Raw genomic sequence first — 113,363 nt, 5'->3', positions numbered from 1 at the left:
GCCGTGCGCACCTGGCCCATCGTCGCCGCGGCCTTGATCCCGCTGCCCATCACGTCGCCCACGACCAGGGCCGTCTTGCCGTCCGGGAGCGGGATCGCGTCGAACCAGTCCCCGCCGACCTCGACCGCCTCGGAGGCCGGCTGGTAGCGGTAGGACACGTCGAGCCCGTTCAGCCGTGCCGGGCCGTGCGGCAGCAGATGGCGCTGGAGTGCCAGCGCGGCCTGGCTCTGGTGCCGGTACCAGCGGGCGTTGTCGATGGCCACGGCCGCGCGGGCCGCCAGCTCCCCGGCCAGCAGGACGTCGTCCTGGTCGAACGGCACGGAGTTCCGCGCCCGCTTGAGGTCCAGCACCCCGAGGACGATGCCGCGGGCACGCAGAGGGACGGCGAGGTACGAGTGGACGCCAGCCTTCCGCAACAGCGCGGCCGCCGGCCCGGCCCGGGCGATACGGGTCAGATCACTCTCCGTGACCTGCTCGACGAGGACCGGGCGGCCGGTACGGGCGCACTGGGTGACCAGCCGCTCGATGCCGTAGCGGGCGGGCTGGCCGACCGGGTCGGCCGCCTCCTCCGCGGGAGTCGGGTAGGCGGCCTTGACCGCCAGGGCGCGGAACACGGCAGGGCCCGAGGCCCGCGTCCCGCCGGGGTGCGGGCCGGTCAGGATGTCCTCCAGGACGTCCACGGCGGCGATGTCGGCGAACTCCGGGACGACCAGATCCGCCAGCTCGTGCGCGGTGAGGTCCAGGTCCAGGGTGGTGCCCACGCGCTCGGACGCGTCCGCGATCACCGCGAGGCGCCGCCTGGCGCGTGCGGCCGCCCGGGCGGCGTGGTGCTGGTCCGTGATGTCCACGACCGAGACGGCGACTCCGGCGACGCGCTGAGCCGAGTTCTCCAGGCGGTACAGCGACACCGACCAGACCTGCTCCCGGCCGCCGGGCCGGTCGGGGCCCCGCACGCTCCTGGACAGGACGGGCACGCCCGTCTCCAGCACGTCACGGAGCGCCGCCTCCAGGGCGTCGCCGTCCGGTGACGTCAGCGCCTCGCGGAACGGACGGCCCAGATGGCCGGCGGCGGTCCGGCCGTCGATCTGTTCGAGTGCCGGGTTGACCAGGACGAACCTGAGGTCGGAGTCGAGGACTGCCAGGCCGATCGGGGAGTGGGCGACCAGCCGGGAGGAGAGGGCGAGGTCCTGTTCCACGCGCCTCGCCGTTCCCGCGTCCGTGGCCAGACCGAGCGCGTAGAGCTGCCCCTGGTCGTCCTGGAGCCTGGTGTTGCGGAACTCGACCGGGATCGTTCGGCCGTCCTTGTGACGTACCGAGAAGATGCCGGACCAGGGCGTGCCGGCCCATGGTCCCCGCACCGACATCACCCGCTCGAACAGCGAGAGCGCCTGGTCGCGGTGGCGCTCCTCGACCAGCAGCCGGGCAGCCGGCCTGCCCAGCGCCTCCGCGGCGGGATATCCGAAGATCGCCTCCGCCTGTGGGCTCCACAGGACGATCCGCCCGCTCGCGTCCACGACGACGGCGGCCACCCCGAGCACATCAAGGAGCCCGCCGGGCTCCACGGCGAAGTCGGGGTTCGCCGGGTCCTGGCCGGCAGGGGGAATCGCCGCCGCACTCATCCAGACCGCATCCCTCCTCCGCCCCCCTCCGCCCCGCGTCCACCACGCCGTCGCTGTACGTCGACGGCGCGGACGCGCGGGTCCCCTCCATCATCCGTCAGACGGCGCCCGTCGGCTTCACGGCCGCGACCGGCGGAGCCGCCGAGGACGTCGCGGGCCTCGTCCGGATGATCGATGTCCCCGTCGCGATGATCTTCATGAAAGGCTGAACGTGTCGTCGCAGCAGCGCAGAACGTCGTCGTCAGAGAGGCGAACTCCCATGAACCTGCCCGCATCAGGCCGTCGCGTCCTCGTCAGCGGAGCGTCGCGGGGCCTGGGCCGCGCCGTGGCACAGGCGTTCGCCGCGAACGGGGACCGGGTCGCCGTCCACTTCGGTTCCCGTGCCGAGGAGGCCCGCGAGACGCTGGACTCCCTCACCGGCACCGGGCACGTCCTGATCGGCTGGGACCTGACGGACCCGGCGGGGGCCGCGGCCGTGGTGGACACGGCCGTGGAGGCGCTCGGCGGAATCGACGTCCTCGTGAACAACGCGGCGGTGAACACCCGGCACCCCCTGGCGGAGACCTCGTACGAGGAGTGGGTCGCGGCCTGGGAGCGACACGTGTCGGTGAACCTGCTGGCCACGGCGCATCTGAGCCATCTCGCGGCCCGACGGATGATCGACCAGGGCAGGGGCGGACGGATCGTCAACATCGGGTCCCGGGGAGCCTTCCGCGGCGAACCGGACCACCCGGCCTACGGGGCGACCAAGGCGGCTGTCCATGCGCTGGGCCAGTCCCTCGCGGTCTCCCTCGCGCCGCACGGCATCGGCGTCGCCTCGGTCGCGCCCGGCTTCTTCGCCACGGAACGGGTCGCGCCCCGCCTCGAAGGTCCCGAGGGCGCCGCGATCCGCGCCCAGAGCCCCTTCGGCCGGGTGGCCGCGCCCGAGGAGATCGCGTCGGCGGTGCTGTGGCTCGCCTCCCCCGAGGCGGAGTGGTCGTCGGGCACGATCCTCGACCTCAACGGCGCCTCGCATCTGCGCAGTTGAGGCAGGGGCTGCCTAAGGCGAGTTCCGCGGCGGCGCCCGCGGCAGCCCTGCGGAGAGTCCTGCCGAGCCGGGCGGCCTGGACAACGGGCCGTCCCGTCCATAACCTCTCCCCACCTATTCAACTAGTTGAGTACTGCGAGGCTCTCCATGCACGCGTTCCGCAAGGCGGTCGAGAACCGGGACGAGGACGCCATCGTGGCGCTGCTCGCCGAGGACGTCGTCTTCACCAGTCCCGTGGCCTTCAAGCCGTACCCCGGCAAGGCGATCACCGCCGCGATCCTCCGGGGAGTGATGCGTGTCTTCGAGGACTTCGAGTACGTCCGTGAGATCGCGAACCCCGACGGGCGCGACCACGCCCTTGTCTTCACCGCTACCGTGAACGGCCGCCGGATCCAGGGGTGCGACTTCCTGCACTTCGACGAGGACGGGCTGATCGACGACTTCACCGTCATGGTCCGGCCGCTGTCGGCCGCACAGGCACTTGCCGAGGCGATGGGCGCCCAGTTCGACCGCATCGCGCGGGAGGCGGCGGGGGAGTAGGGACCGGCATACGAGTGCGGGAGGGACCGTACGCGGAGGAGCTCCGCCGGGCCCGCCAGATGCGCGGGGGCGGCACCGCGCGGCAGGTGCGGCAGCCCGGCGGCGCCTCAGGACAGTTTCTTCAGCAGCTCGTCGGCGAGCGGGGCGGCGGAGGCCGGGTTCTGGCCCGTCACCAGGTTGCGGTCGACGACGACGAACGGCGCCCACGCCTCGCCGGACCGGAACGTGACGCCCGCCTCGACCAGCCGGCTCTCCAGAAGCCACTTGGCCTTGTCGGCGAACCCCGCCTGCCTCTCCTCGGTGTCCGTGAACGCGGTGACCTCGTACCCCGCGAAGGCGTTCGTGCCGTCGGCCCTCGTGGCCGCGAGCATCGCCGCCGGGCCGTGGCACACCACGGCGAGCGGCTTGCCCGAGTCGAGTGTGTCGACCAGGATCCGGCCGGAGGCCCGGTCGGCGGAGAGGTCCTCCATCGGCCCGTGGCCGCCGGGGTAGAAGACGGCCGCGTAGGCGTCCAGGTCCACGTCCTCCAGGCTGATCGGGTGCTGCAGCTCGTCGATCGAGGCGAGCGCCGCGGCCACCCGGTCGGCACCCTCCTGGCCGCCGTTGAACTCGGGCGCGAGACTGCCCTTGTCCACCGTCGGGACGACGCCGCCGGGCGTGGCGACGACGACGTCGTGGCCGGCGGCCTTGAAGGCCTCGTACGGCGCGACGGCCTCCTCGGCCCAGAAGCCGCTGGGGTGCTCGGTGCCGTCGGCGAGCGTCCAGTGGTCGGCGCCGGTCAGTACGAAAAGGATCGTGGACATCAGGTCACTCCGAGGGTTCAGATCGCCGGTGCGGTGATGTCCTCGACGCTATGCCCGCCGGCGAGGGGTTTCCAGTGCGGAACCCGATGGCCGGCATCGGAACTCCGACGGGTCGGCAGGAACACCGGAGAGGCACCCCCGGCGAAACCGGTGGCGGTACGCGGGACCCTCAGCCCTGCAGGGTGATGTCGTCGAACGACTCCAGGCGCCGCCAGCGATCCTCCGGCGAACGGAACGCCGGCATCAGATCGACGTCAGGCAGCGGACCGAACTCCAGCTCCGTCAGCTCCGCGACGTCCGAGACCGGCACCTGGTACGTACGGAACGGGCCGAGCGGCGGCGGCGCGCCGTGCTTCGCCCCGGCGAGCGCCCGCTCGGCGTCGCGGCTCAGGTCGGGGCTCTGGTCCAGTACGAACGCGGACGAGGCGAGTGCCCCCTCCTGCATGAACGCGGCCACCTTCCAGAAGCGCAGCGGCACCTGGATGCCCCGGTAGGGCGGATCGGAGTCGTGCAGCACCGGGCCGGTGAGCACCGTCAGCCGGCGGTCGAACTCCGCCGCGTGCTCCAGGAAGTAGTTCTCGAGCCCCTGCCAGAGCTGTCTGCCCTGGTTGAACCCGTCCGACTGCGGAACCGCGTTCGGGTAGTGGAACGTGTCGGTGCCGCCCTGGGCCGCCACGGCCGCCGGGCCCCACACCGGATCGAGCCGGCGCACCAGATGGCCCCGGTCCAGGCTGTTGTTCCGGTAGACGTCGTTGCCGGCCTGCTGCTCGTCGGGCAGGCGCGGGTCGAACTCCCAGACGTCGTCCCTGTGCACCCCGTTCGGCCCCAGCGCCCCGTGCGCGTCCTCGGACTGACGGCCGCCCTGGATGCAGACCGCGGTCGACGCGGCGAGCCGCCGGTCCGGCCGGAAGACCACCGTGAAGTGGGTGTACGGCAGGATCACCGTCTCCACCGAGGCGCGGACGGGCAGCGGCAGCGGGACGGTCGGGCCCAGGAAGTCCTCGTCGTAGCCGGAGCGGTCCGCGAACGACTCGTGGCGCTGTCCGCCCGCACGGGGGTGCGGCGGGGAGGGCGGGGGATCGGTCGGTTCCATACGACGTACCTACCGCGCATCACGGGTCCGTGCGCGGCGCCGGGCCCGCGGGCCACTCGATCAGCCGCCTCCCGCGGGCCCGACGGGGTGCGGCTGTGCGGGTCCGGCCTCGGGACGGGTGGGCTCGCGTATTGCGGTGTCGCCTATTCATCAGCCGAGACGTTTTCAGGGCCTGACAGAGTGACGGACAGTGATGTTCGGGAGTCTCGCCCGCCGCTGTCTGACCTCGTCTTGTGACACTGCGAGCTTCCGTCTACTCCAGATAGAGAGCCGCCAAGCGGGGCAGGCGGCGAGTCATTTCGTCGTGGTCATCGAAATCGAAGTTCCAGGGGTCCAGCTCCCGGTAGCGGATGGTGGGTGGGCTGATAGGGAGCTGATCTGCCTCCAGGTCACCCTGGGCCAGGATTGCCTGCCCTCCCGTATCGGTACTGCCAGCGGCGTCACCCTCGGCCTCACCGCCAGCATCGGCGGCCTCATCAGCCCCCTGCTGGGACACCTGGCCGACTCCACCTCCCTGAAGACAGCCCTCCCCCTGATCGCCATGCCTGCCCTGAGCCGGCTCCTCTGCCGCGCCCTGCCCGAACCCACCGCCCCAAGCCTCAAGCCGACGCACCCGCGCCCGCATCCGCGCGGCAGGACGCCTGGAGCTGCACAGATCAATGTGCATGAACAAGGGCCACCGACGGAATCGACCGACCTGCAGGAACGTGGCTTCCGCCAGGCGTCGATCCTGAGCGGCTGTGTCCGCGATCCCGGGTGATGACCGCTGACGGGAGCCAGCTGCGGTGCGAGCGCAGGCAGAGCCGAGATGCCCGGCCGACCGGCGACCGCGTTTCGTCACCTGGGCAGGCCCATTCCGGCGGTGGCACCCCTCTCCCACGTGGGCACGAGACGGCTACGACACCTCTCCGCGAGCGGGAATCGGATCGCCACGAACGGAGTTGGTGAGGGAAGTCAGCCGTTTCAGGAGGGGTCATGCGAGCGATTCAGGTTTCCGAAGTGGGCGGTCCCGAGGTGCTGCGACTGGTCGACATTGATCAACCGGTGCCGGGCCCGGGCCAGGCGGTCGTGGAGGTCGCCGCGTCCGGCGTCAACTTCCTCGACGTGTACCACCGCCAGGGCCGGTACACCCTCCCGCTGCCCTTCACCCCGGGCACTGAGGGCGCGGGCACGGTCCTCGAGGTTGGACCCGGCGTCACCCACGTCGCTGTGGGAGACCGGGTCGGCTGGGTGGAGATTCCCGGCACCTATGCCGAGCGGGCCGTCGTGGACTCCTCCCGGCTCGTGCCCCTGCCCGACGGCGTCGACTTCGAGGCCGCCGCCGCCGTGCTGCTGCAGGGCATGACGGCGCACTACCTCGTCAAGGACGCCTACCCGGTCCAGCCAGGCGACACGGTGCTCGTGCACGCTGCTGCCGGCGGCATGGGGCTTGTGCTGACCCAGCTCATCACCCATCTCGGCGGCAGAGTGATCGGCACAACCTCGACACCGGAGAAGGCCCAGCTGGCGCGGCGCGCCGGGGCCGCCGAGGTGATCCTCTACTCTGCGGTGGACGATCTCGCGGCCGAGGTGAAGCGGCTCCATGGCGGCCAGGGCCTGCCTGTCGTCTTCGACGGCGTCGGCAGGGACACCTTCGATGCGAGCCTCGCCAGCCTGCGAACCCGCGGCCACCTGGTGCTCTTCGGCGCCGCGAGTGGTGCAGTGCCGCCCTTCGACCCCATCCGGCTCGCCCAGGGCGGTTCGCTGACCCTGATCCGGCCAAGCCTCGGGCACTTCATCGCCGATCGGTCCGAGCTGCTCCGGCGCGCCGCCGACGTGCTTGAACTGGTGCGCACCAAGGTGCTTGAGACCACCGTGACGGCCCGCTACCCGCTCGCCGAGGTCGCCCAAGCTCACCGCGATCTGGAGGCTCGGCGTACCACCGGCAAGCTACTCGTCATCCCCTAGGGTCACCGAGGGAATTGACTGACCTGCAGGAACGTGGCTTCCGCCAGGCGTCGATCCCGCGGAGCCGTGTCCGCGATCCCGGGTGATGACCGCTGACGGGAGCCAGCTGCGGTGCCAGCGCAGGCAGAGCCGTGATGCCCGGCCGGCCGTCGACCGCGTTTCGTCACCTGGGCAAGCCCATTCCGTCGGTGGCGCAACAAGGCCCGCACAGCGAACGAGGGCGTGCCCGCACTCCAGATCGCTTCCCTCATCGGCCGGCTCGGTGGGCTTGTCCGAGATCAACCCAGACACGACCCGCAGCCTCCCACCGCCCGACCCGCCCGGACAGTCCGCTGTCAAGCACAGTGGACCCGGGCGGCCCGATCAAGTGAGCTGACCTACGACGGACTGCGCGCCGCCGAGGCCAAGGGCAGCAAGGCGGACGCCGCCCCGCCGTCCCGGCCGGCAAGACCGCCGACGTGCGCACCGCGTACCTGGAAGGCCGCTCCATCGCCGCCCTCGCCCGCGACCACCGGGTCAGCCGCGGTGCGATCCGCACGGCCGTCGCCGACCTTCTGCCCGACCACACCGCCACCGAGGAGGACGCCCTCGCACCGGAGTCGCCGGTCACCCTCGACATGCCGGGCAAGGTCGTCGGCTTCCTCCGCACCGCCGAACTGGAGCCCGCAGAGCGGGCCGCGCTCGACCAAGGGGCGACCGTACGGCGCGGCCATGGCTACACCCGGCGCGTCAGCGCCGTCCCCGCCGTGCACCGACAGCTCCTCGCCCGCTGCCAGCCCCTCGACGGCAGCCAGGGTCTCCCCGCAGTCCCGGCCCAGCGCAAGGCCGGCCGCGAGTACGGGAACCGGGTCAGCAAGCGCACGCCCTGACCAAGATCGTTCTCACCGATGGCCGCTGTACCGATGTTCCCCGAGGCCGGGGTCAGCCGTGGAGCGCGGTCGCCAGCTGCGCCCGCGAGCGCACGTCCAGCTTCTGGTAGATCCGGGTGAGGCGCGCCTCGACCGTCTTCACGCTGAGATACAGCTTGGCCGCCGCCTCCTGGTTGCTGGCGCCCTGCCCCACCAGGTGGGCCAGGCGCAGCTCGGCGTCCGTGAGCGAGGAGAGCGCGGGCAGCGTGTCCTCCCCGGCCGGCGTCTCGCTGGCCAGCGCCAGCCAAGGCGCCGCACCCGCCCGCTCGAACACCGTCGCCGCGGCCTGCAGCGCGCTCTGCGCCGCCGAGCGCCGACGGCGTCTTCGCTCGACCCGCGCCAGCGAGATCAGCGCCCGCCCGTGCTCCAGCGGCAGCCCCGCCTCGGCGAACCGCTCGGCTGTGCGGGTGAGCAGCTCCGCCGCCTCGTCCGTCCGGCCGGCCCCGGCGAGATACTGGGCGTACGCCCGGTCGCAGCCGAGCAGGACGGTCGTACGCCGCAGCTCCTCGGCCACCGGGCGCACCCCGTCCAGCAGCTCCACCGCCTCCTGCGCCGAGTCGTTGGCGAGCAGGGCCTCCGCCAGCTCCTCGTGCCAACGGAGCATCGACGGGTCGACCGTCGACTGCGCCCGCTCGTTCGCCTGCACCCTGCGCAGGGTCTCCAGGGCCGAGGCCACGTCCCCGTTGATCAGCTGTACGCGCCCCAGCGCGTACAGGCTGCGGGAGAGGAAGACCCGGTCGCCCTCCTCCTCCGACGCCTGGACGCTGCGCCGGGCATAGCTGGCCGCGCGGGCGAAGCTGCCGCCCGCCGTCTCCGCGAGCGCGAGGGTGTACCAGGCCGGCCCGGGGGAGAGACCCGCCTCCAGCGTCAGCGCGAGCGACTGTCCGGCGTGGACGAGCGCCGCCGGGCAGGCCCCGATGCGGGACTCGATCGCGGCGAGCGTGGAGAACAGCTCGATCGTGTCCTCCACCGAACCGCGCCGCTGCACCAGCGGAAGCAGGGCGTTCACCTGGTCGCGGGCGTCGGTCAGCCGGTCGTCGAACAGAGCGTGACGGAGCGTCAGGATCTGTGCGGCGTTACGGATTCCGAGCGGGCGCTCGGCCATCTCCAGGCCGCGCGCCTGCGCCAGGACCGACTCCGCGTCCGAGGCGCCGAGCGCCCGGTCCATCCGCGCCTGCACGGTCAGCGCCTGCGCCGCCGTCCTGGGGTCGCCCACCGAGGCCGCGAGCGCGGCCGATTCGACGGCAGCGGCCCGCGAACGCAACGGATCCCCGTCCGCCAGAACGTACTTGACGGCAAGTCGGAGAAGGACGCCCGCCCGCAGTGCCGTGTCGCCCTCGGAGTCCTCCATGGCGTGCACGTACATCTCGTCGAGGCCGGTCAGTCCCTGGCCCGCGGTGTCGAGGACGGCGAGCCGGGCGCGTACCCGGTCCGAGGGCGCCGCGTCGCGGGCCAGCAGATCGGTGGCGGCGCGCATCGCGAGATCGGCGCGGGCGGCGCGGGCGGCCTCCTCGGCTGCGTCCACGAGCCGCGTGATCCGTTGCGTGGAGTGCCGGACGGGCGTCGACTCGGCCGCGAGCAGGGCAAGTTCGGCCGCGAGCGCGCTGTTGCCGCGGCGCCTCGCGAGATCGGCGGCGGCGGCCACCTCGGCGGCGAGCGACTCGTCGGGGATGTCCGTGGCCAGCGCCCGGTGCCGTACCGCCTCGACCGAATCGTCCACCACTCCGGCGAGCGCGGCGTGCCCGGCGCTGCGCTCGGCCCAGCAGGCGTCGTGCACCAGCGTCGAGGGGAGGAGACCGGCGGTGAAGGCGACCGTGCCGTCCTCGGCGAGCGAGACCAGGTCGGCGCGCTCGGCGGCGGCGAGGTCCGCCTCCGCGTTGGGCCTCCCGGCCCTTCGTATCAGCGCCGCCGTGGGGCGCAGCGCCAGAGCGGCGAGCAACAGCGTCTGCCGTACGTCGGGCGGCGCCGCACCGAGGAGCTGCCGCGCCAGGTCGCGGGCGCGGCCGGACAGGGTCAGCGCCTCGGCGTGGTGGACGGGGGTGTTGCGTGCGTCGGCCAGGGAGCGGCCCACGGCGAGCGCGAGGCGGGGGTTGCCGCCGCTCGCCTTGTGGATCCGGCCGGCCATCCGCGACGGCAGACGGTGGTGGATGAGGAGTTCGGCGATCTCGTCGGCGTGCAGGGGCGGCACGAGGAGGATGTCGGCCTCCGACGGCACCCAGAGCCGGGCGTCGTGGCCGTCCTCGGCGCCGTACGCCTCGGGTGTCTCGACGGCGATGACCCGCAGCGCGGGCGGGGCCAGGTGCAGGGCGAAGCGCAGCAGGTCGGCGCTGTCGGCGTCGATGTGCTGCACGCCGTCCACGACGAGCAGCGCGGGGCCCCGGGCGGTGAGCGCCCGCAGGATCTGCGCGATGCCGAGGCGCAGCGCGATCGGGTCCCAGCCGCCGTCGTAGAGGGGCGCCTCGCGGCACAGCATCGCGACGGCGGTCCGCTGGGGGCCGGGGAGCCCGTCGAAGACCCCGGACGCGGTGACGGAGCCGACGGCGGTACGGAATCCGTCGGGGTCCTCGGGGTGGCCTGCGGGGCCTGGCCGGCCGGTGGTCCCGTGAGGTCCGGAATACCCCTGATGGCCTGTGCTTTCGAAATGACCGAAGTGTCCGGCATGTGCGGACTGGATGGCGGGAACGGTGTCGCCCGCCGGTGGGTCGACAGGGGGAGCGGAGGGGCGGGCGGCGTCACCGCCGGACGGCGGGTCGGCGCGGGGCGTCTCCGGCCCTGTGGCGCCTGTCGTGTCGGCGGCTCTCGGCCAGGTCACCGTCGCCGCGGCCGAGGCGACGAGCGCGGCGGCGGCCGCGCCGGGTATGTCACGGTCGGCCGGCAGGGTCGCGAGCCAGAGGACGGTCTCTCCGCGGGCCTCGGCGCGCGCCGCCTCCGCCAGGGCGACCTCGGTCTTGCCGACGCCCGCGGTCCCGGTGAGCAGCGCGCGGCCTCGGGAGTGCAGCACGCGTTCGAGCCGGGAGAGCAGCTCCTCCCGGCCCACCGGCGCGGGGGAGCCCCCCGCGCCCGCAGGGCGCAGAGGAACGTGTGTCGTCGTCGTCACGTGTCCACCCCCTCCGGCACTCGGGCCCTGCCCGTGAGCCCCGTGGGGCAGAAGAATACGGAGCGTACCGGCGCCGTCCAGGCCTGTTGTCCGGCATACGGACACTCGATGTCGGTCACCACGCCAGGACGCGCCCGTGGTGTAGACCACGAGCGCGCCGCTGACCAGCAATTATGCTGTTGTGGGGGGTGGTTCAGGTGGGGCTCAGAAGGTGAGGTTCCACGAGTCGATGTAGCCGGTGTCACCCGAGGCCACGTCGCGGACCTGCAGCTTCCAGGCGCCGTTGGCGACCTCGCTCGACGCGTCCACCGTGTAGGTGGTCACGACGTTGTCGGCACTGTCCGAGCCGGAGGAGGCCTTCAGGTTGCGCACCGTGCCGTCGGGGGCGATCAGGTCGATGACCAGGTCCCCGCGCCAGGTGTGCTTGATGTCCACGCCGACCTTGAGGGCGGCGGGGGCGTTGCCGGTGCGGCCGGTGACGGAGATCGTGGACGACACGGTGGTGTTGTCGGAGATCGTGACATCGGTCGCGTTCGTGAAGACGGTGCCGGTGGGCGGCGTCGTCGTGGTGACCGCGTCCACGGTCTTCGCGGCGTCGGCGATGCCGGTGCCGCAGCCGCCCGTGCAGGTGCCCGGCAGCGGGCGGGCGTTGGCCTTGATCGCGGACTCGATCTCGGCCGGGGTGAGGCTGGTCTTCGCCGACTTCAGCAGCGCGGCGAGGCCGGCGATGTGCGGCGCGGCCATCGAGGTGCCCTGGTAGGGCTGGTAGTTCTCCGCCGACTGGGTCGTCGTGCCCGAGTTCAGAGTGGAGTAGATGCCGTTCTGCGGCGTGGTGATCGTGCCCGGCGTGTCGGTCGCGCGGCGAGTCTCGCCGCCCGGCGCGGCCACGTCCACGATGGTGCCGTAGTTCGAGTAGAACGAACGGTTGCCCTCGCGGCTGGTGGAGGCCACGTTGATGACGTTCGCGCAGTTCGCCGGGGTGAATCCGGACGCGTTGGCGTTGCTGTTGCCCGCGGCGACGACGACGGTGGTGCCGCGCGAGACGGCGCCGTTGATCGCGTTCTGGTAGACGCTCGGGCAGGTGGAGCTGGCGCCGCCCAGGCTCAGGTTGATGACCTTGGCCGGGGTCGCGTTGGCCGCGACGCCCGGCACGGAGCCGCCGGACGCCCAGGTGATGGCGTCGGCGATGTCGGCGGAGGAGCCGCCGCACTTGCCGAGCACGCGCACGGGCTGGATCTTCGCGTTGTACGCGATACCCGCGATGCCCTTGGTGTTGTTGGTGACCGCACCGATGGTGCCCGCCACGTGGGTGCCGTGCCAGGAGGAGTTGGAGGCCTTGGAACCGAGGCCGCACTCGTTGTCGGTGGCGTTCCAGTCGCCCTCGTCCTTGGCGTTCGCGTCACGGCCGTTGCCGTCGCGGGCGTCCGCGGAGTCGGAGATGAAGTCGTAGCCGGAGACGACGTTGGTGGCGAGGTCCGTGTGGGTCGCGTAACCGGTGTCGATGACGGCGACGGTGACGCCGGAGCCGGTGGTCTTGTCCCAGGCGGCCGGGACGTTCATGCCGCCGGTGGCCTCGAAGAGGTCCCACTGCTTCGCGTAGTCGGTGTCGTTCGGGGCGACCGCCATCGCATACGCGCGGATGTCGGGCTCGACCGAGGCGACCTGCGGGTCGGCGCGGAAGGCGTCCATGACCTCGGCGACGTCCTGCTTCGAGGCGCTGCCGCCCAGGTCGACCAGCGCGGCACCGCCGGCGAGGCGGCGCTCGAAGGCGAGGCTCTCGCCGGTCGCGGCGCCCTTGGCGGCCGCGTCGCTCTTCGCGGCGGCGTTGGAGCCGGCCTCGGCGGTCTTGGACTTGTAGGTGACGATGACCTTCTCGACAGGCGCGCTGGGCAGCGCGGTCATCGCCTGCGCGGCCGGAGCCGGCTTCGGCGTGGCAGCGGCCGGGGCGGCGGCGAACGCCCCGGAGGTGGTGGCTGCGGCGCCGATGATCGCGGCGCTCGCGACCACGACGGATATGACTCTCCGCCTGGAACTGTTCAAGGTGTTCCCTTTCAAGCACGACGTAGGTGCGGAGCAGTGGCGGCGGCGCGGGAGCCACGGGGCGATGTGGGGTCGCGGTCCGTCGTTCCCTGGGCTTGGGGGGCCCGTGCGCCGCCACCGGCGACGCGACGGCCCGGGTCAAGGCCGTCACCGGCGGACACTACCCACCGCTCCCCATGCACCTGACAGGCGGGGCGGGGGATGGGATCTGCCGGTGCGGCAGACAGTAGGGAACGGCGAGATGAACCCGATACGGGGAAAACCCTTGTCGGCCCCCGAGGGGGGTGGGGGAGGGTGGGCAGGGCACGCGCGGGTTGACGTGTGGTGAGCGCGGTCAGGCGACTTCAGGCCGGAATTGTCGCCAGGTAAAGCGGACATGACGGGTGATTTCGGCACAGGGAAAGGGTCCCGTAAGCCAGACCGCGGAATGCGCCCCGCCGCTTGCTCGGCATCGGAACGCCGCGGCGGTGTGCCCGTCCGAAGATCGAATCCCGGCCGCCCCGCCTAGCCCAGTTCGAGCGTCGTCACTCCGAAGACCTTCTCGCGAGCCACCGGCCGGACCTCGCCCGTGTACATCCGGGCCGTCTCGAACGTGGGCTCCAGCCCACGCTCCAGGGCGAGCGCGGCCGCGGAGGGGTTGGCCTCGGGCATGTCGACGGCGATGCGCGGCGAACCGAAGGCCCGCGCCTCTGCGGCCAGCGCGTCCAGGAGTACGGCGGCGTCGGCCGGCGTGTCCGCGAAGAGCGGCCCGATGCGCGCCTCGCCCTCGGCCGGCCGCACCACCCCGTACCCCGTGAGGCGTCCGTCGACGACCCGTGCCAGGGCCCGATGGCCCGGGGTGGTCAGCCACGACGCGAGGAAGCGCGGCCGGTCGGCGTGGTGGCAGGTGCTGTCGTACGCGGAGAGGGCGGCCGGGTCGACCCGCGCCGCGGGGACCACGTCCGGCGCGGGGGAGCCGGAGGCGCCGACCTCGCCGACGTACCGTGCGCTGCGGTACGCGAGGGCGAACCCGGAACGCCGGTAGTTCTCCTGCTGGTCCGGCACCCCGTCGAGGCCGACCGTCCGCCCGCCCGCGTGCGCGAGCCCGGCGCGCCAGGTCGCGAGGCCGTGCCCGCGGCCGCGCAGGTCGGGGCGGACGAGGTAGAAGCCCAGGAAGGCGTACCGGTCGCTGTAGTTGACGACCGAGACGGCGGAGACGGGCTCCCCGTCGACCCGGCCGAGGAAGAACCCCTCCGGGTCCTGGGCGAAGAACGCCGGGGCGTCGGAGAGCCCCGGGTTCCACCCCTCCGCCGCCGCCCAGTCGCGCACGAGCGCCCAGTCCTCGAGCGTGGCCGGGGTGACGTGGAGCGTGCCGGGAGCGGGGGAGGCCATGGGCGTTCCTTGCGGGGGCGAAGGGTGCGAAGCCGTCCGATCCTAGCGAGCACGCCGGCCCCGGCCGGCGCGCGCCGATGCTTTCGAGACACGGGATCCGGCGCACAGTTCAGGACACGAACTGACCTCCACTGCTGCGAGTGTGGTGCCCGGAGCCGCCCCCGCGGAGACGACCCCGCACCCTCCCGTGAAGGCCGCCCGGACAGCCCGCCACCGCCCGTCCCCGTCTCCGCGCCCGCCCGTCTCCGTCTCCGTCTCCGCGCCCGTCCGTCTCCGTCTCCGCCCCAGCCCGTCCCCGCCCCCGAACCTGAGAGCATCATGACCGTCCTCGACACCCGCGCCCTCAACCGCGCCACCCTCGCCCGCCAGTACCTGCTGGAGCGGGCGGACACCCCCGTACGGGACGCCGTGGCGCACCTGTGCGGCATGCAGGCGCAGGAACCGCAGGAGCCCTTCACCGGCCTGTGGTCCCGGCTGCGCGCCTTCACGCCGCGGCACCTGGACGACGCGCTGACGGGCCGCCTGGTCGTGCGCACCCACCTGATGCGCCGCACCGTCCACCTGGTAACCGCCGACGACGCGCTCGCCTGGCGGGCCCGCCACGACACCATGCTGCGCCAGCGGGTGCTGGCCACCTACCGGCGCGAACTCGCGGGCATCGACGTCGACGAGGTGGCCGCCGCCGGCCGAGCCGTCATGGCCGACGGCGAGCCCCGCACCATGGCGGAACTCGTCCGTGCGGTCGGGGACCGCTGGCCCACGCCTCCGCGCCGCGCCCTGGGGGAGCTGCTCGTCGCCTCCCTCATCCCGATGGTCCAGCTCCCTCCCCGCGGCCTGTGGCGCACCAAGGGCGGTGTCCGGAACCTTCCCCTGGCCACCTGGCTCGGGCGCGACGTCGAACCGCTCTCCGACGACGGGACCGACCCGACCGGACAGGAGCTGGTACGGCGGTACCTCGCCGCCTACGGCCCCGCCGCCAGCGCCGATCTCCGTGCCTGGAGCGGCCTGGCCGGACTGCCCGCCGCCGTCAAGGCGGTCCGCGAGGAACTCGTCTCCTACCGCGACGAACGCGGCCGAGAGCTCCTCGACCTGCCCGGCGCACCCCGGCCGGACCCGGACACCCCGGCACCGGTGCGCTTCCTCCCGGCCTTCGACAACGCGATCCTCGGCTACGCCGACCGCGGCCGGATCATCGACGACGCCCACCTCGGCCTCTCCGTCGCCGGCCATCGCGCGGTCCTCGTCGACGGCCGGGTCGCGGCCACCTGGACGGTCCAGGAGGCCAAGGTCGCCGTCACCCCGCTCCGCACGCTCACCCCCTTGGAGCGCGAATCGGTCCACGCGGAGGCCGAAGCCCTCACCACCTTCCTGGCCACCTGACCCCTCGACCGGTCCTCAGCCCACCAGCCGGAGCGCCGTGGCCGCTACGCCCACGTGGACCGTCTGGCCCCAGGTCAGGTCCAGCGCGTCCGACTCCATGCCGTCGCCGAAGGCGACCAGGCGGTCCGACTCCACCGTGAGGTGGAGGGCGTTCCCGGCGTTCAGCACTCCCTCCACCCGCGAGGTGCCCGTCGTCGGGGACGGCCAGGCCTCGCGGACGAACCAGGCGAGGCTGCGGGCCGTCGGGGCGGGGAGCGCCAGGGGGCTGGAGCGTTCGAGCCAGAGGGAGCGGAGCCAGCCCGTCGCACCCGTTCCCGTGCCGACCAGGACGCCCGAGGAGGCCTGCGGCTCGGGTGCGGAGTGCGCCGAACCCTGCCTGTCCCTGCCGCCGTCGACCGCGAGGGTGTAGCGCGCCGTCTGGTGGCTCGGCGGGCCGAGGTAGATCTCGTTCAGGGCGAGGAGCCGCTGCGCGTCGTCCGTCACCGCCTCCGCCATCGTGAGCTCGTCCACCCCCGTACGCTCCGCCGAGGCGACGGCTGAGCGCAGCAGAGCCCCCGCGTCCGCCGCCCGGTGGCGGACGAGCACCCCCGGGTTCCGCCCCGGGTCGGTGTCGATGCCGACCACCGGCTGACCGTCCAGGTACTTGGCCGCGTTGGCCACCAGGCCGTCCTGCCCGACCACCACGACCACGTCCTCGGGGCCGAACAGGAACCGGTCCAGGTCCGCCCGCTCCACCGTCGCCTGCCGCCACGACAGCGGCACCGCCGCCGCGACCTCCGCCAGCCCCCGCCGGGTGCGCTCGTGCCGCCGCCGTACGTCCTCGATGCTCCGGCCGCGGCTCGACAGGAAGAACTCCGCCTGTCCGTGCGTACCGTGGCGCGCGAGCAGCCCCTCGTACTCCGTGACGCGGTGCACGAGCACCGCGCGCGGCGCCAGGCTCACGACGACGACCCGCCGCCGCCCAGCCTGCCGAGCAGCGCCGTCAGGACGTCGGGGGAGACCGTCACGCTCTCGATCCGCGGCAGGTTCTCCGCCGCCCTGGTCGCCGCCAGCGCGTGGAGCGTCCCGGCGTCGACCTCCCCGTGCACGCGAAGCCACGCCGCCTGCGCGGCCGCCCGTGCCTCGCCGACCTCACGCGCCGCCTCCGCCTCGGCACGCGCGAGCCGGACCTTCCGTACCGCCTCGGCCTCCGCCCGTACGGAGTCGGCGGCGGCGCTCTCCTCGGCCTCGCGCCGCGCGTTGGTGCCGCGCTGGTCGACGAGCCGCTCCTCCTGCCGGGCCAGCTCGATCTTGCTGGCGAGCTCGTTCTCGGCGATGGTCCGCTCGCGCTCGACCGCCACGGCCCGTCGCTCGTACGTCGCCCGGTCCGCCTCCTGCTGGATCTGCTCGCGGGCCGGGGTGCGCAGCGCCCGCTCCACCTCCGGCTCCGGACGGATCGCCACCACCCGTACCGCCACCACCTCGATGCCGGTGGCCGGCAGGCGCGGCTCGGCCGCGAGCCCGTCGGCGATCCGGTCGCGTACCGCCGCCACGCCGTCGACCAGCGCCGCCGCCAGCGGCGTGCGAGCCAGGACGTCGAGGGCGTGCTGCTGGGCCGTCTCGGTCAGCAGCGTGGCGATCTGCTCCAGCGGCGCACCGCGCCACGCGCCGGTGTCCGGGTCGATGGAGAAGTCGAGCCGGGTGGCGGCCGCCTCCGGTTCGCCGATCCGGTACGTGACCGTGGACTGCACGCTCACGTCCTGGAAGTCGGCCGTCCGCGCGTGGAACGCCATCGCCAGCTCCCGGTCGTTCACCGGCACTTCGGAGAGCGCGGCGGACAGGGAGCGGTACCAGAAGCTCAGGCCCGTCCCGTCGTGGACGAGGCGTCCGCGCCGGTGGTGACGGATGTGCGCCGTGGGCGCGGACCTCAGATGGCGCCAGCCGGCGCGGCGGGTGATGTCGGCCATGGGAACTCCCCCTTGTCGTCAAGTTGACGATAGGGGGGAGCATGCATTTGCGTCAAGATGACGAAAGCGGAGGGTCCGGTGGGGCCGTGTCGTGCAGACGCGCCGAGACGTCCTCGTGCGCCAGGCGGCGCAGGGCCAGCAGGATCGGCTCGTAGAGCATCGTGTACGCGACGGCCGCCTCGATCGCCTCCTCCACGACCGGGTACTCCTCCATCACCGCGTACTCCTCGGCGGCGATCGGGTGCATCACCTCGGCGTACCGCCGGATGTGGTCGACGCCGCCCCGGTAGCCCAGGGCGCGGAGCGTCACGACCGCCCGGGTCAGCGCGGTGAGCGCCGGCGCCCCGTCGCTCACCCGCCAGCCCATCTCGGCGAGCAGATCGCGCATCTCGGCGAAGACCTCGTCCCAGTCCGCACGCTCGGGGTCGGAGGTCTGGGGCGGCGAGATCCGCGGGCCGAGCATGTACGCGGCGACGCTGACGCGCTCGTGGCGGCCGGAGGCCGGGTCGTCCGCCACCGCCAGGACGTCCCGGGCCTGCTGGATCGTCATCCCGCCCACCGTGAGGAGCGCCCGCACCAGGCGCAGCCTGCGCAGATGCTCCTCGCCGTACGCCGACTGCCGGGCCGTGACCGGCGTCCCGGCGGGCAGGAGCCCCTCGCGCAGGTAGTACTTCACGGTGGCCACCGACACGCCCCCGCGGTCGCTCAACTCGGAGAGGCGCACAAGCGGTTCACCGTTCCCATCGTCTCGACGCGCACGCCGGGGAGTGCTGCCCCGGCCACCGAGGGTAGTGCAGCTATCCAAGGGGCGCGGCGGACCGGAGCGGAGCGATCCGCGGTCAGCCGGCCATGGCTGCCGGTGCGGTCGCCGACGGGCCCGTCGCCCCGTCGGTGCGGGGGGAGGGGAGCGACGGTCCGGAGGCGACGACCGGAGACGGACTCGGGGTGTTCGAGGCGTTCGAGGGTATGGGCAGGGCTCCCGCCCCGGTCGTCAGGAGGACGACCCCGCGCGCCGCCACCGCCGAGGCGGCTGCCGCGACCAGCCAGCCCCACACGCCCGCGCGGAACGTCTCGCCGAGCAGCGCCACGCCGATGACCGCGGCGGCGGCCGGGTTGGAGAGGTTCACGACGGCCAGCGGCGCGGCGAGGCCGCCCCGGTAGGCGGTCTGCGACAGCAGCAGCCCGCCCACGGCGAAGGCCGAGATCAGGACGGCGATCAACGCCGTCTGCCACCAGGTCGTCGGTCCGCCCGGCAACTCGCGCGCGAGCGCGGCCGTCAGCGTCTGCGTCAGCGCGGAGCCGACCCCGGAGGCGATTCCCGAGGCAGTGGCGTGCCCCAGTCCCCGCCCCTGTCCTTTCCTCCGGCCGTGACCCGTCCCCCGGCCCTGACCCGGCCGACGCCGTCCGCCCGAGGCGAGGGCGGTGATGAGAAGCGCCGTCACCGCCGCGACGACGAGGGCCTCCCGCAGGCTGAGCGCGTCGCCCGGGGTCGCCGGTCCGGTGACCGCGATCAGGCCGACGAGTCCGGCCAGCGTCCACAGCGCGCCGCGCCATTCCGCCCGGGTCACGCGCCGCCGCGCGTAGTACGCCCCCAGGGGCAGCGCCGCCACCAGCGTCAGCGCACCGAGCGGCTGAACGAGCGTCAGCGGGCCGTAGTGCAGCGCGGCCACGTGGGCGAGCGCGCCCGCCGCGTTGAGGCCGACCGACGACCACCACTGGCCGCGGGTGAGCAGCGCGCGGAGCGCGCCGCGTCCGCCGTCGGAGGCCGAGGCGAGCCGGGACTGGGCGACGGCGGCCAGCGCGTAACCGGCCGTCGAGACCAGGGACAGGAGAACGGCCGGCAGCGTGCCCTGGAGGCCGTTCATCGCAGGACCTCCGCCGTGCGGGGCGCCGGTCCGGGAAGGACGACCCCTGGGACGCCGAGCCCGGAGCCGGCGAAACCGGCAGCGTCGGGACCGGCGGTGTCAGGACCAGAAGTGGCGGGTCCCGAAGCAGCCGGTTCCGGCGCGGCGCGATCGGACGTGCCCGGGGTTCGTACGACCGCGAGCGCGACACCGAGCAGGGCCGCCGCCACGAGCGCGTCGAACCAGTAGTGGTTGGCCGTGCCGACGATCACCAGCAGGGTCAGCGCCGGATGGAGCAGCCACAGCCACCGCCACCGCGTACGGGTCGTGGCGATCAGACCGATCGCGACCATCAGGGCCCAGCCGAAGTGGAGCGAGGGCATCGCGGCGAACTGGTTCGCCATCGAGTCCGTGGCCGGGGTCGCTCCGTACACCGACGGTCCGTAGATCCGGGCGGTGTCGACGAGACCGGTCGCGTCGAGCATCCGGGGCGGGGCGAGCGGCATCAGGAGGTGCAGCGCGAGCGCGGCGGCGGTGAGGAGCGCGAGGACGCGCCGAGACCAGAGGTAGTGGTCCGGCCGGCGCCAGTAGAGCCAGGCGAGGAAGGCGATCGTGGCCGGGAAGTGCACGGCCGCGTAGTAGGTGTTGGCGGCCCGGACGAGCGTGTCCCCGTGCATCAGGAGGGCCTGAACCGACCCTTCGCCGGGCAGATGGACGGCGCGCTCCGCCTCCCAGATCCGGTCGGCGTTGTGGAAGGCCCGCAGTTCGTGGCCGTTCGCGAAGAGCCTGCCGAACTTGTAGACGAGGAACAGCGCGGAGACGAGCAGCAGCTCACGTCCGAGGGCCGGCCTGGGGATGCGCCGCGCGTCCGGCGTGCGTGGTGCGGCGGGTGCGTCTGGCGCGTCGGGCGCGTCGGGCGGACGCGGGGCGCTCGACGGGTCCGGGGTAGCGGTCGGCCCCGGTCCGGTGGGACGTGTCCCGCGTATCCCGGCAGCCATGCCGCGGCCCCTTTTTCCATCAAATCGCCAGCAAACGGAGGAAGCCTAGATCCGAATTCATCGAGACGCAAGCGTCTCGATACGTTTGCGTCTCGATTGTGCACCCCCTACTCTCGTATGTGCAGAGAGCTGTCCGGGAGGAAGCCATGTCCACGCAGGCCGCGACCGAAGCCGCCCGCCGCAGCAAGATCACCCCCGAGCGGGAGACCGAGCTGTACGAGGCCGTGCTCTGCCTGCTCCGCGAGGGCGGATACGACGCGGTGACCATGGAGGGCGTCGCGGCCCGCACCAAGTGCGGCAAGGCGACGCTCTACCGGCAGTGGGGGACCAAGCCGAAGCTCGTCACGTCCGCCCTGTCCAAGCAGCGCTGCGTGTTCTTCGCCGGAATCGACACCGGTTCGCTGGCGGGCGACCTCCGCGAGGCCGCCCGCCTCGCCTCGACCCGCCGCGACCACGACGCCGAGCTGATGGAGGCCGTCAGCCAGGCGTACGTCCAGTACCCCGATCTGCGCGAGGCGCTCCGCGAGACCGTCATCAGCCCCGAGATCGCCGCGCTCGACGAGATCCTCCGGCGGGCCGCGGAGCGCGGCGAGATCGACCCGGACAATCCGGCGGTCGGTTTCGTCGCCCCCTGCTTCCTCGGCATGCTCCGCATCGAGCGGCTCTTCGAGGAGCGGTTCGCCGACGCGTCGACCATGCGCGCCTTCGTCGACTCCGTCCTCCTCCCCGCCCTGATGCCCGCCGCGGGGCGCGCCGAGGTGTGACCGCCCGTCCCCTCCGGCACCCTGGACCCATGGATTCCGCCACCCCCGACGTACGCGTCCGACGGATCTACGAAGCCCCCTCGCCCGACGACGGCGTACGGGTCCTGGTCGACCGCCTCTGGCCGCGCGGCCTCGCCAAGACCGACGCCCGGATCGACGAGTGGCCCAAGGCGCTCACCCCCTCCACCGAACTGCGCCGCTGGTACCACGGTTCGGAGGGCTCGTACGAGGAGTTCTGCCGGCGGTACGAGCACGAGCTCGCCGAACCCGAGGCCGCCGAGGCGCTCGACCGGCTGCGCACCCTCGCCGCCCAGGGGCCCGTCACCCTGCTCACCGCCGCCAAGGACCCCTCCGTCAGCCACACCTCGGTACTCGAACGCGCGCTGGCCGACTCGGCGGCATAGCCAGGGACACACGGCTCCGGTCACCATGGCGTGACAGCACCTTCCGCACCCTGGCGCATCTTCTGCACACCCGCACGAGCACCCTGCCCGAGTTCCGCACCTTCCCGTTCCGGAGGCGCCGCGTGGACCCGACGACATCCGCACGCCATGAGCTGCTCGACGCGCTGCAGCGCGACCCCTACCCCCTCTACGCACGTGCGCGACAGACCGACGGTCTGACCTTCGTCCCCGAGCTCGACGCCTGGCTGGTCGCCCGGGACGCCGACGTCCGCGAAGTGCTGCTGCGGGCCGACGACTTCTCCTCTGCCCAGTCCCTGCGGCCCGACGTCCTGCCGGCGCCCGCCGTCCTCGGTGTCCTCGCCCGCGGCTTCGGGAGGCGGCCCACCGTCGTCTCCACGGACGGCGCGGCGCACCGCCGCCACCGGGCCCCGATCAACCGCGGCCTCTCCGCCGCGCGCGTCGCGGCCCTCACGCCGTACGCCGCCGAGGTCGCCACGCGCCTCGTCGACGGCTTCGCCGCGAACGGCCGCACCGAGGTCATGTCCTCGTACGCGCGCGAGCTGCCCGGCGCGGTCATCGGCCGGCTCATCGGCTTCGACCCCGAGGACGTGCCCGCCGCGGTGCACGGAGGACACCGCGCCGAGCAACTCCTCTTCCGGCCGATGCCCGAGGACGAACAGCTGGCCGCCGCCGAGGACGTCGTCGCGCTCCAGCACCTCCTGGACCGCTACGCCCGCGACCGGCGCGCCCGACCGCGCGACGACCTCTGCTCCGCGATGGTCGCCGCCCTGGCCCCCGACACCGGGCTCGGGCCCGGCATCCGTGAACTCACCGACGACCAGCGGAACGAACTCGCCTCCAACCTGCAGAACCTCCTCATCGCCGGCCACCTGACCACCACCGCGCTGATCGGCACCGCTCTGTTCCACCTGCTGTCCCACCGCGACCAGTGGGAGCTGCTCTGCGCCCGTCCCGAGCTCATACCCGGGGCGGTGGAGGAAGCGGCACGCTTCGACACCGCCGTCCAGGGATTCCGCCGCACGACCACCCGTCCGGTCGTGCTCTCCGGCACCGAACTGCCCGCAGGGGCCACCGTCTTCGTCGCGTACGGCTCCGCCAACCGCGACGAGGCACGCCACGAGGACCCCGACACCTTCGACATCACCCGGCCCGCGCACCCCACCCGCCATGTGGGCTTCGGCCACGGCGCCCACGGCTGCCCCGGCTCCCAGCTCGCGCGCACCCAACTCCGGCTCACCCTGGAGCTGTTCACCCGCCGCTTCCCCGGGCTGAGGCTCGCGAAGGACCAGGGGGTCGTGATGCGGCCGACCATGATCCACCGCTCGCCCCTGGAGCTCCCGGTCACCTGGTGATCCCCGCCGAGGCGCCGCGTCACTCCCCGAGCAGACGCGGCGCTTCCGCGGCGGCGTCCGTCACCTCACCCGCGCGGTCGGCCAGTGCACGGGCCCACCGTACGAGTCCGCCGACGTCGATCCCGTACGGATCGGGCCGCCCGTCGATCCGCCCGGCGCCGCGGAGCAACAGCCGTGCCCCGCCAGCCGCGTTGCCCCGTGCCGCGTGCGTCAGACCCACCGCCAGCTGTGCGAGCCCCTGCCAGAGATCCCGCTCGTCGGCGGGGCCGCTCTTCCAGGCGTCCTCGAAGACCTCGTGCGCGTGGAACGGCATCCCCGCGTCGAGGAGCCGCTGCGCCTCGCGCACCGACGCCTCCGGGGTCCGCACGACGCCCTCGGGCTGCCGGGGCACCCCCTCGGTCCCGTACGGCAGCGGTCGCCCCAGCCCGTCCCGGGGCCGCCCACTGCGCGCCCGCCCCTCCGGGTCCCGGTCCCTCGGCATCCTGTCCACGCTCCCATTCTCCCCCGAGCCCGCCCCGCCTGGGCGGATGCCACCCGCGACCCGGCCGGGGGTGCGCCCCGGCGCCGCACGGAGTGGGGTAATGTTCTCTTGCACGCCGCCGCCGGGGACGAACCGGGGGCACGGGCATCGGGACGTGGCGCAGCTTGGTAGCGCACTTGACTGGGGGTCAAGGGGTCGCAGGTTCAAATCCTGTCGTCCCGACTTGAGGTTCGCCTCGTAGTCGCAGATAAGAGCCCTGTCTCACTTCGGTGAGGCAGGGCTCTTGTTCGTTCTCCGGGGTAGTTGTGTCACATTTCGTCACATGCCGAGTGGATCTTCCTCAACCTGCGAGCAGCTCACCGAGCTTGTCCGAACCCCTCTTGAGACTCTGCGGGTCGGGGTGGAAGTAGACCCGCTTGATGAAGGACGGGTCGCTATGTCCCGCCCACGCGGAGACGACGGTGTCGGGGACGCCGTGGTTGGCCATCCACGAAAGACACGCGTGGCGGGCGTCGTAGAGACGCACCTTCCGCACGCTGGCCTGAGCCATCAGTCGGTGAGCCTCACGACGGAGCTTGTCCGTCTTGAACGGTCGACCCAACTCGTCAACGACCACGTAGCCACTCCCCTCATACGCTTCCCCTGCTGCAAGCCTCTCCGCGGCCTGAGGGCGTGGAGGGTGAGAAGCGCTGCTTGCAGCGGCTTGGGCAGCGGCAGCGCCTTCCTACCGTTTCTGGTCTTGGGATCCTTCTCAACGGCCTTGTTGCGCCAACCCTTCGGCAGACTACGGTCATAGACGATGGTGCGGGTGTTCCCCACCGCGATGGCGCCAGCGCCCGTGAGGTCAACATCCATTTCCAGCGAGTGCCGCATACCTCGGCAGGACGCTCGGCAATAAGGCTCAGAAGCATCACCCCAAACAGGCGGTCACTCTTGGTCGCCTCGATAAACGCCTTCACCTCCGTCTTGTCTCAAGGTCGACGCTTCGCATCTGCCTGGGCCGCTTTGCGCACCGCGTCGCGGGAGACGCGGACGTGCTCGGCAACGTTGCGGGCGACCACCCGCGGCGAACCGCAAAGGTAAGCGCGGAGCGCAGCCGGCCAAGGGCGAGCCGCACTGATCGAAGACCAACACCAGTTCCCGGCTTTCCGCCGCGCTGGCGCCCACGGGTCAGCATCCAGTCCACAAATTCCTCGACGTCCTCCTCAGTGAGCAGCTGAAGCCGCTTATCTCCAAGAAACAACCGTGCGGGGCGGATCGCATTGTCATAGTTGGAGGCGGTCGCTTCCTCAACCCCTCGGGTCGCAGTCTTGAGCCATAGATCAAGCAACTCATCAACCGTTATTTTGCTTGGTATCACGAACGTACCGGTGGTGGACTGATGCCGAATGCGGGCGAGCTCGTCCCGAGCCTGCTTCTTCGTGTCGTAGGTCTTGCGGATCTGTCGCCTTTTGCCGTTGACTTGTCGCGGGCCATCGGTGACGAACCGATATCGGGTCGTCCCGTCCTTGAGAGTTATCTTCGTGATCGGATCGCTCATCGCGCACCTTCTATATAACGGAGCCCCCTACCGGCTATCCCTTACCCCCCTCCTCCCTCACGTGGCTTCCAGATAACAGATGAGCGATGCAGTAATGACTCGGTAGCGGTTGCCAAATGCAACAACCCGAAAAGGAACTTGCTCTCGCTTGATCAACTCGTACAAGTGAGACTTAGAGATACCAAGTGCTTCGGCAGCTTTGGCAACATCACATGTGGCTGCCCACGAGCGGATTTCATGGAGACTGTGCGGCATACGAACCCTCCTCGATGGCCCGCTGCGGGAGGAGGTCCTGCCTGAAGATATGACTGCGGCTAGGATTCTTTGGCGGAATATCCGATCGGTGACGTCTGTCAAGATAATTCGGTCCGTTCAGAGGGGGGTAACGTCGTTTTGCTCGAAATGCGCGGTGGAGGCTCGACCTCTACCATGGTGCTATGGCGCTGTTGAGACCCTCGACATGGCCGAAGCGAGCACAGCTGGCTGTGCCGGCTGCCGCAGCTGCTGTCGCGTTCGCCCTTCAATCGATAGCCGGGTTTGATCTAATAGATCTCAGCGCCTGGCAATTTGCCCTCATTACCGCAGGCGGATTCGTTGGGGCCTTCTTTGCGGTATGGCTGCCATTGGGCTGGGAGAGGGGCGAATCTAGGCTCGTTGAGACTCAGCGCCTAGAAATCGAAAAGCTGAAGGATGAGAGGGAGCGGGACGCTAAGGCGCTAATGTTCGCGTACTTGAAGAACCTGTTCGGTCTGGTGGATTACACCGAAGGCCTTGCCAGGATTTCCGAAGAACGACGCGCTGGTTTCGAGCAGTCAATTAAAGAGCGAACGGTGCACGCCGTTGAGGCGTGTGCCGGTGACGTACCGGAAGCTCGGGTAACGTTCTTCCACCTGGACGGATCGAGTCGATTGTGTGTCTCGTACCATTCCGGCAGTGCGCGCGGAGCTTTGGCTGATGTGCCATTCAATAGCAAGCATGGAGAATACTTGCTGGAAGCCACCAAGGTCGGCAGAGGGGAAGTTGAAGCAAACTTGCGGAGAAGGAACGCAATTAGGTGGCCAACTCCGCGAAACTTCCAGACCCTCGTGTACTTTCCTGTACGCACCCCAACTAAGGTGTATGGGATCCTCATGATTGATGCGCCAGAACCAGGAGTCATCGAGAAGCGACATCTCAACCTGCTGGCCATCGCTGCGCGCCATGCCGCGGCCGGACTCGCTCTCTGTGAGACACCCTCGACAACCTGAGGTTGCAGCACGACCGGTTTATTGTCTTCAAATCGCAGGGCGCGCCCCCAGTTGGGTTATGTAAAATCAATGAGGCAGGCGCTCCGCGCTCCTTGATGGGGTTTCGTGCCGTCTTGCTTCTCTGGTTCGCCTCGCTCGGCTGTTGTGACATGTTGATCTGCCTCGCAACTCGGTTATCTTCTTCATACGCAGCTCTTTCTCGAAGCAGGCGCGGTACTTCGCAACGGTCCCGATCTCCTTGACTATCCGGTTCACCCAGGCCGGCGATCAGGGAGAATGCAAGGATCTGAGGCGAAAGTTGCGTTCGGAAGCGGACGTGCCACCGACCGTGCACGGGATGATGGTGCCCGACAGTCGATCGTCTCTGTCGGTGATCGACACTAAGCTTGCTCTCAGCCCGTGCCGGACTGGGGTGTGCGGGATAGGCCCTGGTGCCCCGCCTGGCGGGACGCAGTACGACCGGGGCCGCTCTGCCCCGGGTGGCCCGTGTGGTCATCCGGGGCGTACCGCCTCAGCGGGCATGTAGCGCGAGGCCGGGCTTCGGGCTCTAATTCGATCAGCGGCCCATCACCCGGCTAGCACTCACTCCGAACCCGAAAAGATCTCAGACACCGGCAAGTAGCAGTGTCCCGTTTGGCTGGCATGGCCCTTCTTGCGGTCCAGTAGATCGTCCAATCGGATGCGCTGGTCGAGAACGGCCATGAAGTCGCTGCCGTCCATAGTGATGAAGGGCGTGCTGTAGCTATAGACCGCCAGGGCATCCGAGCTGTAGCCGCTCATGCTGACGTAGAGCCCCAGAGTGTTCTTACCCTTGCGCTCGATGTTGGCCTTGAACACGTCGAGCTCTCTGCGTCCGATGGCGTCCTTCCACCACTTGGCTTCGAGCACGTAGTGGTCCGTGTTGAAGGAGAAGGCGCCATCGATCTGCTCGTGGTCCAGGCTGTAGGACGCCCGCGGCTCCAGGTCGTACAGCGCAAACAGCTCGTTGATGAAGCCCTCGAAGGCGGTTCCCCGCTTGTGTGGGTCGCCGGCCGAGTGCATCACGAGGAACCGCTGCTTCAGCTCCTCGTGAGCCTGAGCGAACGCCCGTCCGTCCTGAGCCTTCCTGGCGCTCTCAGTGATGGCAACGGCATGGGCCTCGTGCTCCTGGACGACCTCTTGATGCTTGGCTGTCCAGCGACGCAATTCCACGACGGCCGCTACGGCCTTCGCGACCATGTCATCGCCGTCGACCTGGTTCGTCAGGTTCGGGAAGGTATCCATGGCGGCGATGTCGAGCATCAGGGCAATGGTCAGATCGAGATAGCGAGCTTCGTTGGCTCGCAAGAGGTTGACCACCTGGCCGGACACTTCACGCTTGGTGGCCCCGAAGTCGACTCGTACCAACAGCTCGCTGTGGTCCTGCAACATGCCTCGGAGGTAGAGCTCAAACGGCTTCTTGTTCCAGAAGATCAGCGTCAGGGCCTCAACGAGAGCCAGGTACGCGCTTGGGTTGATCGTCTTCTTACGAGCACCGGTCTGCATCTGTCCCCCTCCTGCGGGCCACCACTTACGGTCACCGACCAGTAACGGTAGCGCGACGCAGGCTGATGATCTGCCCCTAAGACAGATTGGGTCCGCCGGTCCGTGCGATGCCGCTGGACGGCCCTGTAGGTCAAGCAGGCAGGCGCACGGCGCCGGACGATCAAGTAGCCGATCGGTGAACGCGCCGGGCTTCCTTGAAGCTCAGGTGCCCTCGTGGGGCACATCAGTACCGCGCCGTGGCGTGTCACCGATTTGTCACGCAACCCCAACGCATGCGCACCGGGACGTAGGTGCTCTGACCTGGATGTTTACCGGACTCTGTGGACTGGACGGACGGTGGGGACTGGGCGTCAACTTCTGGGGGTCAAGGGGTCGCAGGTTCAAATCCTGTCGTCCCGACTTGAAAGAGTCGCAGGTCAGAGGCCGTTTCAGAGTAATCTGAAACGGCCTCTGACTCGTTTCTGGGGACCACTTGGGGACCAACTCGCCTTGACCGCGTCAGCGGGCGACCCCGATCGGGCTCGGCAGGGCATGGCTTCGATGCCGTGCCGGATCGCGCTCACGCCGTCCGGCAGGCCACCTGTCCGTTCGCGGTTCCTCGAGGAGCGCCGATCCCGAGCCCGAAGGACCCGGCCCGGCCGGGCCCCTGTACGTGCCGGTCCGGCCGGGAACACACGCGGTGGCGGTCCGAGTCTTTCGTACGCCGCTGGGCGGTCGTACCGCTGTCGGGTTCACCGCCTTGGAGAGCCTGACCGCCACGCTCGGCGTTGAGCAGCCGGTGGGGCGCAGTCGTTGCCCGCGGGGTGCGGCCGGACACGGACGCGGTGTTCTGGCGGCCCGGTTGAGGCTCGCGGGTCGACTGCGGGGTCAGCCCACGTGGACGCGGGGGCGGCGGTCGCGGTCGGGCTCCGCCTCGCGCAGGACCTCGCGGGTGACCGGGGCGACCTCGCCCTGGCCGAGGAGGAAGAAGCGGAGGAAGTTCGCGAACGGGTTGCCCTCGGTCCACTCGAAGTAGACGTGGGGACGGACGCCCGTCATGTCGCGTGCCTGGAGAAGCAGGGCGGCCAGTGCGTTGGGGACGGAGGAGCTCTCCAGCGTCAGGACGCGGAAGCGGTCGTGCAGGACCTCGCCCCGCACCGTCAGGCCCGCCTCGAACTCGGACGGGTCCGTGACCGTCACCTCGACGAAGACGAAGTCGTCGGAGGTCGGCAGATCGTTGTCGGCGCGGATCTGCTCGATCTTGTCGCGGTACTCGGCCACGTCCCGGTTGTCCGGCTCGTTGGCGATGAAGCGCGGGGTGCGGCGGGAGATGTCCTGGATGAAGCGTTCCGCCATGTCGTCGAGCTCGACGTGGGTGACGCGGAGCTCGAAGGCCCTGCCGAGGCGGGAGAGGAGCGAGATGAGGATGATCCCGGCGATGAAGCAGGCGCCGATCTTCACGCCGTCGGGGCGCTCGATGACGTTGACGACGGTGGTGTAGAGGAAGACGGCGGAGATGACGCCGAAGCCGATGGTCCAGCCCCGCTGGCCGGCCTTGCGGGCCGCGATGGTCACGGCGATGGCGGCGGAGCAGATCAGGACGAGGACACCGGTGGCGTACGCGCCACCCTGGGCGTCGACGTCGGCGTCGAAGATCCACGTCACGAGGAAGGCGACCAGGGTGAAGACGATGACCATGGGGCGGACGGCGCGCGCCCAGTGGGGAGCCATGCCGTACTTCGGCAGGTAGCGCGGCATCAGGTTGAGCAGTCCGGCCATCGCCGAGGCGCCCGCGAACCAAAGGATCAGGATGGTCGACACGTCGTAGACGGTGCCGAACGCGTTGCCGAGGTACTCGTGCGCGAGGTAGGCGAGGGCGCGGCCGTTGGCCTTGCCGCCGGACTCGAACTCCTCGTGCGGGATGAGGACGGTGGTGATGAAGCTCGTGCAGATCAGGAAGACGCTCATGATGAGCGCGGCCGTCGTCAGCAGCTTCTTCGTCCCCCGGATGCGTCCGGCGGGGTTCTTCTCCGTGTCGCCCGGCTCACCCTCCACGTGCGGCATGACCGCCACGCCGGTCTCGAAGCCGGACAGGCCCAACGCGAGCTTCGGGAAGACGATCAGGGCGACGCCGATCATGGCGAAGACGTTGCCGTGCTCGGCGGTCAGGGCGGCGGTCCAGTCCGTGACCACGTGGCCCTCGGTCAGGACGTGCCACAGGCCGGTCACGACGACGACCGCGTTGAGCGCGAGATAGACGCCCACGAGGACGACCGCGACACCGATCGCCTCCAGGAACCCCTTGAGGAACACCGCGCCGAGCATCGCGATCAGGACCATGGTGATCAGGACCTGCTTGTCGTGCAGGGCCTCTTCCAGGTGCGGGTTCTCCACCAGGTGGGTGGAGGCGTCCGCCGCCGACAGAGTGATCGTGATGAGGAAGTCGGTCGCGGCGAAGCCCAGCAGGGTGAGGACGAACAGCTTGCCCTTCCAGAAGGAGAGCAGCCGCGACAGCATCGCGATCGAGCCCTCACCGTGCGGGCTCTCCTCCGCCACCCGCCGGTAGACGGGAAGCGCGCCGGCCAGGGTGACGATCACCAGGACGACGGTGGCGATGGGGGAGAGCAGGCCGGCGGCCAGGGCCGCGATGCCGGGCTGATAGCCGAGGGTCGAGAAGTAGTCCACACCCGTCAGGCACATCACTCGCCACCAGCGCTGCCCCTTGTGTCCGGCGTCCGGCGCCGACGCCTTGGGCCGGGAGGGCTTGCCCTTCCCCATGTCGGAGAGGCCCTCCAGCATCCACGCGCGCAATCGTCCGGTGCGCGCGTCCGGTGTGGTGGCCATGGAGGTGCTCCTGAGCTGCTGCTGGATGAGGGGTCCGCCCGTCGTGCGGACGGGCCGGGCCAGCGTAAGCAACACGTCAACGACCGATCAGGCCGGGCGCGTCAGGAAAGCGTCAAGATGCACCGGTCGGGCTCATCCCCGGGGCTGACCGATCGAGGGCGTGTGCCCCTGGCGCGGCAGGAAGACGCCGACGCGTGCCTCGGAGGGAGCGCGCCGATCTTGATGGCAGGGCACCGATGAAGCGGTCATGGGCGGTAGACGAGCTCGATCAGGACGGCCGCGATGAGGAGCCAGGAGCCTACGCCGAGCAGCCACAAAGCGTCGTATGCGACTCCGAGGACGGAGACGGACAGGGCCGCGGCGGCGAGCGACAGCGACATGCGTCGCATGCGGCGGTCCGTGGGTGTCCGCGCGCTGTTTCGGCTCATGGCACGACCGTAGCCCCGTAGGCGCCCACGGTTCCCGAGCGCTCGCGTCAAGAAGGCGTGAGGAGAGCGCCGTCGGGCGCCAAGAACCCGCCAGGAACGATGGAGAGCGCGCTGACCGGGGCACACCCTGAGCGGACCTGAGCACGAAGGAGAACACCCGAATGTCCGCTCTGACCACCGAGAACGGTGCCACGCCCGTCGTCGAGGAGCCCCCGGACACCGGTGCGCGGCACAAGCTCACGGCCGTCACCGGGCTCGCCGCGCTGTCGCTCGACGCAATGGCGTCCGTGGCGTACGGCCCCGAGGCCATCGTCCTGGTCCTCGCGGCGGCCGGCGGATACGGGCTCGGCTTCACGCTCCCGGTCACGCTGGCCATCGCGGGCCTGCTGGCCGTCCTCGTGGCCTCGTACCGCCAGGTCATCGCCGCGTTCCCCGACGGCGGCGGCTCGTACGCGGTGGCCAAGGCGCACCTCGGCCGGCGCACCAGCCTGGTCGCGGCGGGTTCGCTCGTCCTCGACTACGTCCTGAACGTCGCCGTGGCCGTGACGGCCGGTGTCGCCGCCCTGACGTCGGCCTTCCCCGAGCTGTACGGCGACCGGCTGTGGATCTGCCTGGCGGTCCTCGTGCTGATCACGGGCGTGAACCTGCGCGGGATCGTCGACTCGGCCCGCGCGTTCATCGCCCCGACCGCCGTCTTCATCGGCGCGATCCTGGTGCTGATCGTCGTCGGCCTGTTCCGCGACGCCCCCGTCTCCACGGCCGCGTCCGCCGGACACGCCTCCGTCCTCGCCGACAACGCCACCACCGTCGGCGCCCTGCTTCTGCTGAAGGCGTTCGCCTCGGGTTGCTCCGCGCTCACGGGCGTGGAGGCGATAGCGAACGCGGTGCCGTCGTTCCGCGCCCCGGCCGCCCGGCGGGCGATGCGCGCGGAGGTCGCGCTGGGCGCGCTCCTCGGCGTGATGCTGATCGGGCTCTCGGTCCTGATCTCCAGGTTCGGCCTCCAGCCGGTCGAAGGGGTCACCGTCCTCGCTCAGCTGGCCGACGCCTCCCTCGGTCACAATGCGGCCTTCTACGTCGTCCAGTTCGCGACCATGGTGCTGCTGGCGCTCTCCGCGAACACCTCCTACGGTGGTCTGCCGGTCCTGTTGAAGCTGCTGGCCCGCGACAACTATCTGCCGCACGTCTTCGGCCTCAAGGCCGACCGCCAGGTGCACCGCCACGGCGTCGTCTGGCTCGCCGTCGCCTCCGCCGGCCTGCTGGTCTTCTCCGGCGGCGACACCAACACTCTCGTCCCCCTCTTCGCGATCGGCGTCTTCGTCGGCTTCACCATCGCCCAGACCGGCATGGTCCTTCACTGGCGCCGCGAGCGTGCACCTCGCTGGGTGGCGAAGGCTCTGCTCAACGGTCTCGGCGCCGTCCTCACTGGTGCCTCCGCGGTCGTCGTCACCGCCACCAAGTTCCACGATGGCGCCTGGCTGATCGTGATCGCCCTGCCGGTCCTCGTTCTCGCCTTCGAGGCCGTGCACCGGGCGTACGGGAGGATCGGCGAGCGCCTCGGCGTCGGCAGGATCCCCGAGCCGCCGCACCGCGAGCGCTCCCTCGTCCTGGTCCCCGTCTCCTCTCTGACCCGCCTTACCAGCGAGGCCCTTACCGCCGCCGTCTCCCTCGGCGACGAGGTCCGCGCGGTCACGGTCTGCCACCCGGACCCCGAGGACCTGGCCGCCACCGAGGCCCTCGAACGCGACTGGGCCCTGTGGAACCCGGGGGTGCCCCTGGTACGGCTCTCCTCCGAGCGCCGCTCCCTCGGCCGGCCCATCACCGCGTACGTGCGCGACCTGGAGGCGACCGAACCGGGCACCCGGGTCACCGTCCTCGTCCCCGAGGCCGAACCCGAGCACCTGTGGCAGCGAGTCCTGCAGAACCAGCGGGGCGCCGTCGTCGCCCATGCCGTCCGCCGCGACACGAACGCCGTCGTCTGCCGGCTCCGCTTCCGCTGCTGACCACTTCTGGCACTGACCGTTTCCGCTGGTGACCGTCAGGGATCCGTCAAGGACGCCTCCGCCCGGTGCCACCCACGCGGCACCGGGCGGAGGCTTGACGTGTCGGGGGACAGCGGGGGGCTGGACCCTGCGAGGTGGATCATCTGGTCGTCGCCGACCTGGCGGCTCAGGCCGCCGCCCCGCTGGACGACGACAGCCTCAGTGCAGGCCCGAGATCGTGAAGACCGAGTGGGCGGTGTCCCACTCGACGCGGCGGGTGAGCCGGTCGAGGTCCCGCAGGCCTTTCCGGAGAGTGCCGTTCTCGTAGGAGGTCCGCGCGTCGGCCTCCAGTACGAGCCAGAGGGCTGGGTCGGCGAGGAGGACGCGCAGTTCGATCTGGGCCTGGCCGCCGTCCGTGTCGGTCAGTACGAGGCGCTGTTCGATCCCGTCCGGCCAGCGGACGGTCGCGATCCGGTCCGTGCGCACGCTCCTCCGGCTCCACAGGTTCTGGACGGTGACCCCTCCCGGTGCCGCGACGACCCTGGCGGGCAGCAGGATCACGAAGAGCGCGACGGACAGGGTGATCCACATCAGCGCGCTCGACAGGGTCAGCCCGTCGTCCCCGGCATCCACGGTCAGCGACAGGGCGAGAAGGAGGCCCGCGCAGCCGGCGGCGGCGCGGGCCTCGCCGGCCCACTCGCTGTCCTGGACCGTACGGTCGCCGGGCTCCGGCTGCGGGACGAATCGTGGCTCCATGGAACGGACGCCAGAAGCTCTGCCGGCCGCAGCCGGTCCGTCTTGACGCGGTACCTATGTGGCCTCGGCCAACCTTGACGCGCGGCTGACGGGACCGGCGACGTGGTGGACGTACTCGTGGTCCAGCCGGAAGCCCGCCGTCCAGGCGAGGAGACGGCTCGGGCGGTTGTCGCGGGAGCAGCTCCAGCTTGCCCGGTGGCCGCGTGCCGCGATGTCGGCGGTCAGTCCGGCGACGCAGGCCAGGGCGAGGTGCTGACGGCGTTCGTCGGGTGCGGTGGCGCAGGCGACGTCCTCGTAGCGGTGGCCTTGGTACCGGCTGCAGGCCACGGCGAGGACCCGGCCCTTGCGGACCGCCACCCAGCCGAGGCCCGACGCGGCGAGGGCGGCGGGTCCTTCCCAGCTCTCGTGGATCCAGGCCATGGACGGGTCGAGCGCCGCGAGCGCCCACGTGTCCTCGACGGCCAGGCGGCGGACTGTCACGCCCCGGGGGACGCGGGGCACGACGGCCTCGGCGCGGTGGATGTAGACCATCCGCTCCCACGGGACGAGCTGCTCGAAGGCGGCGCCGAGGACGGGGACGAAGCGGCCCGGAGTCTCGACATGGTGCCGGGCGAGTGGGGCCAGTTCGTCCGGGGTGACAGCGCTGGGGTCGCCGGCCAGAAGGGCGTGTCCGCCGCACGTCACCGCCACCACGCGGGGCTCCTCGGCCCGGTCGGGCCACCACTGGCCGTGGCCGTTGGTCAGGACGTGCTCGGCGAGGGCCCCGGTGCCGGGCGCGCCGGACAGGAACACACGGGCAGGGGCAGGTGGTTGGTGGGACGCGTGCGGGATCACGGGCACTCCTGGTGCGGAAGGAAGAGGGGCGGCCCGTGGTGTGGGCCGCCCCCAGGGGTTCAGCGGGCGCCGGCCCTGCGGCCGTGGTTCGCCTTCTTCTTGCGGCGGTCCTTCTTCTTGCGGGCGCGCTTCGACATTGCGGTACGGGTTCCTTTCAGGCCGTGTGGGCCGCGCACGGTGTGCGGGGCGTCAGGCGCTCTGGCCGACGAGAAGGTCGGCGAGCTTGGTGAGGCGCTTGACGGTGCGCTCCTCCGAGGCGGCGGGTGCGGGGGCGACGCGGTGTTCGCGGTCGTAGTAGGCGCCGTTGACGATCTCGATGGCCGGGTCGCAGAGCCGTACGACATGCGCCGCGCCCTCGGCCGGCGACACGCCCTCGTGGGCGTAGAGGGAGAGGAGGCTGGTGGTGCAGATGCCGGGGTGGACGGAGACGGCGGTGACCCGCGGGTCGGCGGCGAAGACCGTCAGGGCGAGCTGCGACTGGGCGTAGGCGGCGAGGCGCGAGTAGCGGCGTACCCGGTTGGGGTCGTTCCACGCGATGGAACCGGTGCGGTGCAGCGAGGACGAGACGTTCACGACCCGTCCGCCCGTCCCGCCGGTGAGCGCGGGCTCCAGGAGGTGCGTCAGCAGGTAGTGGGCGAGGAAGTTGACCTGGAACGCGATCTCGTTGCCGTCGGCCGTCACCGTGTGCCGCTCGGGAGCGGCCATGCCGGCGTTGTTGACGAGGACGTCGAGGCGCGGGTGCTCGGCCAGGATCCGGGCGGCGAGCTGTTCGACCTCCTCCAGGCGGGTGAAGTCCGCGCCGAAAGCGCACAGTCGGGACCCGTCGACGTCGGCGAGGGTGACGAGCCGGTCGGTGGCGGCGTGCGCCTCCTCGGCGGTGCGGCCGTGGACGAGCACGGTCGCGCCGCGTTCGGCGAGGAGCCGCGCGGTCTGGTAGCCGATGCCGGAGGTGGCACCGGTCACCAGGACCGTACGGGAGGAAAGGTCGGATACGGACATGACGGGTCAGTCCCTCAGGGGTGAAAGGTGTGCACGGGTACGAAGAAGGGGCGCCGGACAGCGGATGTCACGACGCCCCGGGACGATGCGGAGGTGCGTCAGCGGCGGGCGGACGTCTCCGGACAGCGGGGCTCACGACGGGGCGCCTGATGAGGCGGCCGGTCGGTCTGGAGCCATGCGCTGTTCATGCTTCCCATCGAACCCGCAACGGAAGTCCCGGACAAGGTGAACAGCGTTTCCCTGACGCCCGCTTGATGCTGGTTCACCCCGTCCCTCGGGTTCACCCGAGGCCGGGGACGGCGGAGACGATCAGGTCGATGACCTTGATGCCGAGGAAGGGCAGGACGAGTCCGCCGAGGCCGTAGACCGTGAGGTTGCGGCGGAGCAGGTCGTGGGCGGAGGCGGGCCGGTAGCGGACGCCGCGCAGGGCGAGGGGGATGAGGGCGACGATGATCAGGGCGTTGAAGATGATGGCCGAGGTGATGGCCGAGGTCGGGCTGTGGAGCCCCATGATGTTCAGCGCCTCCAGGCCCGGATAGGCGCCGGTGAACATGGCTGGGATGATCGCGAAGTACTTCGCGACATCGTTCGTGATCGAGAAGGTGGTCAGCGCGCCTCGGGTGATGAGGAGTTGTTTGCCGATCTCGACGATCTCGATGAGCTTGGTCGGGTAGGAGTCGAGGTCGACCATGTTGCCGGCCTCCTTGGCGGCCGACGTGCCCGTGTTCATCGCCACGCCGACGTCCGCCTGCGCGAGCGCGGGGGCGTCGTTCGTGCCGTCGCCGGTCATCGCGACGAGCTTCCCGCCCTCCTGCTCCCTCCTGATGAGGGCGAGCTTGTCCTCGGGGGTGGCCTCGGCCAGGTAGTCGTCGACGCCGGCCTCGTGAGCGATGGCGCGCGCGGTCAGCGGGTTGTCGCCGGTGATCATGACCGTACGGATGCCCATGCGGCGCAGCTCCGCGAACCGCTCCCTGATGCCGTCCTTCACCACGTCCTTGAGGTGGACGATGCCGAGGACGCGGGGGCCGTCCCAGTCGTTGACGGCGACCAGGAGGGGAGTGCCGCCGGCCCCCGAGATCTGATCGCTCCAGGCGCGCGCCTCTCCCGCCACCCTCCCGCCGTACATCTCGACCCAGGCGATCACCTGCGCCGTCGCCCCCTTGCGGATGTGGCAGGCCGCGCCGTTGTCCCAGCGCAGGTCGATCCCGCTCATCCGGGTCTGCGCGGTGAACTCCACGAACCTGGCGTTCGCCAACTCCCCCTCGTCCGGCGCCCGCAGCCCGTACCGCTCCTTCGCGAGCACCACCACCGACCGGCCCTCGGGCGTCTGGTCGGCCAGCGAGGCCAGCTGCGCGGCGTTCGCAAGCTGTGACTCTTCGACGCCGGGCAGCGGGACGAAGTCGGCAGCCACCCGGTTGCCAAGGGTGATCGTCCCGGTCTTGTCGAGGAGGAGGGTGTTGATGTCACCCGCGGCCTCGACGGCACGTCCCGACATGGCGAGGACGTTGCGCTGCACGAGCCGGTCCATGCCCGCGATGCCGATCGTGGAGAGCAGCGCACCGATCGTGGTCGGGATCAGGGTCACCAGCAGGGCGACCAATACGGTCGTGGAGGGGGCGGCGCCGGCGTAGGTGGCCATGGGCTGGATTGCGACGACGACCAGGACGAAGACCACGGTGAGGGCGGCGAGCAGGATGTTCAGCGCGATCTTGTTCGGTGTCTTCTGCCGGGAGGCGCCCTCGACCAGGGCGATCATCCGGTCCATGAAGGAGTGGCCGGGGCGTGAGGTGACCCGTACGACGATCCGGTCGGACAGCACCGTCGTACCGCCCGTCACTCCCGTCCGGTCGCCGCCCGACTCGCGGATGACCGGCGCGGACTCGCCGGTGACGGCGGACTCGTCGACCGCCGCCACGCCGTCGACGACGTCGCCGTCGGCCGGGATCAGCTCGCCCGCCTCGACGAGCACGAAGTCGAACAGCTGGAGGTCCGTGGCGGCGACCGCCTCCGTCTCCGCCCGGTCGAGGTCCGTGCCGTACCGCCAGTGTTTCAGCCGCAGAGCCACCGTGTCCGTGCGCGCCTTGCGCAGTGACTCGGCCTGGGCCTTGCCGCGGCCCTCCGCCACGGCCTCGGCGAGGTTGGCGAAGATCACCGTCAGCCACAGCCAGACGCTGATCACCCAGGTGAACACTGACGGGTTGAAGACCGCGGAAAGCGTCGTCAGCACCGAACCGACGCCGACGACGAGCAGGACCGGATTCCGTACCAGGGCCCGTGGATGCAGCTTGCGCACGGCATCCGGGAAGCACTTGACCAGCTGTACGGGTTCGAGCAGCCCGCCCTGCGCCGAGCGCCGCCGTTTCGGTGCGGGGGCCGGGTAGCGGGGCGGAGCGGACGGCGTAGGCGTAGGGGGAGCGGAGGGCGCCCGGTGAGGCGCGCGGGATCGCATCGCAGAAGACCTTCTGGTGAAGCCCGGCCCCGCCCGATCGGCGACGGCCGGGAGAGCACGGCAGGGCCGCCCTCGTCCGCATGCCGTGGGCTCACAGAGGACTTCCGGTGCCCACGGGACGGCTGCGGACGGACAGCGACGCTCGCGGAGCGGGGGCACGGGAGTCGGATGGGAGGCTGCCGTGCCCCCGCGGTCCGGGGACGAACAGGCCACTGACGTCCACGGGCCGGGTGAGCGACCGAGAAGAAAACTAGGCCCACGGGAAGCCCGCAGCGACACCGGAACGCCCGAATTGACGTCTCTCTGACGGACGTTGGCTCTTGCCGTCAAGGGCCCGTCAAATCGGACCGACGGAGCGTCAGGGCCACGTCAACGCTTTCGGAAGGTGGCCGAAACGAACCACAGACTCCTCACCACGGGGGATCGGACAACCGTCCGAGGTGCCGAGGTGGGAGGGATGCGTGGTGACCACTACCGGTAGCGCGCACGGTCCGGAAACGACGGCCTGGACCGTCACCATCGCACCCGCGACGGTTGTACGAGCGGTGGGCCGTCCCGGTCCGCGACCACGAGGGGGTCGCGGACCGGGACGGCCCGTCCGCCGGCCCCCGCCGTCAACGCCCCCGAACGTGTGAGGAATCGCCTTCGCGCGCTACGACGCCGCTCGTGGGGCACGCCGCCCGCCCGGCTGCGCCTGCTGCGTACGGCGATCCCGCTGCTCACAGCAGCCTCCGCCGAGTCGGTGATCACGGCTGGATCGGCGCCTCCGACACCTGGGGTGCCGTCGCCGACCCTCACGCCTCGCGCGCGGTGAGCGCCGCCGGCCTCGACCACGCGCTCGCCGGGCGCCTGCCCTGGGCGTCCCCCGCCTGATCGCCGCCGTCGCGCTGGCCGCCCTGGGATCGAGTCCGCGCCTCGCTGAGTTCCGCCGACCGAGCGAGCTGCGCGCCAGAGATCCGCCAAGACGCCGTCAGCATGCGACGGCGCCCCGCAAGGGACCCGTCAAGGTGCTCCTACGCGCGCCGCGCACCGGGTTTCCTCGCAACAGGACACCCGTAGGGACTCACCAGGGAGTGAAGCGCTCATGAGCGTGGAGAACGTGGTCGGACTGCTCGTCGCCGTCGGTATCGTCGGCTATCTCGTGGCCGCGCTCATCCGCCCGGAGAAGTTCTGAACCTTCCCGCGCCGTCGGGGCCCGTCGACCCGGAAGTCCGTCCGGGGCGACTCAAGGTGTTCGTCGGTGCCGCCACCGGGGTCGGCAAGACCTACCGCATGCTGGACGAGGGCCGGCGCAGAGCCGCACGCGGTGCCGACATCGTCGTCGGCATCGCCGCGTGCAATGGCCGCCCACACACTGAGGCGCTGCTCGCCGGCCTGGAGATCCTGGAGCCCGCCCGCGCCGTCCACGGCGGCCGGGTCCGCCCCGAGCTCGACCTCGACCGGGCCCTGCGACGCGCGCCCGCCCTGGTCCTTGTCGACGACCTCGCCCACACCAACGCACCGGGCCACCGCAACGCCCACCGCTGGCAGGACGTCGAGGAGCTGCTCGCCGCCGGTATCGACGTCGTCACCACGGTCAACGTGCAGCACCTGGAGTCGCTCAGCGACGTCGTCGAGAAGATCACCGGGGTGCCGCAGGGAGAGACCGTGCCCGACGCGGTCGTGCGTCGTGCCGACCAGATCGAGCTCGTGGACATGGACCCGCAGGAACTGCGGCGCCGGATGGCCGACGGCAACATACGCCCGCCCGAGGAGGTCGATGCCGCCCTCGCCAGCTACTTCCGTGCGGGCAACCTCATCGCGCTGCGCGAACTGGCCCTCCTGTGGGTGGCCGACCGGGTCGACGAGGCCCTGCGAAAGTACCGCTCCGAGCGCGGCATCGGCGGGGTGTGGGAGATCCGCGAACGGATCGTCGTCGCCCTCACCGGCGGCCCCGAGGGCGACACCCTGATCCGGCGTGCGAGCCGGATCGCCGCCCGGACCGCCCAGGGCCGGCTGCTCGCCGTGCACGTCGTGCGCAGCGACGGCCTCGCGGCGGGCACCTCGTCCGCCGCCCTCGCCCGCCAGCGGCGGCTCGCGGAGAGCCTCGGCGGCAGCTACCACACCGTCGTCGGGGACGACGTCCCCACGGCCCTCGTGGAGTTCGCCCGGGCCGAGAACGCCACCCAGCTAATCCTGGGCACCAGCCGGCGCGGCCGACTCGAACGCTTCCTGACAGGAAGGGGCATCGGCGAGACGACCGTCGCGCTCTCCGGCGACATCGACGTCCACACGGTCACCCACGAGCGGGCGGGACACGGCAGGCTGCTCCCCTCCCGCCGCCGTACGCTGCCGGTCTCGCGACGCATCGCAGGGTCGCTCGCGGGGCTCGTCCTGCCGGTCCTGCTCACGCTGCTCCTCGACCACACGCGGGGAGTGTTCAACCTGACCAGCGAGGCGCTCCTGTTCCTCGCCACCGTGGTCGGCGTGGCCTGCCTCGGCGGAGTCGTCTCGGCGCTCGTCACAGCCGTCACCGCGTCGTTGCTGCTCAACTACTGGTTCACACCGCCTGTGGGCGCCTTCACCTTCGCCGACGCCGACAACATGCTCGCCCTGGGCGTGTTCGTCCTGGTTGCCGCCGTCATGGCCGGAGCCGTGGACCGCTCCCTACGGCTGTCCCGACGCGCGGCGCGGGCCACCGCCGAGGCGGAGACCCTCTCCTCGCTCGCCGGGTCGGTGGTACGCGGTGACCACACGGTTCCCGCCCTGCTTGCCCGTACTCGCGAGATCTTCGGCGCCGACTCCGCCGAACTCGTGCCGGCCGCACGGCTCACCGCCGCGCTCGCGGGCGATCCCGCCGTCAGCCAGGTCGCCGTCGGCGACGGCCACTTCCTCGTCCTGCGCGGCAAGACCCTGCCGTCCTCGGACCGTCGCGTCCTGGCGGCCTTCGCCGCCCACGTCACCGCAGCCGCCGAACGGGCCCGGCTCGCCGAAGCCGCCGCCGAGGTGGAGCCCGTCCGGGCCGCCGACCGGATGCGGACGGCGCTCCTGGCAGCCGTCAGCCACGATCTGCGCACACCCCTCGCCGCCGGATGGGCCGCCGTCGCCTCCCTGCGCAGCACCGACGTCGAGTTCACCGCGGACGAGCGGGACGAACTGCTCGCCACCGCCGACGAGTCCATGGGCCGACTGGCGCGGCTCATCGACAACCTCCTCGACATGAGCCGCCTCCAGGCGGGCGCACTGAACCTTTCACTCCGCCCCACGGCGCTGGAGGAGGTCCTTCCTGCGGTGCTCGACGCCCTGCCCTCCGACGCCGCGCGACCCGTCCTGCACGGATTCGAGCAGGCGCCGCCGGTCTTCGCCGATCCGCCGCTGCTCGAGCGAGTGATCGCCAACCTGGTGGGAAACGCGAGCCGATACGCTCCACCCACCCACCCCGTCCTGCTCACCGTGAGCGCGCTGGCCGGCCGGGTGGAACTGAGAGTCGTCGACCGGGGCCCTGGACTCCCTCCCAGCGATCGGGAGCGGGTATTCGAGCCGTTCCAACGTCTGGGCGACACGGACAACACCACGGGCGTCGGTCTCGGACTGGCGCTCGCTCGCGGTCTCACCGAGGCGATGTCCGGCACGCTGACCCCGGAGGACACCCCGGGCGGCGGCCTGACCATGGTCGTCTCGCTGCCGAGCGCGGTCTGAGACGGCGGTAGAACGGGCCTCTGGCCCGCCTGCGCACCACCGACCACAAGGTCGTCGTCATCGAGCGCGACCCGGCGGCCGGGGCGTCGCTCACGCCCGTGAGCTGGGCGCTGGGGACCCGGTCGTCCCGGCGACGAGCCGGCAGGGACTGGACGTACGCATGTCCGGGGTGCAGCCGCACCCGCCGGGGCGCAGACGGGAACGGGCGGGAGAGTGACCTGGTTCCGCGCCGGGAGCCGGGGAGCCGTAGAGGACGCGTCAAGAGCGTGCTGCGCCGCGTAAGAGGGCCGTTAACGAGAGCCGATCCGTGGCCGAAAGGCGATTTCCTCATCTCGTCCGAGAATCCGTTCTTCCTTCTTCCTGCATCCGGGAGCTCACGATGGCCGATGTGGCCTTCGTCGTCACCACGATCGCGGTCTTCGCGCTGGTGGCCTTCATCGCCAAGGGGGTGGCCAAGCTGTGAGTGCCGAGAACATCGTCGGTCTGCTGGTGGCCGCCGCTCTGCTGGGCTATCTCGTCCTCGCCCTCGTCAAGCCGGAGAGGTTCTGAGTACGACCATGAGTCCTGTTCTTGCTGGAGTCCTCCAGCTTCTGGCGTTGACCGTCGCCCTGGGTCTGTCGTACCGGCCACTCGGTGACCACATGGCGCGGGTGTACTCCTCGGAGAAGCATCACAAGCCCGAGAAGTGGATCTACAAGGCGATCGGTGCGAACCCGACCGTCGAGATGCGCTGGCCGGCGTATCTGCGCGGTGTCCTGGCCTTCTCCGCGGTGAGCGTCCTCTTCCTCTACCTGCTCCAGCGGCTCCAGGGTTCGCTGCCCGGCTCGCTCGGCTTCGTGTCGATCGACCCGGACCAGGCGTTCAACACCGCCGCCTCGTTCGTGGCGAACACCAACTGGCAGTCTTACTACGGCGAGCAGGCCATGGGCCACGTCGTGCAGACCGGCGGCCTGGCCGTGCAGAACTTCGTGTCGGCGGCCGTCGGCATCGCGGTCGCGGTCGCGCTGGTGCGAGGTTTCGCCCGGTCCCGCACGGGCGAGCTGGGCAACTTCTGGGCCGACCTGGTCCGCGGCACGGTCCGCGTCCTGCTGCCGATCTCGGTGATCGGCGCACTGGTCCTCGTCGCGTGCGGTGCCATCCAGAACTTCGCCGGCATCCACGAGGTCGGTCAGTTCATGGGCGGCACGCAGCAGTGGAACGGCGGTGCGGTCGCCTCCCAGGAGGTCATCAAGGAGCTGGGCACGAACGGCGGCGGCTACTTCAACGCCAACTCCGCTCACCCCTTCGAGAACCCCAACGGGCTCTCCAACCTCTTCGAGATCTACCTGATCCTCGTCATCCCCTTCGCGCTCACCCGCACCTTCGGTCGCATGGTCGGCTCGCTGAAGCAGGGTTACGCGATCCTCGGCACGATGGCCGCGATCTGGCTCGGCTTCACGGCGCTGATGATGTGGACCGAGTTCGCGCACCACGGCCCCGCCTTCGACATCGCCGGCGGTGCGATGGAGGGCAAGGAGACCCGGTTCGGGATCGGCGGCTCGTCGATCTTCGCGGTCGCCACCACGCTGACCTCCACGGGAGCGGTGAACTCCTTCCACTCCTCGTACACCGGCTTCGGCGGCGGCATCACGATGCTGGGCATGCAGCTCGGCGAGATCGCGCCCGGCGGCGTCGGCTCCGGCCTCTACGGCATGCTGATCATGGCGATCATCGCGGTGTTCATCGCCGGCCTGATGGTCGGCCGCACCCCCGAGTACCTGGGCAAGAAGATCGGCACCCGCGAGATCAAGTTCGCGGCCTGCTACATCCTCGTCACCCCGGCCCTGGTCCTCGGTTTCACCGCCGTGGCGATGGCCCTGGACACCCCGTCGAACTCGATGACCAACTCCGGCGCGCACGGTTTCTCCGAGATCCTCTACGCCTACACCTCGGGGGCGAACAACAACGGTTCCGCCTTCGCGGGTCTGAACGCGGACACGCAGTGGTTCAACAGCACGATCGGCATCGCGATGCTGCTCGGCCGGTTCCTGCCGATGGTGTTCGTGCTCGCGCTGGCGGGTTCGCTGGCCGAGCAGACACCGGTGCCCGAGACCGCGGGCACGCTCCGGACGGAGAAGCCGCTGTTCACCGGCCTCCTCGTCGGCACCATTCTGATCATCACCGGTCTCACCTACTTCCCGGCCCTCGCGCTGGGACCGCTCGCCGAAGGGCTCGCGGCATGACCAACGACGTAAAGAAGCACGAGGACGACGTGTCCACCACGACTGCGACCAAGGCGCCCCACGGCGACCTGTCCGGGGGACACCACGCTCCCGGGCGGATCGGCGGAGGGCTGTTCGACCCCAAGCAGCTGATCAAGTCCTTCCCCGATGCGATCAAGAAGCTCGACCCGCGCGTGATGATCAAGTCGCCCGTCATGTTCGTGGTCCTGGTCGGCTCGGTCGTCACCACCGTCCTCGCGGTCAAGAACCCGGGGGACTGGTTCGGCTGGGCGATCACCGTCTGGCTGTGGCTGACCACGATCTTCGCCAACCTGGCGGAGGCGGTCGCCGAGGGCCGCGGCAAGGCCCAGGCCGACACCCTGCGCAAGGCCAAGACCGACACCGTCGCCCGCCGCCTCGTCGGCAGGGACGAGGAGCGGGTCCCCGGCACCGAGCTGCGCATCGGGGATCTGGTGGTCTGCGAGGCCGGCGACATCATCCCCGGCGACGGTGACGTCGTCGAGGGCGTCGCGTCGGTCGACGAGTCGGCCATCACAGGCGAGTCCGCCCCGGTCATCCGTGAGTCCGGCGGCGACCGGTGCGCGGTGACGGGCGGTACGAAGGTGCTCTCCGACCGGGTCGTCATCAAGATCACGACGAAGCCCGGCGAGACCTTCATCGACCGGATGATCAACCTGGTCGAGGGTGCCGCCCGGCAGAAGACGCCGAACGAGATCGCCCTCAACATCCTGCTGGCGTCCCTCACCATCGTCTTCCTGCTCGCCGTCGTCACGCTGAAGCCGTTCGCGATCTACGCCGGGGCCGACAAGCAGACCTCCCTGATCGTCCTGACCGCGCTCCTCGTCTGCCTCATCCCGACGACGATCGGCGCCCTGCTCTCCGCGATCGGCATCGCCGGCATGGACCGGCTCGTGCAGCGCAACGTGCTGGCCATGTCGGGCCGTGCCGTCGAGGCCGCGGGTGACGTCTCCACGCTGCTGCTCGACAAGACCGGCACCATCACGCTCGGCAACCGCCAGGCGTCGGAGTTCGTCCCCGTGAAGGGCACCACGGAGGCCGAACTGGCCGATGCCGCACAGCTCTCCTCCCTCGCCGACGAGACGCCCGAAGGCCGCTCGATCGTGGTCCTCGCCAAGGAGAAGTACGGCCTGCGCGAGCGCCACCAGGGCGAGCTCTCCCACGCCACGTGGATCGAATTCACCGCACAGACCCGTATGTCCGGTGTCGACGTCGACGGCAAGCAGACGCGCAAGGGCGCGACCGGCTCGGTCGTCGCCTGGGTTCGTGAGCAGGGCGGCGAGGTGGCCGCCGACGCTGAGACCCTGACTGACCGGATCTCGCAGGCCGGCGGTACGCCGCTGCTCGTCGCGGTCAAGGACGACAAGGGCGCCCGCGTCCTGGGCGTCGTCCACCTCAAGGACGTCGTCAAGGAGGGCATGCGGGAGCGGTTCGACGAGCTGCGCCGCATGGGCATCAAGACGGTCATGATCACGGGCGACAACCCGCTGACCGCGAAGGCCATCGCCGAGGAGGCGGGCGTCGACGACTTCCTCGCCGAGGCCACCCCCGAGGACAAGATGGCCCTCATCAAGCGGGAGCAGGCGGGCGGCAAGCTCGTCGCGATGACCGGCGACGGTACGAACGACGCCCCCGCGCTGGCCCAGGCGGACGTCGGCGTGGCGATGAACACGGGCACGTCGGCCGCCAAGGAGGCCGGCAACATGGTCGACCTCGACTCCAACCCGACCAAGCTCATCGAGATCGTCGAGATCGGCAAGCAGCTCCTCATCACCCGGGGCGCGTTGACGACCTTCTCGATCGCCAACGACGTGGCCAAGTACTTCGCGATCATCCCCGCGATGTTCGCCGTCGCCTACCCGTCGCTCGACAAGCTCAACATCATGGGCCTGGCTTCGCCCGAGTCCGCGATCCTCTCCGCGGTCGTCTTCAACGCCCTGATCATCATCGCCCTGGTGCCGCTCGCCCTCAAGGGTGTCCGCTACCGGCCGTCCAGCGCGGACTCGATGCTCCGACGCAACCTGGGCATCTACGGCCTGGGCGGCCTGATCGCCCCGTTCATCGGCATCAAGATCATCGACGTGCTCCTCTCCCTCATCCCCGGAATCGGTTGATCCACGATGAACAACTCAGCAGCGAACACCGGCCGAGTGCTGTGGGCGGGACTTCGCGCCCTCCTCGTCCTCACCGTGATCACCGGTGTCCTTTACCCGCTCGCCGTCACCGGCATCGCCCAGCTGGCCTTCCCCGGCAAGGCGAACGGCTCCGAGATCAAGAGCGAGGGGAAGGCCGTCGGATCCGAGCTCATCGGCCAGACGTACAACCTGCCGCTCAAGGAGGGCGAGGAGACGGCGGCCCCGGACCTGAAGTGGTTCCAGCCCCGCCCGTCGAACGGCCTCGGCTCCAACAGCGTCAACACCCAGTACTCGATCATCCTCTCCGGCGCCACGAACCGCTCGGGCGACAACGAGGACCTGATCCAGTGGGTCAGGGACGCCAAGGCCGCCGTGGTCAAGGACAACTCGGTGAGCGGCTACACGGTGAAGCCGTCGGACGTCCCCGCCGACGCGGTTACCTCCTCCGGTTCGGGCCTGGACCCGCACATCTCCCCGGAGTACGCCGAACTCCAGGTCCACCGGGTCGCGGAGAGGAACCACCTCACCGTCGCCCAGGTCGACAGGCTGGTCGCCGACCACACCGACGACCGCATCCTCGGGTTCATCGGCGAACCCAGGGTCAACGTCCTCCAACTCAACATCGCGCTCAAGGAATTGACCAAGGGCTGATGGCCTTATCGAAGCGGCATGGGAGCCGGCGGACCCGGGAGCGCCCCGGGTCCGCCGGCTCCTGCAGCACGACGGACGACACGAGCCACACGAAGTGCAAGAGCCACACGGACCGCACGTACAAGAGGAAGGCAGCACGCCGATGACGCGGGTGCTGGTGGTCGAGGACGATTCACAGCTCGCACGAGCGCTGGTGATCAACCTGCAAGCGCGCCGATACGTGGTGGACGCGGCGCCGGACGGTGCCACGGCACTGTCCCTCGCCGCTTCCGAACCACCGGACGTGCTGATCGTCGACCTGGGGCTGCCGGACATGGACGGCGTGGACGTCATCAAGGCGCTGCGCCGCTGGAGCCGTTCCCCTGTGCTCGTCCTCTCGGCGCGTAGTGGTTCCGAGGACAAGATCCGTGCACTCGACGCCGGCGCCGACGACTACATGACCAAGCCCTTCAGCATGGACGAGCTCCTGGCCCGGCTGCGGGCCGCCACCCGTCGATCGGCCGAGGCGCCCGCGCCCGAACCGGTCGCAGGGGGCCGGGTCAGCACCGACGACTTCACCGTCGACCTGGTGGCCAAGAGGGTGCGGCGCGCGGAACGCGACGTACGGCTCACCCCGACCGAATGGCATCTGCTGGAAATACTGATCTGCAACCCGGGGCGGCTCATCAGCCAGCGCCGACTGCTCCAGGAGGTATGGGGCCCGAGCTACGGCACGAAGACGAACTACCTGCGGGTCTACATGGCCCAGCTGCGACGCAAACTGGAAGTCGACCCGTCGCATCCCCGCTATCTGATCACCGAACCCGGTATGGGCTACCGGTTCGAACCGTAGAGCCGTAGGAGAGACGCAGAACATGGGACGCGGAAAGCTGCGCATCTACCTGGGAGCGGCGCCGGGCGTCGGCAAGACGTACTCCATGCTCTCCGAGGGGCACCGGCGCGTCGAACGCGGCACGGACTGCGTCGTCGCCTTCGTGGAGCACCACGACCGGCCCCGTACCGAGGTGATGCTGCACGGCCTGGAGATGGTTCCGCGCCGGGTCATCGAGTACCGGGGGACGTCCTTCACCGAGATGGACGTGGATGCCGTCCTGGCGCGGCGGCCCGCCGTCGCGCTCGTCGACGAGCTGCCGCACACGAACGTCCCGGGCTCGCGGAACGCCAAGCGCTGGCAGGACGTCGAGGAGCTCCTCGCGGCCGGCATCGACGTCGTGTCGACGGTCAACATCCAGCACCTGGAGTCCCTCGGGGATGTCGTCGAGGCCATCACGGGCATCCGGCAGAAGGAGACCGTCCCGGACGAGATCGTCCGGCGCGCCGACCAGATCGAGCTGGTCGACATGTCGCCCCAGGCACTGCGCCGCCGCATGGCGCACGGCAACATCTACACGTCGGACAAGGTCGACGCGGCCCTCTCCAACTACTTCCGGCCCGGCAATCTGACCGCCCTGCGCGAGCTGGCCCTGCTGTGGACGGCCGACCGGGTCGACGAATACCTGCAGGAGTACCGGACCGAGCACCGCGTCTCCAAGATCTGGGGCTCCCGGGAACGGATCGTCGTCGGCCTGACGGGCGGTCCGGAGGGGCGGACCCTGATACGCCGCGCGGTGCGGCTGGCCGAGAAGGGCGCGGGGGGCGAGGTCCTCGCCGTCTACATCTCGCGCAGCGACGGTCTGACCTCGGCCTCCCCGAAGGAGCTGGCGGTCCAGCGGACCCTCGTCGAGGACCTGGGCGGCACGTTCCACCACGTCGTCGGCGACGACATCTCCGCCGGGCTGCTCGAGTTCGCGCGCGGGGTGAACGCCACCCAGATCGTGCTCGGGGTGAGCCGCCGCCGTTCCTGGCAGTACTTCTTCGGCCCCGGTGTCAGCGCGACAGTCGCCCGCGAGTCCGGGCCCGACCTCGACGTCCACATCGTCACGCACGACGAGGCCGCCAAGGGCCGTCGGCTGCCGGGCCCCGGGGGCGCCCGGCTCGGCCGTTCCCGCACCATCTGGGGCTGGCTCGTCGGCCTGGCCGGTCCGGCCCTGCTCACGCTGCTGCTCAGCACCGCCGTCCCCGACGTGGGCCTGGCCAACGACGTTCTGCTCTACCTCACGCTCACCGTCGCCGCGGCGCTCCTGGGCGGACTCAAGCCGGCCCTGGCCTCCGCGGCCGTCGGATCGCTGCTTCTGAACTGGTTCTTCACCCCGCCGATCCACGAGCTCACGATCGCCGACCCGCGCAACATCGTCGCGCTGGTGATCTTCGTGGGGGTGGCGATCTCGGTGGCCTCGGTCGTGGACCTCGCGGCGCGCCGGACTCACCAGGCCGCCCGGCTGCGGGCCGAGTCGGAGACCCTGTCCTTCCTCGCCGGGGGCGTGCTGCGGGGCGAGACGACGCTCGAAGCGCTCCTCGAACGGGTCCGGGAGTCCTTCTCCATGGAGTCGGTCGCCCTTCTGGAACGCCCCGGCGAGACGGAGCCGTGGTCCTGTGTCGCCGTCGTGGGCCACCGGCCGGCCGATCGCCCGGAGGACGCGGACGTGGACATGCCGGTGGGCGACCACCTGGCCCTCGCCCTGTCGGGCCGGGTGCTGCCGGCGGAGGACCGGCGGGTGCTCGGTGCCTTCGCGGCACAGGCCGCGGTCGTTCTCGACCGTCAGCGGCTTGTGGGCGAGGCGGAGGAGGCTCGGAAGATGGCGGAGGGCAACAAGATCCGTACGTCGCTCCTCGCGGCCGTCAGCCACGACCTGCGTACGCCGCTCGCCGGTATCAAGGCATCGGTCACGTCACTGCGCTCCGACGACGTGGAGTGGTCGGAGGAGGACCGCGCCGAGCTTCTCGAAGGCATCGAGGACGGCGCCGACCGTCTCGACCACCTCGTCGGCAACCTGCTCGACATGTCCCGGCTGGAGACAGGCACCGTCACTGCCGTCATCCGGGAGACCGACCTCGACGAGGTCGTCCCGATGGCATTGCTCGGCGTCCCCGAGGACAGCGTGGAACTCGACATCCCGGAGACGCTCCCGATGGTCGCCGTCGACCGCGGCCTCCTGGAACGGGCCGTCGCCAACGTCGTGGAGAACGCGGTCAAGTACAGCCCGCCCGGGCAGTCCGTACTCGTCTCGGCGAGTGCTCTGGCCGACCGCGTCGAACTACGGGTCGTCGACCGGGGCCCCGGAGTCCCCGACGAGGCCAAGGACCGCATCTTCGGTGCTTTCCAGCGCTACGGCGACACCCCGCGAGGCGAGGGAGTCGGTCTCGGCCTGGCGGTGGCGCGCGGGTTCGTGGAGGCGATGGGCGGCACCCTGACGGCGGAGGACACCCCTGGCGGCGGGCTGACCATGACGGTGAGCCTGCGGATGGCCGCCGGCTCCCCACCGTCCCTCCCGGACCTTGCGGCCGAGGCGACCACCTGACACGGGCGCGCCGGGGTCGGTCCCGCTACGCGCCACCCGGTGCCTTCAACAGCCGCTCCAGCTCACTCCCGGCCTCGTCGTACCCGGCGTCGGAGATCCGTTGCAGCTCGCGCAGGTCGCCGGCCGCCGCGGCGCGCCGGGTGAGGAGGAACCCGGCGCGCATGGATCCCTCGTCCAGCAGTTCGCTCAGTTCTCCGAGGTCGCCGGCCGCGTCGACAAGGTCGGCCAGCCGGTCCAAGGCGGTCTCGTTGCCCTCGTCGGCGAGCTCGCGCAGGGTCTCCCGATCGATGTTCACGTTCTCCATGACGCCATGGTGCGACCCTGCCCCTGGGGAAAGGTCAAGTGGGACGATGGCCGGGTGATCACCATCGGGCAGTTGGCCGGCTACGTCGGCGTGTCGATCAAGACCATCCGCGTCTACCACGACAAGGGGCTGCTCCCCGAGCCCGAGCGCGACGCCTCCGGCTACAGGCGGTACAGCGCCGACGACGTCATCGACCTCATCAAGATCCGGACGCTCGCCCGGGCGGGCGTCCCCCTGGCCCGCATCCGCGACCTGAGATCAGCGGCCGACGAGGAGTTCCAGGAGGCGCTGCACGGGATCGACGAGGAGCTCAGCGCCCGCATCCGTGACCTTCGGGCGACGCAGAGACGCCTGCGGCGACTCGCCGCCGGGCAGCTGGCACCAGTTCCTGAAGAGGTCGCCGCCCACCTGGAGCACCTTGCCGACTGGGGATTCACCCCGCGCTGGGTGGACCTCCAACGCGACCTGTGGATCCTCGTCTTCGCCACCCACCCGGACCACGCGGGCGTGCTCTTTCGCGACCAGTCCGAGTCCCTCGCCGACCCGGGACTACGGCAGCTGTTCCTCGACTACGACCAAGCGCACGACCTCGACGCCCAGGATCCCCGCATCGACGACCTCGCCCGCCGGATTGTCGAGGCGACCAAGGCGCGCTACGGCTCCGAGGAACCACCCCACCTGGATGAGGGTTCCGACATCCCTTCACTGATCCAAGGCACGGTCAACGCCTCGTCCCCTGCATGGCAGCGCGTCGACACACTCATTCGGCAACAGCTCAACGCGTGAGGCGAAACTGCCGGGTGTGCTGACACGCCCAGAGGGCCGGACGTGGACCGGTCTGCCCCGGCGACGGCTCTCCGGCCTCCACTACTCGGTGGTACCGTGTAGTGGTACTCAGTACTACTGAGTACCTGGAGGGCCGAGGAGGGCTCGCGATGGAGGACCTGACGGAGATGCTGAAGGGCACGCTCGAAGGATGCGTGCTCGAGATCATCGGCAGAGAGGAGACCTACGGCTACGCCATCACCCGTCAGCTGAACGAGCTCGGCTTCGCCGACGTCGTCGAAGGCACGGTGTACACCATCCTGCTGCGGCTGGAGAGGAACAGGCTCGTCCAGGTGACGAAGCGACCCTCCGGGGTCGGACCGCCGCGCAAGTTCTACGCGCTCAACGACGCCGGACGCGAGGAACTCGCGAAGTTCTGGGCGAAATGGCAGTACGTCTCATCACGCATCGACAGGCTCAAGGAGGGCGGGCGATGAACGTCTGGGAGACCATCACCGGCAGCGATCTCACCAGGGAATGGAAGGCGTTCGAGGTCCGGGCCGAGGCCCTGCCGGCCGACTACCGGGCGGCGTGGGAACAGATCAAGGGTCACCTCTTCCCTCACGGGGACTTCACCGGCCGCAACCTCATGCCGATCCTCGACGCCGCCCTGGGGCTGCTCGAAGAAGCCGTGGCGGACGGGCAGGGTGTCCACGAGGTCTTCGGCGACGACATCCGGGGCTTCTGCGCGGCGCTGGCCGGTGGGGAAGGGGCTCGCACCTATCGCGACCGGTGGCGCGAGCAGTTGAACAGGAACGTCGCAAGGAAACTGAGCCGGCTGGGAGGCTGACGTGGGCATCCAGGACATCATCGAGGGCAAGAAGCGGTGGCGGGCGCACAAGGCTCGGGTCAAGGCGCTCCCGCCGGACTACCAGATCGTCTACAAGGAGATGCAGAAGTACTTCTTCAAGGTCGGACCCGTCGACCTGCCTGACGGGCCCCTGCTCCCCGGGGTCGTCGACTTCTTCGAGGAGGGTGTCGCCTCGGGCAAGGGGGTCTTGGAGCTCATCGGCAACGACGTCGCAGCGTTCAGCGACGACCTCATCAAGGACTCACGCACTTACGCGGACGTCTACCAGGAGTCCATCACCGGGGAGGCTGGCACGGCCGGGACGTAGTACCCGTCGCCTCATGCCGCTCCCGCCACAACGTGTGGGCCATCATCCGCGGCCTCGTCTCCGACGGCGTGACCGTGTTCCTCACCACCCGGTCCTGGGGGTCAAGGGGCCGTTTCAGATCACTCCGAAACGGCCCCTTGATCATTCTTGGGACAGGTTCCGGAGCCGGCGCACGTGACGGACCGGAGCGCACTGTGACGGGGTCAGGGCTTCGGGACGGTGTTGACGTAGTCGGTGCCGGTGCTGTGGAAGCCGGCCACCGTCTTCTGGACGTCCGCCTGGGAGAGGGCCTCGTCGGCCTTGTGGTAGACCCAGTCGACCTTCATGTCCCAGACGCGCGTGGCACCGGTGAAGGGGAGGTCGATGAGCCAGTTGCTGAAGTGGATGTCCATCTGCTCGCGCGGGACGTACTTCCCGGAGCTGGTGAAGAGCTCCTTGCCGTCCAGGGAGTAGGTGACCCTTCCGTCCATGGCGGTGATGATCATGGTGTGCCAGCCCTCGAGGCGCCGCTCGAGGGTGTTGTGGACCCGGTCCGGCGGGTCGGCCCTGTACCAGCTGACGTTGTCGAGCTGCGGCCCCACCGAACCCCAGCCGCCGTTCGGCAGGTACTCGAAGTCGAGTTCGCTGTAGTTCTCCGAGGAGTCCGCGGGGGAGATCGGGAAGAAGGTCTGGACGACATGGTCGCCGTCGCGCCCGCTGGTGGGCTTGTCGCTGAGGTGGACCCGGGCGGCGAAGGTTCCCCTGAAGAAGTTCCGGCTCGTGGTCTGCACCTCGGCCTGCGTGGTGCCCTGCTCGGTGCCGTCGGTGGAGGAGCGCAGCCGTAGGACCTTGCCCCCCTCGGCCGTCGGGTCGGAGGGGAAGGCGGCGCCGTCGGCGCTCCAGGTGTCCTTGATCCCCGGGCCGCCCCCGCCGGTACGGATCTCCCAGCCGTGCGCGGCGAGGGAAGGGTCGTCGGCGCCGGTGTAGTTGAAGTCGTCGAACAGGGTTCCCGGCGGTCCGGTGGGCGTCGGCGAGGCGTCCCGCGCGGGCCCGGCGGCGTCGGCGCCCCCGCCGGTGGCGGGGGCGGCGGAACACGCGGCGAGTACGCACAGGAGGGCGGGCAGCGTGAGCGCGGTCCACGCTCGGCGACGAGGGGTGCTGCGGGGCTGGCTCACACAGGCTCCTTGGGGCGTAGTGGCGGTGACTGGACACGCCCACTGCATGCGGATCGATCGCTGATCGCGTGAATCGAGCGGTCATCCTAGCGAAGGATTCAAGCCATTCCGTCTCGTGTCCGCGACCCGGCCATCCAAGGGTCGGAAGGCGTCCGTTGACATACCGATCCGGTCACGACGTCCGATCGGAGCGGATCAAATACGCACATCGCGCACCAATTGATTCAGGTCATGCGCTACCGTCCGCTCTACGCTTCAGCGGTCTTCACACCCTGCACAAAAAGGCCACAACAATGCGCCAAGTCGCCACATCCTTCGGGCGCGGTTCGGTCCACTCGGCACAGCCCGGCGTGGCCGAATCGCGTCAGGAGGAGCCTGCCCAGGCACCGGTGTTCGTCGACCAGTCGGGTCTGCGCAGCTTTCTGCTGCGGCGCTTCGGCTGGCCGGTCTCCGTGGTCGGCGCGATCCTCGCGGCCGCCATGGGTGGCAGCCTCATCGGCGTCCAGTCGGACGCCCCGGCGATGGGCATACCGCCGAAGCCCTCCTACGTGCCGGCCACGGGGCCCTTGTCGCCCTCCTGGCCCTAGCGGGCGCGGCCCGCGACACCCCGCCCGAAAAGCCCGGTGCCACGCCGAACACCGCGACGTCCCATGGCACACCGCGACCATCGTGCCGCCCGGAGCAACGCCTGCGGGCCGGGCCGGGCGTGCCTGATCGTCCGTACCACCCATCTCCAGGAGCGCCCTTGTCCCGCCACCAGCGTCGTCGGCAGTCCCTGCTGAGACCACGCCGACTGGCTGCGCCGCCGCTGCGCTTCTTCATGCCGCTGTCCCTGCTGGCCTGCTTGCTCGCGCTCCTCGTCCTCCGCGGCCTTGCCACCAACGAGGCCTTCCACGACACCCGGATCGCGACCTCGGTCGACAAGACGACCGTGCCGGAGAACCTGCTCAAGGGCGGCCCGATCATCGACGCGCGCGGCACCAGGAACGAGCGCCCCGTGAGCTATCGGATCCCCGACCGCACCGTGGTCCTGAGCTTCGACGACGGCCCCTCGCCCGAGTGGACCCCGAAGATCCTGGACGTGCTCGCGGCCCACGACGTCCGCGCGGACTTCTTCGTGACCGGCGCGATGACCACGCGCCACCCGGACCTGATCCGGCAGATCGTCGCGGGCGGCCACGAGATCGGCGTGCACACCTTCACCCATCCCGATCTGGTGTACCAGTCCGAAGCCCGGATCAGCTGGGAGCTGGCGCAGACGCAGCTGGCGCTGGCCGGCGTCGCGGGCGTCCACAGCGCGCTGTTCCGCCCGCCGTACTCCTCCGACGCCTCGGCGCTCGACAACTGGAACTACCCGGTCATCAAGTACGTGGGTTCCCACGGCTACCTCACCGCGTTCATCGACCGCGACACCGACGACTGGAAGCGTCCCGGCGTCGACGCGATCGTCGAGGCGGCGATGCCGCGCAAGCCCGGCGCGGGCGAGCTCATCCTGCTGCACGACGCGGGTGGCGACCGCACCGAGACCCTTGCCGCGCTCGAGCAGATCATCGAGAAGCTGCAGGGCGAGGGGTACCGCTTCGCGACCATCTCCGAGGCGCTCGGCGCCACCGACGCCACCGTGCCGGTGCACGGCTACCAGCTGTGGGCGGGCAGGTGTTTCATCTGGGCCACCCAGGCCGCCGTGCTCACCCTGCCGGTGCTGGTCGCTCTGCTGGCCGTCGTCGGCTTCCTCAACTTCGGACGGTTCGCGCTGATGCTCGTCCTCGCACCGCTCCACGCCCGCCGCTCCCGGCGGCGGGACGCGTGGGGAGCGCCCGTCACCGAGCCGGTCACCGTCCTCGTCCCGGCCTACAACGAGCGCGAGTGCATCGCGAACACCCTGAACTCCCTCGCCGCCAGCGACTATCCGATCGAGGTGATCGTCATCGACGACGGCTCGACGGACGGCACCGCGGACATCGTCGAGGAGATGCGTCTGCCTTTCGTCCGGCTGATCCGCAAGCCCAACGGCGGCAAGTCCACCGCGCTCAACGCCGGCATCGCGGCCGCGTCGCACGACATCATCGTGATGATGGACGGCGACACCGTCTTCGAGCCCTCCACCGTGCGCGAGCTGGTCCAGCCGTTCGGCGACCGGGCGATCGGCGCGGTCGCGGGCAACGCCAAGGTCGGCAACCGCGACAGCCTGATCGGAGCCTGGCAGCACATCGAGTACGTCCTCGGCCACAACCTGGACCGCCGGATGTACGACATGCTCAACGTCATCCCGACCATCCCCGGCGCGGTCGGCGCCTTCCGCAAGGAGGCCCTGCGCCGGGTCGGCGGGATGAGCGACGACACCCTCGCCGAGGACACCGACATCACCATGGCGGTGCTCTGCGACGGCTGGCGGATCGTCTACGCCGAGCGCGCCCGCGCCTGGACCGAGGCCCCCGCCAGCCTCCAGCAGCTCTGGTCCCAGCGGTATCGCTGGAGCTACGGCAGCATGCAGGCGATGTGGAAGCACCGCCGCGCCGTGACCTCCCGCGGCCCGGCCGGACGCTTCGGCCGGCTCGGGCTGCCGCTCGTCGTGATGTTCGGCGTGGTCGCCCCGCTGCTCGCACCGCTGGTGGACCTGTTCCTGCTGTACGGCGTGCTGTTCGCGGACGCCCCGATCACCCTCGCCAGCTGGGGCGGCTTCATCCTGCTCCAGGCCGTGCTGTCCTGGTACGCCTTCCGGCTCGACGGCGAGAAGCCCCTGCATCTGATCAGCCTGCCGATCCAGCAACTGGTCTACCGGCAGCTGATGTACATCGTCCTGTTGCAGTCCACGATCACGGCGCTGACCGGTGGCCGACTGCGCTGGCAGAAGCTCCGGCGCACCGGCGAGGTCGCCGCACCGGTGGAGGCCTGACCATGACCGCATCCTTCGAGTTCGGGGGAGCCCAGGAGACCCTCCGGCTGAGGATCCCCGCCGCTCTGCGACAGGAGTCCCGGCCGGAGCCGGGGGCGGAGCCGTCGACACCGGCCCCGCGCAAGGGCGGCCGAGACCGCTATCTCGACCTGCTGCGCGCACTGGCGCTGGTCCGTGTGGTGATCTACCACAACTTCGGCTGGTTCTGGCTGCCCGTCGTCTTCCCGTCGATGGGCGTGATGTTCGCGCTGGCCGGGTCGCTGATGGCCCGTTCCCTCAGCCGGCCCGCCCTGGGTGTCGTCCGGGGCCGTCTGCGCCGGCTGCTGCCGCCGATGTGGCTGTTCGGCGCGGTCGTCCTCACCCTCGAGATCATCGACGGCTGGGGTCCCGAGGCCGAGGGGCATCCCAACTGGTGGTGGGGCAAACTGCTGTTCTGGCTCGTGCCGGTGAGCACTCCGCCGTACGCCGAATCGCTGAACGGTTTCGACCATCTCGTGGGGCAGGGCTGGGCGGTGCAGGTCGTCGTCCCGCTCTGGTACCTCCGCGCGTATCTCTGGTACGTCCTGCTCTCCCCGTTGATGCTGTGGGCGCTGCGGCGGATGCCGGTGGTGACGCTGTCCGTGCCGCTCGTGGTGACGATCGTGCTGAACACGTTCTTCATCGACCAGGAGTTCCTCTACGGCCGGGTCTGGGAGAACCTCAGCGACTTCGCCATGTTCGGCTCCTGCTGGATCCTCGGCATGGCACACCAGGAGGGCCTGCTCAAGAAGATCCCGCAGTACGTCGTGCCGTCCGTCGCGCCGCTGATCATGGTGGCCGGCTGGTGGTACCTGCAGACCCGGCCGGTCGATCCGACCGTGCCCACCGACATCGAGAGCTGGCCGATCGCCCAGGCCCTGTGGTCCTTCGGCTTCGTCGCGATCCTGCTCCACGTCAGCCCCTCCTGGGAACAGTGGCCCCGACCGCTGGAACGCTGGAACGGCCTGATCAGCCTGCTCAACGCACGCGCCGTCAGCGTCTACCTCTGGCACCAGGCCGCGTTGGTGGCCGCCATCCCGCTGATCGACCCTCTCTGGTCCGTCGGCTTCTTCTACGAGCACTTCCAGTGGCTGCTGACCAGCCAGTGGTTTCCGCTGATGGTGGCGATCCCACTGACCGGACTGCTGGTGCTGACCTTCGGCTGGGTCGAGGACGTGGCCGCGAAGCGCTCTCCGCGGCTCTTCCCGTACCCGCGCCGCGTGCGGGGCAGGCGCCGGGCCGGCGCCTGACGCGGGACGCCGCGCCTGACGCGGGGGCGGCGCGAGCTGCGGGTCGAAGTCGCAGACAGAGGGGCCGTTTCCGAGGAATCGGAAACGGCCCCTCTATCGTTCTCGTGGACCGGTGGGGACCGGTGGGGGCCGAACGGGGGCGTGATGGAGCTACGGGACATCGAGATCTTTCTGGTCCTGGCCGAGGAGCTGCACTTCGGCCGGACCGCCGAGCGGCTCCTGGTCTCCCAGGCGCGGGTGAGCCAGGCCATCAGGAAACAGGAGCGACGCATCGGCGCCGCGCTGTTCGAGCGCACCAGCCGAACCGTGCGGCTGACCGACGTCGGCCGCCAGCTCCGCGACGACCTGCAGCCGGTCTACGCGGGCCTCCACAAGTCCCTGGAACGGGCCCGGCTGGCCGCCCGCGGCGTCACCGGCAGGCTTCGCGTCGGCATGCTGCCGTTCAACGTCGTCGACTTCCATCCTTACTGGAAGACGTTCCGCTCGCGGTACCCGCAGTGGGAGCTGGAGGTCTGTCAGGAGGCGTACGTGGATCTGTTCGGCCGGCTCCGCGAAGGCGAGATGGACGTGCTCGTCACCTGGCTGCCCGTGGAGGAGCCGGACCTCACCGTCGGTCCGGTCCTGTGCACGGACCCCCGCGTCCTCGCCGTGTCCGCCGACCACGAGCTCGCGCGGCGGACGACGGTACGCCTGGAGGTGTTCGCCGACTTCCAGCACGCCGTCGCACCCGACATGCCGGACTACTGGGAGGACAGCTATCTGCCGTTCTGTACGTCCGAGGGCCGGCCGATCGAGCGCGGGCGGCCCGTGACCAACGCGGAGGAGCTGATCAACCGGGTCGGCATGGGCGAGATAGTCCACGGCTTTCCCAGCCATGTCACCCGGCACTGGGGCATGCCGAACATCCGGTGGATACCCGTCACGGACATGGCGTCCCTGTCCTACGCCCTGGTCTGGCGGACCGAGGCGGAGAACGAGCCGATCGGTGCTCTCGCCGCCGTCGTCCGCGAACTCGGCGCGACGAGGTTCTGACGCGCCGCCGCGTCCGGCAGTCGAGCACGCAGCCGTCACTTCCGAGCCGCTCCTGGGCCGATCGATAACCATCGGGTTATCGATCGGCGGACGAACTCCGCGTTGATCCGCACCTGGCTCCGACGGGAGGCTTGAGGCGCCAGGGCGGGCCGCTCGTCGAGGTCACCGGAACCGGGAGTCGGACAGACGTGAGAGACAGGTTCGACATGACCGTGACGTACGCGATGCACGACGCGCTGCGAAGGGAGTTGTACTCCCTCGCCGGTGCCGCCGCCCGCGCCGATCGCGATCCGCGGACCGTCCTGCGCACGGTGGGCTGGAAGCTGTTCCGGAGGGCTCTGCACGCCCACCACGCCGCCGAGGACGACGCGCTGTGGCCCGCCCTGCGCCAGGCTCTGCACGGCCGCCCCCTCGCCCTGGCGCGGCTGGAGGTGATCGAGGCCGAACACGCCGTGCTGGCCCGCCTGATCGAGGCGATCGACGAGGCGTCGGCCGGTCCCGATGCCCGTCCGGACCTGATCGGAGAGCTCACCGGCTCGCTGGTCACCGGTCTGCGCGGACATCTCCGCCATGAGGAGCAGGCCGTCTTCCCGCTCGTCCAGGCCATCCTGAGCGAGCAGCAGTGGGAGCACTTCGGGCGCGTCCACGCCCAGCGGATCGGGGCCGACGCGGCCCGGATCCTGCCGTGGCTCCTGGACGGCGCAGCCGAGCGGACCGTGACCGCCGTACTGGCGCAGCTCCTGCCCGAGTCCGCGCACCGCGCCTACGCGGACCGATGGCAGCCCGCCTACGCGGCGCTCGACCGCTGGGGCACCGGCACCGCTCCTTAAGCGACAGGAAGTGAACGCCCCATGACGAACCGGCAGATGACCGATGCGGAACTCGCCGGACAGCCCGCCGCCTACTGGACCGGCGTCGCCTACGACGCGCTGATCGCGTTCACCCGGGCCCGCCAGCGCGAGAAGGGTTACACCCAGCCGCAGTTCTGGCTGCTGCGCAACCTGTCGGCGAACGACATCTCGCCCGACGGGGCGGGCATGACGCTGCCCGAACTGCGCCAGGCCATGAGCCGGTACATCCGGTCCGAGGACGACCTGTCGGCGGAGTCGGCGGTACTCGTCGAGCGCGGCTGGCTGCGGTGGGACGACGAGGAGCGGCTGTGGCTCACCGACGAGGGGGAGCGGGCCCGGACCGACCTGGCACGCAACGCCCCCGCCATCGGCGCCGCGCTCCACGAGGGCGTCGACGAGGCGGACTACGTGACCACGGTGAAGGTCCTCCAGCGGTTGATCCGCAACGCGGGCGGAACGTGGTGACTACTCCTCGGCGGGGGCGGACTCCTGTGGGGCCCGGCGAAGTGCGCTGAGCGCGAAGGCGGACCAGGCGGCCGCGGCGACGAGTGCGATCGCGGCCATCCCGGCGAGAACGGGAGCCTCCGGGCGCCAGCCGAGGGTGAGTCGGGTGCCCAGGTAGGTGAGGCCGGTCGCGATACGGCCGGGGGCGTAGACCGGGACCTTCGCGGCGGCGGCGCGCAGGATCGTCGCCACCGCGAGGCCCGCGGCGCCCCAGGCGGCCAGGTAGACCGTGAGGTCACCGGGAGCGGCTGCGGGAAGGCCGTACCGTTCGGGTCCGATGCGGAACAGCGACGTCACCCAACCCAGTGCCAGCGCGGCGGCGGTGATGCCGACCACCCATAGCGCGTGGCGTCGGAACGGGCCGGGGCGCACGATCTCGTCGTCGCTGTCGTAGAAGTCGATCATGTTCCCCAGGACGTGATCGAGTGGTCGGGGGTTGCTCGGGTCAGCCCGCCCAGCGTCCTGTCAGATACGTGAGCGCGAACACCGTCGACAGGGGCGCGGCCAGGCAGTAGTACGCGGTCCTGAAGCGCGGGGAACGCAGGGTCCACGCGGCGAGCGTGACCCACAGCGGCCACCAGAGGAGGGTCGCCCGGGGGATGGACGTGTACCAGTACGACGTGCCGAGGGCCCAGAGGCTGAGGACGACGTACACGGCCTCGGGCCAGCGGCGCCGCCGGATCAGCAGGGCCGCCAGGGCCAGGCCGACGAGCATCGTGAGGAGTTCCGCCTGGAACATGAAGGCGTAGCCGGTGGTCTGTACGTGGTCGAACGCGGACTCCCACGTCGTGCCCCACGCCTCCCAGGGCGCGTGGAACCGGCGGTACCAGCCGCGCTCCTGGGCGTGTTTCCAGGCCATCCAGTCGCCGATGCGGGCGTGCAGGTACCAGGCGTAGAGGACGGCGGGCAGGGCCGGCAGCGCGAGCCAGGGCAGTCGTCTCCGGTCGGCGCGGGTGCGGACGGTGAGGACGAAGTGCAGCGCGAGCGCGGCGGCGAGGAAGAGACCGCTGATGCGTACGGTCGTGGCCAGGGCGGCCAGCGTCGCGGCGAGCGGCCACGCGCGGCGCTGGGCGGCGAGCCACGCCGGAAGGGCGAGGGCGAGGAAGAGCGACTCGCTGTAGCCGGCGGCGAGGAAGACCGCGCACGGCGAGAGCAGCAGGAGCTGGACCGTCCGCCGGCCTGCCCGGGCGTCCGGCAGGTACAGCCGCGCGATCCGCGCGAGCGCCAGTACGGCGACGCCTCCGGCGACGAACGAGATGAGCAGCCCCGCCGCGGTCCAGTGCGGGACGACGGCGTGGACCGCCCGCAGGGCGAGCGGGAAGCCGGGGAAGAACGCCTCACGGTTGTCCCAGTCGGCGTTCCACGGGCCGTCTCCCGCCGGGAAGTAGCCGTCGCGCGCCACGTTCAGGAAGTGCCCCCAGTCCCACCGTTCGAAGGAGGCGAGGGCGGGGCCCGGGTCGCGGCTGCCGGCGTCGGCGGGAAAGACCCACCGCGCGCAGTACGCGGTCGTCCAGACGGCGGCGCGGGTCAGCAGGTAGAGCCAGAGGACGTCCCGGTCCGCGGCGCTGAGCCGCAGGCGGCCGGTGCGCCGTCCGGTGCCTCGGGGTTCGCTTCCCCAGGAGTCGGCGCCTCCTGAGCCGGTGCCCCCGGAGCGGCCGGCGCTCGGCACCGGGGCGGCGCGGGGGAGGGGGAGCGACGTCGCCTCTTCCCGCGACCGCGGGGATATCACGGACATATCGGACTCTCAGGGGTGTGAGAAGGCAGGGGGGATCGCGCGACGGCGGCGCATCGCGGGGGAGGGGGGAAGGGCACCGGTGTGGAGGTCGGCGGCTCGGAGGTCAGGGGCTCGGAGGTCAGGGGCCGGAGGTCGGCAGCTCGGGGGCCGGCAGCTCGGGGGCCGGCGGCCCGGAGGCCGGCTGCGAGGTCGGCGGCCCGGAGGTCAGGGAGGCGTGGTGGTCGTCCGCCCCGACGGCCAGGTCGCGGAGGCCGACGGATCGTCGGGGGTGCCCTCGCCGGTGGAGCTGGTCGGTGCCATCGAGCCGTTCGACGGCGGCCGGGTCGTCTCCCCGGGATACGGCGGTTCGGCCGGCGGGCTCGGGCTCGGACTCGGGCTGTCGGCCGGGACGACGGGCGTCGGCCCGTCCGACAGGAGAGCCGCCGCGGTCACCCCGCCACCGGCGAAGAGCAGGCACGCGGCACCGGCGGCGACGGCGAGGCGCCGCCGGTGCGCGTGCCGGGCGCGTTCGGCGATGCGCGCGACCGGCACGGCGCGCGCACGGGACTGCCCGGAGGCGGCGGCCTGCCGGAACAGCTCGCGAAGGGGGTCCTGGGGTTCCTGGGGCTCAAGCACCGGGGTCCTCCTCAACGTTCCGGGGCTGCAGACGATCGGCGAGGGCGACCCGGCCGCGGACCAGGTGCGTCTTCACGGTGCTGGCGGACTGTCCCGTCTCGCCGGCGATCTGTTCGACGCTCAGGTCGCACAGATAGTGCAGCGTCACCGTGCGCCGCTGCTGGGCGGGCAGGTCACGCAGCGCCTCGATGAGCACCACATGCTCGGGGCCGGGGCCCTCGACGGGTGGTGGCGCGCCCGCGCGGTCCCAGGCGTCCGAAGTGCGCCGGCGGAAACGCCAACGGCTCACGGCGAGGCGCCAGGCGACGGTACGGATCCACGCCTCCGGCTGCCCGTCGCGATCGAGCTGGCGCCGTCGGCTCCAGCCCCTGACGAACGCCTCCTGCACGACGTCCTGAGCCTCGTGCAGATCGCCCAGCATCACGTACAGCTGCCCTGTGAGTCGCGCGACCGCCTGCTCGTAGAACGCCTCGAACTCCTCAACGGTCAACACTCACTCCCGGATCTTTCGCTTCACCCGGCATACGCCTGGCACCAGGTGTCCGGTTGACACGGGCCGTGAATCAACAGGGTGACGGTGATCACGGAACCGAAGGGGGTCGACACGCGTCGCCCCGGCAGGGCGTACGAAGGCCGCTCTCCGGCGAGGGAGAGCGGCCTGGGGCGGCCGCAACACGCCCTAAGGCCTGGTCCAGGCGGTGTCGGTGGCGGACAGGCGCCGGACCGCCAGGTGTACGCCCACCAGGAGCGCGAGCGTCACCCCCAGGGCGAGGGCGAGGCGGACCTGGAGGAGGAGCGCGCCCGCGAGGGCGCCGAGGAACATGGCCAGGACGGACAGGGCCCGCCGGGGCGCGGCTCGCCCGGCGGCGGTGGAGTCCGCGGCCAGTCCGGTCAGGGTCTGGGTCAGTACCGTCGTCGTCAGACCCGGCACGGCGACGCGACGTACGACCGCGGTCTGGAGCCCCATGGCGATCCCGAGAGCCACGATCAGGGTGTACCGGACCGGCGCGCCCACCTCGTCCCCCGACGTGGCCGCGGTGGCGAGCGCCGCGGCGACGAGCAGCGCCTGTCCGGCGACGCCCGCGCCGAGCAGCCGCCCCCGGTGCGCGGCGAACCGGGTGCCGAGGCGGCCGCCGCCCACCGCGCCGACGAGGAACGACGCCAGCGCCGTGAGCGAGGCGGGCGCGGAGAAGCCCGCGGCACCCGCCACGGCGAAGCCCAGGAGCACCACGTTGCCGGTCATGTTGGCCACGAAGACCTGCCCGAGCGCGAGAAAGCTCACCGCGTCCACGAGGCCGGCCACCACCGTCAGGGTGAGCATGAGCGGTGGCAGTGGGCCGTGCCGGTCGCCCGTCGGCGGAACGAGCGTATGGGCCACGTCGGCCAGCAGCTTGCGCATCCTCGGAGGTCCTTCCGGGACGGAGGGCGATGCGGACACCGCGCGCGGTCGGTCCCCGGACATGATCCACCGCCCGGCGCCCACACCTGGTACCTCACCCCGCCCGTCGCGCCACGTCCTCGTGGGCCGGGCTCACGAATCCGCGGCCGCGCTCTCGCCGGAGGGCAGGGCCGCCCTTCTTCTGCGGTGGACGATGACCCCGCACACCGCGAGGAGGAGGACGGCCACGGCGGAGACCCCGAGGGCCGTGTGCTCGGCGAAGAGTCTGCCCATGACCTTCAGCACGCCGATCCCCGCCGTCGCGTAGATCAGCGCCCAGGCCGCTCCGCCCACGAACAGGGCGGGGAGGTAGCGGGGCAACGGCATGCGCATGCTGCCCGCGAGGAAGTTGACGGCGGTCTGGAAGCCGACGGTCAGGAAGGAGACGGCCACCACGGGCGCGCCCCACCGCTGGATCGCCCGCTCGGCGCGCTGGAACCTCGCCGAGGCGATCCGATCGGCGAACCTGCTGCGCCGGGCACCGGCGCCGGCGAGCCACCCGACGGCGAAGGTCCCTCCGGCGCGGAGCAGGACGATGGCGTACAGGGCTCCGGCGGTGAGCGCGATCTTATCCACGACGCCTCGTCACGGGCACGGGGCCGGAACCCGCGTCAGCGGGCGCACGACGTGCGCAAGCCCGGTGGTCACTGTGTCTCACCTGCGCCCTGCTCCTGCCCGTTCCGTCCTGTGGGTCCCCACCTGCGGCACCGGAAGGACTCACATCCGCGCGTCAGGCAAGGTCAGCCTAACCGAACGTGCATACGGCGGACATAGGGCACCGTGCCACCGGAGCTCAGCCGTCGCTGTCCGCGGCGCCGGGGCGCAGGTCGAGGTTCCAGTTCTGGCCGACGAGGTCGTGTCCGTAGCTGTGGTGGCGTTCCTCGTCGGCGAGGGTGAAGCCGAAGCTCCGATAGATCTTGCGCGCCGCCGTCAGCACGTCGTTGGTCCACAGGGTCACCTGCTCGTAGCCGGCCGCGCGTGCGAAGGCCAGGCACGTCTCGACCAGGCGCGTCCCGAGGCGAAGGCCCCTGCCCTCCGGGGTGACGAGCAGGATCCGCAGTTTGGCCACCTGCGGCCGGTCGCCCGCGACGAGGAAGACGCAGCCCACACGCCGGCCGTCGACCTCGGCGATCCAGCCCGCCTCTCGCGCCGGGTCGTGCGTGGCGCCGTAGTCGGCGACGATCCGGGCCACCAGGACCTCGAAGTCGGTGTTCCAGCCGAACTGCCGGTGGTACGCCTCGCCGTGGGCCATCACCACCCATCCCAGGTCGCCGGGCCGGTCGGCGCGACGTACGACGACGTGACCCTGATCCTGCTGCGCCATGAGCTGCTCTCTCCCGTCTCTCTCCCGACCCCGTGATCGCTCTGTCCCCGTCAACGGGTCCCGTTCTCCGTGTTCGCCAGCAAGGATGGCCTGCCGCGGACGCGCCCGGTGCGCGCCCGCGCGACGCCGCGGCGCTCCGGCCCGGAGAAAATGCGTGGACCGCGCACGTGCCGGCACGGAAGACTGACGTTTTGTCACCTGTCGGTCCGAGAGCACAGGGTTCGAGATGGGATCACCTGAAACGTCCGAAGGGTTACCGAGCAAGGGCTCGGTGCTCCTCGCGCTCCGCTACTACGGAAGGGAGCTGGCGCGGCTCCGCTGGATGGCCGCGCCGGCGCTGCTGCTGCCGGCGCTCGGCAACATCGGCATCTTCTACATCGCGCCCCTCGTCGTCGCCAAACTCGTCGGCCGCATCGCAGGGGACGGCGACGCCGCCACCGGAATCGGCCCGATGCTGCCGTACGTCCTCGGCTTCGCCGGGGTCCTGCTGCTCGCGGAGACCCTGTGGCGCATCGGCCTGCACTGTCTGAACCGCCTCGACGCCCGCGGCATCGAGAACCTGTACGTGATCGGCATGGACGAGCTGTACGCCAAGGACGCCGCGTTCTTCCACGACAACTTCGCCGGATCGCTGACCAAGCGCGTCCTCAGCTTCGCCTCCCGCTTCGAGGAGTTCGTCGACACGCTGACGTTCTCCGTCATGGGCAGCTTCGTGCCCCTGGTGTTCGCGTCCGTCGTGCTCTGGCAGTACGACCCGCTGCTCGTGGTCGGCCTCCTCACGCTGATCACGGTCACGGCGGTCTGCGTGACCCCGCTCATCCGACGGCGGCAGGCGCTGGTCGCCCGGCGCGAACAGGCGATCGCCCGCGTCTCCGGCCATGTCGCCGACAGCCTGATGAACATGGACACGGTCCGGTCCTTCGCCGCCGAGGAGCGCGAGGCGGCCGAGCACCGCTCCCGCGTCGCCGAGTCGCGACGGCTGACGCTGCGCTCGTGGGACTACGGCAATCTGCGCATCGACACACTCGTCGCGCCGATGTCCGTGCTCACCAACGTGCTGGGGCTGCTGCTCGCGCTCGGACTCGGCGCGGGACAGCACGGCGTGGAGGCCGTCATCGTCGCCTTCACGTACTACGCGAACGCGACGCGGATCATGTTCGAGTTCAACCAGATCTACCGCAGGCTGGAGAGCTCCATGACGGAGGCCGCGCAGTTCACCGAACTGCTCCTCCGGTCGCCGACCGTACGCGATCCCGCCTGCCCGGAGCCCCTCAGGCCGCGCGGCGCCGACGTGAGCTTCGAGAAGGTGACCTTCGCCCACGCGGGGGCCGAGCCGCTCTTCGAGGACCTCGACCTGGCCGTGCCCGGCGGGGCGAAGATCGGCTTCGTCGGGCGGTCCGGCGGGGGCAAGACCACGCTCACCCGGCTGTTGCTGCGGATGTCGGACATCGACGGCGGCCGGATCATGATCGGAGGACAGGACATCAGCCGGCTGCGCCAGGCCGAGCTGCGCAGCCAGATCGCGTACGTACCGCAGGACCCGGCCATGTTCCACCGCACGCTGCGGGAGAACATCGCCTTCGCCCGGCCGGGCGCCACGGACGCCGAGATCCGCCGCGCCGCGGAGGCGGCGCACGTCACGGAGTTCGCGGACGCGCTGCCCGAAGGCTTCGACACCATGGTGGGCGAGCGCGGCGTGAAGCTGTCGGGCGGGCAGCGCCAGCGGGTCGCCCTCGCCCGGGCGATCCTGCGCGACGCGCCGATCCTGCTGCTCGACGAGGCCACCAGCGCCCTGGACTCCGAGAGCGAGATCCTGGTCCAGGACGCGCTGTGGAAGCTCATGGCGGGACGCACGGCGCTCGTGGTGGCGCACCGGCTCAGCACGGTCGCCGGCATGGACCGGCTCGTGGTCCTCGACCGCGGCCGGATCGTCGAACAGGGCACGCACCAGGAGCTGCTCACGTTCGGCGGCGCCTACGCGAAGCTCTGGCGGCACCAGTCGGGCGGCTTCCTCGACGACACCCCCGCCCAGGCCGAACTGCGCTGACACGGTCGCACCGAGACCGGGCCGCGTCCGTGATTCCCGTACTCTGTGCCGATCTTGGCAAGATCGGGACGGACGCGGCCCGAGCGACACGAGAGGGGCGGAGGCCATGCATCACCACCGCGACACGGACGGCGCGCTGGACGTGCTCGTCTCCCTGGCCGACCCTGACGACGCGGGGCGGATACGGGAGCGGATCGGGACGTCGGAGCGGCCGGCCACGCGGGACAGGCAGCGCTGGCTCACCACGAGGCAGATCGCCTCCACCGAGCCACGCGCCTCCACCTGGCTGTGGATGCTGGAGGAGGACGACCCCGAGACCAACGAGATCGTGGTCCTCCTCGACGGCGGCCTGAACGGCGCGCTGGAGCTGGCCGTGCTCGACGGAGAGCCCTTCGGCCCCGACGAGCACCGCCGGGTGCCCGTGACGGACGCGGTGGCCGACCGGCCCCGACCGGAGGCGGTGAAGCGGCTTCCCTCCGACGAACTGGTCCCCGCCCTCCGCGCGGTGACGACCATGCGCCAGGGCCGGCGGACCGCGAACGCGGTGGCCCGCAGGGACTGGTCGCGGGTCGTCGAGGCGGACACCGCGGACCCCTTGCCCGGGTACGCGCGGTGGGCGCTCGCACTGCGGCCCGACTGCCCCGCGGCCCTGCGGGAGCGGTTCTCCGACCACCCGAGCTACGCCCACCGGATGCGGACGGCCGGGATCGTCGAGAGCCCGGCCGCCTATGTCAGGGAGTGGCGCTCCGCCGGCACGGTCCTCGCCACTCTGGACACCGGCCGATGGGCCTTCCCCACCCGGGTGCGCGAGGCCGAGGACGTGCTGCGCCCCCTGGTGCGCGGTTCGTTGGGGGCGAACGTCGAGGCGTGGGCCGTACTGGCGCAGCTGCTGCCCACCTTCACGGGGACCGTTCCGGAGCTGATCGTGACGGCGGGCGCGATCGCCTGAGCCGGCGCGCGGGAGGCGCCGCGGCGGAGGCGCGGTGCGGGAAGCGCCGCGTCGCGGAAGGGGCGGGGCGGCTGGAGTCGAACCAGCGTGTCCCGGTTCTGGAGACCGGTGCGTCTGCCTCTGCGCTACGGCCCCGCCTTGCCGCCGATCCTAGAGCACGGGCCGAGCCGAAACGCCTTCGCCCGTTGTCGGTGCCACCTGATAGCAATGGGTCAGCACCGGGGGAGTGACGGGGGAGACATGGTGTACGGGGAGCGCGGAGGACGGCCACGCCATGTGGTCGATCTGACGGACCGGCGCGCACTGGAGCGGTGGCGGCCCGCCGACGAGACGGTGATCGCGGAGGCGCGGCGGCTGAAGGAGGCCGCGCTGCTGGACTTCGGGCTCTCCGGCTCGGCGGTGGCCTCCTGGCTGTACGCCAAGTGCCGCCACCAGATACCGACCACGGCGGTGGACACGGCCGCTGTGGTGGCGAGCGGTGACGGCACCTGCCTGCTCGTCTACAACCCCGGGTTCTTCGTCTCCCTCGGGCTCGAAGGGGTGAGGTTCGTCCTCTTCCACGAGGCACGGCACCTCATCCACCGCCATCTGTTCGTCGAACCGGAGCTGCGGAGCGATCCCGTCTTCACCCTGGCCGCAGAGGTCTCCATCAACCACGTGGCGATGGTGCGTCTCGGCGTGCGCGAGCTGCCCTCGCGTGACGGCAGACCGGTGGGCGTGGACCCGTGGGAGATCCACACCGCCTATCGCGAGGACCTGCGCGCCCACGGCCTGGAGCCCGTGGAGTACCGGGAGTTCATCGCCACGGACATGTCGGTGTACGGCGAGCTGAAACGGATGGCGCACCCGCCCGTACCGGCTCCGGCGCTCTGCCCCCGGCTCTCCCACGATGAGATACCCGCCGACCAGGAGACCGTCGACACGATCGCCTCCTCGGTGCTGCTCAACTCCCTGCTCGCGGCACGCCGGGGCCACACGGTGGCCGAGGCGGAGATCGGCGAGCTGCTGGACCGTACGGACGGGGCCTCGGACCGGGTGACCCGGATGTGGGGCCGGCTCGGCGCGGGGCTGCTGCGCGGGCAGACGCCCCGCACGGCGCGGGTGGACTGGTGGCAGCGCTGGCTGGTGGACGTGGTCGCGTCGAAGCTGCGCGACGGCGAGCGGCTGGTGTACCCGAAGAAGCGGGGCGCGCTGCTCGCCGCGCTCGGCCTCGACCCGATGCTGTCGCGGCGCGGGCCTGTGCGGGACAAGGTTCTGGTCATCGCGTACGACACCTCGGGGTCGATGCCGGACCACGTCGTCGGCTGGCTGACCGAACTCGTCGGCGGAATCGACGGGGTGGAGGCGCACTGGCTCTCCTTCGACGCGGTGGTGATGCCGTTCCGCCCCGGCGAGAGGGTGTACGGAGGAGGGGGCACGAGCTTCCAGGCCGTCGCGGACTACGTGGAGGGGCGCACGCTCGTCGACGGCCGGCCCTTCGAGGAGAACCCGGACGCCGTGGTGATGCTCACCGACGGATACGCGCCCCCGATCACCCCGGCCGAACCCGACAAGTGGATCTGGCTCATCACCGAGGGCGGCGACGACTGGCCCGACTCCCACACAACCGCGATGGCCTGCCATCGCGTCACGACAGGAACGACATGACCGCGCTCCGTACCGTCCCATGGCGGCCCAACGCCACCTACCCGCAGCCGCCCGAGGGCTGGACGGGCGTCGCGCGCCTCGAGGCCTTCATCGACGCGATGATCGACATGGGACAGACCGGCCAGGTCTTCGGCGAGCACGGCATCGGCAAGACGGCGACGTTCTTCTCGCACATCGCCGAGGCATACCCGGACGCCGAGCTGGTCTTCGTCCCGGCCGCCAACCTCACCCCCGACGACCTCCTCGCCAACGCTCCCGTACGGGACGAGGAGACCGGGCGGCTGGTGCTGCGGCAGCTGGTGATGAGCCAGTTGAAGCCGGGAAAGCCGTTCGTCCTGCTCATCGACGACTCGCTGCAGGCGGGGGAGTCGATCCAGTCGCAGCTCATGCAGATCGCCTGCAACTGGACGCTCGGAGGCTACGACCTCCGGGCCCTCGGCTGCATCGGCGTCTTCCTCACCGACAACGAGTCGCTCGCCGAGACCGCCGCCCGCCGCAGCGATCTGGCCATCCTGGACCGGATGGTCACCATCCGGATCACCGCCAACGACACGGCCTGGCGGATGAAGCTGGCGGCGAAGTACCGCGGTCGGGACCTCCGCGGGGTGTTCGGCGTGTGGGCGTCGCTGAGCCCCGCTCTGCGCGAGCTGCTCTCGCCGCGCACCGTGGACCACATCCTCGCCAACGCCCAGGAGGGCTTTCCGCTGAGCTGGGGGCTGCCCCTCGTCAACGGCGAGCGGCTGAGGCTCGCCGAACCGCGCCCCGACGGCAGCCCGGGCCCCAACCGGACCCAGGAGATCCTCGACCGGATCGCCCAGGCGCTCGGCGTGCCGAACCCGGCGCGGATCGCCGACCCGGTACGCAGCGTGGTGCGGGCGGCCCTGCGCAACCGGTGGACGGTCCTGCTCCAGGGCCCGCCCGGCTGCGGCAAGACCGAACTCGTACGGCAGACGGTCCGGGAGGGCCTGGGCGGGCGGGAGCCGCTGTACTTCTCGCTGCCCGTCACGAACGTCGAGGACCTCTGCGCGCCGATCCCCACCTCCGACGGCTCGCTGGACAATCTGCTGGCCGCCGCGTTCACCGGCACGGAGCCGAAGGCGATCGTCTGGGACGAGTACAACCGGCCCAAGGACAAGGCCGCCTTCGCCAAGCTGATGGAGATCACGCAGGAGTGGTCCCTGGCCGGCGTGCGGATCGAGGGGCTGCGGGCGCAGGTCGCGGTGCAGAACCCGCCGTACCACCTGGGCCGCAAGCTCCTGGTGGCGCGGAACAACATCGCCCAGGCGACGCGGTTCACGGCCTCGCTGATCGTGCAGCCGGGAGACATCCCGGCCAACGAGTGGCTGATCGACACGTACGGCCCGGTCGCCGAGACGGTGCTCGAATGGTGGAAGCACGACATCGACGACGACGGCCGCGCCTGGATCACCAAGCGGACCATCGAGCGGCTCATCAAGCTCCATCAGCGCGGGCTGCCCCTGGAGATGGGCACCGTCTACCTCGGGGACGGCGAGTACGCCCCGGTGTCGCTGAGCAGTCTCGTCGTGCGCCTGGACAACCGGCCGGTGACGGGGCTGCGGGAGATGGCCCGCCACCTGGAGGTGTGGGAGACGCGCCTGCGGGGCGCGGCGGACGAGTCCTCGGAGGGCGGGGACGACAGCGACGTGGTGCACCAGGTCATCGCCAACGCCGAGCTGTCGCAGCTGAAGAAGCACCGCAAGGCCGTGACCCGGCTGGTCGCGCTGCTGCCTCCGAAGCTGCGGTCGACCTATCTGGTCGGCGCCTCGGAGGAGAATCAGCGCTTCTGGATCGAGGTGTTCGCGGCGATGCCGCGGTGACGCTCACGGTCTGAGGCCGTCGGCGGAGCCGGGTCTGAGGTCGCGTCGAAGCCGTGTCGCTCCGTCGCCGTCGCCGGACGGCGACGGCGACGCGGCGTTCCGCCGTATCACGTCCGACTCTGCGCAGGGGCCGCCGCCGGGTGACCGGTCGTTTCGCCGATGCCTTCGTCCGCCGCCGCCCCGACAGTGGCCGAGCCGGTCGATACCGGTGCGCCGGCCGATCCCCGGGCCGACGCCGAACGCCCCACGACATGACGCAACACGACACGAGAGGACGACTCCGTCGTGAAACGACACCTCGCCGCCGCCGCAGCCCTGTCATCCCTGGCCTTCCTGGCCGCCCCCGCCGCCGACGCCGCGGACAACCCCTACCAGCGCGGACCGGCACCGACCGTGGCCTCCATCGAGGCGGCGCGCGGCTCCTACGCGGTCTCCCAGACCAGCGTCTCCTCCCTGTCCGCCACCGGGTTCGGCGGCGGCACCATCTACTACCCGACGACGACGAGCGACGGCACGTTCGGCGCCGTCGTGATCTCGCCGGGCTTCACCGCGTACGAGTCCTCCATCGCCTGGCTGGGACCGCGGCTGGCCTCGCAGGGCTTCGTCGTCTTCACCATCGACACCCTCACCACGCTCGACCAGCCGGACAGCCGGGGCCGCCAACTGCTCGCCGCCCTGGACCACCTGACCCAGCGCAGCTCGGTCCGCTCCCGCGTCGACGCCTCGCGCCTGGGCGTCATGGGCCACTCGATGGGCGGCGGCGGCACCCTGGAGGCGGCCAAGAGCCGGCCCTCCCTGAAGGCCGCCATCCCGCTCACCGGATGGAACACGGACAAGTCGTGGCCCGAGATCAGTACGCCGACCCTGGTCGTGGGCGCCGACGGTGACACCGTCGCCCCGGTCGCCACCCACTCGGAGCCGTTCTACGAGAGCCTGCCTGCGTCCCTCGACAAGGCGTACCTGGAACTCAACGGCGCGACCCACTTCACCCCGAACAGCTCGAACACGACGATCGCGAAGTACAGCATCTCCTGGCTCAAGCGGTTCATCGACGACGACACCCGCTACGACCAGTTCCTCTGCCCGCTGCCACGGCCGAGCCTGACCATCGAGGAATACCGCGGCACCTGCCCGCTCGGTTCCTGACAGCCGGCCCGCCCGTCCCCGCCGCGCGCCCGTGCGCGGGCCGGGGGCGGTGCGGACCGTGGCCGGGGCGGGGACGGGCGCGAGCGCGAGGTGGGGCGACACTTGTCCCCGGGCACAGTGGGCCTCCCCCAGGTGTGGGCCCGGGCCCAACACATAACTCTTTCCTCGGTCCTTACCCGCCAGTACCGTTGCGGCGTGAGTGGAGCGACGAGGGCCGCCGCTGCTCCGCGGCTGTACGACCGTACGTCCGAACTCGCCGCCGTGGCGGCGTTGTCGGCGCGCGCCGCCGAGGGTTCCGGCGGCGTCCTGCTGGTCACGGCGGGCCCCGGGACGGGCCGTACGGCGCTGCTCGACCGGGCCGTCCGGGACTGCGCGATCCGGGCGCACCGGGTGGGCGCGCCGCACGGCAACCGGGTGCCCTGGAGCGGAGTGCGGGCGCTGGTGTCCGCACTCGCCCCGACGCCCTCGGCCGCGCGCCGCGCGGTGCGGGTGGCGCGCGGACCGGAGGGCGTCGCCGGTGCGCTGGCCGTCCTGCGCCCCGGGGAACCCCTGCTGCTCTGCGTGGACGACCACCATCTCTGGGACGCGCACTCGCGCACCGCGCTGGACGCGGTGTGGCGCGCGGGGCCGGTCCCCTGGGCGTGGGTCGTCTCGTTCGCGGAGCACCACCGGCCGCCCGATGTGCCCGGTGCCCGACTGCTGCGTCTGGGGCGGCTGGGCCGACAGGGTGCCGACGCCCTGCTCGACGACGTGTGCCGGACGCCGCTCCCGCCTTCCGTACGCGCTCGGCTGCTCGACGAGGCCGCCGGGCACCCGGGCGTCCTGACGGCGATGGCCGCACACCTCTCCACCGCCGGTCCCGCTGCTGCCCCGCCGTATGCCGCAGGTGGCGTCGAGGCGGTGAGAGGGGCGGACGACGCGGTGCTGTCCGAGGTGTTCCGGGGACTGCTGGAGTCCCTGCCCGCCGAATGCGTCCGGGTGCTCACGCTGGTGGCGATCGCGGGCGAGCCGGACCCGGCAGTGTCCGGGCCGGGCTCCGTACGTCCGGTCGGCGCCGACGCCGTCCTCGCGGCGGCACGCGCCGTGCGGGCGTCGCCCGAAGCGCTCGACCGGCTGGTCGCGTACGGCCTGCTCCGGGGGACCCGCGAGGCGCTCCGCTTCGTGGAGCCCCTTCTGCGGCGCGCCGTCCTCGGCACCGTCCCGCCGTCGCGACGCCGGGACCTGCGCGCCCTCCTCGCTCCATCGGTCTCACCGGCCTCACCGGGTTCACCGGCCCTGTCGGCCCCGCAGGTTTTACCGGCTGCACCGGCTGCACCGGCTCCATCGGTCTCACCGGCCCTGTCGGCTCCGCAGGCCTTACCGGCTCCACCGGCCTCACCGGCTCCACCGGCTCCACCGGCCTCGTCGGCTCCGCAGGCCTTACCGGCTCCACCGGCCTCACCGGCCCCGGCGGGCGGCGAGGCACCGGTCTTCGCCCGTGCGTCCGTCGACGTGGTGCGGGGGCGGGCCGAGCTGGAGCGCGGTCTGGCCGCGCTGGCCGACGGTCCGGCCGGCGACGCCCACCAGGTGCTGCTCCTCGCCGCCTCGCTGCTGCGCGAGGGCGCGCCGGAGGAGGCGGCCGACGCGCGGTTCCTCGCCATGGAGGCGGCCTGGGCGGCCGGCGACCCGGAAGCGTGCGCGACCGCGCTCGGCGGCGACAGCGCACAGCGCCCCGGAACGGACGGGTGCGCCGACGCGGCCGAACGGGACTTCCGCGACGGGATGTGTGCCGCGCTGGCCGTCCGGCTGCACGAGGCACGCGCGCCACTGACCCGCGTCGTGGCCCGCGACGGAGCGGCCGACGAGCCGCGCCGGCTGCTGCGCGCCGGGGCCGCAGCCCTCGTGCTCGGGGACATGACCACCGCCGTACGCGTCCACGCCCGCGTGCTGGCGAAGGTACGGGCCGAGGGCCGTACCGCGCTGCTCCCGAGGGTCCTCGAACACCTGGCGTACGCCGAGCTGAGGGCCGGCCGCCACGAACGCGCCGCCGCCCACGCCCGGGAGGGGCTGCGCACGGCCGAACGCACGGGCCAGCGCAACGCGGCGGCCCACCAGCTCGCCGTACTCGCCCTGGCGGCCTCGGTCTCGGGCGACCGGAGCGCCGTGACGGAACACGCCGGACGGGCGCTCCGGACCGCACGGCCGCACGGACTCGTCCAGGCGATCACGCTCGCCGAGTGGTCACTGGCCCGGGCCGAACTGGCCGACGGACTCGCCGCACAGGCCGCGGCGCGCCTCGCCCCGCTCGTCGGCCGGGGGCCCCGCAGCGGCCACTTCGCCCTCCGGATGCTGGTCGTTCCCTGCTTCGTCGAGGCGGCCTGCGCGGCGGGCCGGGCGGCGGACGCCCGGGGCGCGGCCGAGGATTTCGCCGTCTGGGCCGGCCTGGGGATCGATCCCCAGGCGCCCGCGCAACTGGCCCGCTGCCGTGCGCTCCTTGCCGGTGCGGAGGACTCCGCGCACTGGTACGGGGAGGCGGTACGGCACCACGAGGAGACGGGCAACGACTTCGAGCGGGCGCGGACGCTGCTGGCCTACGGCAAGTGGCTGCGCAGACGGAGGCGTCCGGTGGAGGCCAGAGGGCCCCTCAGCGACGCGCTCGTCACCTTCGAGCGTGCGGCGGCCGGTGTCTGGGCCGACCAGGCGAGGGCGGAACTGCGCGCGACCGGCGGCGCCGTGGGCGGGACGGCCCTCGCGCCGCCGGACGCCGTCGGCGGGCTGACCCCTCAGCAGCAGCGCATCGCCGGCCTGGTGGCGGCGGGGGCGACCAACCGCGAGATCGCCGACCGGCTGTCGCTGAGCCCCCGCACGATCGACCACCATCTGCGGAACGTGTTCGCCCGGCTCGGCGTCCGCTCCCGCGTCGAACTCTCCGGACTCCTGGCCCGCGCCGCCCGGGACGCGCAGGGGCCCGGCGGGTGACCGCCGTCGGCCGCCGTCCGCCCCCCGGCTGTCAGTCGCCGGTGGCCGGGTCCGGGGGGTCCGTCGCTGCCGGTGGGGCCGGTGCGGCCGTGCGGTGGACGCTGCGGACGGCGTCGACGTCCGCGGACACCGTCGGCCTCGGCAGGTGTGCGCTGAACGCGTCGAGCCGCCGCCGGACGCTGGTCGCGATGCCCTTGCCGAGCACGAAGCGTGTCGCCGTGACCGCCCGCGGCGCGGCGTCGAGGAGCCGGTGCGCCTCGCGGCTGCGCAGGCCGGTGTGGGCGAGGACGAGATGGGTCAGACGGTGTTCGCACGCCGCGAGCGTCTCGCCGATCGCGGTCGCGGCGGCCAGGTCGACGTGGTTGTCCGTCGCGCCGAGCGTCCCGGCGGCCCGGACCCGGCCGAGGTCCAGCAACTCGACGCCCGCGCCCGCCGCCGCGGCGACGAGCCGGGCGGCGGCCCCGGGCCCGATTCCGTTGCTGGCGACGGAGAGCCGGGCCGTACGGCCGTACGGCGCGCGCTCCAGGGCGTCGGCGAGGAGCAGCGCCCCCTCGTCGCCCAGCCGCGCCGCCGAGACGTACAGTTCTGCGACCGCCCCGGCGGACAGCAGCGCGGCGAGCGGTACGGCCCCGGCGCGGCCCAGCGGATTCCCGCCGACGAAGAGCCGTTCGATCCGGCGGCCGGAGACGGCCGCCGCGAGCAGCGCCTCGGCGAGAACGGCGAGGCCCGCGGGGTCGAGCCCGGTCTGCACGAGGTCGAGGGTGCGCAGCCCGGACGCGGCGGCCACGAGGTCGGCAGCCGCCCTGCCGCCCTCCGTGCCCAGCGGGTTGCGCTTGAGCCACACCCCGCTGACGACGTGCTCGGAGGCCCGCAGACTGTCGGCGATCCGGCACGCACCGCCCGCGGTGATGCCGTTGCAGCCCAGATAGAGGGTCTCGACGCCCGCGCCCACGGTCTTCTCCGCGACATCCGCCGCGCCGTCGTCACCGAGCCCGTCCGTGCCCAGGAGCAGATGGCGGACACCCGCCGGTCCGGCAGTCTCGCCGAGGGCTTCGGCGATCAGCGCGGCGCCCTCCGGGCCCAGGGCCTGCTTGCACAGGTCGAGCCGCCCGTCGGGCATCGCCGTACCCGCCGGGAAGTCGAGTCTCCGTTCGGCCGCCCCACCGCCGCGCAGCCAGGCGATCAGCGGACCGAGGTCGGCGATCGAACGGGGCAGGACGGACGGCACACCCGCGAACGTGTCCCCGCCTCCCCGGGAGCCGCCTGCCGCGTTCTCCCGCCCGCTCACCACTCCGCCTCCCGGTAGTCCTTGAGGAAGACGCCGGACACCGGCGCGCCGGCCTCGCCGCGGACGATCGGGTCGTACACCCGCGCCGCCCCGTCCACGATGTCCAGCGGCGTACGGAACCCCTCGGCGGCGAGCCGGTTCCTCTTCGGCAGGGGGTTCTCGTCGGTGATCCAGCCGGTGTCGACGCTGCACATGTGGACACCCTGGGAGGCGAGTTCGGGCCCGCTCGTGCGCGTGAGCATGTTGAGCGCGGCCTTGGCCATGTTGGTGTGGGGATGCCCGGCGGTCTTGCGCCGTGCGGCGAAACGGCCCTCCACGGCGGTCACGTTGATCACGTACCGGTTCGGCCGGGGCGAGGCGAGCAGCAGCGGCAGCAGCCGGTCCACGAGCAGCGCGGGCGCCAGCGCGTTGACGAGCTGGGTCTCCAGGAGCTCCGCCGGGTCCAGCGCGCCGATCCGTGCCGACCAGGAGTTCACAGGGGCATGGTCGGGCAGCAGGCCCGCCTCGTCCGCCTCGGCGAGTACCAGCGCCAGCGCGCCCCCGGCGGAAGGCGCCTCCAGGGCCCGTAGCGGGGCGTAGCCCGGTGCGGCCCAGGCGGCACGGGGGAGCGCCGCCCTCTCGCCCGCGGCGAGCAGCGCGTACGACTCGGGCGGGCGACGGACTGTCTGGGCGGCGTTGTTGACCAGGATGTCGAGCGTTTCGCCGTCCGCGCGGAGCCGTTCGCAGAGCCCGAGGACCTGGCGCGGGTCGCGCAGGTCGACGGCGACGACCGTCAGCCGGTCGAGCCACGCCGCGCTGCCCGGCGCGGCCTCGAACCGGCGGAGCGTGTCGTGCGGGAAGCGCGACGTCACGAGGAGTTCGACGCCGTCCCGGAGCATCATCAGCGCCAGCTGGAAGCCGATCTTGACCCGGCCGCCGGTGAGGAGGGCGCGCCGCCCGCTGAGATCGGTCGACAGAGCGCGGCGGGCGGTGTTGTCGGCGGCGCACCCAGGGCAGAGCGCGTGGTAGAACGCGTCGACCTCCCGGTAGTGCTCCTTGCAGACGTAGCAGCGCCGCGGCCGGTGGAAGACCCCGCCCCCGCCCGCGTGTTCGCTGCCCAGCGGGGCGTCCTCGCGGCGGGTGACGGCGCCGGTCGCCGTGGCGGCCACGACCGAGGCGTCGGCCTCGCCGAGCGCCCCCCTGCGGGCCTTGCGGCGCCGGGTGCGGCCGTCACGGGCGAAGGCCGCGGCGACCTGCTCGGCGCGCAGACGGACCGGATCGTCGACGGGCAGGGCGCGGAGCCTGCCCACCGTACGGTCGAAGGCGGCGAGCTCCTCGTCGCTGATCTCCTCGCCGACCCGCCCCATGTCCGTTCCGCCCTGCCGTCGTCCGTCGTCGTGGTCCCGGCCGGATTCGAACCGGCGTGTTCCCTCCGGGCAGGAGGGCGCGACTGCCTCTGCGCTACAGGACCGGAAGCGCCCGGACGATCGGATTCGAACCGACGTGACCCGACCTGAGAAGTCGGTGCGACTGCCTCTGCGCTACATCCGGGTGTGGTGATCATACCGACGGCACACGGGGTGCCCGCCCGGCCCTCGGTCCGCCCCCCCGTAGAGTGGGGGCGGGCGCGGTGTGATCACGAGGAGTATGTGTGACCGCGGTGAGTCTCGAACACGCCACCGTCCCCGCCGACACCGGCGAGGTGACCCTGCTGATAGCCCGCCGGGTGGAACCCGGCTACGAGCTCGCCTTCGAGCGCTGGGCGAGAGGCATCCTGGACAGCGCGGCCGCCTTCCCCGGCCACCTCGGGTACGGACTCTTCCGCTCCTCGGGCGGCGACGCCCCCTGGTTCCTCGTCCACCGCTTCCGTGACGCGGCGGCCTGCCGGGCCTGGCAGGAGTCGCCGGAGCGGGCGGCCTGGTTCGCCGACTGCGAGGGCCACCACCACACCGAGATCGCCCGGCGTCAACTGACCGGAATGGAGACCTGGTTCGCCGAGCCGGGCTCGACACGGCCCGCGCCGCCCCGGTGGAAGATGGCGATCAGCGCGACGCTCGCGATCTACCCGATCTCTCTGCTGGGCAGCCTCTTCCTCGTGCCCCGTCTGACCACCCTGCCTCTCCTGCTCAGCAGCGCGGTCGTCGCCGCCGTCTTCAACGTCCTCATGACGTACGTGGCGATGCCGGCCGTGAGCAGGCTGCTGCGCGGATGGCTCGGCCGCTAGAGCCTGATGCGAAAGGCAGGCCCCAGGCCGCCTACCCGGCCCGCGAGCGGAGTTCGACGGCGGTCAGGAGCTGGAGCCGGGCCTCCACCCAGGCGTGCACGGCCGCCGAGTGCCCCTCCTCGCGGAGGGCCACCGGGACGGCCCGTACCCGGGACGCGGACGTGGTGAGCCCGACCCGCGACAGGTCCTTGCACACGCGTCTGCCCTGCGGCCCGGAACGCCGAACCGCACGGGCCCTCCCTGTTTTCTGGTCGATCATTTTCCCGCACAGCAACGGGCGCCTCTGACAGCGGGTTCGGTGAGTGACAGACCGGAATCGGGAGGTGCCGGCCTGCGGACGCGGGGCGTTTTAGGAGCGCACGGCCGAGACGCGTGCCTGGTGGACGCGGAGGTGGAGGGTCGCCAGGTCGAGGAGCGGGGTGGGCACCGAGAAGGCGCGGGCCCGGGTCACCAGGTCGCCGAAGAGGTGCTCGACCTCCGTCGGGCGTCCGGCGATCAGGTCACGGTAGAGCGAGGGCACCATCGGGGACCCCGTCGCCGTGACGATGCCCAGGGTCGCGGCGCGCTCCGGCTCCGGTACGGGATGGCCCGCCGCCGCCGAGACGGCCGCGGCCTCGTCGAGGACCGCCGGGCCCAGGTCCGCACCGCCCGGGACGGCGTTGATCTCGCCGACCGTGCCGCGCATCAGGCTCGTCACCGCGCCGAAGGTGGTGATGAAGACCCACTTGTGCCACATGGAGGCCATCACGTCCTCCGGGACCAGGACGTCGATGCCGGCCTCCGCGAGGGCGGAGCGGAGCTTCTCCACCCTGGGTGACGGGGACCCGTTCTGCTCTCCGACGGTCAGATGGGCGAGCGGCGCGAGCCGGACGATGTCCCCCTCCTCGTCGAGCGTGGTGACCACCTTGGCGACGCCGCCGAGGACCGGCGCGGCACCGAACCGGGCGTTCAGGGCGTCGATGTGGGCGAGACCGTTGAGCAGCGGCACGATCGCCGTGTCCGGGCCGACGGCCGGGGCGATGTCCTCCATCGCCTGCTCGAGGGCTGTGGACTTCACGGAGAGAAGGACGAGGTCGTACGGAGTGGTCAGCGCGTCGGCCGTGACGAGACGGGGCTCCAGGGACCACGCCTCGCCCCGGCCGGTGATGCGCAGGCCGCGTTCGCGCAGCACGGCGGCGCGGCGCGGCCTGACCAGGAAGGTGACGTCCTGTCCGGAACGGGCGAGCAGCCCCCCGAAGTAGCCTCCGGTGGCTCCGGCGCCGACGACCAGGATCTTCATGAGTGCGGACCTCTCGGGGAGCGTTGTGGGACGGACGGTACGCGGTGAGTGCGGCGAGCCGGCCGGCGAGGACGGCGCGGGGGGAGGCGCAGATGGGCGGCCGACTCGCACGAGCGCCGGGCTCCCCCGTCGCCCCGCCGGAAACCTACCGCGCGGCGGACCGGGCCTCGCCGTCCGCGCGGCGGTCATGGTCGCGCTCGGCCCTGACCGCCACGGCCTGGGAGGCAACGGCGAGGCGGGGGATTAGGCTCGTCGCCACGATGACGAAGACTCCGCGGACCGGGGACGCCCGCCCGAAGCGACGGAAACCGGCGGCCGAAGGCGGCGAGGCCGGAGGCGGGGCTGCCGAGAGCACGACGGCGGCCGGTACGCCTGCGCGGAATGCGAGCGGTGAGGGGCGGGCGCGGGTGGAAGCGGGGCCCCGGGAGCCCAAGGCCGACAAGGCGAGCGTGCGGCGGCACAACCTCAGCCTCGTCCTGCGGACCGTCCACGAGGCCGGCGAGACGACCCGCGCGGCCGTCGCCGCGCGGGTGGGACTCACCCGTGCGGCTGTCTCCTCCCTCGTCGAACAGCTCCTGGAACAGGGCTTCCTGGTCGAGTCGGGCAAGACGTTCAGCGGACAGGCCGGACGGCCGGGGACGGTCCTGAAGGCGGCCGGCACAGGTCCGGCCGGGCTCGGGGTCGAGATCAACGTCGACTACGTGTCCGTCTGCGTCGTCGACCTCGCGGGAGCCGACCGGGTCCGCGTCACCGAACCCGTCGACAACCGCGCCGCCGACCCGGACGACGTCCTCGCGCGCGCCGCCGGGATCGCGGCGGGCGCCCTGCGGAGCGCGGCGGACCTGGAGCTGAGACCGGTCGGGGTCCGGCTCGCCCTGCCGGGCCTGGTCTCGTCAGGCACCGTCCGCCAGGCGCCCAACCTCGGCTGGAACCGTGTGGCGGCCGACCGGCTGTTCGGCGCCGCGCTGCTCGCGAAGCACCGCTCCGGGCCGGAGCTGCCGGTCGCCTCGGACAACGAGGCGAACGCGGCGGCGCTGGCCGAGCTGTGGTTCGGCGCCCTGGGCGACGTACGGAGCTTCCTGTACCTCACCGGTGAGATCGGCGTGGGCGGGGCGATCGTCGTGGACGGCGAACTGCTGCGCGGCGCGCACGGCTTCGCGGGCGAGATCGGCCATCTGCCCGTGGACGCGGACGGCCGCCTGTGCCGCTGCGGCTCGCGCGGCTGCCTCGAGCAGTACGCGGGACAGACGGCCCTGCTGCGGTCGGCGGGCGCGGCCGATGTGGAGGAGCTGGCGCGCCGCGCCGACGCGGGCGAGCCGCGAGCGGTGGCCGCCGTCGAGGAGGCGGGGCGGATGCTCGGTCTTGCGCTCGCCGGCGCGGTGAACCTGCTCGACCCCGAGGCCGTCGTCCTCGGCGGGATCTACCCGCGTCTGATGCCCCGTCTGGGACCGGCCGTCGACGCCGAACTCGCCCGCCGGGTCGTCTCCGGCCTCTGGACGCCGAAGGCGGGCCGCTTGCGCGCCGCGTCCGCCGTCAGCCCGGTGGGCCGCCTTCGCGCCGCGTCGGCCGCGAGCCCGGTGGGCCGGGGCCGCCTGCGCGCCGCCTCCGCCGCGAGCCCCGCGTCACGCGGCGCGGCCGCGTTCGTCATCCGCCACGTCCTGGCGGACCCCCTCGCGTACGTCCCCTGAGCCGAGCCCCCGACTCTCATCCCACTCTCACGCGGGCCTTATCCAGCCATCACCGCACGCACCTAGCTTCGCGCCCATGTTCTTCACCTACCTCCGGCGCGAACTGCGCCGTCGCAGAAAGGCGGCGCTCGTCGTCGCCTCCGGGCTCGCGCTCGGGATCGCGTTGGTCATCGTCGTCAACTCCGTGGCCTCCGGCATGAAGCAGGCCCAGACCCAGGTCCTGGAGTCCCTCTACGGGCTCGGCACCGATCTGACCGTCACCAAGGCCCGTGAAGAGCCCCAGGGCGGTGGGCAGGTGCAGCGGCCGCGGTTCGAGTTCGACGCCGGCGAGGAGGGCGAGGAGCAGAGCAGCGACCGGCTGATGGTCCAGGGGTTCCAGACCCTGCCCGCCTCCACCTCCGCCACGGTCGCGAAGCAGGCGGGTGTCGCCCAGGCCGTCGGCGGGCTGAGCCTCGTCAACCTCAAGATCGACGGCGAGTTCAAGCGCGGCGAGTTCAAGCAGGCCGAGCCCGCCCAGCCCGGCAGCCCGGGCGGCGGCAACGGCGGCGGAGGCCGTGTCGAAGGCGGTGGCGCCGCCTTCGACGTCAACTCCTTCACCCTCTACGGCACCGACGTCACCGCCCCCGGCCTCGGCCCCCTCACCACCTCCAGCCTCACCAAGGGCCGTACGTTCAAGGCCACCGAGACCGATGCCGCCGTCGTCGTGATCGACAGCGCGTACGCCAAGCAGGAGGGCCTCGACGTCGGCGAGACGCTCACGGTCAAGGGCGTGAAGTTCGAGGTCGTCGGCATCGCCACCGCCGACAGCGGCCAGGCCGCCGCCCAGGTCTACCTGCCGCTCACGAAGGCGCAGACGCTCTCCGACTCCAAGGACAAGATCACCACCGTCTATGTGAAGGCGACCGACTCGACGAAGATCGAAGCCGTCAAGGCCGCCATCCAGAAGAACGTCACCGGCACCACGGTCACGACCTCCGCCGACCTCGCCGAGACCGTCTCCGGCTCCCTCGACACCGCGGCCGACCTGGCGGCCAACGTGGGCAAATGGCTCTCGTACGCCGTTCTCGTCGCCGCCGTCCTCGTCGCGGGGCTGCTCACCTCCTCGGCCGTCAGCCGCCGGGTGCGCGAGTTCGGCACCCTCAAGGCGCTCGGCTGGAAGAGCGGCCGGGTCACCCGGCAGGTGATGGGCGAGGCGCTGGTGAACGGCCTCATCGGAGGCGCGCTCGGCATCGCCGTGGGCCTCGCCGGCGCCTACCTCGTCACCGCCGTCAGCCCCACCCTCACGGCCGAGCTCGGCGGCGGCGCGCTGTCGGGCGGCGGCCCCGGCGGCGGCCGGATGCTCGGCGGCCCCGGCATGGCCGCGGTCCGCGACGCGGGGGGCGGCGGCAACACGCTCGACATCGCCCTCACGGCGCCCGTGAGCCTCACCACCGTCGGCCTCGCCGTCCTCCTCGCCCTCGGCGGCGGTCTGGTCGCGGGCGGCTTCGGCGCCTGGCGCGCCTCGCGCCTGCGCCCGGCGGACGCGCTGCGCCGCGTCGAGTAGCCGGTAGCCCCGAACCCCTTCCCGTATCGCAGGAGTTGCACCATGTACGAACTCACAGGCGTCACCAAGCAGTACCGCAGGGGCCAGGAGAGAGTCGACGCCCTCGCCGGGATCGACCTCACCATCAGGGAGGGCGACCGGCTGGTCATCCAGGGTCCCACCGGCGGCGGCAAGTCCACGCTGCTGCAGATGCTGGGCGGTCTCGACCGGCCCACGGCGGGCAGCGTCATGCTCGACGGCGTCGATCTGGCCGGACTTCCGGAGAGCCGGCTGACGGCGGTACGGAGTCAGAACATCGGCTTCGTCTTCCAGTTCTTCAACCTCATCCCCACGCTCACCGCCCAGGAGAACGTGGAGACCGCACTCGTCCCGATGGGCATCAGGGCCGGTGAGCGGCGGGCCATGGCGGCGGAGGCGCTGGAGGCCGTCGGTCTCGGCGAGCGCCGGTCGCACCTGCCGTCCGAGCTCTCGGGCGGACAGCAGCAGCGCGTCGCGATCGCCCGGGCCCTGGTCAAGCGGCCCAAGGTCCTTCTCGCCGACGAGCCGACCGGCAACCTCGACGAGTCGATGCGTGACGAGATCGTGGAGCTGCTCGAAGGGCTCTGGAAGGAGCACGGGCTGACGTTCGTGATGGTCACCCACGACAGTGCGATCGCCCGGCGGGCCCCGCGCCTCGCGACGATCCGCAAGGGCCGGATCACGATCAAGGAGAACCGCCAGGCGGAGGCGGTGGAGGCGTAGGGCGTCTGGATCATGCCGGACCGGCCACCGCGAACCCCCCGGTGATGCGATGATGTGCGCCATCACGTACGAAAGTACGAAACTCGCACACAGACCCGGGGGAGTTCGTGGGAACGTTCGGGACCGCGCTGGCCGAGCTGAAGTCCGCCCAGAAGTCGGCGAAGGGGGTCTCGCTCTACTCGCGGTTCGTCAACCGCCCGGTGGGGCGCCTCCTCGCGGCCGGTTCGCACCGGGTCGGACTGACCCCTAATCAAGTCACTTTGGTCAGCGCCCTGTTCAGCTTCGCGGCCGTCGCCGGAGTGGCCCTCGGCGGTCCGTCCTGGGCGCTCGGTCTGCTGGTCTGGCTGGGGCTCGCGGTCGGTTTCGCCTTCGACTCCGCCGACGGGCAGCTCGCGCGGCTGCGGGGTGGTGGCAGCCCGGCGGGGGAGTGGCTCGACCACGTCGTCGACTGCGCGAAGATCACCGCGCTGCACACCGCGGTGCTGATCGCCTTCTACCGTCACCCCGAGCACTTCGGCACGGACGCCGACGGCTGGCTCCTGGTCCCGCTCGGGTTCCAACTCGCCGCCGTGGTCACCTTCTTCGGTGGACTGCTGACCGAGAAGCTCAAGCCGCGCCCGGCGCCGGGCACCCCCTCCCCGCAGCCCTCCACCCTGCGCGCGGTGGCCCTGCTCCCCGTCGACCACGGCGTCTTCTGCCTGGTCTTCCTGCTCCTCGGCGGCGGATCCCTCTTCCGGTGGGGCTACACCGCGCTCGGCGCCGCGAGCGCGGTGTTCCTCCTCGCCTTCCTCGCCAAGTGGTTCCGCGAACTCAGCCCAGCCCCTCGCTGACCCCGCCGATCCCGCCCGCATTGGTGCCGAGACCGGCGGCCCCGGTGGTGCCCGGCTCGGCCTCCTGCGTCAGGATGTCGAGCGCGCGCCGGAGCTGGGTGCTGGAGGTGTGCATCGTGTACGGGAAGTAGACGATCTCCACCCCCACCCCCGCGAAGTCCCGCTCCAGCCGCTCCCCCTTGGGCGTGCCGCGCCAGTCGTCGCCCTTGAACAGCACGTCGAACCGGACCTGCTTCCAGGTCTCCAGCTTGTCCGGCACCGTCTCCACGAAGGCCGCGTCGACGTACTTCACGTTCCGTACGATCTCCAGCCGTTCGACCAGCGGAATCACCGGCCGCCGGCCCTTGGCCAGCTCGGCCATCTCGTCCGAGACCACCCCCGCCACCAGGTAGTCGCACTGGCTGCGCGCGTGTCGGAGGATGTTGAGGTGCCCGATGTGAAAGAGGTCGTAGGCCCCCGGCGCGTAGCCGACGCGGTACGGCCTTCCTGCGGTCATGTACCAAACCCCCCAGGTGCGTTCGCGCTCCCCAGCGCGAAAGGAGTTTCGACGATAGCGTGCACATTCCGTTGAGAGTGGGTGAACGACTAGGGTGATGACCGGTTCGCGTCAGGGGGAGAGGGGCGGTCGCGTGGGGGATCGTACGGCGGGGAACAGCGACTCGGGAACACCACGGGGGCGCAGGCGCCTGCTGATGGTGTCCACCAACTACGCACCCGAGCATGCCGGAATAGGTCCGTACGCGACACAGATCGCCGAACACTGGGCGGCGAGCGGCCACGAGACCCATGTCCTCGCCGGAATGCCGCACTACCCCTCCTGGTCCCTCGACCCGGCCTATGCCAAGGCATGGCGCCGTACGGAGGAGCGCGCCGGAGTCGTCGTCCACCGCCGCCGCCACACCGTCCCCCCGCGCCAGACCGCCCTGAAGCGGGCCGCGTTCGAAGCCAGCGTGCTCGCCCACGGGCTCGTCGCACCGCCCGCGATGGCCCGGCCCCATGCCGTCCTTGCCCAGATGCCCAGCCTCGCCGGCGGCATCATCGGCGCGCGGCTCGCGGCCCGTTGGCGCGTCCCGTACGTTCCCGTCGTGCAGGACCTGATGGGTGCCGCGGCCGCGCAGAGCGGCATCGCCGGCGGAGACCGGGCCGCCGCGCTCGCCGCCCGGGCCGAGAGGTACGCCGTCCGCCGCGCCGCCCTCGTGGGCGTCATCCACGAGACGTTCGTCGACAAGGTGGCCGCCATGGGCGTCGACCGCGGCCGCATCCGGCTCGTCCCCAACTGGTCCCATGTGAGCGGCCCTTCGGCGCCCCGCGCCGAGACCCGGCACCGGCTCGGCTGGGGAGAGGGCGAGACCGTCGTCCTGCACTCCGGCAACATGGGCCTCAAGCAGGGCCTCGAGGTGCTCGTCGAAGCGGCCCGGCGCGACCCGAAGGTCAGGATCGTGCTCCTGGGCGACGGCAACCAGCGTTCTCATCTGGCGGAGTTGGGCGCCGGAGTCCCCAACCTGGAGTTCATGGAACCCGTCGACGACGACGCGTTCCCCGACACCCTCGCCGCGGCCGACGTCCTCGCCGTCACCCAGCGCGCCTCGGTCCTCGACATGAGCGTGCCGTCCAAGCTGACCTCGTACTTCGCCGCCGGACGCCCCGTCGTCGCCTCCGTGGCCGCCGTGGGCGGCACCGCCCAGGAGGTGCTGCGCTCCGGCGCCGGCGTCCTCGTACCTCCGGAAGATCCCGACGCACTGCTCGCCGAGATCCGTAGAATCGGCGACGATCCGGCGGCCGCCGAAGCGCTCGGCGCCCAGGGACCCCGCCATGTCGAGGCCCATCTGACGAGGGCGGCCGGGCTCGCCCGGATCGACGCACTGATCGAAGAGGCACTGGGGGGTCCGAGCACGTGACACAATCGCACGTCACCGCGGTGGAGGACGACGAACCGGAGCTGCTCCGCGACCAGTTCCGCCAGCTCCTGCGCTACCGCTCGATCATCGCCGCCGGCATCGGGATCGGTCTGCTCGGCGGCGTCTGGTTCGGGATGTCCAACGCGGACACCTACGTGGCCACCAGCCAGGTCGTGCTCCGGGCCCCCGTCAACGACCCGTTCAACCCCAGCATTTCGCAGGAGAAGACCCTCAACATGGGGTCCGAGCGGCAGACCGCGCTCAGCAGCAGCGTCGCCGGGCAGGCCGCGAAGAAGCTCGGCTGGACCGGCACCATCGGCAAACTGCAGAAGGACCTGCAGGTCACCAACCCGCCGCAGAGCCAGGTGCTCCAGTTCACCTACACGGCCGACACACCCCAGGCCGCCGCCGACCGGGCCAACGCGGTCACCCAGGCCTACCTCGAACTGCGCAAGAAGCAGTGGACCGACCTGCGGGCCACCATGCTCGACGGACAGCAGAAGCAGCTCGACGAGGTGGCCAAGAAGCACGACCAGAAGATCAAGGAACTCGACCGGATGCCCGACGGGGCGGCCCGGGACGCCGAGTACGGCGTCAAGACCAACCTGCTCAACCGCATCAACGAACTCGACGGCCGGATCTCCCAGCTCAAGTCGCTCGACATGTCACCGGGCACCGTCATCCGCGTCGCCACCGCCCCCGGCTACTCCGACGGCCCCGGCCTGCCCATGAGCCTCGGCCTCGGCGCGCTCGTCGGCGTGGCGCTCGGCCTGCTCGCCGCCTGGGTCCGCCTCGTCTTCGACCCCGCGCCCCGCTCGCCCGGCGACGTCGCCCGCGCCGTACGCGCCCCCGTCCTCGGCACCCTGCCCCGAGGCGCCACCGACGTCCTCCTCGCCGAGGACCACACCGACGCCCGCGTCGCCGAGGAGTACCGCTCCGTCGCCTTCCGGCTCGCCTACGACCAGCGGTTCGCCGACCGGCGGCGCCTCCTCGTCGTCGCCCCGCGCGGCTCCAACGAGGCGGCCGTCGCCGTCGCCTCCCATCTCGCGGCCTCCTTCGCCGAGACCGGCAAGGACGTCCTCCTCATCGAGGCCGACCTGCGCACCCCCACCCTCGCCGGGCGGCTGCGCGCCCACGCGGCCGCCGCGCCGCGCTGGAGCAACCCGCCGGAGGGCGAGGAGAGCGACTGGCCCCGCAGGCGCCAGCTCGCCGTCGACGCGGGAGAGTCAGGCTCCTTCGGCCTGGTGCCGGGCGAGCGGGTACGGAACGTGGCGCGCGCCCTGACCGGCCCCCGGGTCTCCCGGCTGATCGCCGAGGCCGACTCGCCCAACTCCACCGTCGTCGTGCTCGCCCCGCCCGTCCTCAACTACGCGGACGCGCTCGCGCTCGTCGACCGCGTCGACGGCGTCCTCATCGTCTGCGACCCGCGTGCCGTCCACCGTACGGACCTCCAGCGGATCCGCGAACTGATAGGAGGCGCGGGGGGTACGGTCCTCGGCGCCGTCGTGTACACACCGGGCCGCCGCCGGCGCCGGGCCGCCAAGCAGCAGGCCGCCCGCCGGGGGGCGGGCGCCGGCCGAAGCGGCCGGGCCGCTCAGGCATCCGCCCCCGCCGGGACCGAGGAGTTCGCCGCCGAACCCGAGCAGATCCTCGTCGGCGACGGCTCCGACACCGTCGCCCTGCGCGCCCTGCGCGCACAGGACGTGCGGACCGGCGACATCCACGCGGGCGACCGTTGAGACGTGCCGCCGCCGTCGCCGCCTCGGTGCTCGACCAGGCGGCGGCCAGTCTCACCAACATCGCCGTCCTGGTGATCGCGGCGCGCGCCTCCAGCGCCGACGGCTTCGCCGCCTTCTCCATGGTGTACATCGTCTTCACCGTGCTCCTCGGCCTGGGGGCCGCCTTCGTCGGGCAGAGCGTCGTCCTGGAGAAGGGCGAGGAGCACGAGGTCGGCGCGGCGGTCCGCTCCGCCGTCGTCTTCACCGCCGCCGCCTCCACCGCGGCCGGGGTCCTGCTCCTCGCGACCGGCGCCGTCATCGGAGGCGGAACCGGACTCGCCGTCCTCGCCCTCGGCGCGGTCCTCCCGGTCGTCCTCGTCCAGGACGGCCTGCGCTACGGCTTCTCCGCCCTGCGGCAGCCCCACCGGGCCCTCGCCGCCGACCTGCTCCGGCTCGCCTGCGCCGTACCGGCCCTGCTGCTCCAGCCGCACGGCGGCTCACCCGCCCGGCTCGTCCTCGTCTGGGGCCTCTCGGCGATGCCCGCCGCGCTTCTCGGCCTGGCCCTGCTCCACCCGTACGTCCGGAACCGGCCCTGGTCCCTCCGCCGGCACCTGCGGGGGGACCACCTCGGCCGGCGCTTCGCCGTCGAGTTCGCCGTCGGCAGCGCCTCCAGCCAGCTCGCCGTCCTCGGCCTCGGACTCCTCGCGAGCCCCCTCGTCGTCGGCGCGCTGCGCGGCGCGACCACCCTCTTCGGACCGCTCAACACGCTGTTCACCTCCGTCAACGCCTTCGGCCCGCCGCTCCTCGGCAGGGCGGGCGGCCGCCGTGCGACCGTACGGGCCGCCGCCGGTCTCGCCGCCGTCCTCGCGCTCGTCGCGCTCGGCTGGGCCGCCGTGCTGTACGCGCTGCCCGATCACGTCGGCCGTCGACTCCTCGGCGCCACGTGGCAGTCCACCGCCGCCCTGCTGCCCGCGACCGGGAGCCAGTACGCCGTGATGGCGGCGGGCACCTGTGCCCTGGTCACCCTCCGCGTCCTCAGCCCGCGCGCCACGCTCTCCGTGCAGGTGGTCTTCTCGCTGCTCTCCGTCGCCCTGATGCTCGCCGGATACGGCCTCGGCGGCGCCGCGGGCGCGGCCTGGGGCCTCGCGGCCGGCTCCGCCCTGAAGGCCGTCGCCGCGTGGACCCGGGTGGCGCGCACGCGCCCCGAGCCCGCCGCGCCGCGCCAGGAGGGTCAGCGCAGCGCGGCGCCCTTGTCCTGACGCCAGGTCATCACCAGGGCGACACAGATCAGCGCGATCGCCACCCGCCCCGAGGCCTGGAGCAGCGGGCCCCGCAGCAGGATGAAGGAGTAGCCCGCCACCAGCGGCACCACCAGGGAGATCAGACTGCCGGGTGGCGCCCTGCGCGTGCCGCGGCGGGCGAACCGTCCGTCCACCCGGGCGGCCGCGTAGCCGAGCCCCGTCAGCCCGGCGGCCATGCCCACGGCGCCGAAGTCGATCCACAGCTCGGCCCAGACGGGGGAGGACAGATTGGTGTTCACCGTCCCCATCCACTGGCCGACCATCACCCCCGTGTCACGGGGCTTGCCCGCCCAGACCGAACGCGGCACGGCGAAGAGCACGGACCCGGCCAGCTGACGTCCGTACCGGTGCCGGCTGCCCGAGTTCACGAGCGTGATGGTGTTGGCGAACATGCCGACCTGGTCGTAGTCCTTCAGCGCCAGCGGCTCCAGGACCGAGGTCGTCTCGACGGGACGGTAGTTCTTCTCGTCGTACCGGAAGCGGTCGGAGAACGGGAAGACGATCAGCGCCATGACCACGCCCAGGCTGAGCGCCGACCGGTACATCGCGGCGCTCACCGGGAAGACGGTGAACAGCAGCGAGAACATCACCGTCAGGAACCAGTAGCGCGGGTTCGAGATCGGGTTGTTCACCACGCAGTTGAGCACCACCAGGGCGGCGAAGACGGCGAGCACCATGGGGCGGCGCCTCGCCCGCCGCGAGGTGACCAGCCAACGGCTGTAGACGAGCAGCGCGAAGAGCGCCGGGACCGTGCCGAAGCCGCGCAGGAACGCCTGCCCGGCCTGCGAGTCGGCCTGCGAGACGCCCGCCTCCTCGATCCCCGCGATGATCTCCTGGCGGCTGGAGAAGAAGACCGCCGGACCGCCCAGCTTGACCACGAACAGACCGCTGCACAGGAAGGCCAGCAGCACGAGGAGGTACAGCCGTCGCCGGTGCACCAGCGCCGGGCGGTCCTCCGCCTTCCGCGACGCACCCGCGCGGCCCCTCGCCAGGAGCGACCCCAGGTCGAACGCGGCGCAGCCGACCAGGACCAGGGCGACCGCCGTCGTCAGATCGGAGCGCGGACCCACCACCGGCGTCGGCACCCGGCCCAGGACGGCCTGGGCGAGCGGTGCCACTCCCATCGCCATGTAGACGAAGAGCCAGAACGAGCCCTGGAGCAGCTTGCGCCGGCTCGTGAGGATCATCGCCGACAGCCGGGCCCCGGCGTACATGGTCAGCGCGATCTGGAGGAAGTAGGCGGCGTCGTGCACGCCCGCGCCGGGCTGGATCGCCACCAGCAGCGGCAGGAAGACCGTGAAGCCGAGCACGAGCGGGATCGACAGGGCCCGGGAGAGCAGCGTGCGCGGCGACACGGCCGGGGCGAGCAGCAGCGGCGGGGGAGCCGCCGGCTCCGGACGCGCCTGGGCTCTCGCACCGCGTACATCGGTCGTCATTCCGCCCCCTGGACTCCCCGGAGCCACGGCCCCGCGGGCGTCGAAGTCCCCACCCCGGAACATCACTTCGCGGCAGTCTACCGACGCCCCCCTGTCACCTCGCGTCAACCGTTAGTCTGAACGCCGGGTGCCTGGGGAGGCACCCATGGGGGTGAACTCATGCGGAATCTCCCGGCCTTCACACTGGCCGGCTACGACAAGGGCCGCGGCAAGGCCGTGCAGGCCCTCTGGTTCGCGGTGATGAACACGGTCTTCATGGCCTGGTTCTGCCCGGCCCGGCTGCGGGTCGCGCTGCTCCGGGCCTTCGGCGCGACCATAGGCGACGGCGTACTCATACGGCACCGGGTACGGATCCTGTGGCCGTGGAAGCTGACCGTCGGCGACCACACCTGGATCGGCGAGGGCGCCTGGCTGCTCAACCTGGAGCCCATCACGCTGGGCGCCCATGTCTGCGTCTCCCAGGAGGCGTTGCTCTGCACCGGCAGCCACGACCACCGCGCCGCGGACTTCCGCTACCGCAACGCCCCCGTCACCGTGGAGGACGGCGCCTGGGTCGCGGCCCGCGCCACCGTCCTCGCCGGGGTCACGGTCGGCCGGCACGCGGTCGTCGCCGCCGGTACGACGCTCCACAAGGACCTGCCCGAGCTGACGCTGCACACGGCCGAAGGCCGCCGACCGGTTCCGGTGCCCGCGTGAGCGGCCTCAGGATCCTCCACGCGGTCACCCTGCACAGCCCCACCCACGCCTTCGGCGGACCGGTGCGGGTCGCCGTGAACCTCTGCCGCGGGCTTGCCGCACGCGGCCACCAGGCGCGACTGACCGCACTCGGCGACGGCTTCCCCGGCAGCCTCCCCACCGACGTGGAGGGTGTGCCGGCCCGGCTCTACCAGGCCCGTTCGATCCTCCCGCTGGGCTTCAGCGGGATCACCTCGCCCGCGCTGCTCGCCGGGGCCCACGCGCTCGTCAGGGACGCCGACGTGGTCCATGTGCACCTCGCCCGCGATCTGGTCACCCTGCCCGTGGCGCTCGCCGCGCTCCGGGCCGGCCGCCCGCTGGTGCTCCAGACGCACGGGATGGTCGATCCCAGCGACAAGCCGCTGGCCAAGCTCCTCGACGCCGTCGCCGTCCGCCGTGTGCTGCGCCGGGCCTCCGCCGTGCTGTACCTGACGGACCGCGAGCGCCGGGACCTCGACGCGGTCGTCGGAGGCCCGCTCACCGGGGCCGTACGCCTGGTCAACGGCGTACCGGCCCAGGAGCCGCGCCCGGTGCCCGCCGGGCCGCCCCGCATCCTCTTCGCGGCGCGGCTGCAGTCCCGTAAACGGCCCACGGACTTCGTCGCGGCCGTCCCCGAGATCCTGCGCCACCACCCGGAGGCGTCGTTCGTCCTCGCCGGGCCGGACGAGGGGGAACGGGCCGCCGTGGACGCCCTCGTCGCCGAGCTGGGGGTCGGCGACCGGGTGAGCCGTCCGGGGCCCCTGACGTCCGGACAGATGCTCGACGAACTGCGCCGGGCGCATGTGTACGTCCTGCCGTCGGTCGACGAGCCGTTCCCGATGTCCGTGCTGGAATCGCTGTCGGTCGGCACCCCCGCCGTCGTCACCACCTCCAACGGCCTCGCGCGGGACGTCGAGGAGGCCGGCGCCGGACGGGTGGTCGCGGACGCCGCCGGCCTGGCCCCGGCCGTGTGCGCGCTGCTGGACCCCGGCACGAACGGCGCCGCCTCGGCGGCGGCCCGGAAGCTCGCGGCGGAGGCGTTCTCGATGGACGCGGTCCTCGACACCCTGCTCGGGGTCTACGGGAGGGCGACCGGCGGGGCCTGACCCCGTCCGCGCACGGAAGAGCCCGGTGCGGTCGTGACGACCGCACCGGGCTCTCCTCGCACACTCCCTAGGCGGGCAGCCAGGCGTAGCAGGCGCTGGAGGTGAACTCCCGCGTCCCCGAGGGGATCTTCGCCCGTACGGGCCCGTCGGAGCCGGTCGAGGGACCCGACGCGAGGACCTTCCCGTCCGCGCCGACCGCGCGCCAGGTGCAGGCGGGGTCGGTGGTCAGGGCGCGGTACGTGCCCGCCTTCGGACGCGTGAGCGTGCCGTCGGGGAAGCCGGTCCCCGCGGTCGCCACCAGCGGCTTCTGCGCCGGACAGAGATGCTCCACGACGGCCTCGGCGTCCGGGATGTCCCCGGCGACGATCGCGCCGACGGCCGCGTCCTTGTCCCGCTTGGCGGTGCGCTCCAGGCGCTGGCAGGACTCCTGCCCCGTCTGGAGGACGGCGGCCGGGTCCGTGTTCACCGGCACCCGCCCGCTCAGATACTTCTTCTCCTTCTCCGTGAACGAACCGGTGACCGGCTTGAGCGCGGAGTCCGGCACGACCGGGCCCTTGGTCGCGGACGCGGTGGGAGCGGCCGGCTCAGCCGCCTCCGCCTGTCGGTCGGGCACGGCCGCCGAGCGCGAGGGCCCCGCGGCCCTCGGTGCCGCGCCCGCGCCCCCGTCCTGCGAGGAACAGGCGGACAGGGCCAGCAGCGCGGCGGCGAGCGCGGCCGCCGCCGCTGCCGGGCGCCGGTGAAGAGGACGAGGCATGAGGGAACTCCCGTGGTACGTCGGATGCGGGGCCCGGTGCCGGGCCCCGCATCCTTGATGGAGGTACGACGACCCGTTACGGAGCGCCGAAGGTCAGCACCAGCTGCGGAGTGCCCTCCGCGGCCGCCGCCTCGGACGACCAGAGCCACAGCGGGTCCGTACCGGTGCTGGTCAGCGCCAGCCCGTACGAGCCGCCGAGAGCCGTCGCGACCGCCGTGGTGTCCAGCGGCGCCGAGTAGACCGCCGAGCCGTCCACCGCGCCGCTGAGCGTCCCGATCGGGTTCGCGTCGAGCGTCGGGCGGTTGTTGTACGTCAGCGTGTCCTCGGCCCACGAGCCCGTGATCGGCACGACCGACTGGGAGTCGGCCGAGCCCGCGCCGGTCATCGTGGTCGTCTTCACCGCGAGCCGGGCGCTCTTAAGGACCGTGCCGGCCGGAGCGGCCGGCAGCGCGAACCGGAAGTAGGACGCGTACGGCGAGGTGCCGCGGACCGCCAGCGAGCTGGACGTGCCGTAGTTGGTGCTCGGCGCTCCCGCGTTGGCGTAGGTGTCCTCGGACGCCGTGACGGTGGTGACCGTGTCGGCCGGGGCCTTCGCCAGGTTGTAGTGCTGGGAGACCTGCGACCCGGTGAGCGCCGACGGGTAGACGGCGACCTCGTCGATCTGGCCGGCGAAGAAGGTGCTCGTCGGCCGCAGCGGCCAGCCGGACAGGTTGTCCGCGCCGACGTGCCAGTAGCCGTCGTACTGCTGGTTGGTGGTGACGTTGTTGGAGCCGACCAGCTGTCCGTCGATGTACAGCCTCATGCCCTCGGGGCCCTGGGTGCCCACGGCGTGGTGCCACTGGCCGTTGTTGTACGAGCCGAGGGAGGTGAGCGTCCGGGTGGACCCGGTGTACACGCCGAACACCACGTTGCCGAAGTTCGTCATGTACAGGTGCTTGTCATAACTGCCGCTGTTCCGCGTCGTGTTGTTGCCGAAGCCGATCAGCTTGCCGCCGCGGTTCGTGGTGGTCTTGAACCACGTCTCGACGGTGAAGGCGCCGGTGGCGCTCTGCCGCCGGTCGCTGTGGATCTGCTCGTCCGTGCCGTTAAGCGCGACCGCCGTGGACGCGCCGGAGACGGCCCCCGGAGTCTGGCGCAGCGCGGGAGCGTTGACGTACAGACCGCTGTTGTCGCCGCCGTCGGAGGAGTCGGCCGCGTACGGCGTGGTCGACTCGTCGAAGCGCCAGTACAGTCCGGCGCCGTCGGCGATCACCTTGGAGGCGTAGGGCTCCGGCGAGGTCGGCACGGTCACCGTCGAGGTGGCGGAGAGGGCGCTGGTGTTGCCGTCCGCGTCACCCGCGGTCACCCGGTAGCTGTAGGTCTGGCCCGGGGTCACGCCGGTGTCCTTGAAGGAGACCTGGGGGCGGGACCAGTGCAGCGAGTCGCCCTGCACGGTCGCGATCGGCGTCGCGGCTCCGTTGCGGTAGACCTTGTACGTCAGCTTCGAGTCGTCCAGGTCGAGGCTGGAGCGCCAGCGGATCTGGACGGCGTTCGGTCCGACGGCGGCGGCGCTGGCGACCGGGACGGTCGGCGCTCCGGTGTCGGGTCCGGACGCGAAGCGGGTCAGACCCTGCGCCGGTGCGCCGTTGGTGGTGGTGAACTCGCCGCCCACCCACATGTACTTGGTGGAGCCGGTGCCCGAGATGGCGAAGGCGCGCGGACCGATGCCCTCGCCGATGCCGTCGTTGGTGTCGGGGAACCAGCCGAGCTTGCCGGTCGACGTGGTCGGCTGGGCGAGCAGGTGGTAGCGCCGCCCGTCCGGGAACTCGCCGACGCTGGAGCAGTCGTGCGCGTGCGAGGCGCTGTAGAGCACGCCCTCGTAGGAGCGGACGGCCTGGGTGGCGCCCAGGCAGGTGTCACGCCAGCGCTGCTCGAAGTTCGAGAGGTTCAGGGCGATCCGGCCGTCGAAGACACCGCCGCCGGTGCCCTCGTTGCCGGTGTAGAAGCCCGTGGCGTCCGTCTCGATGTCCTTGACGACGGAGTTCTGCGGGATCCAGCCGTTGGGGTACGCCTTGGTGACGGCGCCGCTCGTGGCGTTCACCACGGCCAGCGCGTGCGAGTTGGCGCCGTTGACGCTGAAGAAGTCGCCGCCGAGAAGGACGCTCTGTCCGTCCGGGGTGACCTCGATGGCGCGGCCCGGTTCGTCGGCGTTCGCCGTGAACGGCAGCAGCGCGCCGGTGGTGGTGATCGCGGCGAACCGCTCGCGCGTCTGCCCCTCGACGGTCCCGAAGTCGCCGGCCGCGTAGATCGTGGTGTCGGTGACGGCGAGCGCCCGCACGGTGGCGGGGAAGCTCGGGGTGAAGGACGCCCTCGGTGTGCAGGTGGCGATGTCGATCGCGGCGAGGCTGGAGACCGGGGTGCCGTTGACGGCGCCGAAGTATCCACCCGCGTACAGCGTCTTCTTGTCCGGCGAGACCACCAGGGTCCGCACGGTCGCGGTGCCGCTGCCGACGGTGAAGGAGAGGGCGCAGCCCGTGGGCGCGCCCGTGGCCGCGTCCATCGCGGCGAAGTTGACGGCGCTCCTCGGAGTGCCGGTGCCGCCGTCGGGCGGACGCACCTCGGAGAAGGTGCCGCCGACGAAGACGGTGTCGTTGGCCTCGGCGAGCGCCCAGACGACACCGTTGGTCTGCCAGGTCGGCAGATCGTCCGCGGTGAAGGCCACCGGCGGCGTCAGTGCCGCGGCCGTCGGGGCCAGAGAGCCTCCGGCTCCGGCCGCGACGGTCAGGACGAGGGCAGCGGTAAGCCCCCAGGATCTACGCATGTTCCCCCCAGGCGTCATAGCCCAGTCAATGTGGCGTGAAGTGGTGCAACTGCCATCTGATGAATGCGAACTGTATGACGAAGTGGCAGTCGGTCAAGCCAACTTGACCAATTCCGTAGCTTCCGGCCCTGCGGAACCCCGGGGCGCAGCCGCCCCTCGGGCACCCGGCAGGACCGGAAGCCGCAGCTCAGCGGTCGATGCGTACCGTCACGCCGGCCAACTGGTCCTCGACGAGACGGACATCGGCGTCGACCATGATCCGCGCCAACTCGTCCACCTGTACGGAGGGCTTCCAGCCAAGGAGGTCCCGGGCCTTGCTCGCGTCGCCGATCAGCGCGTCCACCTCGCTGGGACGCTCGTACTTGGGGTCGTAGCGGACGTGCTCGGCCCAGTCGAGCCCCACGTGGGTGAAGGCCGTCTCCACGAACTGCCGTACGGTCGCGGCGACTCCGGTCGCCACGACGTAGTCGGTCGGCTCGTCCTGCTGGAGCATCCGCCACATCGCGTCGACGTACTCGGGGGCGTACCCCCAGTCGCGTACGGCGTCGAGGTTCCCGAGGTAGAGCCGGTCCTGGAGTCCGGCCTTGATCCTGGCGACGGCCCGGGTCACCTTGCGTGTCACGAAGGTCTCGCCCCGGCGCGGCGACTCGTGGTTGAACAGAACGCCGTTCACGGCGAACATGCCGTACGCCTCGCGGTAGTTGACCGTCGTCCAGTAGGCGAAGACCTTGGCCGCGCCGTACGGGCTGCGCGGGTGGAACGGGGTCTGCTCGTTCTGGGGCGGCGGAGTGGCGCCGAACATCTCGGAGGAGGACGCCTGGTAGATCCGGGTGTCGACGCCGCTGGCCCGGATCGCCTCCAGAAGCCGCAGAGCGCCGAGCCCGGTGACGTCACCGGTGTACAGCGGGGCGTCGAAGGAGACCCGCACATGGGACTGGGCACCGAGGTTGTAGACCTCGTCGGGGCGTATGTCGCGGAGCAGGTTCACCAGGGAGACACCGTCCGAGAGGTCCGCGTGATGCAGCACGAAGGAACGGTTCGCCTGCTGCGGATCCTGGTAGATGTGGTCGATCCGCTCGGTGTTGAAGCTGGACGAGCGGCGGACGAGGCCGTGCACGGTGTAGCCCTTGGACAGCAGCAGTTCGGCCAGGTAGGAGCCGTCCTGCCCGGTGACGCCGCTGATCAGTGCGGTCTTGCTCATGCGTCGTGCCCCTCCTTGACGGGCCGGCCCCCAGCCGGTCCGTATCTTGCGGATATGGTCTGATCCAGGCAGAAAATCCGGATCTGGTGTACTGCGGTCCCGCTCGGCCTGGCATGATCCGGGCCATGACTGAACCGACGAGCGTCTCCCCGAGCGCATCGACGTCGTACCTGCCCGAGCGAGCCCGGATATTCGTCGCGGGACACCGCGGCCTCGTCGGCTCCGCGATCACCCGCCGGCTCACGGCCGACGGACACGAGGTGATCACCCGGACCCGTGCCGAGCTCGACCTGAGGGACGCGGCGGGGACCGCCGCCTTCCTCGCCGAGACCCGGCCCGACGCCGTGGTGCTCGCCGCAGCCAAGGTCGGCGGGATCATGGCGAACAGCACGTATCCGGTGCAGTTCCTGGAGGAGAACCTCCAGATCCAGCTGGCCGTCGTCGCCGGTGCCCACGCCGCCGGGGTCCGGCGCCTGCTCTTCCTCGGCTCGTCCTGCATCTATCCCCGGCTCGCGCCCCAGCCCATCAGCGAGGACGCGCTCCTGACCGGCCCGCTCGAACCCACCAACGAGGCCTACGCGCTGGCCAAGATCGCCGGAATCGTGCAGATCCAGGCGTACCGGAAGCAGTACGGCGCGCAGTACATCTCGGCGATGCCGACGAACCTCTACGGCCCCGGCGACAACTTCGACCTGGAGACCTCGCACGTCCTGCCCGCGCTGATCCGCCGCTTCCACGAGGCCCGCGAGGAGGGGCGGGAGGAGATCACGCTCTGGGGCTCCGGCACCCCTCGCCGTGAGTTCCTGCACGTCGACGACCTCGCCGCCGCCTGCGCCGTCCTGCTCCGCGGCTACGACGGCGACGAGCCGGTCAACATCGGCTGCGGCGAAGACCTCACGATCCGGGAACTGGCCGAGACCGTCGCCGGGGCGACGGGCTACCGGGGCCGGATCGCGTGGGACACGAGCAGGCCCGACGGCACCCCGCGCAAGCTCCTCGACGTGTCCCGGCTGACCGGACTCGGCTGGAAGCCCGCCGTCGCCCTGCCGGACGGGATCGCCGCCACCTACGCCTGGTGGCGGGAACAGCACTGATCTCATGCGGCGGCCGGCCCGTCAGTACGCTCCGCGACCGTCGACGACGGCGCGGAACGTACGGGCCATGACATCCACGTCACTCGTGAACGACCAGTTGTCGACGTAGTGCAGATCGAGCTCGACCGTCTCGTCCCACGACAGGTCCGAGCGGCCGCTGATCTGCCACAGCCCCGTCATCCCCGGCCGCACCGTGAGGCGGCGCAGCTCCACGTCCCCGTACCGCGCGACCTCCTCCGGCAGCGGAGGGCGCGGACCGACGAGGGACATCGAACCGAGCAACACGTTGATCAGCTGCGGCAGTTCGTCGAGCGAGGTGCGGCGAAGCAGCCGGCCCACGCGGGTCACGCGCGGATCGCGGCGCATCTTGAACATCAGCCCGTCGTGCTCGTTGGAGCGCTCCAGCTCCGCCCTGCGGGCGTCGGCGTCCAGGAACATCGTGCGGAACTTCCACATCACGAACGGCGCCCGGCCCTGGCCTATCCGCACCTGCCGGTAGAAGACCGGTCCGGCCGAGCCGAGCCGGACCGCGGCGCCTATCGCCAGGAACACCGGCGACAGCAGGAGCAGACCGAGCCCGGCGCCGGCCCGGTCCATCACGGACTTCAGGACCGGCTGCACCCCGCTGCGCAGCGGCGGAGCGACCCGGAGCAGCGTCAGACCTGCGGCCGACGTGGTCTCGAGCCGCTTGACCGCGCACTCCACCAGGCCTGGGGCCAGGGCGAGTTCGGTCCCGGCGTCGTGCAGTCCCCAGGAGAGCCTGCGCAGCCGCTCGCCCGCCATCAGGGGGCCGGCCGCGACCAGGACGACATCGGCCTCCAGCTCGCGGGCGGCGGCGAGCACCTGCCGGGTGTCGCCGTCCGCGGCCTCCGGCACCGTGACGCCGAGCCGCGCCGCGACGGGCGCACCGGTAGGGACGTCACCCTCGCCGATGGCGACGACGCCGACCACCACGTACGGGTGCTCGGTCCGCCCGGCGAGATGCTCGGCGACGTCACCGGCGGCGGTGGGCTCGCCGAGGACCAGCACACGGGTCACCACCTGCGCCTCCCGGCGCGCGGCCACCAGGTGATGCCACGTCAGCTTCGAGCAGACCAGGGTGAGTACGGGCGCCGGGAGCAGCACGAGGAGACAGAGCAGTGCCGGGTGGTGCAGATCGGCGGCGGCCCGCAGCACGGCGAGGACCCCGAGCAGGATCAGCCAGTCGTGCAGGACGGGCAGGCTGCCCCGTGACTCACCGAGTTCGCGCCGCGCGTACCGCCGGCGCAGCGACCGCACCGCTGCCCACGCGAGGGCGGCCACGAGGGCGCTGGCATGGGCGTACGGCTGGCGCTCGACGTGAAGGGTCAGCGCGACCGGCAGTCCCACGCCGAGCACGTCGACGGTCAGCGCGGCGACGGAATACCAGCGCGCCTTGGCGCGAGGACGCGTCGTCGTAATGCTCGAACCGGTCGCGGTTCCGGCGGAGTTGGTCTCAGATGTGCGCGCATGCCACATGTACCCCCCAGGCACGTGTCGACGTTCGCCACCTTGTTAGTCGACCCCCTGATCGACGAACAAGCGTCGCAACGCCGGAACAGTACGACATACACGCGCACGTCCGCTGCAGTTCACGCGAACGACCTCAGAGGGTGATGGCGTATTCATCTCGTGACATGGGTGCCGGTGTGGACACGGCCGCGCGCATGATACGTCTGTTCAAAGGGAGTTGACGCACGTGGGACGTGGAGAGAAGGGGTGGGAACGTGTCGGAGGGAGACGAGATCGCGGTGGGGGAGAGAGCCGGTACTGTGGCGGAAAGCACACCCTCCGTCACGCCCCGGAAGCGCCGAGTGAGCCCGAAGCGCGTCCTGTTGGCGGCGCTGGCTCTGCTCGGCATCGGGGTTCTGATGGTCGGCGGCGCTGGCTGGTGGGCTGTCGATCACTACACCGGCAAGGTCGACCGCATCGCGGGTGCGTTCCCGACCCACGTCCCGCCGGCCCAGCAGCCCGCACCCTCCAAGGGCGGACAGACCTTCCTCCTCGTCGGTGTCGACAGCCGCTCCGACCTGCCGACCACCGGACGTGACGCCAAGGCGCCGTCCTGGCGGTACGGAGCCCAGCGCAGCGACACGATGATGCTGGTCCACCTCCCCGCCGACCACTCCAACGCCTACGTCGTCTCGCTGCCCCGCGACTCGTGGGTCGACATCCCCGGACACGGCACGGCCAAGCTCAACGCCGCCTTCTCCTGGGGTGGTCCGCCGCTGCTCATCGACACCGTCCAGCGTCTCACCGACGTCCGAGTCGACCACCTCGCGATCATCGACTGGGAGGGGTTCAAGGAACTCACCGACGCGGTCGGCGGGGTCGACCTCCGCGTGGACGGCACGGTCCGCCACATGAACGGCACCGAGGCGCTCGTCTACGTCCGCGAGCGCAAGAACCTTCCCCGCGGCGACTTCGACCGCACCCACCGCCAGCAGAACTTCCTGCGCGCCGTCCTCACCAGGACGATGACCACGCGCAACCTCACCAACCCCGTCCGGGCCGCGGAACTGCTCGACACCCTCACCGCGAGCGTCAGCGTCGACGACCGGCTCAGCGACGCCGACCTGCGCGAACTGCTCTGGGACAACCGGTCGGTGAGACCCGGCGACATGGTCTTCATGAACGCGCCCGTCGCCCGCACCGACACCGTCAAGGGCCAGTCCGTCGTCCTCCTCGACCGGGCGAAATCCGAGGCGTTGTGGGCGGCGATGCGGAACGACACCCTGGCGGACTACGTGGCAAGTCATCGCACCGACCGCCTCGGAAGCGGTACGCGATAGCGCCGGGCGACCGGCGCGCCACCGGCCCGACGGTGGTTGTTCCGCCGTCCGCCATCGGCTGTACTACAGCCAGCCCGCGGCCCCGCGAAAGCCGCGACCGACCCTAAGGACGCCCATGGCGGACAAGTCCGCGGCCCGGACCCACCGGGCGCCGGGGAGACGTCGCCTCGCCCCGGCCGTCGCCCTGGGCGTACTCCTCGCCGGGACCCTCGCCGGCATCGGCGCGGCGAACTCGCTCCGCGCGAACGCCCCCGCCGAGACGGCCGGCGCATCGCCCAAGGCGTACAGCACCGCCCTCCCCTTCGACCTGCCGGCGACCGCCGAGCTCCGCCGCTCGGACAAGCTGGTCTTCGCCCACTACTTCACCCCGTACCCGCTCTCCCTGGACAACGAGCCGGCCGACCGCGACTACTACGCGCGCAACTACCTGACCCCGGACGGCGAGAAGGGCCGACACCAGGCGTACGGAGGGCTGCTGCGCGACCGTCCGCTCCCGGCCGCGCCCGAGACCGGGGACTGGGAACTGGCCCATCTGCGCCAGGAGGTCCGCACCGCCCGCGACGCCGGACTCGACGGCTTCACCCTCGATCTGCTCTCCGAGACCGGACGCAACCGGGACCGCGCCGAACTGCTGCTCCGCGCCGCCCACGAGGAGGACCCGGGCTTCCGGATCCAGCTCATGCCGGACATGACCTCCCTGACGTCGACCACCCCCGCCGGCCTCGCCGATTCACTCGCGCAACTGGCCCTGAGCCCCTCGGCCCACCGGCTCCCCGACGGCCGGCTCGTCGTCTCCCCGTTCAAGGCCGAGGAGAAGGACCCCGACTGGTGGCGGCGCATGATGGCCGAACTGGAGACCCGGCACGGCATCCGGACCGCCCTCGTCCCGCTCTTCCTCGACTTCACACAGGGGCGGGACGCGTACGCGGCGATCAGCCACGGGTTCTCCGAGTGGGGCGCCCGCAGCGCCGCCCGCCAGGCGGGGGCGGTCGCCGACGCCGAACGGGCCCACCGTCTCGGGAAGATCTGGATGCAGCCTGTGTCCGTCCAGGACGCCCGCCCCAACCAGGGCGTCTACGACGAGGCAGGCAACACCGAGACCCTCCGCGCGAGCTGGGCGGCGGCCATCGAGTCCGATGCCGACTGGGTCCAGCTCACCACGTGGAACGACTACTCCGAAGGCACCCACGTCGCACCCTCCCTGCACAACGGCTACGCCTATCTGGACCTCGCCTCCTACTACCTGACGCGGTTCAAGACGGGTGCCTGGCCGCGGATCCTGCGCGACACCCTCTATCTGACCTCACGCGTCCAGTTCGCCGACGACCTCCCTCCGGCCGCCCGCCAGTCACAGGTGATACGACCCCGCGAGGGCACTGCGAACCCCCGCGACACCGTGGAGGTCCTCTCCTTCCTCACGGCCCCCGCGGACGTCCGCGCGAGGACCGGGGACGCCGAGCGCGTCTACCGGGCTCCGGCCGGTGTGCACGCGCAACTCTTCGCGCTCCGTACGGGCCACAGCGCTGCGACCGTCGTACGGGCCGGGACGACCACGACGAAGGTCACGACCCGCTACCCGGTCCGGCGGCCGGTCGCCAGACAGGACCTGCAGTACTACGCCGTGACGAGCGGCCGCAGCCAGCGCTGAGCGCGGCTGTCGGAGGCGGGCCCTAGCGTGGGGGCATGACGACGAACCGGGGGACCTTCGGAGCGGCGACGGGCGACGACCCGCCGCTGCCGGAGGGAGACAGGGAACAGAGATCCCGCGAGGTACGGGCCGCGGTCGAAGGGCTGCTCCAGATACGGCGGCTGACCGGCGGCGGAGGAGGCGGCGATCCACGGCCGCACCCGGCCGAGTGGGAGCGGAGGCAGCCCGTCCGGGCGGTGGCACTCGCGCTGGAGGCGGCCGGCATCGCGCCCTCGGCGGTCGACGCCTCCGGAGCCCGGACGGCGACCGGCTACCGGGTCACGGCCGGGGAGCGGCCCGCCACCGCGGTCGTGGAGTGGGTGGGGCCGCCCGGCGGGGGAGCGGCCCAGGAAGAGGAGTCCGCCCTGGGTGCGTGCGTCCCCGTCCTGGCGCGGCTCGGCTGGGAGGCGCTGCTCTACCGGGGCCCGCGGCGCAGAAGGTTCCTCGAAGTCGAGCCGATGGGGCACTGAAGGAGCCCCTGGCGGCCCGGCTTCGGGCGGTCCGGCGCGGGCGATTCGGGCCCGGTCAGGCGATGGAGGCGGAGACGATCGCCGAGACCGCGATGTTGCACGAGGCCGTGACCCAGACGGCCGGGTGGGGCTGCGGGTCCACGAGGGTGGCTCCGAGCTTGCCCGGCGTCACCAGGTCCACGACCAGGAACGCCACGGCCATCATCACCAGGCCGAGGAGTCCGAAGGCGGCCGTCGAGGCGAGCCCCTTGCCGAAGTCGTCGTACGTCGTCCATATGGAGGTGAAGACGATCCCCCCGATTCCGAGGAGTGCGGAGCTCAGGAGCGTCGCGGCGTTGCGGTTGCGCTCCTCCCAGATCTGGCGGCCGAGCTTCCCCGGCGTGAGCAGGTCCACGAGGACGATGCCGAGGATCAGCAGCACCACGCCGAGGGCGCCGTAGGCGGTGGCCCGGCCGAGGCCGTTGACGATGTCGCTCATGTGTTGCCGGCTCCGAGGGGATGGATCATGAATGATCGCGGTCAAGGACCGGCAAAATGTAGCGCATGCGCCGTGGGCCGCCTCCGGGTGGGCGCCCACCTCGCCGCGGCCCCTGTATGGAGCAACAACGCATCGGCCTCGGCCTCCGCAGAGGCGAGAGTGGAAGACGTACGGCTTCGGCTCTGCCCAGGGAGACCACAGATGACCACCCTCAACCGACGCGACCTCGGGCTCCTCGCCCTCCGGCTCGGCACCGGCGCCGTCCTCGTCGCGCACGGCACGCAGAAGCTGCTCGGCTGGTTCGGGGGAGGCGGAGTGGAGGGAACCTCGAAGGCGATGGAGGCGATGGGCTTCCATCCACCGCGCGAGAGCGCGATCGCCGCGGGACTCGGCGAGACGGGCGGCGGGGTGCTGCTGGCCCTCGGCCTGGCCACCCCCGCGGCCGGCGCCGCCGCTGCCGGAGCCATGGCGGGAGCGGTCTCCGTCCACGCCCCGGCCGGATTCTTCGCCCAGAGCGGCGGCTTCGAGTACCCGGCGTTCCTCGGCTTCACGGCTGCCGCCATCGGCGTCGCGGGCGCCGGCCGCTACTCCCTCGACCACGCCACCGGCCACGTCGTGGACCGTCCCTGGGTCGTCGCCACCGCTTTCCTCGGCAGCGCCCTGGCGGCCGCCGCCGTCGTGGGCCGCCGCGCCCAGGCCCGGAGCGAGGCCGCGCACGGCGAGGACGGGGCGGACGGCGGGGACGGCGACGACTGAGCGAGACCCTTCTTGACGCGGCGGCTCCCCGGTAGACCGGGGAGCCGCCGCGCTTCTGTGCGCCCGGAGTCGCGATCCACGTGAATCGGTGGAAACGGGCGCGTCACTCCCTATCGCCTGTGAAAACGCGGCGTTCCGCCCCACCGGCGGGGCGCCGCCCCTTTCGCCTGTTCGTGGCCGGCCACGCGCGCCCTCCGAACTCCGCGCCGACTACGGGCCGTCGACGGCCTCGCCCCGATGCCCCGTGCGGCACCGGACCTTCCCGCCCCCGAAACCTTTCGGGGGCGCACTCGTCATGACGGTGTGTGCGCCGTGGGGCTCACGCGCCGTGTTGCCACGCCCCGGCCCACCTGGAGCGGAGCCTTCCATCGAGTGGCCTCGTCTGTTGCACTACGAGTCATCTCCCGGCAACTGACTGCGCTTTGCCTTGCCTTACGTTCCTACGACGGAAGGACGCTCATGCAGCGCAAGTCCCTCTCCCTCCTGGCGGCGGCTGCGACGGTTCTGGGTACGGCTTCGGCAGTGCCCGTTGCGGAGGCGGCCCCGCCGCAGGGCTCCGCGGCCGCCAGTGCATCGGCCGCCGTCGTCGCACATCCCTTCATCCCCAGCGCTCCTTCGGCGCGCACCACCGTGGCGCCCGGCGTGACCCTGACCACCACCACGTACGGCAAGCAGGACGCCGACGACCGATGGACCGTCCACGTCTATCTCCCGGCTACCCCCGACGGCCCGCTCGCCTCCGCGGGTACGGCCCTCGGCCCCCGGGCCACCGCCGACCGGGTGGCCACCGCGCTGCGCGAGAAGGGGTTCGAGCCCCGCGTCGAGGAGGTCGTGGCCCCGGCGTTCGCCGACCGTCGCCCCGGAACCCTCGGCTGGACCGTCCGCGTCGGCCTCCACGCGAGCGAGGCCGAGGCGACGGCGCAGCTGAACCTGGTCAAGTCCGCCGGATTCGCGGGCGGTACGCGGTACACCGCACAGGACGGCACCGACCAGAAGGCGCCGCAGAAGGTGCACATGCTGCGCGTGGACTTCCGTACGTTCAAGGGCAGCGTGGACACGGACTTCGGCCCCGAGCTCCACGGTACGGAGAAGCTGACCGACCTCATCGCCTCCACCGGCGCGCTCGCGGGCATCAACGGCCAGTGGTTCTACAACGAGGCACCGGGCGGCATGTACGTGAAGAACGGCAGGCTGCTCGGCACCGCGACCCAGGGCCGGGCCGGCCTCAAGGTGACCGACGCCGGCCGCTCCTTCGCCGTGGACACGTACACCGCGCATGTGACGCTCAAGGCCGGGACGGAGACCGTCGAGGTCGACGGGGTGAACCGGGTGCCAGGCGACGTCTGGAACTGCGGTGGCGTCGGCGGCGACCTGCCGACGCAGAAGCCGCAGCACGATCTCAGGTGCACCGACGACAGCGAACTGGTGCGCTTCACCCCCGAGTGGGGCGAGCCGCCGACCGGTACGGGCGCGGAGGCCGTGCTCGACGCCGCAGGCCGCGTGACCGCGGTGAACACCTCGCGCGGCGCGAGCGTGCCGGACGGCGGATCCACCCTCCAGGCGACCGGAGCGAGCGCGCAGTGGCTCCTCGCGCACGCCGTGGTCGGCCGGACGCTGACGTTCACCGAGCGGGTCGAGGACGGCAGGGGGCGCCAGGTGCCGCTCACCTCGGACACCACGATCCTCCAGGTCGGTCCGACCCTGGTACGTCAGGGGAAGGTGTCGGTCAACGCCCAGGCGGACGGCATCATCAGGGACGGCGCCGACCAGACCTTCACGTACAACTGGACCCTGCGCGCCAACCCGCGCTCGATGGTCGGCGTGGACGAGCTGGGCAGGCTGATGCTGGTGGTCGTCGACGGCCGGCAGGCCGGCTACAGCGAGGGGCTCGGCGTCGCACAGGCCGCTCAGCTGATGAGGCAGCTCGGGGCGCGCGAGGCGATGAACCTCGACGGCGGCGGCTCCAGCGTCCTCGCCACCGCCCGGTCGGGCATCGTCAACCGGCCCTCCGACGCGACGGGTCAGCGCTCGCTGGGCAACGTCCTGGTGATTCGTCCATGACGTCCATCCGCCCATGACGTCCGCCTGACGACACCGCCACGACCGCCGGCCGCACGAGGGAGGCCCTGCGTGCGGCCGGCCCGCGCGCCGACCCCCGCGCGCCGCCCCGCCTGTCGGCCCTTCCGGGGGCCCGGCCCTCGGCGGGTTCCCCCGACAGACGCCTCCCGCGTGCGGCGGGCGGCCGGGGTGGTGAGACTGGTGCCATGGCGCACAAGGTGTTTCTGGAGGGCGGGCCGGACGACCTCCCCGAGCGGATCGTGCAGGTCGAGACCCCCGGCGAGGACGTGAAGCTCCCGCATCTCGGCGGATACGAACACTTCAGGGAGACCCCACGCCGCGAGGACACCGCCGCGGGCACCCTGCGGGTGTACGAGTGGTGGGAGCGCACGGAGATCGCCGAGTAGGCGAGTCTCCGGACTGTCCGGATCATCCGAGTGACCTCGGCGGACCACACTCTGCACGCGCCCCACGACACACACCGGCAGGCATACCGGCACCCGTCCCGGGCACGCGCTGAGAGGACGTGGACGCGCGCGGCAGGTGCGAGGCGAATCGAGTCATGACCGAGAAGAAGATCATCACGGTGTTCGGGGCGACCGGCAGCCAGGGCGGCGGGCTCGTCCGCGCCGTCCTGAGCGACCCGGACGAGGAGTTCGCGGTACGTGCCGTCACCCGCCACCTCGAATCGGACGCGGCGCGGGAGCTGGAGCGCCTCGGTGTCACCGACATCGTCCAGGCCGACATGGACGATCCGCCCAGCCTCGCCCCGGCCTTCGAGCACGCTTACGGAGCCTTCCTGGTCACCCCGTTCTGGGAGCACATGTCCGCAGCCCGGGAGAAGGACCAGGCCCTGGCGCTCGCCCGGGCGGCCTCGCACGCGGGCGTGCAGCACGCCGTCTGGTCCACGCTGGAGGACACGCGCGCGTGCATCCCGCTCGACGACGACCGGATGCCCACGCTCCAGGAGCACTACAAGGTGCCGCACTTCGACGCCAAGGCGGAGGCCGACCGGTACTTCACCGAGGAGGGCGTACCGACCACCTTCCTGCGCACCACCTTCTACTGGGAGAACTTCTTCGACTTCTTCCCCCCGTCGCGCGGCGAGGACGGAAGCCTCCGGCTGAACTTCCCGATGGGCGACCACCGGCTCTCGGGCATGGCCGCCGCCGACATCGGCAGGACCGCCCTGGCCATCCTCAAGCGGGGTACGGATCTCATCGCCGCCACGGTCAGCATCGCCGGGGAACACCTCAAGGTCGCCGACATCGCCGCCGCTCTCGGGGAGGCGCGGGGCGAACCGGTGCTGTACCGGCCGCTGACGCCGGACGCGTACCGGGCCCAGGGGCATCCCGGCGCGGACGAGGCGGGAAACATGTTCCAGTTCTTCGCCGACTGCGAAGAGCCGTACACCAGGGCCCGCGACCTCACCGCCGCCCGCGACCTCAACCCCGCGCTGCAGGACTTCGCCACCTGGCTCGCCGCACACCGCGACGAGGTGCGTGAGGCCTGGAAGGACTGACCTCGGCGGCGCGGCGGCCCTCACGGACGGAGACCACATGGCGCCCCGGTACAGTACGAGCGAGCCTCGGAGGATCCGGGCGGGGCGGCGCACGGTGGAGGTCGGGCGACCGGAGAAGGTGCTCTTCCCCGACGACGGCATCACCAAGGCCGACCTCGCCGCGTACTACCGCACCGTCGCCCGCCGGATGCTTCCGCAGCTGCGCGGCCGGCCGCTGATGCTGGAGCGCCACCCGGACGGCATCGGCGACCGGGGGTTCATGCAGAAGGACATCCCGGACCACTTCCCGGACTGGGTCCACCGCGCCGAGCTCCCCAAGGAGGGCGGCACGGTCACGTACGTCCTGTGCGAGGACACGGCCACCCTGGTCCTGCTCGCAGGCCAGGGCTGTGTCACCCCGCACCGATGGCTCTCCCGGGCCGACCTGCCGGACCGGCCCGACCGGCTCGTCTTCGACCTCGACCCGTCCGGCGACGACTTCGCGCGGGTCCGCGAGGCGGCGTGGTGGCTCCACGACCTCCTGGACGAGCTGCGGCTCCCCTCGCAGCTGATGACCACGGGCTCACGCGGCCTGCACGTCAGTGTCGCGCTGGACCGCGGCGCCGGCTTCGACGAGGTACGCGGATTCGCCTCCGGCGTCGCCCGCGTCCTCACCGCCCGCCACCCCGACCGGCTCACCACCGAGGCCCGTAAGAAGGCGCGCGGAGAGCGGCTCTACCTCGACATCCAGCGCAACGCGTACGGCCAGACGGCCGTCGCGCCCTACGCGGTACGCGCCCGGCCCGGCGCACCCGTCGCCGCGCCGCTCGCCTGGGCCGACCTGGACGACCCGGGCCTTGACGCCCGGAGCTGGACCCTCGCCGACGCGGACCGGCTCCTCCGGAGGAACCCCTGGACCCCCGCCCCGCGCCCCCGCTCGCTCGACGCGGCGGCGAGGCGCCTGCGCCAGGTCACGGTCGACTGACGCCTGTGCCCCGTCCGCGGGGGTGGCAGGGTCGCCGGTGCCGGGATCGCCCCGACGGCCCCACGGGCGGACGCGTCCGGCGACAATTGCGTACGTCGCCCCGCGGGCAGCCCGACACGGGCAACGCCCCGCGGGCGACGGAACTTTCGGCGAGCAGAAGGCGAGACACGAGGCATGCACGTCAGCGCGCACATCGAGGCCGTCTACACCGAGATCTGCCGACGCAACCCGGGGGAGGCGGAGTTCCACCAGGCGGCGGCCGAAGTGCTCGACTCCCTGGCACCCGCGCTCGACCGGCACCCGGAGTACGCGGACAGCGGAATCCTGGAGCGGCTCTGCGAGCCCGAGCGGCAGCTGCTCTTCCGGGTCCCGTGGGTCGACGACCAGGGCACCGTAAGGGTGAACCGGGGCTTCCGCGTGGAGTTCAACAGCGCCCTCGGGCCGTACAAGGGAGGCTTGCGGTTCCACCCGAGCGTCAACCTCGGCATCGTCAAGTTCCTCGGCTTCGAGCAGATCTTCAAGAACGCGCTGACCGGGATGGCCATCGGCGGCGGCAAGGGCGGCTCCGACTTCGACCCCAAGGGCCGCTCGGACGCGGAAGTCATGCGCTTCTGTCAGTCCTTCATGACCGAGCTGTACCGGCACCTGGGCGAGCACACCGACGTACCGGCGGGCGACATCGGCGTCGGGGCACGGGAGATCGGCTATCTGTTCGGCCAGTACAAGCGGATCACCAACCGGTACGAGTCAGGCGTCCTCACCGGAAAGCCGGTCGGCTGGGGCGGCTCGCACGTCCGCACCGAGGCGACGGGCTACGGCGCGGTCTACTTCGCCGAGGAGATGCTCACCACGCGCGGCGACGGCTTCGACGGGCGCCGGGTGGTGGTCTCCGGTTCGGGGAACGTGGCCCTGTACGCCGCCGAGAAGGTGCACGCCCTGGGCGGCCGGGTGGTGGCCTGCAGCGACTCCTCCGGATACCTCGTCGACGAGGACGGCATCGACCTGGAGCTGCTCAAGGACGTCAAGGAGGTACGCAGGGCCCGGATCTCCGCCTACGCGGAGGCGAAGCCGACCGCCCGCTTCTCGGCCCGCGGCACGGTGTACGACGTGCCGTGCGAGATCGCCCTGCCGTGCGCGACGCAGAACGAGCTGGGCCGCGACGACGCCGTCGCGCTGGTCAAGCACGGAGTCATCGCGGTCGCCGAGGGCGCGAACATGCCCTGTACTCCGGACGCGGTGAAGGTGTTCCGGGAGGCGGGGGTCCTCTTCGGCCCGGGGAAGGCCGCCAACGCGGGCGGCGTGGCCACCTCCGCCCTGGAGATGCAGCAGAACGCGGCCCGCGACAGCTGGTCCTTCGAGGAGACCGAGGCCCGCCTCGCCACGGTCATGCGCGGCGTCCACGCGGAGTGCCGGGCCACCGCCGAGGCGTACGGCGGCGACGCGGAGGACTACGTGCTCGGCGCCAACGTGGCGGGGTTCCTGAAGGTCGCCCGGGCGATGGCGGCGCAGGGCGTCATCTGACCCTCTTCCCGAGCGGCCCCGGTGCGTCAGAGGGCCGCTCGGGGGTGGGGCGCGCCGCCTTCGGCGTGCTCCCGCCGAACGGCGGGGGCATCGGCCGTACGCTGCGTCTGTCCGAGGCCCCTTCGAAAGCGCGGATGCTCTTGCTTGCCGTCACCGTCATCGCGGGCATTCTCTTCACCTGGTGCGTCCTGTCGCACCGGCTCGCGCGATGGAGCATCACCGCGCCGATCGCCATGATGGTCGCGGGCATCGCCCTCACCAGCGGCTCCGACCCGCCGCTCGTCTTCGACCTCGGCGACCTGGCCGGCTTCGAGCACGCCGTGGAGGTCGTCCTCGCGCTCCTGCTCTTCGTCGACGCGACCGAGGTGCCCAAGGGGGTCATCCGCCGGGAGCGGAGCGTCGTCGTCCGACTCCTCGGCGGCGGGCTGCCGCTCACCCTGGCCGCCGCGTTCCTGACCGCGCTCGCCTTCTTCCCCCAGCAGCCCGGGTGGGTGCTCGCGGTGCTGGCGACCGTCGTCGTCCCGCTCGATCTCGCGCCCACCGCCGCCGTGCTCCGGGACAAGCGCATCCCGGCGCGTCTGCGGGACGTGCTCAACGTCGAGGGCGGTCTGAACGACGGAATCGTCTCGCCGGTGTTCCTGCTCTGCGTCGCCGCCGCCGTCGAGTCCCACACGGCGAGCGACGACTATGCCGAGGCCGTCCTCGACGCGGTCGCGGCGGCGGCCTGGGCCGTCGGAGCCGGATCACTCGTCGGCTATGCGGCCGGCCGGCTGCTGCGCGGGTCCTGGGCCCGGGGCTGGACCCAGCCCGCCGCGACGAGGCTCGCGGTGCTGAGCGTGCCGATCGCCGCGTACACCCTGTCCGCCGCGCTGGGCGGCAACGGCTTCGTCGCCTCCTTCGTCGCCGGTGTCTGCCTCGCCCCCTCGCTGCGGCAGCTGCCCGAGGACGCCGTGGAGATGACCGACGACCTGGTCACCCTGCTGACGCTCGCCCTGTGGTTCCTCTTCGGACAGATGGTCAACGACGAGTTCTGGGACGGCTTCCACCTCTCCGTCATCCTCTACGGACTCCTCGCCGTCACCCTGATCCGTGTCGTGCCCGTGCTGCTCGTGCTGATCGGTACGGACGTGTCCCTGACCGACCGGCTCTTCCTGGGCTGGATGGGGCCCCGGGGTGTGACCACGGTGGTCTTCGGGCTCCTCGCCACGCTGGAACTGCCCGCCGTCGGCGGCGGTGACTTCATCTCCCGCGTGATGGTGATCACCGTCATGGTCAGCGTCGTCCTGCACGGCCTGAGCACCGAACCCGTCGGCCGCCTCTACGCCCGCCGCCGACGCGTCTCGCCGCCGGAACCCACGCCCCGGGGCGTGGACTGAGACACACCCGGCCGGGGCAGGACACGGCGGAAGGGCGGGCTGCGGTGCCCCCGGGGGCCGGCCCCCCCCCCGGGCCCGGCGGGCGCCGGCGGGCGCGCCGCCCCCCCCCCGCGCCGCGGGCGGGGGTGGGGGGGGGCAGCCGAACAAGACCCCGCCCCGGCA

Annotated in this window: 100 protein-coding genes, 5 tRNA genes and 1 pseudogene (1 of these 106 cut by a window edge); 60 read left to right on the top strand and 46 right to left on the bottom strand. The window is 71.7% G+C overall.

The window, feature by feature from the left end:
• Nucleotides 1-1,619, bottom strand: partial view of a SpoIIE family protein phosphatase gene (locus ACF1G2_RS03690; RefSeq protein WP_391796660.1) — the 5' portion only. Its footprint begins 508 nt before the window's first position; the window shows 1,619 of its 2,127 coding nt (coding positions 1-1,619); its start codon is at nt 1,617-1,619; its stop codon lies beyond the left edge, outside the window.
• A gap of 259 nt (nt 1,620-1,878) precedes the next feature.
• Between ACF1G2_RS03690 and ACF1G2_RS03685 the strand changes: the two genes are divergently transcribed.
• Complete coding sequence (locus ACF1G2_RS03685; protein WP_391796659.1) at nt 1,879-2,646, top strand: SDR family NAD(P)-dependent oxidoreductase; 768 nt, start codon at nt 1,879-1,881, stop codon at nt 2,644-2,646.
• A gap of 147 nt (nt 2,647-2,793) precedes the next feature.
• Nucleotides 2,794-3,186 (top strand): nuclear transport factor 2 family protein, encoded by a 393-nt coding sequence (locus ACF1G2_RS03680; protein ID WP_352192072.1) that lies wholly within the window; start codon nt 2,794-2,796, stop codon nt 3,184-3,186.
• A 107-nt stretch (nt 3,187-3,293) separates the two neighbouring features.
• On the opposite strand, the gene ACF1G2_RS03675 is transcribed toward ACF1G2_RS03680, so the two are convergent.
• Nucleotides 3,294-3,989, bottom strand: coding sequence for a type 1 glutamine amidotransferase domain-containing protein (locus tag ACF1G2_RS03675; RefSeq protein ID WP_391796658.1), 696 nt, complete (start codon nt 3,987-3,989; stop codon nt 3,294-3,296).
• A 169-nt stretch (nt 3,990-4,158) separates the two neighbouring features.
• Complete coding sequence (locus tag ACF1G2_RS03670) at nt 4,159-5,082, bottom strand: DNA/RNA non-specific endonuclease (RefSeq protein ID WP_391796657.1); 924 nt, start codon at nt 5,080-5,082, stop codon at nt 4,159-4,161.
• Nucleotides 5,083-5,386: 304 nt separating this feature from the next.
• On the opposite strand from ACF1G2_RS03670, the gene ACF1G2_RS03665 reads away from it, so the two are divergent.
• The 3 genes from ACF1G2_RS03665 (at nt 5,387) to ACF1G2_RS03655 (ending at nt 7,898) form a co-directional block, all read left to right on the top strand.
• Entirely contained in the window at nt 5,387-5,842 is a 456-nt protein-coding gene (locus ACF1G2_RS03665) for a hypothetical protein (RefSeq protein ID WP_391796656.1), read from the top strand.
• A 215-nt stretch (nt 5,843-6,057) separates the two neighbouring features.
• Complete coding sequence (locus tag ACF1G2_RS03660) at nt 6,058-7,029, top strand: quinone oxidoreductase family protein (RefSeq protein ID WP_391796655.1); 972 nt, start codon at nt 6,058-6,060, stop codon at nt 7,027-7,029.
• A gap of 458 nt (nt 7,030-7,487) precedes the next feature.
• Nucleotides 7,488-7,898, top strand: coding sequence for a resolvase (locus ACF1G2_RS03655; RefSeq protein WP_391796654.1), 411 nt, complete (start codon nt 7,488-7,490; stop codon nt 7,896-7,898).
• Nucleotides 7,899-7,950: 52 nt separating this feature from the next.
• Here ACF1G2_RS03655 and ACF1G2_RS03650 read toward each other — a convergent pair whose 3' ends face one another.
• From ACF1G2_RS03650 to ACF1G2_RS03640, 3 genes are all read right to left on the bottom strand, one after another.
• The gene (locus ACF1G2_RS03650; RefSeq protein ID WP_391797025.1) at nt 7,951-10,974 is read right to left on the bottom strand and encodes a LuxR C-terminal-related transcriptional regulator; all 3,024 of its coding nucleotides are present in this window, start codon (nt 10,972-10,974) and stop codon (nt 7,951-7,953) included.
• A gap of 264 nt (nt 10,975-11,238) precedes the next feature.
• Nucleotides 11,239-12,936 (bottom strand): S8 family serine peptidase, encoded by a 1,698-nt coding sequence (locus tag ACF1G2_RS03645; RefSeq protein WP_391797024.1) that lies wholly within the window; start codon nt 12,934-12,936, stop codon nt 11,239-11,241.
• Nucleotides 12,937-13,578: 642 nt separating this feature from the next.
• The gene (locus ACF1G2_RS03640; protein WP_391796653.1) at nt 13,579-14,445 is read right to left on the bottom strand and encodes a GNAT family N-acetyltransferase; all 867 of its coding nucleotides are present in this window, start codon (nt 14,443-14,445) and stop codon (nt 13,579-13,581) included.
• 318 nt (nt 14,446-14,763) lie between these two features.
• Between ACF1G2_RS03640 and ACF1G2_RS03635 the strand changes: the two genes are divergently transcribed.
• Nucleotides 14,764-15,825 (top strand): winged helix DNA-binding domain-containing protein, encoded by a 1,062-nt coding sequence (locus ACF1G2_RS03635; protein ID WP_391796652.1) that lies wholly within the window; start codon nt 14,764-14,766, stop codon nt 15,823-15,825.
• 15 nt (nt 15,826-15,840) lie between these two features.
• Here the strand turns inward: ACF1G2_RS03635 and ACF1G2_RS03630 are convergent, their stop codons facing one another.
• From ACF1G2_RS03630 to ACF1G2_RS03610, 5 genes are all read right to left on the bottom strand, one after another.
• Nucleotides 15,841-16,767 carry a hypothetical protein gene (locus ACF1G2_RS03630; RefSeq protein ID WP_391796651.1) on the bottom strand — a complete coding sequence of 309 codons (927 nt, stop codon included), beginning with the start codon at nt 16,765-16,767 and terminating at the stop codon, nt 15,841-15,843.
• On the bottom strand, nt 16,764-17,771 hold the full coding sequence (locus tag ACF1G2_RS03625) for an SPFH domain-containing protein (RefSeq protein ID WP_383220247.1): 1,008 nt from the start codon (nt 17,769-17,771) through the stop codon (nt 16,764-16,766). Before ACF1G2_RS03625 ends, ACF1G2_RS03630 begins: the two co-directional genes overlap by 4 nt.
• Nucleotides 17,772-17,823: 52 nt before the next feature.
• Complete coding sequence (locus ACF1G2_RS03620) at nt 17,824-18,495, bottom strand: MerR family transcriptional regulator (RefSeq protein WP_391796650.1); 672 nt, start codon at nt 18,493-18,495, stop codon at nt 17,824-17,826.
• Between the two features lie 115 nt (nt 18,496-18,610).
• Nucleotides 18,611-19,636, bottom strand: a complete 1,026-nt coding sequence (locus ACF1G2_RS03615) for a DMT family transporter (RefSeq protein ID WP_391796649.1) — start codon at nt 19,634-19,636, stop codon at nt 18,611-18,613.
• Nucleotides 19,633-20,613, bottom strand: a complete 981-nt coding sequence (locus tag ACF1G2_RS03610; protein ID WP_391796648.1) for a phosphatase PAP2 family protein — start codon at nt 20,611-20,613, stop codon at nt 19,633-19,635. The genes ACF1G2_RS03615 and ACF1G2_RS03610 overlap by 4 nt, the downstream gene beginning before the upstream one ends.
• 146 nt (nt 20,614-20,759) lie before the next feature.
• Here ACF1G2_RS03610 and ACF1G2_RS03605 point away from each other — a divergent pair, with 146 nt between their 5' ends.
• The 3 genes from ACF1G2_RS03605 to ACF1G2_RS03595 all read left to right on the top strand — a co-directional run bounded on the left by ACF1G2_RS03605 (nt 20,760) and on the right by ACF1G2_RS03595 (nt 23,154).
• Entirely contained in the window at nt 20,760-21,377 is a 618-nt protein-coding gene (locus ACF1G2_RS03605; RefSeq protein ID WP_391796647.1) for a TetR/AcrR family transcriptional regulator, read from the top strand.
• Nucleotides 21,378-21,406: 29 nt separating this feature from the next.
• Entirely contained in the window at nt 21,407-21,781 is a 375-nt protein-coding gene (locus tag ACF1G2_RS03600) for a DUF488 domain-containing protein (protein ID WP_391796646.1), read from the top strand.
• A gap of 122 nt (nt 21,782-21,903) precedes the next feature.
• Nucleotides 21,904-23,154: a cytochrome P450 gene (locus tag ACF1G2_RS03595; RefSeq protein ID WP_391796645.1), complete on the top strand. Its 1,251-nt coding sequence runs from the start codon at nt 21,904-21,906 to the stop codon at nt 23,152-23,154.
• A 19-nt stretch (nt 23,155-23,173) separates the two neighbouring features.
• Here the strand turns inward: ACF1G2_RS03595 and ACF1G2_RS03590 are convergent, their stop codons facing one another.
• On the bottom strand, nt 23,174-23,635 hold the full coding sequence (locus tag ACF1G2_RS03590; RefSeq protein ID WP_391797023.1) for a DUF309 domain-containing protein: 462 nt from the start codon (nt 23,633-23,635) through the stop codon (nt 23,174-23,176).
• Between the two features lie 148 nt (nt 23,636-23,783).
• On the opposite strand from ACF1G2_RS03590, the gene ACF1G2_RS03585 reads away from it, so the two are divergent.
• Nucleotides 23,784-23,857: transfer RNA gene (locus tag ACF1G2_RS03585), tRNA-Pro, on the top strand.
• A gap of 118 nt (nt 23,858-23,975) precedes the next feature.
• On the opposite strand, the pseudogene ACF1G2_RS03580 reads toward ACF1G2_RS03585, so the two are convergent.
• From ACF1G2_RS03580 to ACF1G2_RS03570, 3 genes and pseudogenes are all read right to left on the bottom strand, one after another.
• Nucleotides 23,976-24,263 (bottom strand): annotated as a pseudogene (locus ACF1G2_RS03580) (tyrosine-type recombinase/integrase); the annotation flags it as partial.
• Between the two features lie 327 nt (nt 24,264-24,590).
• A complete protein-coding gene (locus ACF1G2_RS03575) occupies nt 24,591-25,175 on the bottom strand; it encodes a hypothetical protein (protein ID WP_391796644.1) in 585 nt (194 codons plus the stop codon).
• 57 nt (nt 25,176-25,232) lie between these two features.
• Nucleotides 25,233-25,430 (bottom strand): helix-turn-helix domain-containing protein, encoded by a 198-nt coding sequence (locus ACF1G2_RS03570; protein WP_391796643.1) that lies wholly within the window; start codon nt 25,428-25,430, stop codon nt 25,233-25,235.
• 182 nt (nt 25,431-25,612) lie between these two features.
• Between ACF1G2_RS03570 and ACF1G2_RS03565 the strand changes: the two genes are divergently transcribed.
• Nucleotides 25,613-26,422: a hypothetical protein gene (locus ACF1G2_RS03565; RefSeq protein ID WP_391796642.1), complete on the top strand. Its 810-nt coding sequence runs from the start codon at nt 25,613-25,615 to the stop codon at nt 26,420-26,422.
• Between the two features lie 582 nt (nt 26,423-27,004).
• Here the strand turns inward: ACF1G2_RS03565 and ACF1G2_RS03560 are convergent.
• The gene (locus ACF1G2_RS03560; RefSeq protein WP_391796641.1) at nt 27,005-27,946 is read right to left on the bottom strand and encodes a restriction endonuclease; all 942 of its coding nucleotides are present in this window, start codon (nt 27,944-27,946) and stop codon (nt 27,005-27,007) included.
• Between the two features lie 280 nt (nt 27,947-28,226).
• Between ACF1G2_RS03560 and ACF1G2_RS03555 the strand changes: the two genes are divergently transcribed.
• A tRNA-OTHER gene (locus ACF1G2_RS03555) sits at nt 28,227-28,345 on the top strand.
• 468 nt (nt 28,346-28,813) lie between these two features.
• Here the strand turns inward: ACF1G2_RS03555 and ACF1G2_RS03550 are convergent.
• Together ACF1G2_RS03550 and ACF1G2_RS03545 are read right to left on the bottom strand one after the other, a co-directional pair.
• Nucleotides 28,814-30,769, bottom strand: a complete 1,956-nt coding sequence (locus ACF1G2_RS03550) for an amino acid transporter (RefSeq protein WP_391796640.1) — start codon at nt 30,767-30,769, stop codon at nt 28,814-28,816.
• A gap of 245 nt (nt 30,770-31,014) precedes the next feature.
• The gene (locus ACF1G2_RS03545) at nt 31,015-31,197 is read right to left on the bottom strand and encodes a hypothetical protein (RefSeq protein WP_391796639.1); all 183 of its coding nucleotides are present in this window, start codon (nt 31,195-31,197) and stop codon (nt 31,015-31,017) included.
• A 161-nt stretch (nt 31,198-31,358) separates the two neighbouring features.
• Between ACF1G2_RS03545 and ACF1G2_RS03540 the strand changes: the two genes are divergently transcribed.
• A complete protein-coding gene (locus tag ACF1G2_RS03540) occupies nt 31,359-33,197 on the top strand; it encodes an APC family permease (protein ID WP_391796638.1) in 1,839 nt (612 codons plus the stop codon).
• A 198-nt stretch (nt 33,198-33,395) separates the two neighbouring features.
• Here ACF1G2_RS03540 and ACF1G2_RS03535 read toward each other — a convergent pair whose 3' ends face one another.
• The 5 genes from ACF1G2_RS03535 to kdpB (ACF1G2_RS03515) form a co-directional block, all read right to left on the bottom strand.
• Nucleotides 33,396-33,932 (bottom strand): hypothetical protein, encoded by a 537-nt coding sequence (locus ACF1G2_RS03535; RefSeq protein ID WP_391796637.1) that lies wholly within the window; start codon nt 33,930-33,932, stop codon nt 33,396-33,398.
• Nucleotides 33,933-33,986: 54 nt separating this feature from the next.
• Nucleotides 33,987-34,766: a GNAT family N-acetyltransferase gene (locus tag ACF1G2_RS03530; protein ID WP_391796636.1), complete on the bottom strand. Its 780-nt coding sequence runs from the start codon at nt 34,764-34,766 to the stop codon at nt 33,987-33,989.
• 59 nt (nt 34,767-34,825) lie between these two features.
• Entirely contained in the window at nt 34,826-34,903 is a 78-nt protein-coding gene (locus ACF1G2_RS03525; protein ID WP_371637667.1) for a 50S ribosomal protein bL37, read from the bottom strand.
• Between the two features lie 52 nt (nt 34,904-34,955).
• Nucleotides 34,956-35,765, bottom strand: coding sequence for an SDR family NAD(P)-dependent oxidoreductase (locus tag ACF1G2_RS03520; protein WP_391796635.1), 810 nt, complete (start codon nt 35,763-35,765; stop codon nt 34,956-34,958).
• 280 nt (nt 35,766-36,045) lie between these two features.
• Nucleotides 36,046-38,214, bottom strand: a complete 2,169-nt coding sequence (gene kdpB, locus ACF1G2_RS03515; RefSeq protein ID WP_391796634.1) for a potassium-transporting ATPase subunit KdpB — start codon at nt 38,212-38,214, stop codon at nt 36,046-36,048.
• Between the two features lie 666 nt (nt 38,215-38,880).
• On the opposite strand from kdpB (ACF1G2_RS03515), the gene ACF1G2_RS03510 reads away from it, so the two are divergent.
• The 10 genes from ACF1G2_RS03510 (at nt 38,881) to ACF1G2_RS03465 (ending at nt 50,316) form a co-directional block, all read left to right on the top strand.
• Entirely contained in the window at nt 38,881-39,087 is a 207-nt protein-coding gene (locus tag ACF1G2_RS03510; RefSeq protein WP_391796633.1) for a hypothetical protein, read from the top strand.
• A gap of 211 nt (nt 39,088-39,298) precedes the next feature.
• Entirely contained in the window at nt 39,299-39,388 is a 90-nt protein-coding gene (kdpF, locus tag ACF1G2_RS03505) for a K(+)-transporting ATPase subunit F (protein ID WP_391796632.1), read from the top strand.
• A 56-nt stretch (nt 39,389-39,444) separates the two neighbouring features.
• Nucleotides 39,445-41,892 (top strand): ATP-binding protein, encoded by a 2,448-nt coding sequence (locus ACF1G2_RS03500; RefSeq protein WP_391796631.1) that lies wholly within the window; start codon nt 39,445-39,447, stop codon nt 41,890-41,892.
• 307 nt (nt 41,893-42,199) lie between these two features.
• Nucleotides 42,200-42,355: a hypothetical protein gene (locus ACF1G2_RS03495; RefSeq protein ID WP_198540408.1), complete on the top strand. Its 156-nt coding sequence runs from the start codon at nt 42,200-42,202 to the stop codon at nt 42,353-42,355.
• Nucleotides 42,352-42,441 (top strand): K(+)-transporting ATPase subunit F, encoded by a 90-nt coding sequence (gene kdpF, locus ACF1G2_RS03490; RefSeq protein WP_033204243.1) that lies wholly within the window; start codon nt 42,352-42,354, stop codon nt 42,439-42,441. Before ACF1G2_RS03495 ends, kdpF (ACF1G2_RS03490) begins: the two co-directional genes overlap by 4 nt.
• Before the next feature lie 8 nt (nt 42,442-42,449).
• Nucleotides 42,450-44,114: a potassium-transporting ATPase subunit KdpA gene (gene kdpA / locus ACF1G2_RS03485; RefSeq protein ID WP_391796630.1), complete on the top strand. Its 1,665-nt coding sequence runs from the start codon at nt 42,450-42,452 to the stop codon at nt 44,112-44,114.
• Nucleotides 44,111-46,246 (top strand): potassium-transporting ATPase subunit KdpB, encoded by a 2,136-nt coding sequence (kdpB, locus tag ACF1G2_RS03480; protein WP_391796629.1) that lies wholly within the window; start codon nt 44,111-44,113, stop codon nt 46,244-46,246. The genes kdpA and kdpB (ACF1G2_RS03480) overlap by 4 nt, the downstream gene beginning before the upstream one ends.
• Before the next feature lie 6 nt (nt 46,247-46,252).
• Nucleotides 46,253-46,918, top strand: coding sequence for a potassium-transporting ATPase subunit C (locus tag ACF1G2_RS03475; RefSeq protein ID WP_391796628.1), 666 nt, complete (start codon nt 46,253-46,255; stop codon nt 46,916-46,918).
• A 142-nt stretch (nt 46,919-47,060) separates the two neighbouring features.
• Nucleotides 47,061-47,750, top strand: a complete 690-nt coding sequence (locus ACF1G2_RS03470) for a response regulator (RefSeq protein WP_391796627.1) — start codon at nt 47,061-47,063, stop codon at nt 47,748-47,750.
• 22 nt (nt 47,751-47,772) lie between these two features.
• Nucleotides 47,773-50,316, top strand: a complete 2,544-nt coding sequence (locus ACF1G2_RS03465) for an ATP-binding protein (protein WP_391796626.1) — start codon at nt 47,773-47,775, stop codon at nt 50,314-50,316.
• Between the two features lie 25 nt (nt 50,317-50,341).
• Here ACF1G2_RS03465 and ACF1G2_RS03460 read toward each other — a convergent pair whose 3' ends face one another.
• Complete coding sequence (locus ACF1G2_RS03460) at nt 50,342-50,620, bottom strand: hypothetical protein (protein ID WP_391796625.1); 279 nt, start codon at nt 50,618-50,620, stop codon at nt 50,342-50,344.
• 54 nt (nt 50,621-50,674) lie between these two features.
• On the opposite strand from ACF1G2_RS03460, the gene ACF1G2_RS03455 reads away from it, so the two are divergent.
• From ACF1G2_RS03455 to ACF1G2_RS03440, 4 genes are all read left to right on the top strand, one after another.
• Complete coding sequence (locus ACF1G2_RS03455) at nt 50,675-51,406, top strand: MerR family transcriptional regulator (protein WP_391796624.1); 732 nt, start codon at nt 50,675-50,677, stop codon at nt 51,404-51,406.
• 149 nt (nt 51,407-51,555) lie between these two features.
• Nucleotides 51,556-51,882 (top strand): PadR family transcriptional regulator, encoded by a 327-nt coding sequence (locus ACF1G2_RS03450; RefSeq protein WP_391796623.1) that lies wholly within the window; start codon nt 51,556-51,558, stop codon nt 51,880-51,882.
• Nucleotides 51,879-52,235 carry a DUF1048 domain-containing protein gene (locus ACF1G2_RS03445; protein ID WP_391796622.1) on the top strand — a complete coding sequence of 119 codons (357 nt, stop codon included), beginning with the start codon at nt 51,879-51,881 and terminating at the stop codon, nt 52,233-52,235. Before ACF1G2_RS03450 ends, ACF1G2_RS03445 begins: the two co-directional genes overlap by 4 nt.
• A 1-nt stretch (nt 52,236) precedes the next feature.
• Nucleotides 52,237-52,563, top strand: coding sequence for a DUF1048 domain-containing protein (locus tag ACF1G2_RS03440; protein WP_391796621.1), 327 nt, complete (start codon nt 52,237-52,239; stop codon nt 52,561-52,563).
• Between the two features lie 203 nt (nt 52,564-52,766).
• Here the strand turns inward: ACF1G2_RS03440 and ACF1G2_RS03435 are convergent, their stop codons facing one another.
• Nucleotides 52,767-53,717 (bottom strand): glycoside hydrolase family 16 protein, encoded by a 951-nt coding sequence (locus ACF1G2_RS03435; RefSeq protein ID WP_391796620.1) that lies wholly within the window; start codon nt 53,715-53,717, stop codon nt 52,767-52,769.
• 350 nt (nt 53,718-54,067) lie between these two features.
• Here ACF1G2_RS03435 and ACF1G2_RS03430 point away from each other — a divergent pair, with 350 nt between their 5' ends.
• The 6 genes from ACF1G2_RS03430 to ACF1G2_RS03405 all read left to right on the top strand — a co-directional run bounded on the left by ACF1G2_RS03430 (nt 54,068) and on the right by ACF1G2_RS03405 (nt 60,229).
• Nucleotides 54,068-54,304 carry a hypothetical protein gene (locus ACF1G2_RS03430; protein WP_391796619.1) on the top strand — a complete coding sequence of 79 codons (237 nt, stop codon included), beginning with the start codon at nt 54,068-54,070 and terminating at the stop codon, nt 54,302-54,304.
• Nucleotides 54,305-54,525: 221 nt separating this feature from the next.
• The gene (locus tag ACF1G2_RS03425; protein WP_391797022.1) at nt 54,526-56,613 is read left to right on the top strand and encodes a bifunctional polysaccharide deacetylase/glycosyltransferase family 2 protein; all 2,088 of its coding nucleotides are present in this window, start codon (nt 54,526-54,528) and stop codon (nt 56,611-56,613) included.
• 2 nt (nt 56,614-56,615) lie between these two features.
• A complete protein-coding gene (locus tag ACF1G2_RS03420; protein ID WP_391796618.1) occupies nt 56,616-57,881 on the top strand; it encodes an acyltransferase in 1,266 nt (421 codons plus the stop codon).
• Between the two features lie 144 nt (nt 57,882-58,025).
• A complete protein-coding gene (locus ACF1G2_RS03415; RefSeq protein WP_391796617.1) occupies nt 58,026-58,913 on the top strand; it encodes a LysR family transcriptional regulator in 888 nt (295 codons plus the stop codon).
• A 188-nt stretch (nt 58,914-59,101) separates the two neighbouring features.
• On the top strand, nt 59,102-59,743 hold the full coding sequence (locus ACF1G2_RS03410; RefSeq protein ID WP_391796616.1) for a hemerythrin domain-containing protein: 642 nt from the start codon (nt 59,102-59,104) through the stop codon (nt 59,741-59,743).
• Nucleotides 59,744-59,764: 21 nt separating this feature from the next.
• Nucleotides 59,765-60,229, top strand: coding sequence for a MarR family transcriptional regulator (locus tag ACF1G2_RS03405; RefSeq protein WP_391796615.1), 465 nt, complete (start codon nt 59,765-59,767; stop codon nt 60,227-60,229).
• Here ACF1G2_RS03405 and ACF1G2_RS03400 read toward each other — a convergent pair whose 3' ends face one another.
• The 7 genes from ACF1G2_RS03400 to ACF1G2_RS03370 all read right to left on the bottom strand — a co-directional run bounded on the left by ACF1G2_RS03400 (nt 60,230) and on the right by ACF1G2_RS03370 (nt 65,380).
• Nucleotides 60,230-60,673: a hypothetical protein gene (locus ACF1G2_RS03400; protein ID WP_391796614.1), complete on the bottom strand. Its 444-nt coding sequence runs from the start codon at nt 60,671-60,673 to the stop codon at nt 60,230-60,232.
• Between the two features lie 40 nt (nt 60,674-60,713).
• On the bottom strand, nt 60,714-62,003 hold the full coding sequence (locus tag ACF1G2_RS03395) for a mannosyltransferase family protein (protein ID WP_391796613.1): 1,290 nt from the start codon (nt 62,001-62,003) through the stop codon (nt 60,714-60,716).
• A gap of 204 nt (nt 62,004-62,207) precedes the next feature.
• Nucleotides 62,208-62,618 (bottom strand): hypothetical protein, encoded by a 411-nt coding sequence (locus ACF1G2_RS03390; RefSeq protein ID WP_391796612.1) that lies wholly within the window; start codon nt 62,616-62,618, stop codon nt 62,208-62,210.
• The gene (locus ACF1G2_RS03385) at nt 62,611-63,108 is read right to left on the bottom strand and encodes a SigE family RNA polymerase sigma factor (protein WP_391796611.1); all 498 of its coding nucleotides are present in this window, start codon (nt 63,106-63,108) and stop codon (nt 62,611-62,613) included. The genes ACF1G2_RS03390 and ACF1G2_RS03385 overlap by 8 nt, the downstream gene beginning before the upstream one ends.
• Before the next feature lie 189 nt (nt 63,109-63,297).
• The gene (locus tag ACF1G2_RS03380) at nt 63,298-64,017 is read right to left on the bottom strand and encodes a DUF1275 family protein (protein WP_391796610.1); all 720 of its coding nucleotides are present in this window, start codon (nt 64,015-64,017) and stop codon (nt 63,298-63,300) included.
• A gap of 132 nt (nt 64,018-64,149) precedes the next feature.
• On the bottom strand, nt 64,150-64,632 hold the full coding sequence (locus tag ACF1G2_RS03375) for a DedA family protein (protein ID WP_391796609.1): 483 nt from the start codon (nt 64,630-64,632) through the stop codon (nt 64,150-64,152).
• A 217-nt stretch (nt 64,633-64,849) separates the two neighbouring features.
• Nucleotides 64,850-65,380: a GNAT family N-acetyltransferase gene (locus tag ACF1G2_RS03370; protein ID WP_391796608.1), complete on the bottom strand. Its 531-nt coding sequence runs from the start codon at nt 65,378-65,380 to the stop codon at nt 64,850-64,852.
• 226 nt (nt 65,381-65,606) lie between these two features.
• On the opposite strand from ACF1G2_RS03370, the gene ACF1G2_RS03365 reads away from it, so the two are divergent.
• Together ACF1G2_RS03365 and ACF1G2_RS03360 are read left to right on the top strand one after the other, a co-directional pair.
• Nucleotides 65,607-67,427: an ABC transporter ATP-binding protein gene (locus ACF1G2_RS03365; RefSeq protein WP_391796607.1), complete on the top strand. Its 1,821-nt coding sequence runs from the start codon at nt 65,607-65,609 to the stop codon at nt 67,425-67,427.
• A gap of 106 nt (nt 67,428-67,533) precedes the next feature.
• Nucleotides 67,534-68,376 (top strand): hypothetical protein, encoded by an 843-nt coding sequence (locus ACF1G2_RS03360; protein WP_391796606.1) that lies wholly within the window; start codon nt 67,534-67,536, stop codon nt 68,374-68,376.
• A 61-nt stretch (nt 68,377-68,437) separates the two neighbouring features.
• Here the strand turns inward: ACF1G2_RS03360 and ACF1G2_RS03355 are convergent.
• Nucleotides 68,438-68,513, bottom strand: a tRNA-Trp gene (locus ACF1G2_RS03355).
• A 103-nt stretch (nt 68,514-68,616) separates the two neighbouring features.
• Between ACF1G2_RS03355 and ACF1G2_RS03350 the strand changes: the two genes are divergently transcribed.
• The 4 genes from ACF1G2_RS03350 to ACF1G2_RS03335 all read left to right on the top strand — a co-directional run bounded on the left by ACF1G2_RS03350 (nt 68,617) and on the right by ACF1G2_RS03335 (nt 75,965).
• On the top strand, nt 68,617-70,023 hold the full coding sequence (locus tag ACF1G2_RS03350; RefSeq protein WP_391796605.1) for a hypothetical protein: 1,407 nt from the start codon (nt 68,617-68,619) through the stop codon (nt 70,021-70,023).
• Nucleotides 70,020-71,861, top strand: a complete 1,842-nt coding sequence (locus ACF1G2_RS03345; RefSeq protein WP_391796604.1) for an AAA family ATPase — start codon at nt 70,020-70,022, stop codon at nt 71,859-71,861. Before ACF1G2_RS03350 ends, ACF1G2_RS03345 begins: the two co-directional genes overlap by 4 nt.
• 285 nt (nt 71,862-72,146) lie before the next feature.
• Nucleotides 72,147-73,007 (top strand): alpha/beta hydrolase family protein, encoded by an 861-nt coding sequence (locus ACF1G2_RS03340; protein WP_391796603.1) that lies wholly within the window; start codon nt 72,147-72,149, stop codon nt 73,005-73,007.
• Nucleotides 73,008-73,202: 195 nt separating this feature from the next.
• Complete coding sequence (locus ACF1G2_RS03335) at nt 73,203-75,965, top strand: LuxR C-terminal-related transcriptional regulator (protein ID WP_391796602.1); 2,763 nt, start codon at nt 73,203-73,205, stop codon at nt 75,963-75,965.
• A 31-nt stretch (nt 75,966-75,996) separates the two neighbouring features.
• Here the strand turns inward: ACF1G2_RS03335 and ACF1G2_RS03330 are convergent, their stop codons facing one another.
• The 4 genes from ACF1G2_RS03330 to ACF1G2_RS03315 all read right to left on the bottom strand — a co-directional run bounded on the left by ACF1G2_RS03330 (nt 75,997) and on the right by ACF1G2_RS03315 (nt 78,783).
• Nucleotides 75,997-77,253 (bottom strand): ribonuclease inhibitor, encoded by a 1,257-nt coding sequence (locus ACF1G2_RS03330; RefSeq protein WP_391796601.1) that lies wholly within the window; start codon nt 77,251-77,253, stop codon nt 75,997-75,999.
• A complete protein-coding gene (locus tag ACF1G2_RS03325) occupies nt 77,250-78,599 on the bottom strand; it encodes an SDR family NAD(P)-dependent oxidoreductase (RefSeq protein WP_391796600.1) in 1,350 nt (449 codons plus the stop codon). Before ACF1G2_RS03325 ends, ACF1G2_RS03330 begins: the two co-directional genes overlap by 4 nt.
• Before the next feature lie 31 nt (nt 78,600-78,630).
• A tRNA-Gly gene (locus ACF1G2_RS03320) sits at nt 78,631-78,703 on the bottom strand.
• Between the two features lie 7 nt (nt 78,704-78,710).
• Nucleotides 78,711-78,783: transfer RNA gene (locus tag ACF1G2_RS03315), tRNA-Glu, on the bottom strand.
• Nucleotides 78,784-78,883: 100 nt separating this feature from the next.
• Between ACF1G2_RS03315 and ACF1G2_RS03310 the strand changes: the two genes are divergently transcribed.
• Entirely contained in the window at nt 78,884-79,456 is a 573-nt protein-coding gene (locus ACF1G2_RS03310; protein ID WP_391796599.1) for an antibiotic biosynthesis monooxygenase, read from the top strand.
• Between the two features lie 31 nt (nt 79,457-79,487).
• On the opposite strand, the gene ACF1G2_RS03305 is transcribed toward ACF1G2_RS03310, so the two are convergent.
• On the bottom strand, nt 79,488-79,652 hold the full coding sequence (locus ACF1G2_RS03305) for a hypothetical protein (RefSeq protein WP_391796598.1): 165 nt from the start codon (nt 79,650-79,652) through the stop codon (nt 79,488-79,490).
• A 153-nt stretch (nt 79,653-79,805) separates the two neighbouring features.
• Complete coding sequence (locus ACF1G2_RS03300; protein WP_391796597.1) at nt 79,806-80,735, bottom strand: ketopantoate reductase family protein; 930 nt, start codon at nt 80,733-80,735, stop codon at nt 79,806-79,808.
• A 260-nt stretch (nt 80,736-80,995) separates the two neighbouring features.
• Between ACF1G2_RS03300 and ACF1G2_RS03295 the strand changes: the two genes are divergently transcribed.
• The 4 genes from ACF1G2_RS03295 to ACF1G2_RS03280 all read left to right on the top strand — a co-directional run bounded on the left by ACF1G2_RS03295 (nt 80,996) and on the right by ACF1G2_RS03280 (nt 85,537).
• A complete protein-coding gene (locus tag ACF1G2_RS03295) occupies nt 80,996-82,423 on the top strand; it encodes an ROK family protein (protein WP_391796596.1) in 1,428 nt (475 codons plus the stop codon).
• A gap of 76 nt (nt 82,424-82,499) precedes the next feature.
• Nucleotides 82,500-83,966, top strand: a complete 1,467-nt coding sequence (locus ACF1G2_RS03290; RefSeq protein ID WP_391796595.1) for an ABC transporter permease — start codon at nt 82,500-82,502, stop codon at nt 83,964-83,966.
• A 42-nt stretch (nt 83,967-84,008) separates the two neighbouring features.
• Complete coding sequence (locus ACF1G2_RS03285; RefSeq protein WP_391796594.1) at nt 84,009-84,707, top strand: ABC transporter ATP-binding protein; 699 nt, start codon at nt 84,009-84,011, stop codon at nt 84,705-84,707.
• 107 nt (nt 84,708-84,814) lie between these two features.
• Complete coding sequence (locus ACF1G2_RS03280; protein ID WP_391796593.1) at nt 84,815-85,537, top strand: CDP-alcohol phosphatidyltransferase family protein; 723 nt, start codon at nt 84,815-84,817, stop codon at nt 85,535-85,537.
• Here ACF1G2_RS03280 and ACF1G2_RS03275 read toward each other — a convergent pair.
• On the bottom strand, nt 85,518-86,033 hold the full coding sequence (locus ACF1G2_RS03275; protein ID WP_391796592.1) for an adenylyltransferase/cytidyltransferase family protein: 516 nt from the start codon (nt 86,031-86,033) through the stop codon (nt 85,518-85,520). The two genes, ACF1G2_RS03280 and ACF1G2_RS03275, sit on opposite strands and share 20 nt — an antisense overlap.
• Nucleotides 86,034-86,229: 196 nt before the next feature.
• On the opposite strand from ACF1G2_RS03275, the gene ACF1G2_RS03270 reads away from it, so the two are divergent.
• From ACF1G2_RS03270 to ACF1G2_RS03260, 3 genes are read left to right on the top strand one after another with little or no spacing between them, the layout of a single operon-like run.
• Nucleotides 86,230-87,435: a glycosyltransferase family 4 protein gene (locus ACF1G2_RS03270; RefSeq protein ID WP_391797021.1), complete on the top strand. Its 1,206-nt coding sequence runs from the start codon at nt 86,230-86,232 to the stop codon at nt 87,433-87,435.
• Nucleotides 87,432-89,174 carry a lipopolysaccharide biosynthesis protein gene (locus ACF1G2_RS03265; RefSeq protein ID WP_391796591.1) on the top strand — a complete coding sequence of 581 codons (1,743 nt, stop codon included), beginning with the start codon at nt 87,432-87,434 and terminating at the stop codon, nt 89,172-89,174. The genes ACF1G2_RS03270 and ACF1G2_RS03265 overlap by 4 nt, the downstream gene beginning before the upstream one ends.
• Nucleotides 89,171-90,412, top strand: coding sequence for a hypothetical protein (locus tag ACF1G2_RS03260; RefSeq protein ID WP_391796590.1), 1,242 nt, complete (start codon nt 89,171-89,173; stop codon nt 90,410-90,412). Before ACF1G2_RS03265 ends, ACF1G2_RS03260 begins: the two co-directional genes overlap by 4 nt.
• On the opposite strand, the gene ACF1G2_RS03255 is transcribed toward ACF1G2_RS03260, so the two are convergent.
• A complete protein-coding gene (locus tag ACF1G2_RS03255; RefSeq protein WP_391796589.1) occupies nt 90,385-91,890 on the bottom strand; it encodes a hypothetical protein in 1,506 nt (501 codons plus the stop codon). The genes ACF1G2_RS03260 and ACF1G2_RS03255 overlap by 28 nt on opposite strands.
• Before the next feature lie 159 nt (nt 91,891-92,049).
• Between ACF1G2_RS03255 and ACF1G2_RS03250 the strand changes: the two genes are divergently transcribed.
• Together ACF1G2_RS03250 and ACF1G2_RS03245 are read left to right on the top strand one after the other, a co-directional pair.
• On the top strand, nt 92,050-92,586 hold the full coding sequence (locus ACF1G2_RS03250; protein ID WP_391796588.1) for a WcaF family extracellular polysaccharide biosynthesis acetyltransferase: 537 nt from the start codon (nt 92,050-92,052) through the stop codon (nt 92,584-92,586).
• On the top strand, nt 92,583-93,710 hold the full coding sequence (locus tag ACF1G2_RS03245) for a glycosyltransferase (protein ID WP_391796587.1): 1,128 nt from the start codon (nt 92,583-92,585) through the stop codon (nt 93,708-93,710). Before ACF1G2_RS03250 ends, ACF1G2_RS03245 begins: the two co-directional genes overlap by 4 nt.
• Before the next feature lie 67 nt (nt 93,711-93,777).
• Here the strand turns inward: ACF1G2_RS03245 and ACF1G2_RS03240 are convergent, their stop codons facing one another.
• The 3 genes from ACF1G2_RS03240 to gmd all read right to left on the bottom strand — a co-directional run bounded on the left by ACF1G2_RS03240 (nt 93,778) and on the right by gmd (nt 98,465).
• Nucleotides 93,778-94,464 carry a hypothetical protein gene (locus ACF1G2_RS03240; protein WP_391796586.1) on the bottom strand — a complete coding sequence of 229 codons (687 nt, stop codon included), beginning with the start codon at nt 94,462-94,464 and terminating at the stop codon, nt 93,778-93,780.
• A 76-nt stretch (nt 94,465-94,540) separates the two neighbouring features.
• Nucleotides 94,541-97,264 (bottom strand): LamG-like jellyroll fold domain-containing protein, encoded by a 2,724-nt coding sequence (locus ACF1G2_RS03235; protein WP_391796585.1) that lies wholly within the window; start codon nt 97,262-97,264, stop codon nt 94,541-94,543.
• 187 nt (nt 97,265-97,451) lie between these two features.
• Entirely contained in the window at nt 97,452-98,465 is a 1,014-nt protein-coding gene (gene gmd, locus ACF1G2_RS03230; protein WP_391796584.1) for a GDP-mannose 4,6-dehydratase, read from the bottom strand.
• A gap of 125 nt (nt 98,466-98,590) precedes the next feature.
• On the opposite strand from gmd, the gene ACF1G2_RS03225 reads away from it, so the two are divergent.
• Complete coding sequence (locus ACF1G2_RS03225) at nt 98,591-99,559, top strand: GDP-L-fucose synthase family protein (RefSeq protein ID WP_391796583.1); 969 nt, start codon at nt 98,591-98,593, stop codon at nt 99,557-99,559.
• A gap of 21 nt (nt 99,560-99,580) precedes the next feature.
• Here the strand turns inward: ACF1G2_RS03225 and ACF1G2_RS03220 are convergent, their stop codons facing one another.
• Nucleotides 99,581-101,056, bottom strand: coding sequence for a sugar transferase (locus ACF1G2_RS03220; RefSeq protein ID WP_391796582.1), 1,476 nt, complete (start codon nt 101,054-101,056; stop codon nt 99,581-99,583).
• 335 nt (nt 101,057-101,391) lie between these two features.
• On the opposite strand from ACF1G2_RS03220, the gene ACF1G2_RS03215 reads away from it, so the two are divergent.
• The 3 genes from ACF1G2_RS03215 (at nt 101,392) to ACF1G2_RS03205 (ending at nt 104,526) form a co-directional block, all read left to right on the top strand.
• Nucleotides 101,392-102,369: an LCP family protein gene (locus ACF1G2_RS03215; RefSeq protein WP_391796581.1), complete on the top strand. Its 978-nt coding sequence runs from the start codon at nt 101,392-101,394 to the stop codon at nt 102,367-102,369.
• Nucleotides 102,370-102,484: 115 nt separating this feature from the next.
• Nucleotides 102,485-104,017 carry a glycoside hydrolase family 71 protein gene (locus ACF1G2_RS03210; protein WP_391796580.1) on the top strand — a complete coding sequence of 511 codons (1,533 nt, stop codon included), beginning with the start codon at nt 102,485-102,487 and terminating at the stop codon, nt 104,015-104,017.
• A 35-nt stretch (nt 104,018-104,052) separates the two neighbouring features.
• Nucleotides 104,053-104,526, top strand: a complete 474-nt coding sequence (locus ACF1G2_RS03205) for a hypothetical protein (RefSeq protein WP_391796579.1) — start codon at nt 104,053-104,055, stop codon at nt 104,524-104,526.
• A gap of 55 nt (nt 104,527-104,581) precedes the next feature.
• Here ACF1G2_RS03205 and ACF1G2_RS03200 read toward each other — a convergent pair whose 3' ends face one another.
• Entirely contained in the window at nt 104,582-105,004 is a 423-nt protein-coding gene (locus ACF1G2_RS03200; protein WP_352189376.1) for a DUF350 domain-containing protein, read from the bottom strand.
• A 201-nt stretch (nt 105,005-105,205) separates the two neighbouring features.
• Here ACF1G2_RS03200 and ACF1G2_RS03195 point away from each other — a divergent pair, with 201 nt between their 5' ends.
• The 7 genes from ACF1G2_RS03195 to ACF1G2_RS03165 all read left to right on the top strand — a co-directional run bounded on the left by ACF1G2_RS03195 (nt 105,206) and on the right by ACF1G2_RS03165 (nt 113,201).
• A complete protein-coding gene (locus tag ACF1G2_RS03195; protein ID WP_391796578.1) occupies nt 105,206-105,760 on the top strand; it encodes a DoxX family protein in 555 nt (184 codons plus the stop codon).
• A gap of 459 nt (nt 105,761-106,219) precedes the next feature.
• On the top strand, nt 106,220-107,821 hold the full coding sequence (locus tag ACF1G2_RS03190) for a phosphodiester glycosidase family protein (protein ID WP_391796577.1): 1,602 nt from the start codon (nt 106,220-106,222) through the stop codon (nt 107,819-107,821).
• A gap of 203 nt (nt 107,822-108,024) precedes the next feature.
• Complete coding sequence (locus ACF1G2_RS03185; protein ID WP_352189379.1) at nt 108,025-108,225, top strand: DUF5988 family protein; 201 nt, start codon at nt 108,025-108,027, stop codon at nt 108,223-108,225.
• A 155-nt stretch (nt 108,226-108,380) separates the two neighbouring features.
• Nucleotides 108,381-109,340, top strand: coding sequence for an NmrA/HSCARG family protein (locus ACF1G2_RS03180; RefSeq protein ID WP_391796576.1), 960 nt, complete (start codon nt 108,381-108,383; stop codon nt 109,338-109,340).
• 37 nt (nt 109,341-109,377) lie between these two features.
• Nucleotides 109,378-110,304, top strand: coding sequence for a non-homologous end-joining DNA ligase (ligD, locus tag ACF1G2_RS03175; RefSeq protein ID WP_391796575.1), 927 nt, complete (start codon nt 109,378-109,380; stop codon nt 110,302-110,304).
• Nucleotides 110,305-110,478: 174 nt separating this feature from the next.
• A complete protein-coding gene (gene gdhA / locus ACF1G2_RS03170; protein ID WP_391796574.1) occupies nt 110,479-111,825 on the top strand; it encodes an NADP-specific glutamate dehydrogenase in 1,347 nt (448 codons plus the stop codon).
• 134 nt (nt 111,826-111,959) lie between these two features.
• The gene (locus ACF1G2_RS03165; protein ID WP_391796573.1) at nt 111,960-113,201 is read left to right on the top strand and encodes a cation:proton antiporter; all 1,242 of its coding nucleotides are present in this window, start codon (nt 111,960-111,962) and stop codon (nt 113,199-113,201) included.
• Nucleotides 113,202-113,363: the final 162 nt, after the last annotated feature.

This window comes from Streptomyces sp. NPDC013457 (assembly GCF_043089925.1).
Taxonomy (GTDB): Bacteria; Actinomycetota; Actinomycetes; order Streptomycetales; family Streptomycetaceae; genus Streptomyces.
The sequence above is the reverse complement of the archived record's forward strand: the minus strand, read 5'-3'. Positions and strand labels throughout refer to the sequence as shown.

Coding starts and splice junctions, on each gene's coding strand:
- ACF1G2_RS03255 (WP_391796589.1), bottom strand. CDS start 91,890: ATGACGACCGATGTACGCGGTGCGAGAGCCCAGGCGCGTCCGGAGCCG.
- gdhA (WP_391796574.1), top strand. CDS start 110,479: ATGCACGTCAGCGCGCACATCGAGGCCGTCTACACCGAGATCTGCCGA.
- kdpB (WP_391796629.1), top strand. CDS start 44,111: ATGACCAACGACGTAAAGAAGCACGAGGACGACGTGTCCACCACGACT.
- ACF1G2_RS03395 (WP_391796613.1), bottom strand. CDS start 62,003: ATGTCCGTGATATCCCCGCGGTCGCGGGAAGAGGCGACGTCGCTCCCC.
- ACF1G2_RS03405 (WP_391796615.1), top strand. CDS start 59,765: ATGACGAACCGGCAGATGACCGATGCGGAACTCGCCGGACAGCCCGCC.
- ACF1G2_RS03640 (WP_391796653.1), bottom strand. CDS start 14,445: ATGGCCTCCCCCGCTCCCGGCACGCTCCACGTCACCCCGGCCACGCTC.
- ACF1G2_RS03325 (WP_391796600.1), bottom strand. CDS start 78,599: ATGGGGCGGGTCGGCGAGGAGATCAGCGACGAGGAGCTCGCCGCCTTC.
- ACF1G2_RS03165 (WP_391796573.1), top strand. CDS start 111,960: ATGCTCTTGCTTGCCGTCACCGTCATCGCGGGCATTCTCTTCACCTGG.
- ACF1G2_RS03190 (WP_391796577.1), top strand. CDS start 106,220: ATGCAGCGCAAGTCCCTCTCCCTCCTGGCGGCGGCTGCGACGGTTCTG.
- ACF1G2_RS03575 (WP_391796644.1), bottom strand. CDS start 25,175: ATGAGCGATCCGATCACGAAGATAACTCTCAAGGACGGGACGACCCGA.
- ACF1G2_RS03295 (WP_391796596.1), top strand. CDS start 80,996: ATGACGAAGACTCCGCGGACCGGGGACGCCCGCCCGAAGCGACGGAAA.
- ACF1G2_RS03275 (WP_391796592.1), bottom strand. CDS start 86,033: ATGACCGCAGGAAGGCCGTACCGCGTCGGCTACGCGCCGGGGGCCTAC.
- ACF1G2_RS03415 (WP_391796617.1), top strand. CDS start 58,026: ATGGAGCTACGGGACATCGAGATCTTTCTGGTCCTGGCCGAGGAGCTG.
- ACF1G2_RS03470 (WP_391796627.1), top strand. CDS start 47,061: ATGACGCGGGTGCTGGTGGTCGAGGACGATTCACAGCTCGCACGAGCG.
- ACF1G2_RS03545 (WP_391796639.1), bottom strand. CDS start 31,197: ATGAGCCGAAACAGCGCGCGGACACCCACGGACCGCCGCATGCGACGC.
- ACF1G2_RS03300 (WP_391796597.1), bottom strand. CDS start 80,735: ATGAAGATCCTGGTCGTCGGCGCCGGAGCCACCGGAGGCTACTTCGGG.
- ACF1G2_RS03250 (WP_391796588.1), top strand. CDS start 92,050: ATGCGGAATCTCCCGGCCTTCACACTGGCCGGCTACGACAAGGGCCGC.
- ACF1G2_RS03610 (WP_391796648.1), bottom strand. CDS start 20,613: ATGGCTGCCGGGATACGCGGGACACGTCCCACCGGACCGGGGCCGACC.
- ACF1G2_RS03365 (WP_391796607.1), top strand. CDS start 65,607: ATGGGATCACCTGAAACGTCCGAAGGGTTACCGAGCAAGGGCTCGGTG.
- ACF1G2_RS03345 (WP_391796604.1), top strand. CDS start 70,020: ATGACCGCGCTCCGTACCGTCCCATGGCGGCCCAACGCCACCTACCCG.
- ACF1G2_RS03590 (WP_391797023.1), bottom strand. CDS start 23,635: ATGCCGAGGGACCGGGACCCGGAGGGGCGGGCGCGCAGTGGGCGGCCC.
- ACF1G2_RS03185 (WP_352189379.1), top strand. CDS start 108,025: ATGGCGCACAAGGTGTTTCTGGAGGGCGGGCCGGACGACCTCCCCGAG.
- ACF1G2_RS03525 (WP_371637667.1), bottom strand. CDS start 34,903: ATGTCGAAGCGCGCCCGCAAGAAGAAGGACCGCCGCAAGAAGAAGGCG.
- ACF1G2_RS03570 (WP_391796643.1), bottom strand. CDS start 25,430: ATGCCGCACAGTCTCCATGAAATCCGCTCGTGGGCAGCCACATGTGAT.
- ACF1G2_RS03220 (WP_391796582.1), bottom strand. CDS start 101,056: ATGTGGCATGCGCGCACATCTGAGACCAACTCCGCCGGAACCGCGACC.
- ACF1G2_RS03380 (WP_391796610.1), bottom strand. CDS start 64,017: ATGCGCAAGCTGCTGGCCGACGTGGCCCATACGCTCGTTCCGCCGACG.
- ACF1G2_RS03550 (WP_391796640.1), bottom strand. CDS start 30,769: ATGGCCACCACACCGGACGCGCGCACCGGACGATTGCGCGCGTGGATG.
- ACF1G2_RS03290 (WP_391796595.1), top strand. CDS start 82,500: ATGTTCTTCACCTACCTCCGGCGCGAACTGCGCCGTCGCAGAAAGGCG.
- ACF1G2_RS03420 (WP_391796618.1), top strand. CDS start 56,616: ATGACCGCATCCTTCGAGTTCGGGGGAGCCCAGGAGACCCTCCGGCTG.
- ACF1G2_RS03285 (WP_391796594.1), top strand. CDS start 84,009: ATGTACGAACTCACAGGCGTCACCAAGCAGTACCGCAGGGGCCAGGAG.
- ACF1G2_RS03475 (WP_391796628.1), top strand. CDS start 46,253: ATGAACAACTCAGCAGCGAACACCGGCCGAGTGCTGTGGGCGGGACTT.
- ACF1G2_RS03660 (WP_391796655.1), top strand. CDS start 6,058: ATGCGAGCGATTCAGGTTTCCGAAGTGGGCGGTCCCGAGGTGCTGCGA.
- kdpF (WP_391796632.1), top strand. CDS start 39,299: ATGAGCGTGGAGAACGTGGTCGGACTGCTCGTCGCCGTCGGTATCGTC.
- ACF1G2_RS03225 (WP_391796583.1), top strand. CDS start 98,591: ATGACTGAACCGACGAGCGTCTCCCCGAGCGCATCGACGTCGTACCTG.
- ACF1G2_RS03370 (WP_391796608.1), bottom strand. CDS start 65,380: ATGGCGCAGCAGGATCAGGGTCACGTCGTCGTACGTCGCGCCGACCGG.
- ACF1G2_RS03205 (WP_391796579.1), top strand. CDS start 104,053: ATGACGACGAACCGGGGGACCTTCGGAGCGGCGACGGGCGACGACCCG.
- ACF1G2_RS03460 (WP_391796625.1), bottom strand. CDS start 50,620: ATGGAGAACGTGAACATCGATCGGGAGACCCTGCGCGAGCTCGCCGAC.
- ACF1G2_RS03200 (WP_352189376.1), bottom strand. CDS start 105,004: ATGAGCGACATCGTCAACGGCCTCGGCCGGGCCACCGCCTACGGCGCC.
- ACF1G2_RS03540 (WP_391796638.1), top strand. CDS start 31,359: ATGTCCGCTCTGACCACCGAGAACGGTGCCACGCCCGTCGTCGAGGAG.
- ACF1G2_RS03240 (WP_391796586.1), bottom strand. CDS start 94,464: ATGCCTCGTCCTCTTCACCGGCGCCCGGCAGCGGCGGCGGCCGCGCTC.
- ACF1G2_RS03210 (WP_391796580.1), top strand. CDS start 102,485: ATGGCGGACAAGTCCGCGGCCCGGACCCACCGGGCGCCGGGGAGACGT.
- ACF1G2_RS03670 (WP_391796657.1), bottom strand. CDS start 5,082: ATGGAACCGACCGATCCCCCGCCCTCCCCGCCGCACCCCCGTGCGGGC.
- ACF1G2_RS03400 (WP_391796614.1), bottom strand. CDS start 60,673: ATGATCGACTTCTACGACAGCGACGACGAGATCGTGCGCCCCGGCCCG.
- ACF1G2_RS03465 (WP_391796626.1), top strand. CDS start 47,773: ATGGGACGCGGAAAGCTGCGCATCTACCTGGGAGCGGCGCCGGGCGTC.
- ACF1G2_RS03680 (WP_352192072.1), top strand. CDS start 2,794: ATGCACGCGTTCCGCAAGGCGGTCGAGAACCGGGACGAGGACGCCATC.
- ACF1G2_RS03450 (WP_391796623.1), top strand. CDS start 51,556: ATGGAGGACCTGACGGAGATGCTGAAGGGCACGCTCGAAGGATGCGTG.
- ACF1G2_RS03270 (WP_391797021.1), top strand. CDS start 86,230: ATGGTGTCCACCAACTACGCACCCGAGCATGCCGGAATAGGTCCGTAC.
- ACF1G2_RS03360 (WP_391796606.1), top strand. CDS start 67,534: ATGCATCACCACCGCGACACGGACGGCGCGCTGGACGTGCTCGTCTCC.
- ACF1G2_RS03605 (WP_391796647.1), top strand. CDS start 20,760: ATGTCCACGCAGGCCGCGACCGAAGCCGCCCGCCGCAGCAAGATCACC.
- kdpB (WP_391796634.1), bottom strand. CDS start 38,214: ATGCGATCCCGCGCGCCTCACCGGGCGCCCTCCGCTCCCCCTACGCCT.
- gmd (WP_391796584.1), bottom strand. CDS start 98,465: ATGAGCAAGACCGCACTGATCAGCGGCGTCACCGGGCAGGACGGCTCC.
- ACF1G2_RS03180 (WP_391796576.1), top strand. CDS start 108,381: ATGACCGAGAAGAAGATCATCACGGTGTTCGGGGCGACCGGCAGCCAG.
- ACF1G2_RS03195 (WP_391796578.1), top strand. CDS start 105,206: ATGACCACCCTCAACCGACGCGACCTCGGGCTCCTCGCCCTCCGGCTC.
- ACF1G2_RS03685 (WP_391796659.1), top strand. CDS start 1,879: ATGAACCTGCCCGCATCAGGCCGTCGCGTCCTCGTCAGCGGAGCGTCG.
- ACF1G2_RS03560 (WP_391796641.1), bottom strand. CDS start 27,946: ATGCAGACCGGTGCTCGTAAGAAGACGATCAACCCAAGCGCGTACCTG.
- ACF1G2_RS03535 (WP_391796637.1), bottom strand. CDS start 33,932: ATGGAGCCACGATTCGTCCCGCAGCCGGAGCCCGGCGACCGTACGGTC.
- ligD (WP_391796575.1), top strand. CDS start 109,378: ATGGCGCCCCGGTACAGTACGAGCGAGCCTCGGAGGATCCGGGCGGGG.
- ACF1G2_RS03645 (WP_391797024.1), bottom strand. CDS start 12,936: ATGACCGCGCTGCCCAGCGCGCCTGTCGAGAAGGTCATCGTCACCTAC.
- ACF1G2_RS03625 (WP_383220247.1), bottom strand. CDS start 17,771: ATGGCCGACATCACCCGCCGCGCCGGCTGGCGCCATCTGAGGTCCGCG.
- ACF1G2_RS03565 (WP_391796642.1), top strand. CDS start 25,613: ATGGCGCTGTTGAGACCCTCGACATGGCCGAAGCGAGCACAGCTGGCT.
- ACF1G2_RS03350 (WP_391796605.1), top strand. CDS start 68,617: ATGGTGTACGGGGAGCGCGGAGGACGGCCACGCCATGTGGTCGATCTG.
- ACF1G2_RS03615 (WP_391796649.1), bottom strand. CDS start 19,636: ATGAACGGCCTCCAGGGCACGCTGCCGGCCGTTCTCCTGTCCCTGGTC.
- kdpA (WP_391796630.1), top strand. CDS start 42,450: ATGAGTCCTGTTCTTGCTGGAGTCCTCCAGCTTCTGGCGTTGACCGTC.
- ACF1G2_RS03520 (WP_391796635.1), bottom strand. CDS start 35,765: ATGTCCGTATCCGACCTTTCCTCCCGTACGGTCCTGGTGACCGGTGCC.
- ACF1G2_RS03600 (WP_391796646.1), top strand. CDS start 21,407: ATGGATTCCGCCACCCCCGACGTACGCGTCCGACGGATCTACGAAGCC.
- ACF1G2_RS03235 (WP_391796585.1), bottom strand. CDS start 97,264: ATGCGTAGATCCTGGGGGCTTACCGCTGCCCTCGTCCTGACCGTCGCG.
- ACF1G2_RS03445 (WP_391796622.1), top strand. CDS start 51,879: ATGAACGTCTGGGAGACCATCACCGGCAGCGATCTCACCAGGGAATGG.
- ACF1G2_RS03635 (WP_391796652.1), top strand. CDS start 14,764: ATGACCGTCCTCGACACCCGCGCCCTCAACCGCGCCACCCTCGCCCGC.
- ACF1G2_RS03675 (WP_391796658.1), bottom strand. CDS start 3,989: ATGTCCACGATCCTTTTCGTACTGACCGGCGCCGACCACTGGACGCTC.